General features: G+C 72.3%; 97 protein-coding genes and 4 pseudogenes (1 of these 101 running past the window's edge). 52 read left to right on the top strand and 49 right to left on the bottom strand.

Going from position 1 to position 114677, the window contains the following annotated elements:
* The 4 genes from ACWCYY_RS31550 to ACWCYY_RS31535 all read left to right on the top strand — a co-directional run.
* Positions 1-290, top strand: the 3' portion of a protein-coding gene (locus ACWCYY_RS31550) for a DUF2267 domain-containing protein (RefSeq protein WP_345289883.1). The gene continues 115 nt to the left of window position 1, outside the view; the window shows 290 of its 405 coding nt (coding positions 116-405); the start codon falls outside the window, past its left edge; it ends in the stop codon at positions 288-290.
* A 34-nt stretch (positions 291-324) separates the two neighbouring features.
* Positions 325-723 (top strand): DUF2267 domain-containing protein, encoded by a 399-nt coding sequence (locus tag ACWCYY_RS31545; protein WP_449797967.1) that lies wholly within the window; start codon positions 325-327, stop codon positions 721-723.
* A gap of 52 nt (positions 724-775) precedes the next feature.
* A complete protein-coding gene (locus tag ACWCYY_RS31540; RefSeq protein WP_449797966.1) occupies positions 776-913 on the top strand; it encodes a hypothetical protein in 138 nt (45 codons plus the stop codon).
* 1348 nt (positions 914-2261) lie between these two features.
* Entirely contained in the window at positions 2262-2543 is a 282-nt protein-coding gene (locus ACWCYY_RS31535) for a helix-turn-helix domain-containing protein (protein WP_345289901.1), read from the top strand.
* 180 nt (positions 2544-2723) lie between these two features.
* Here the strand turns inward: ACWCYY_RS31535 and ACWCYY_RS31530 are convergent, their stop codons facing one another.
* The 3 genes from ACWCYY_RS31530 to ACWCYY_RS31520 form a co-directional block, all read right to left on the bottom strand.
* Positions 2724-3101: a CBS domain-containing protein gene (locus ACWCYY_RS31530; RefSeq protein WP_345289880.1), complete on the bottom strand. Its 378-nt coding sequence runs from the start codon at positions 3099-3101 to the stop codon at positions 2724-2726.
* Between the two features lie 119 nt (positions 3102-3220).
* Positions 3221-4771 carry a DEAD/DEAH box helicase gene (locus ACWCYY_RS31525; RefSeq protein WP_449797965.1) on the bottom strand — a complete coding sequence of 517 codons (1551 nt, stop codon included), beginning with the start codon at positions 4769-4771 and terminating at the stop codon, positions 3221-3223.
* A 369-nt stretch (positions 4772-5140) separates the two neighbouring features.
* Entirely contained in the window at positions 5141-5344 is a 204-nt protein-coding gene (locus ACWCYY_RS31520) for a cold-shock protein (RefSeq protein ID WP_280697877.1), read from the bottom strand.
* A 1013-nt stretch (positions 5345-6357) separates the two neighbouring features.
* On the opposite strand from ACWCYY_RS31520, the gene ACWCYY_RS31515 reads away from it, so the two are divergent.
* Positions 6358-6723, top strand: coding sequence for a hypothetical protein (locus ACWCYY_RS31515; RefSeq protein WP_345289877.1), 366 nt, complete (start codon positions 6358-6360; stop codon positions 6721-6723).
* A gap of 181 nt (positions 6724-6904) precedes the next feature.
* Positions 6905-7570, top strand: coding sequence for a DUF5994 family protein (locus ACWCYY_RS31510; RefSeq protein WP_449797964.1), 666 nt, complete (start codon positions 6905-6907; stop codon positions 7568-7570).
* Positions 7571-7833: 263 nt separating this feature from the next.
* Here ACWCYY_RS31510 and ACWCYY_RS31505 read toward each other — a convergent pair whose 3' ends face one another.
* Positions 7834-9204, bottom strand: a complete 1371-nt coding sequence (locus tag ACWCYY_RS31505) for a glycosyltransferase (protein WP_449797963.1) — start codon at positions 9202-9204, stop codon at positions 7834-7836.
* Between the two features lie 348 nt (positions 9205-9552).
* Between ACWCYY_RS31505 and ACWCYY_RS31500 the strand changes: the two genes are divergently transcribed.
* A complete protein-coding gene (locus ACWCYY_RS31500; RefSeq protein ID WP_449797962.1) occupies positions 9553-11433 on the top strand; it encodes a glycosyltransferase in 1881 nt (626 codons plus the stop codon).
* A 128-nt stretch (positions 11434-11561) separates the two neighbouring features.
* Here the strand turns inward: ACWCYY_RS31500 and ACWCYY_RS31495 are convergent, their stop codons facing one another.
* Complete coding sequence (locus tag ACWCYY_RS31495; RefSeq protein WP_449797961.1) at positions 11562-11774, bottom strand: hypothetical protein; 213 nt, start codon at positions 11772-11774, stop codon at positions 11562-11564.
* Positions 11749-12432, bottom strand: coding sequence for a hypothetical protein (locus ACWCYY_RS31490; protein WP_345289872.1), 684 nt, complete (start codon positions 12430-12432; stop codon positions 11749-11751). Before ACWCYY_RS31490 ends, ACWCYY_RS31495 begins: the two co-directional genes overlap by 26 nt.
* A 114-nt stretch (positions 12433-12546) precedes the next feature.
* On the opposite strand from ACWCYY_RS31490, the gene ACWCYY_RS31485 reads away from it, so the two are divergent.
* The 3 genes from ACWCYY_RS31485 to ACWCYY_RS31475 all read left to right on the top strand — a co-directional run bounded on the left by ACWCYY_RS31485 (position 12547) and on the right by ACWCYY_RS31475 (position 14250).
* On the top strand, positions 12547-12981 hold the full coding sequence (locus tag ACWCYY_RS31485; protein ID WP_345289871.1) for an Hsp20/alpha crystallin family protein: 435 nt from the start codon (positions 12547-12549) through the stop codon (positions 12979-12981).
* 359 nt (positions 12982-13340) lie between these two features.
* Positions 13341-13736: a DUF2267 domain-containing protein gene (locus ACWCYY_RS31480; RefSeq protein WP_345289870.1), complete on the top strand. Its 396-nt coding sequence runs from the start codon at positions 13341-13343 to the stop codon at positions 13734-13736.
* Between the two features lie 52 nt (positions 13737-13788).
* On the top strand, positions 13789-14250 hold the full coding sequence (locus tag ACWCYY_RS31475; RefSeq protein ID WP_449797960.1) for a hypothetical protein: 462 nt from the start codon (positions 13789-13791) through the stop codon (positions 14248-14250).
* 89 nt (positions 14251-14339) lie between these two features.
* Here ACWCYY_RS31475 and ACWCYY_RS31470 read toward each other — a convergent pair whose 3' ends face one another.
* From ACWCYY_RS31470 to ACWCYY_RS31455, 4 genes are all read right to left on the bottom strand, one after another.
* Positions 14340-14498 (bottom strand): hypothetical protein, encoded by a 159-nt coding sequence (locus ACWCYY_RS31470; RefSeq protein WP_345289867.1) that lies wholly within the window; start codon positions 14496-14498, stop codon positions 14340-14342.
* Between the two features lie 34 nt (positions 14499-14532).
* Positions 14533-14742, bottom strand: coding sequence for a CsbD family protein (locus tag ACWCYY_RS31465; RefSeq protein ID WP_449797959.1), 210 nt, complete (start codon positions 14740-14742; stop codon positions 14533-14535).
* Between the two features lie 119 nt (positions 14743-14861).
* Entirely contained in the window at positions 14862-15113 is a 252-nt protein-coding gene (locus tag ACWCYY_RS31460) for a hypothetical protein (RefSeq protein WP_449797958.1), read from the bottom strand.
* Positions 15114-15284: 171 nt separating this feature from the next.
* On the bottom strand, positions 15285-15827 hold the full coding sequence (locus tag ACWCYY_RS31455) for a MarR family winged helix-turn-helix transcriptional regulator (protein WP_449797957.1): 543 nt from the start codon (positions 15825-15827) through the stop codon (positions 15285-15287).
* 63 nt (positions 15828-15890) lie between these two features.
* Between ACWCYY_RS31455 and ACWCYY_RS31450 the strand changes: the two genes are divergently transcribed.
* The 3 genes from ACWCYY_RS31450 (at position 15891) to ACWCYY_RS31440 (ending at position 21720) form a co-directional block, all read left to right on the top strand.
* Positions 15891-18002: an MMPL family transporter gene (locus ACWCYY_RS31450; RefSeq protein ID WP_449797956.1), complete on the top strand. Its 2112-nt coding sequence runs from the start codon at positions 15891-15893 to the stop codon at positions 18000-18002.
* A 145-nt stretch (positions 18003-18147) separates the two neighbouring features.
* Positions 18148-20340, top strand: a complete 2193-nt coding sequence (locus tag ACWCYY_RS31445) for a vWA domain-containing protein (protein WP_449797955.1) — start codon at positions 18148-18150, stop codon at positions 20338-20340.
* A 120-nt stretch (positions 20341-20460) separates the two neighbouring features.
* Positions 20461-21720, top strand: coding sequence for an amidohydrolase (locus tag ACWCYY_RS31440; protein WP_449797954.1), 1260 nt, complete (start codon positions 20461-20463; stop codon positions 21718-21720).
* Positions 21721-21748: 28 nt separating this feature from the next.
* Here ACWCYY_RS31440 and ACWCYY_RS31435 read toward each other — a convergent pair whose 3' ends face one another.
* The 3 genes from ACWCYY_RS31435 to ACWCYY_RS31425 all read right to left on the bottom strand — a co-directional run bounded on the left by ACWCYY_RS31435 (position 21749) and on the right by ACWCYY_RS31425 (position 23632).
* Positions 21749-21958 (bottom strand): hypothetical protein, encoded by a 210-nt coding sequence (locus ACWCYY_RS31435; protein ID WP_345289859.1) that lies wholly within the window; start codon positions 21956-21958, stop codon positions 21749-21751.
* Positions 21955-22683 carry an SDR family NAD(P)-dependent oxidoreductase gene (locus ACWCYY_RS31430; RefSeq protein WP_345289858.1) on the bottom strand — a complete coding sequence of 243 codons (729 nt, stop codon included), beginning with the start codon at positions 22681-22683 and terminating at the stop codon, positions 21955-21957. The genes ACWCYY_RS31435 and ACWCYY_RS31430 overlap by 4 nt, the downstream gene beginning before the upstream one ends.
* A gap of 217 nt (positions 22684-22900) precedes the next feature.
* Complete coding sequence (locus ACWCYY_RS31425; RefSeq protein ID WP_449797953.1) at positions 22901-23632, bottom strand: YqjF family protein; 732 nt, start codon at positions 23630-23632, stop codon at positions 22901-22903.
* A gap of 199 nt (positions 23633-23831) precedes the next feature.
* On the opposite strand from ACWCYY_RS31425, the gene sigK reads away from it, so the two are divergent.
* From sigK to ACWCYY_RS31395, 6 genes are all read left to right on the top strand, one after another.
* A complete protein-coding gene (gene sigK, locus ACWCYY_RS31420; RefSeq protein ID WP_380150442.1) occupies positions 23832-24515 on the top strand; it encodes an ECF RNA polymerase sigma factor SigK in 684 nt (227 codons plus the stop codon).
* The gene (locus ACWCYY_RS31415; protein ID WP_345289855.1) at positions 24512-24997 is read left to right on the top strand and encodes a DUF427 domain-containing protein; all 486 of its coding nucleotides are present in this window, start codon (positions 24512-24514) and stop codon (positions 24995-24997) included. Before sigK ends, ACWCYY_RS31415 begins: the two co-directional genes overlap by 4 nt.
* 87 nt (positions 24998-25084) lie before the next feature.
* Positions 25085-26131 carry a MerR family transcriptional regulator gene (locus tag ACWCYY_RS31410; protein ID WP_449797952.1) on the top strand — a complete coding sequence of 349 codons (1047 nt, stop codon included), beginning with the start codon at positions 25085-25087 and terminating at the stop codon, positions 26129-26131.
* 366 nt (positions 26132-26497) lie between these two features.
* Complete coding sequence (locus ACWCYY_RS31405) at positions 26498-26791, top strand: DUF3040 domain-containing protein (protein WP_345289853.1); 294 nt, start codon at positions 26498-26500, stop codon at positions 26789-26791.
* A gap of 21 nt (positions 26792-26812) precedes the next feature.
* The gene (locus tag ACWCYY_RS31400; protein WP_345289852.1) at positions 26813-27022 is read left to right on the top strand and encodes a hypothetical protein; all 210 of its coding nucleotides are present in this window, start codon (positions 26813-26815) and stop codon (positions 27020-27022) included.
* A gap of 95 nt (positions 27023-27117) precedes the next feature.
* Positions 27118-27933 (top strand): oxygenase MpaB family protein, encoded by an 816-nt coding sequence (locus ACWCYY_RS31395; RefSeq protein ID WP_449797951.1) that lies wholly within the window; start codon positions 27118-27120, stop codon positions 27931-27933.
* A gap of 85 nt (positions 27934-28018) precedes the next feature.
* On the opposite strand, the gene ACWCYY_RS31390 is transcribed toward ACWCYY_RS31395, so the two are convergent.
* Positions 28019-28831, bottom strand: coding sequence for an ABC transporter substrate-binding protein (locus tag ACWCYY_RS31390; RefSeq protein ID WP_449797950.1), 813 nt, complete (start codon positions 28829-28831; stop codon positions 28019-28021).
* A 395-nt stretch (positions 28832-29226) separates the two neighbouring features.
* Between ACWCYY_RS31390 and ACWCYY_RS31385 the strand changes: the two genes are divergently transcribed.
* Positions 29227-30681: an aspartate ammonia-lyase gene (locus tag ACWCYY_RS31385; protein WP_449797949.1), complete on the top strand. Its 1455-nt coding sequence runs from the start codon at positions 29227-29229 to the stop codon at positions 30679-30681.
* A gap of 108 nt (positions 30682-30789) precedes the next feature.
* Positions 30790-31335, top strand: coding sequence for a DUF4383 domain-containing protein (locus ACWCYY_RS31380; protein ID WP_345289898.1), 546 nt, complete (start codon positions 30790-30792; stop codon positions 31333-31335).
* Between the two features lie 235 nt (positions 31336-31570).
* Here the strand turns inward: ACWCYY_RS31380 and ACWCYY_RS31375 are convergent, their stop codons facing one another.
* The gene (locus ACWCYY_RS31375) at positions 31571-32848 is read right to left on the bottom strand and encodes a cyanophycinase (RefSeq protein WP_449797948.1); all 1278 of its coding nucleotides are present in this window, start codon (positions 32846-32848) and stop codon (positions 31571-31573) included.
* Between the two features lie 344 nt (positions 32849-33192).
* Between ACWCYY_RS31375 and ACWCYY_RS31370 the strand changes: the two genes are divergently transcribed.
* The 6 genes from ACWCYY_RS31370 (at position 33193) to ACWCYY_RS31345 (ending at position 39424) form a co-directional block, all read left to right on the top strand.
* Positions 33193-34152 (top strand): ABC transporter substrate-binding protein, encoded by a 960-nt coding sequence (locus ACWCYY_RS31370; protein ID WP_345289846.1) that lies wholly within the window; start codon positions 33193-33195, stop codon positions 34150-34152.
* Positions 34153-34155: 3 nt separating this feature from the next.
* Complete coding sequence (locus ACWCYY_RS31365) at positions 34156-35124, top strand: amino acid ABC transporter permease (protein WP_345289845.1); 969 nt, start codon at positions 34156-34158, stop codon at positions 35122-35124.
* Positions 35125-35130: 6 nt separating this feature from the next.
* Positions 35131-35895, top strand: coding sequence for an amino acid ABC transporter ATP-binding protein (locus ACWCYY_RS31360; RefSeq protein WP_345289843.1), 765 nt, complete (start codon positions 35131-35133; stop codon positions 35893-35895).
* Positions 35892-37091 (top strand): M20 family metallopeptidase, encoded by a 1200-nt coding sequence (locus ACWCYY_RS31355; RefSeq protein ID WP_449797947.1) that lies wholly within the window; start codon positions 35892-35894, stop codon positions 37089-37091. The genes ACWCYY_RS31360 and ACWCYY_RS31355 overlap by 4 nt, the downstream gene beginning before the upstream one ends.
* Positions 37092-37192: 101 nt before the next feature.
* Complete coding sequence (locus ACWCYY_RS31350) at positions 37193-38464, top strand: cyanophycinase (protein WP_449797946.1); 1272 nt, start codon at positions 37193-37195, stop codon at positions 38462-38464.
* Between the two features lie 96 nt (positions 38465-38560).
* Positions 38561-39424 (top strand): MurR/RpiR family transcriptional regulator, encoded by an 864-nt coding sequence (locus ACWCYY_RS31345; RefSeq protein WP_345289840.1) that lies wholly within the window; start codon positions 38561-38563, stop codon positions 39422-39424.
* A 344-nt stretch (positions 39425-39768) separates the two neighbouring features.
* Here the strand turns inward: ACWCYY_RS31345 and ACWCYY_RS31340 are convergent.
* Positions 39769-40353, bottom strand: a pseudogene (locus ACWCYY_RS31340) (catalase); the annotation flags it as partial.
* Positions 40354-41044: 691 nt separating this feature from the next.
* Here ACWCYY_RS31340 and ACWCYY_RS31335 point away from each other — a divergent pair.
* The 12 genes from ACWCYY_RS31335 to ACWCYY_RS31280 all read left to right on the top strand — a co-directional run bounded on the left by ACWCYY_RS31335 (position 41045) and on the right by ACWCYY_RS31280 (position 58231).
* Positions 41045-43951 carry a glycoside hydrolase family 48 protein gene (locus tag ACWCYY_RS31335; RefSeq protein ID WP_345289838.1) on the top strand — a complete coding sequence of 969 codons (2907 nt, stop codon included), beginning with the start codon at positions 41045-41047 and terminating at the stop codon, positions 43949-43951.
* Between the two features lie 224 nt (positions 43952-44175).
* A complete protein-coding gene (locus ACWCYY_RS31330) occupies positions 44176-45198 on the top strand; it encodes a LacI family DNA-binding transcriptional regulator (protein WP_425558788.1) in 1023 nt (340 codons plus the stop codon).
* Positions 45199-45383: 185 nt separating this feature from the next.
* Positions 45384-46376 carry an ABC transporter substrate-binding protein gene (locus ACWCYY_RS31325; RefSeq protein ID WP_449797945.1) on the top strand — a complete coding sequence of 331 codons (993 nt, stop codon included), beginning with the start codon at positions 45384-45386 and terminating at the stop codon, positions 46374-46376.
* Positions 46377-46473: 97 nt separating this feature from the next.
* Positions 46474-47985 (top strand): sugar ABC transporter ATP-binding protein, encoded by a 1512-nt coding sequence (locus tag ACWCYY_RS31320; RefSeq protein ID WP_449797944.1) that lies wholly within the window; start codon positions 46474-46476, stop codon positions 47983-47985.
* Positions 47986-47987: 2 nt separating this feature from the next.
* Positions 47988-49037 (top strand): ABC transporter permease, encoded by a 1050-nt coding sequence (locus ACWCYY_RS31315; RefSeq protein ID WP_380150444.1) that lies wholly within the window; start codon positions 47988-47990, stop codon positions 49035-49037.
* Positions 49034-50014, top strand: a complete 981-nt coding sequence (gene yjfF / locus ACWCYY_RS31310) for a galactofuranose ABC transporter, permease protein YjfF (protein ID WP_449797943.1) — start codon at positions 49034-49036, stop codon at positions 50012-50014. Before ACWCYY_RS31315 ends, yjfF begins: the two co-directional genes overlap by 4 nt.
* A gap of 171 nt (positions 50015-50185) precedes the next feature.
* Positions 50186-51874, top strand: coding sequence for a ribulokinase (locus ACWCYY_RS31305; protein ID WP_449797942.1), 1689 nt, complete (start codon positions 50186-50188; stop codon positions 51872-51874).
* On the top strand, positions 51871-52560 hold the full coding sequence (locus ACWCYY_RS31300) for an L-ribulose-5-phosphate 4-epimerase (protein ID WP_449797941.1): 690 nt from the start codon (positions 51871-51873) through the stop codon (positions 52558-52560). Before ACWCYY_RS31305 ends, ACWCYY_RS31300 begins: the two co-directional genes overlap by 4 nt.
* Positions 52557-54062 carry an L-arabinose isomerase gene (gene araA / locus ACWCYY_RS31295; RefSeq protein ID WP_449797940.1) on the top strand — a complete coding sequence of 502 codons (1506 nt, stop codon included), beginning with the start codon at positions 52557-52559 and terminating at the stop codon, positions 54060-54062. The genes ACWCYY_RS31300 and araA overlap by 4 nt, the downstream gene beginning before the upstream one ends.
* Before the next feature lie 241 nt (positions 54063-54303).
* The gene (locus ACWCYY_RS31290) at positions 54304-55374 is read left to right on the top strand and encodes an aldose epimerase family protein (protein WP_449797939.1); all 1071 of its coding nucleotides are present in this window, start codon (positions 54304-54306) and stop codon (positions 55372-55374) included.
* A 3-nt stretch (positions 55375-55377) separates the two neighbouring features.
* The gene (locus tag ACWCYY_RS31285; protein ID WP_449797938.1) at positions 55378-56820 is read left to right on the top strand and encodes a family 43 glycosylhydrolase; all 1443 of its coding nucleotides are present in this window, start codon (positions 55378-55380) and stop codon (positions 56818-56820) included.
* 76 nt (positions 56821-56896) lie between these two features.
* Entirely contained in the window at positions 56897-58231 is a 1335-nt protein-coding gene (locus tag ACWCYY_RS31280) for a glycoside hydrolase family 43 protein (RefSeq protein ID WP_449797937.1), read from the top strand.
* A 60-nt stretch (positions 58232-58291) separates the two neighbouring features.
* Here ACWCYY_RS31280 and mmsB read toward each other — a convergent pair whose 3' ends face one another.
* The 7 genes from mmsB to ACWCYY_RS31245 all read right to left on the bottom strand — a co-directional run bounded on the left by mmsB (position 58292) and on the right by ACWCYY_RS31245 (position 67796).
* Positions 58292-59509, bottom strand: a complete 1218-nt coding sequence (gene mmsB / locus ACWCYY_RS31275; protein WP_345287970.1) for a multiple monosaccharide ABC transporter permease — start codon at positions 59507-59509, stop codon at positions 58292-58294.
* Between the two features lie 12 nt (positions 59510-59521).
* Positions 59522-61063 (bottom strand): multiple monosaccharide ABC transporter ATP-binding protein, encoded by a 1542-nt coding sequence (gene mmsA / locus ACWCYY_RS31270; RefSeq protein ID WP_449797936.1) that lies wholly within the window; start codon positions 61061-61063, stop codon positions 59522-59524.
* A gap of 75 nt (positions 61064-61138) precedes the next feature.
* Entirely contained in the window at positions 61139-62239 is a 1101-nt protein-coding gene (chvE, locus tag ACWCYY_RS31265) for a multiple monosaccharide ABC transporter substrate-binding protein (RefSeq protein ID WP_345287912.1), read from the bottom strand.
* A gap of 199 nt (positions 62240-62438) precedes the next feature.
* Positions 62439-64796: a beta-xylosidase/alpha-l-arabinosidase gene (locus ACWCYY_RS31260; RefSeq protein WP_449797935.1), complete on the bottom strand. Its 2358-nt coding sequence runs from the start codon at positions 64794-64796 to the stop codon at positions 62439-62441.
* Complete coding sequence (locus ACWCYY_RS31255; RefSeq protein WP_380150438.1) at positions 64793-65614, bottom strand: carbohydrate ABC transporter permease; 822 nt, start codon at positions 65612-65614, stop codon at positions 64793-64795. Before ACWCYY_RS31255 ends, ACWCYY_RS31260 begins: the two co-directional genes overlap by 4 nt.
* The gene (locus ACWCYY_RS31250) at positions 65614-66507 is read right to left on the bottom strand and encodes a carbohydrate ABC transporter permease (protein WP_449797934.1); all 894 of its coding nucleotides are present in this window, start codon (positions 66505-66507) and stop codon (positions 65614-65616) included. The genes ACWCYY_RS31255 and ACWCYY_RS31250 overlap by 1 nt, the downstream gene beginning before the upstream one ends.
* Positions 66504-67796 (bottom strand): ABC transporter substrate-binding protein, encoded by a 1293-nt coding sequence (locus tag ACWCYY_RS31245; protein WP_449797933.1) that lies wholly within the window; start codon positions 67794-67796, stop codon positions 66504-66506. The genes ACWCYY_RS31250 and ACWCYY_RS31245 overlap by 4 nt, the downstream gene beginning before the upstream one ends.
* A gap of 183 nt (positions 67797-67979) precedes the next feature.
* Here ACWCYY_RS31245 and ACWCYY_RS31240 point away from each other — a divergent pair, with 183 nt between their 5' ends.
* Together ACWCYY_RS31240 and ACWCYY_RS31235 are read left to right on the top strand one after the other, a co-directional pair.
* Positions 67980-69017 carry a LacI family DNA-binding transcriptional regulator gene (locus ACWCYY_RS31240; RefSeq protein WP_345289832.1) on the top strand — a complete coding sequence of 346 codons (1038 nt, stop codon included), beginning with the start codon at positions 67980-67982 and terminating at the stop codon, positions 69015-69017.
* Positions 69018-69172: 155 nt separating this feature from the next.
* Positions 69173-70687 carry an endo-1,4-beta-xylanase gene (locus ACWCYY_RS31235; protein WP_449797932.1) on the top strand — a complete coding sequence of 505 codons (1515 nt, stop codon included), beginning with the start codon at positions 69173-69175 and terminating at the stop codon, positions 70685-70687.
* Between the two features lie 67 nt (positions 70688-70754).
* Here ACWCYY_RS31235 and ACWCYY_RS31230 read toward each other — a convergent pair.
* Positions 70755-71572 (bottom strand): annotated as a pseudogene (locus ACWCYY_RS31230) (helix-turn-helix transcriptional regulator).
* Positions 71573-71747: 175 nt separating this feature from the next.
* Between ACWCYY_RS31230 and ACWCYY_RS31225 the strand changes: the two are divergent.
* Positions 71748-72481 (top strand): annotated as a pseudogene (locus ACWCYY_RS31225) (SDR family oxidoreductase).
* Between the two features lie 190 nt (positions 72482-72671).
* Positions 72672-74018, top strand: coding sequence for an extracellular catalytic domain type 1 short-chain-length polyhydroxyalkanoate depolymerase (locus ACWCYY_RS31220; protein WP_449797931.1), 1347 nt, complete (start codon positions 72672-72674; stop codon positions 74016-74018).
* Positions 74019-74108: 90 nt separating this feature from the next.
* On the opposite strand, the gene ACWCYY_RS31215 is transcribed toward ACWCYY_RS31220, so the two are convergent.
* From ACWCYY_RS31215 to xylA, 5 genes are all read right to left on the bottom strand, one after another.
* Positions 74109-75659 carry a prealbumin-like fold domain-containing protein gene (locus ACWCYY_RS31215; RefSeq protein ID WP_449797930.1) on the bottom strand — a complete coding sequence of 517 codons (1551 nt, stop codon included), beginning with the start codon at positions 75657-75659 and terminating at the stop codon, positions 74109-74111.
* A gap of 104 nt (positions 75660-75763) precedes the next feature.
* Positions 75764-76126 (bottom strand): DUF1304 domain-containing protein, encoded by a 363-nt coding sequence (locus ACWCYY_RS31210; RefSeq protein WP_345287903.1) that lies wholly within the window; start codon positions 76124-76126, stop codon positions 75764-75766.
* A gap of 117 nt (positions 76127-76243) precedes the next feature.
* Complete coding sequence (locus tag ACWCYY_RS31205; protein ID WP_449797929.1) at positions 76244-77689, bottom strand: non-reducing end alpha-L-arabinofuranosidase family hydrolase; 1446 nt, start codon at positions 77687-77689, stop codon at positions 76244-76246.
* A 107-nt stretch (positions 77690-77796) separates the two neighbouring features.
* A complete protein-coding gene (locus ACWCYY_RS31200; protein ID WP_380150144.1) occupies positions 77797-78771 on the bottom strand; it encodes a glycoside hydrolase family 11 protein in 975 nt (324 codons plus the stop codon).
* A gap of 514 nt (positions 78772-79285) precedes the next feature.
* Positions 79286-80458 (bottom strand): xylose isomerase, encoded by a 1173-nt coding sequence (gene xylA, locus ACWCYY_RS31195; protein WP_345289829.1) that lies wholly within the window; start codon positions 80456-80458, stop codon positions 79286-79288.
* Between the two features lie 92 nt (positions 80459-80550).
* Here xylA and xylB point away from each other — a divergent pair, with 92 nt between their 5' ends.
* The 3 genes from xylB (at position 80551) to ACWCYY_RS31180 (ending at position 83450) form a co-directional block, all read left to right on the top strand.
* Complete coding sequence (gene xylB, locus ACWCYY_RS31190) at positions 80551-81981, top strand: xylulokinase (RefSeq protein WP_449797928.1); 1431 nt, start codon at positions 80551-80553, stop codon at positions 81979-81981.
* A 36-nt stretch (positions 81982-82017) separates the two neighbouring features.
* The gene (locus ACWCYY_RS31185) at positions 82018-83226 is read left to right on the top strand and encodes an ROK family transcriptional regulator (RefSeq protein WP_345287962.1); all 1209 of its coding nucleotides are present in this window, start codon (positions 82018-82020) and stop codon (positions 83224-83226) included.
* Positions 83227-83306: 80 nt separating this feature from the next.
* A complete protein-coding gene (locus ACWCYY_RS31180) occupies positions 83307-83450 on the top strand; it encodes a hypothetical protein (RefSeq protein ID WP_380150145.1) in 144 nt (47 codons plus the stop codon).
* Positions 83451-83507: 57 nt separating this feature from the next.
* Here the strand turns inward: ACWCYY_RS31180 and ACWCYY_RS31175 are convergent, their stop codons facing one another.
* Both ACWCYY_RS31175 and ACWCYY_RS31170 read right to left on the bottom strand, forming a co-directional pair.
* Entirely contained in the window at positions 83508-83996 is a 489-nt protein-coding gene (locus ACWCYY_RS31175; RefSeq protein WP_449797976.1) for a non-reducing end alpha-L-arabinofuranosidase family hydrolase, read from the bottom strand.
* Between the two features lie 939 nt (positions 83997-84935).
* Complete coding sequence (locus ACWCYY_RS31170) at positions 84936-85694, bottom strand: SDR family oxidoreductase (RefSeq protein WP_345287886.1); 759 nt, start codon at positions 85692-85694, stop codon at positions 84936-84938.
* 321 nt (positions 85695-86015) lie between these two features.
* Here ACWCYY_RS31170 and glsA point away from each other — a divergent pair, with 321 nt between their 5' ends.
* The gene (gene glsA, locus ACWCYY_RS31165; protein WP_449797927.1) at positions 86016-87338 is read left to right on the top strand and encodes a glutaminase A; all 1323 of its coding nucleotides are present in this window, start codon (positions 86016-86018) and stop codon (positions 87336-87338) included.
* 54 nt (positions 87339-87392) lie between these two features.
* Here glsA and ACWCYY_RS31160 read toward each other — a convergent pair whose 3' ends face one another.
* Positions 87393-88373 carry a 4-(cytidine 5'-diphospho)-2-C-methyl-D-erythritol kinase gene (locus tag ACWCYY_RS31160; RefSeq protein ID WP_449797926.1) on the bottom strand — a complete coding sequence of 327 codons (981 nt, stop codon included), beginning with the start codon at positions 88371-88373 and terminating at the stop codon, positions 87393-87395.
* A 390-nt stretch (positions 88374-88763) separates the two neighbouring features.
* Between ACWCYY_RS31160 and ACWCYY_RS31155 the strand changes: the two genes are divergently transcribed.
* The 3 genes from ACWCYY_RS31155 (at position 88764) to ACWCYY_RS31145 (ending at position 92778) form a co-directional block, all read left to right on the top strand.
* Positions 88764-90173 (top strand): family 2B encapsulin nanocompartment shell protein, encoded by a 1410-nt coding sequence (locus tag ACWCYY_RS31155; protein WP_449797925.1) that lies wholly within the window; start codon positions 88764-88766, stop codon positions 90171-90173.
* 4 nt (positions 90174-90177) lie between these two features.
* Positions 90178-91248, top strand: a complete 1071-nt coding sequence (locus ACWCYY_RS31150; RefSeq protein ID WP_380149551.1) for a terpene synthase family protein — start codon at positions 90178-90180, stop codon at positions 91246-91248.
* 261 nt (positions 91249-91509) lie between these two features.
* Positions 91510-92778, top strand: coding sequence for a hypothetical protein (locus ACWCYY_RS31145; protein ID WP_449797924.1), 1269 nt, complete (start codon positions 91510-91512; stop codon positions 92776-92778).
* A gap of 7 nt (positions 92779-92785) precedes the next feature.
* Here the strand turns inward: ACWCYY_RS31145 and ACWCYY_RS31140 are convergent, their stop codons facing one another.
* The 13 genes from ACWCYY_RS31140 to ACWCYY_RS31080 form a co-directional block, all read right to left on the bottom strand.
* Positions 92786-93967, bottom strand: a complete 1182-nt coding sequence (locus ACWCYY_RS31140; RefSeq protein WP_449797923.1) for a hydroxymethylglutaryl-CoA synthase — start codon at positions 93965-93967, stop codon at positions 92786-92788.
* On the bottom strand, positions 93957-95048 hold the full coding sequence (locus ACWCYY_RS31135; RefSeq protein WP_380149548.1) for a hydroxymethylglutaryl-CoA reductase: 1092 nt from the start codon (positions 95046-95048) through the stop codon (positions 93957-93959). The genes ACWCYY_RS31140 and ACWCYY_RS31135 overlap by 11 nt, the downstream gene beginning before the upstream one ends.
* A gap of 31 nt (positions 95049-95079) precedes the next feature.
* Positions 95080-96138: a type 2 isopentenyl-diphosphate Delta-isomerase gene (fni, locus tag ACWCYY_RS31130; RefSeq protein WP_449797922.1), complete on the bottom strand. Its 1059-nt coding sequence runs from the start codon at positions 96136-96138 to the stop codon at positions 95080-95082.
* Positions 96135-97307, bottom strand: a complete 1173-nt coding sequence (locus tag ACWCYY_RS31125; RefSeq protein ID WP_449797921.1) for a phosphomevalonate kinase — start codon at positions 97305-97307, stop codon at positions 96135-96137. Before ACWCYY_RS31125 ends, fni begins: the two co-directional genes overlap by 4 nt.
* Complete coding sequence (mvaD, locus tag ACWCYY_RS31120) at positions 97304-98308, bottom strand: diphosphomevalonate decarboxylase (RefSeq protein WP_380149545.1); 1005 nt, start codon at positions 98306-98308, stop codon at positions 97304-97306. Before mvaD ends, ACWCYY_RS31125 begins: the two co-directional genes overlap by 4 nt.
* Positions 98305-99318, bottom strand: coding sequence for a mevalonate kinase (gene mvk, locus ACWCYY_RS31115; protein ID WP_449797920.1), 1014 nt, complete (start codon positions 99316-99318; stop codon positions 98305-98307). The genes mvaD and mvk overlap by 4 nt, the downstream gene beginning before the upstream one ends.
* 79 nt (positions 99319-99397) lie before the next feature.
* Positions 99398-99640, bottom strand: coding sequence for an acyl carrier protein (locus ACWCYY_RS31110; RefSeq protein WP_380149543.1), 243 nt, complete (start codon positions 99638-99640; stop codon positions 99398-99400).
* 37 nt (positions 99641-99677) lie between these two features.
* Positions 99678-100673 carry a beta-ketoacyl-ACP synthase 3 gene (locus ACWCYY_RS31105; RefSeq protein ID WP_449797919.1) on the bottom strand — a complete coding sequence of 332 codons (996 nt, stop codon included), beginning with the start codon at positions 100671-100673 and terminating at the stop codon, positions 99678-99680.
* Positions 100674-100993: 320 nt separating this feature from the next.
* Positions 100994-101968 carry a hypothetical protein gene (locus ACWCYY_RS31100; RefSeq protein ID WP_449797918.1) on the bottom strand — a complete coding sequence of 325 codons (975 nt, stop codon included), beginning with the start codon at positions 101966-101968 and terminating at the stop codon, positions 100994-100996.
* Positions 101969-102143: 175 nt separating this feature from the next.
* Positions 102144-103253: a 4-(cytidine 5'-diphospho)-2-C-methyl-D-erythritol kinase gene (locus ACWCYY_RS31095; protein WP_380149540.1), complete on the bottom strand. Its 1110-nt coding sequence runs from the start codon at positions 103251-103253 to the stop codon at positions 102144-102146.
* Between the two features lie 28 nt (positions 103254-103281).
* Positions 103282-105108, bottom strand: a complete 1827-nt coding sequence (locus ACWCYY_RS31090; RefSeq protein ID WP_449797917.1) for a 1-deoxy-D-xylulose-5-phosphate synthase — start codon at positions 105106-105108, stop codon at positions 103282-103284.
* A 57-nt stretch (positions 105109-105165) separates the two neighbouring features.
* Positions 105166-106206, bottom strand: coding sequence for a polyprenyl synthetase family protein (locus ACWCYY_RS31085; RefSeq protein ID WP_345290677.1), 1041 nt, complete (start codon positions 106204-106206; stop codon positions 105166-105168).
* A gap of 173 nt (positions 106207-106379) precedes the next feature.
* The gene (locus ACWCYY_RS31080) at positions 106380-107222 is read right to left on the bottom strand and encodes a geranyl diphosphate 2-C-methyltransferase (protein ID WP_449797916.1); all 843 of its coding nucleotides are present in this window, start codon (positions 107220-107222) and stop codon (positions 106380-106382) included.
* A gap of 733 nt (positions 107223-107955) precedes the next feature.
* Between ACWCYY_RS31080 and ACWCYY_RS31075 the strand changes: the two genes are divergently transcribed.
* Positions 107956-108405 carry a hypothetical protein gene (locus ACWCYY_RS31075; protein ID WP_449797915.1) on the top strand — a complete coding sequence of 150 codons (450 nt, stop codon included), beginning with the start codon at positions 107956-107958 and terminating at the stop codon, positions 108403-108405.
* A gap of 115 nt (positions 108406-108520) precedes the next feature.
* Here the strand turns inward: ACWCYY_RS31075 and ACWCYY_RS31070 are convergent, their stop codons facing one another.
* Positions 108521-109477 carry an AraC family transcriptional regulator gene (locus ACWCYY_RS31070; protein WP_345290680.1) on the bottom strand — a complete coding sequence of 319 codons (957 nt, stop codon included), beginning with the start codon at positions 109475-109477 and terminating at the stop codon, positions 108521-108523.
* 431 nt (positions 109478-109908) lie between these two features.
* On the opposite strand from ACWCYY_RS31070, the gene ACWCYY_RS31065 reads away from it, so the two are divergent.
* Positions 109909-111504: an SGNH/GDSL hydrolase family protein gene (locus ACWCYY_RS31065; RefSeq protein WP_449797914.1), complete on the top strand. Its 1596-nt coding sequence runs from the start codon at positions 109909-109911 to the stop codon at positions 111502-111504.
* A 408-nt stretch (positions 111505-111912) separates the two neighbouring features.
* On the opposite strand, the gene ACWCYY_RS31060 is transcribed toward ACWCYY_RS31065, so the two are convergent.
* The 3 genes and pseudogenes from ACWCYY_RS31060 to ACWCYY_RS31050 all read right to left on the bottom strand — a co-directional run.
* Positions 111913-113310 carry a serine/threonine-protein kinase gene (locus tag ACWCYY_RS31060; protein WP_449797913.1) on the bottom strand — a complete coding sequence of 466 codons (1398 nt, stop codon included), beginning with the start codon at positions 113308-113310 and terminating at the stop codon, positions 111913-111915.
* Positions 113307-114107 carry a serine/threonine protein kinase gene (locus ACWCYY_RS31055; RefSeq protein WP_380149538.1) on the bottom strand — a complete coding sequence of 267 codons (801 nt, stop codon included), beginning with the start codon at positions 114105-114107 and terminating at the stop codon, positions 113307-113309. The genes ACWCYY_RS31060 and ACWCYY_RS31055 overlap by 4 nt, the downstream gene beginning before the upstream one ends.
* A 312-nt stretch (positions 114108-114419) precedes the next feature.
* Positions 114420-114677, bottom strand: a pseudogene (locus ACWCYY_RS31050) (M23 family peptidase); the annotation flags it as partial.

Below are 114677 nucleotides of genomic sequence, written 5' to 3'. Positions count from 1 at the left end.
TGGCGGGCGAGGTCCGCGCCCACCTGGCCGCCCGGCTGCCGGTCACCCTGACCCTGGTGCTGCTGAATCCGCTGCAGGCGGTCGAGCCGCTCACCCCCGAGCGGTTCGTGCGCGCCACCGCCGCCTGGATCGAGGGCGCCACCGAAGCCACCGCCCTGTGGGACGTCGGCGCGGTGCTCAGCACCGTCGCCGACGCCGCCGGCGACCAGCTCACCGAACGCGTCCTGCTCCAACTCCCGCCCGGCTACGACCTGCTCTTTGGCCGGCCCCAGCCCGGTCACCGCCCCTGACCGCTCCGTCCGCCGTTCCAGGAGGGCCACCGCCATGAACCGGCACCGCCACCTCATCGAGCAGATCCGCGCCAACGGCCGCTATCCCACCAGCCAGGAAGCCGAGAGCGTCCTCGCGGCCGTCCTGAGTGTTCTCGGCGGCCAGCTCACAGGCGACGAACGCAGCGCGCTGGCAGCGGTCCTGCCCGAGTGCGACCGCGCTCTGTTCGTTTCCCAGATCCCCATTCCCGAGGCGGTCACCGGGGCCGGCTTCGTCGAAGTCGTCGCCCGCACCCTGGGCACCACCCACGCCACCGCCCGCTGGGACACCTCCTCGGTCCTGGCCGCCCTCGCCGACCTCGCCGGTGACCGGCTCACTGACCGCGTCCTCGCCCACCTGCCGAGCGGCTACGCGCTGCTGTTCGGCAGGGCCGACCTCGCGGCCGCGGCCTGAGCCCCTGCCTCTGCCGCCGCCCGGCGGGCGCCGGGCGGCGGCAGAGGACGTCGTGGAGCACGCGGTGCCCGCGCTGATGGAGAACCCGGAGTGCATCGCTGTCCTGGACGCGCTGGATGCCGACGGCGACGGCAAGTGCACGGTCGGAGACCTGCAGCGGGGCCCTGGACTGACGCTCCCCGAGTGCTGAGCCCCGGCCGTCTACCGGGAGCGCCGCGGCCTGCCGCGCCCACGCCCGCGCTGGCCCGCGCCGAGGGCGGAGCTGAGTGCGGGCAGGTCGGCGAGGGTGGCCTGTTCTGCGAAGCGTGCCAGGAGCCGGCGCAGCGTCCGTTCGTCGTGGTCGTGGACGGCCTCAGCGAGGGCGGCCAGCAGGGACTCACCCGTATGGGGGCGGGCATGCGTCCTGCCGGCCTGCCCCTGGCCTCCTCCACCGTTCACCCTCCCGCGCATTGTCCCAGCTCACGTGAGGCGCCTTCCGCCCCGCACGCGGGCCGAAGACTATCTCCCACCCGAACACCGAAAAATCTATGCTGGCCGGAGTAGACATTGGCACGGGGCGTGGTTAGTGTTTCTCTCGTAGCCAGAAGTCAGAAAGGCCCGCCAGGCACGAACTGGCGGGAGCAGTAAGGAAGTTCGCAAGTCTCGGCACGGTTGTGGGGTTCTGGAGCCAGGGTTGGTGCAGTACGGCGACAGGACCGGCGGCCGGGCCGGGCAGCCCGCAGTGATCAGGGGCTGCCACCAGCGGTACCGCAGTTGGTGGAGAAGCAGTACGGGCAGTACTGAGCTGCACGCCGGGCAGGTGGGTGTGCTGCAGGAGATGCGGTACGGCAGCGGAGTTCCGGAGCCACGGCAGGTGCAGGACGGTGACGGGACTGGCAGCCGTACCAGGTGGCCCGCAGTGATCAGGGGCCACCGGAAGGCGGTACCGCGGCAAGCGCAGGTGCAGTCGATTCGCAGTCACCAGTGGTTGCAGGAGGCAGGATCTCAGCAAAGGCGCCGGACTGCGGGCGCGCGTGCTGGGAAGTCCGTGCAGTGGGGTTCCAAGCCGAGCAGGACATGTAGGACGGGCGACGGGGCTGGCTGCCGGACGAGGTGGTGGGCCGGGATGGCCACCACAGCAGTACAGGCAGGTACGCAGTATCAGCAGGTGGCAGTACAGCAGTTCGCAGGATGTCAGTTGACGCACAGGAAGAACGGAGGGCGCTAGCACCATCAGGATCGCCCGGCCCGTGAGATGAGCAGTCCTCGTCCGGGCGGACACCGCAGACCCCTCAGCTACGAAGGACGGTGGTTTCCGGTCACGCATACGCGATCCCCGCAGTCATCCTCTTCGGAGGAGCCGCGGACACAAGGACCGGCCCAGGGCCGGTAGATGGTGAAGTTCCCCTTCGGGGCCCCGGAGCCGCAATGGCGCCGGGGCCCCTCCACGCGTTCCCGAACAGGTAACAGAGAGAGGTGCAGTGACCACGACCACCAACCGGCCGGACACCCCCGACAGCGTCAGTTCCTTCGACGACGACGACTACCCCGCCTACACCATGGGCCGCGCCGCCGCGATGACCGGCACCACCGCCGGCTTCCTACGCTCCCTCGGCGAACAGGGCCTCATCACCCCACTGCGCTCCGACGGCGGACACCGCCGCTTCTCCCGCTACCAACTGCGGCTCGCGATGCGCGCCCGCGACCTCGTCGACCAAGGCACCGCCATCGACGCCGCCTGCCGCATCATCATCCTCGAGGACCAGCTCGAAGAAGCCCTGCGCATCAACGAACAACTCCGCCGAGCCCAGCACGGCCAGGAACCCGACGCCGACACCTGACCCACCTGACGATCCAGCGAGACCGGCCCGCGGTGAGCGACACGTGCCCACCGCCGGCCGCGCAGAACTCCATCTGCCGCACCGCCCCGGGTGACGCCGCTGCCCGCAGGAAGCTGCTGGAGCGGGCGTAGCGCCCGGGGGCAAGGCGGAGGCTGTCGGCGGGTGGTGGCGGGGGTGGGTTCAGAGGCTGAGGAGGCCGATGGCGTGGCCGTCGTGGTCGACGACCGGCCACACGGTCAGGCCCCGGGCGCGCATGGCGGCGGCTGCGGTGGTGGCGGGCATGTCGGCGGCGGCGAAAGGGCCTTGGCCGAGGACGAGGTCGCGTACCGGGGTCCGTGCGGCGGACCTGGAGCCGGCCCGGAAGGGGGCGAGGTGGGCGCGGGTCAGCAGGCCCGCGCAGCGGCCCTCGTCGTCGCGGACCAGCAGGTGGTCGGCGCCGGAGCCGTGCAGGATGTGGATCGCGACGTCGATCATGACGTCGTCGCTGATCTGAAGCTCGGGGCCGGTCATCAGGTCGCGGACCGTGGTGGTGGCGGGACGTTCGAGGGCGACGGTCATGGGCGGACTCCTTGGTGGTCGCTTCCGCCGGGGGCCGGCGGCGTGGGGGTGCTGACGGCGGCGTGTTCCGCCGGGGCGGGCCCGCACCGCTGGGTGGCGGTCGGGCCCGTCACCGGGACCTAGGCGGCGAGGGTGACGCGTCGGGGCGCCCGGCGGCGGCCGGAGGAGCCCTGGCCGACGCGTCCCGCGGTGGTCGCGCCGGCGGCGCCGACGGCTTGGGTGGGGCGCCTGCGCCGGTTGCGGCTCTTGGCCGCGCTGCGGCTCGGACGCTCGACGGCGGGGACGGCGATCACGGTGGGGATGCCGGTGGGCACCCGGGCGCCGGTGATGCGGGCCAGGTCCTCGTCGCCTGCGCTGACCCGGGTGGTGACGGGGGTGATGGCGGCGGTGGTCATCATCCGGTCCATCGCGCGGCGCTGGTTGGGCAGCACCAGGGTGACGACGGTGCCGGACTCGCCGGCCCGGGCGGTGCGCCCGCCGCGGTGGAGGTAGTCCTTGTGGTCGGTGGGCGGGTCGAGGTTGACGACCAGGTCGAGGCCGTCGATGTGGATGCCGCGGGCGGCGACGTTGGTGGCGATCAGCGCGGTCACCGCTCCGGTGCGGAACTGCTCCAGGGTGCGGGTGCGCTGCGGTTGGGACTTGCCGCCGTGCAGGGCTGCGGCCTTGACGCCGTTGGCGAGGAGGTCCCGGACCAGGCGGTCCGCGCCGTGCTTGGTGTCGGCGAACATGATCACCCCGCCGTCGCGCGAGGCGATGTGGGCGATGGTGGCGTCCTTGTCGTGGCGCTGGACGTGCAGCACGTGGTGCTCCATGGTGCTGACCGCCCCGGCCGAGGGGTCCACCGAGTGGGTGACCGGGTCCTTGAGGAAGCGCCGCACCAGGCGGTCGACGTTGCGGTCCAGCGTGGCGGAGAACAGCATGGTCTGGCCGCCCTCGGCGACCTGGTCGAGGAGCTCGGTGACCTGCGGTAGGAAGCCCATGTCGGCCATCTGGTCCGCCTCGTCCAGCACCGTGACCGCGACCCGGTCCAGCCGGCAGTCGCCTCGCTGGATCAGGTCCTTGAGCCGGCCCGGGGTGGCCACCACCACCTCCGCGCCGTGCCTCAGGGCGTGGGCCTGGCGGCCGATCGACATCCCGCCCACCACGGCCGCCATCCGCAGCCGCACCGCGTGGGCGAACGGGGTCAGCGCCTCGGTCACCTGCTGCGCCAGTTCACGGGTGGGCACCAGGACCAGCGCGAGCGGACGGCGCGGCTCGGCCCGCGCCCCGGCGGTGCGGGCCAGCACGGCGAGACCGAACGCGATGGTCTTGCCGGACCCGGTGCGGCCCCGGCCGAGCACGTCACGTCCTGCCAGTGAGTTCGGGAGGGTGGCGGCCTGGATCGGGAACGGGGCCGTGACGCCCTGGGCGGTCAGCACCGACAGCAGGGCCTTCGGCAGCGCCAGGTCCTCGAAGGCCTCCACCGGCGGCAGCGGCGGAGTGGTGCTCACCGGCATCGCGAACTCCCCGTGCACGAGGACACCCTGACGGCCCGTCGGGCCGGATGGACGCCGGCCCGCGCCGGAGGGCCGGTCGCCGTAGAAGGAGCTGCCGCCGGAGCGGGAGGAGGCCGAGGTCCGGGAGTCGGCGTTCTGGTACGGGGAGCGGCTGGAGCGGCTGGAGTGGCTCATGCGGGAGACCTTCCTGGGGCGGCACGTCGCGCGGCGGCTCCGCAGCGCGAGGCGCCGGCTGGAGACCGTGGGGAACGGACCGAACGTGTGGGGCGGGGCGTGGACGGTGAGACCGTGCGGCACGTCACCTCAGGCCGGCGCTCACCGCGCAGGGCGGGAGCAGCGATCCTCGAGCCGTGAGATGTCACGGCATGGCGGCGATCCGGACGCGGCGCTGTTCGTCTCGCGTGGGGAGGCCGCCGGTGGCGGAGCCAGGAGGCCGAAGCGGCCGGGGGCTGTACGTGGTGGAGCAATGCCGAAGGGCCCGCACCGGGCAACGTGTACGCGGTGCGGGCCCCTCGCTGCTGGGCGGGTGCCGTGGCAGATGTACTACAGCGGGCGAATGTTCTCGGCCTGCGGGCCCTTCTGGCCCTGCGTGACGTCGAACTCGACCTTCTGGCCCTCGAGCAGCTCACGGAAGCCGTTGGCGTTGATGTTCGAGTAGTGGGCGAAGACGTCAGCGCCGCCACCGTCCTGCTCGATGAAGCCGAAGCCCTTTTCCGAGTTGAACCACTTCACAGTGCCATTAGCCATAAAGAAATCTCCTTCAAGGGGCTGTCCGGAGCGTGCACCGTGCTCGCTCCGAGTCGCCGCGATGAGCACCCACCCGGGGAAGAGCCGGGAAACAGAAAATGCGCCTGCGATACATCAGCAGGCGCACACAAAGTTCATGGGAACCACTACTGCAACTAAGGCGACTGTAGCAGGGTCAGACCCCCAGCGGGCGGAATTTCCACCCCTGGTTTCGCGCCTGCCCTTCACGCGCCCTGTCGACCGCAAGGTCACAGGGCCTTCAACATGCCACGCCAGAAGGATGGTTGGGCGTGCATCGCACCTCATGCGCGTGCCGGCTACCTGTCCGCCCTGCAGGGCGAATCACCCGACCGCCGGACACCGCCGCATCCAGAGGGGCGACGCGAAGTCCACCGGAACCGCCGCCGATCATGGCGGGGCGGTGCGCACGAAATTTCCGCCGCAGTCCGCAGGGAGATTTCACGAAGAGGGCACGTGCCCACGATCTTCGGCGCGTGCTGCAAGAAACGCCGAACTATGCAGCAGTGCGCTGCGTCCTGCCCGCCAGCCCCTCGAAGGCCCGGATAGAAGCGCCACCACGACCAGTACGGCCTCGGCCGTGCCATCGGGGTCGCAGGCGGTGGCGACATCGCGGTGCTCGTCGACTTCGGATCGCGCCGCGAACGCATCACTCCACCCTCTGTCGAGATGTCCGAACTCCGAGGCAGGAGGCGTCAGGTCGTCCGCTGTGAACACCGCAGCCCGTACCGTGCATCGAGTGGACGGTGCGGGCCGACGCGCTCTCCGGGGCATGCGGCATGCCGCCATCGAGTCCATCTGCGCGGTGCTCTCCCGCCAGGGGTCGGCCCCACCCTCCAGGCCCGCCGTCCCGCCGACGCCGCCGGGCGGACCGAGTCCAGTGGCATCTGCGGACCGCCACCGCGTAGGGCCGGACGCGTGTCCGGCGAAGGCACCCGTCGGGTTCGCCGCCCAGAGCTGTGGGGACACGGACGCGATGTTCTATCCTGTCCGCCATGTCGAACCCAGACAGGCTGCTCGTCGACATCGCCGCGATGGTGGAGTCCGAGCACAGCAACCAGATGTCCCTGACCGTGGTGGTTCCCGGAGCTGTGATCACCGGCAGGCTCGCACCGGTGACCCTGTGGTGGGAACGTGTGGCGGAGGTCCTCCAGGCGTCGGAGCACCTGAAGCCGTTCGCCGCCCTCTTCGCACCGTCCGCCGACGGCCCGCCCGTACAGCCCACCCACCTCCACCTCCACCGGGCGAAGATCCTTCAGGGTGACTTCGCGCTGCCTCACACCGGCGGCATGTACCGCATCGCCATCGAGGACATCAGCAGCTGGACCATCGGCGACCTCGGCTACTCCGACGCCCCGTAGCCGCAGCAGGCCGGCCGAGAGGCCCCGATCCGCGGACCCGCCGCGGTGCGAGTGGCCGGCCCGCGCCGACGGGCGCGACGCTCGCACCGCGGTCTCCGCTGGGCCCTCGGCCTCGTCCTTCACCGTGGCAGCGGCCGAGGCCCGGCAGAGAGTAGCCTGGGCATCACCGAAGGCACTTCGCATGCCGGCACCGGACACTGGCGTCGTCTCCGGCGAACGGCTATCCCGGAGTCGGCCTCGAGCCGGGTTCGGAGACAGGTCTTCGGTCATGACTGCTCTACCCGATCGTGCGACGACGTCTGCCATTCCAGAGTCCCGTCTGCGGCTGTCCATGGCGCCGATCGGCGTGAGGGCCGGACGGCTGGACGGGGCCTGGTGGCCCCGGTCTCGTGACCTTCTTCTCGAGCTCCCTTCCCTGGCAGCCGAGATCGACAAGCGGTGGGGCCGGATCACCCGGATCACCGTGAACCCCGCACAGTGGCCCCTCGTCCCGCGGCGGATCCCGGTCGCGGGCCACACCGTCCACGCGGGCTGGTTCACCGCCGAGCAGGACGAGCACACGATCATGGTCTGCTCGTACGCACCCCGCCGGCTGAACCTCCTCGTCGTCCCGCCGCAGACGGATGCCGCCGTCGCCACCCGGCTGATGGCCGAGGCCGCCGACCCTGCGAGCACCAGGACCGCGAGCGAGCTGCTCGCGGCGGCGCGGGCCGCGGACGGGGCGGGGGCGGACGCCCGTGCCGACTTCCTGCCGTCGGCGGACGCGCCCCCCGACGGCATTGGCGAGGACGACCGGCGAGCCGCTCCCGTCCGGGGCCGGGCCACCTCCTGGCCGGCACCCGCGTAGGTCGACCCCGCCACCCCGCGAGAGCAGCTCGCAGACCTCAGCGAGGACGAGGACGAAGGCCTCGGCGACTCGGAGGAGCGGGATGACGATCACACCGATGAGCACAGCGGGCGCTACCGTCAACGCTTCACCCAGCTGGTGCTCGACGCCGCAACCGCCTCGAACACCTCAGGCTCGGCCGGTGCCACCGCAGTTGCGCAGGACCACCTAGGGCCTACCGTGCACGCGATCGGCGCCGGCGCGCAGTACCCGCTTCCCCTCGCTCAACTGACCGACCGTGGGCGCCTCGGCCGGTCGTCCATCACGCCGAGCAGTCGCCGCGCGGAGTTCCGAGGACCTGCCGCGAGGACGTCCTCGGCTACGGTCCGGTTCGACTCCAAGCCACCGGTCAGCAGGTGCGCCAGGGCCGTGCCGATCGTGACCACGCTTGCGCCGTTGGGGTCGAGTACGAGCCCGAGGCCGGAGCGTTCGACGTCGTGGGCGATCGCGAACTGGTCGCTGGAGAACGGGAGGACGAGCGCGGGCACACCCGCTGCGAGGCACTCGGTGAAGGAGTTGTTGCCGCCGTGGTGGACCATGGCGGCGCAGTGGCCGAGGAGGGCCTGCTGCGGGACGGTGTCGGCGAGGTGGAGCCGTGCCGTGGAGGCCGCGGCGAGGACCGGGCTCCGGGAGAGTTCGGGCACCCGGTCGCCGGCCGCGACGATCACGGACGCGTCGGTGTGGGTCAGCACCGCTTCGGCGACGGCGGTGAGGACGTCGTGGCGGGCGGACAGGAACGTACCGAAGGCGACCAGCACCACGGGCCGACCGCCCGAGGCCAGCCTGGCGACGACGGCCTGCCAGGTCTCGTCCAGTCCCGGTCGGGGGAGCGTCTCGGTGCAGTGGCCCGCGTAGATCGCGGCGGGCCCGGCGGGAGCGGCCGGCAGGTCCGGCAGGCGCGGGTAGTTGAAGACGACGGCCCGTGAGGAGCAGAGCGCGAAAGCTCGCTCCACCTCGGGCAGGTGGGGTGCGTGCCTGTCGGCGACCTCACGGAACGCGGCGGTGAAGGCCCGGTCGTTGTCCTCCGCTGCTGTTCGCAGCACCTCGATGTCCTCGAGAGGCGGGCGCAGAGCCGCGGGCCAGGCCCAGGGGAGCCCGAAGTAGGCGTTTGGCCGGGTCGGGAGGTAGCTGGGGTGGCCGGGGCAGAACGTCGCGTAGGGCAGTTCGAGGCAGTGCATGGCCAGGGTCACGGGGTAGCTGAGCTGGTCGACCAGGTACCAGTCCGGTGCGAGCCGTCGGTCCGTCGCGCGTACGGCCTCCAGGACGAGGTCGGGGTCGGGGAGCATGTCCGCCGCCCGGTGACGCGCCTGGGTGAGCAGCGTGGGGATCGCCCCGTCGCGGGTCGCGTCGAGGAACTCCCGCAGCCGGGCGCTCTCCGACCCTGCCTGCACGGTCCGCTCGGCGACACCGGTGTTGGCATTGCGGGTGACGGTGAGCTCGGCGAAGCCCAGGCCGTGCCGGTCGGCCAGGTCGGCGAAGGCCGGTGCGCACGCCAGGGTCACCTCGGCGCCCTCCTCGCGCAGGGCCGCGCCGAGGACGCTCAGGGGCGCGGCGTGCGAGCGGAACGGGGGGCTGACCACGACGACTCGGGGCACGTCATCCTCCAGGCTCGGCGGCATCGGCGACGCCCGGTGGATCGACCGGGCGTGCCGCTCCCGATCGTGGCACGTGGAGACGGGCGTGCACACACCGCCGGACCCGGTCCCATCCTTTCGGCCCGGCGGCGTCGAAGGGGAGGTGATGGCCGACGACGGAAGGACGTCCCCATGGCGCACCACCCGTTCGCCCCTGTGCGAGGGAACAGGCCGGCCGAACCCGATGCGCTCGCCGCATGGCGCCTCCACCACGCGGATCCGGCAGCGGAGGAACCGCCCGGAGACGACCTCCTGGCGCTTCTCGCACGGGCCGAGTACGGCCACCGCCCCAGTCCGGAGGGCGAGGGGGTGCTGCCACCGGAGGACCTCCTGACGGCGCAGTTGCGGCGCGTCGCCCGGGCCGGGGTTCCGGCCGATCCGTGGTGGCTGGTGCAGGTGTCGCGCGGGGGAGCGCTGCAGCGCAGCGCGCTGGCGCAGGCCTGGGACGTGACGGTGCGGTCGGGGCTCGGCGGTGAGGCCGCGGCCGCACTGCGCAGCCGCCTCCTGTCCGGCCCGCCCGCGCCGGAGTGGGCTCACCTGCTCGATCTGGCCGAGTCGCACGGCCTGTCGCCCCTGACCGCGGCGGAGTGCGCGGCGGCGGCCCACAGCCGTGACCGGCCGGTCCGGCAGGCCGCTTGGCGGTACCTGTCGGGCCTGCGGGACGGCGCGGCCGTGCTGCCCGAACGGAGCCGTACCCCGGCCGACCGCCACGAGGCGCTGCTGCTCTCCGCGGCCTGGCACCGGTCCGCGCCCGGTCACCCCGCCGGGGAGGAGTTCCGCCGCGCCGTCGAGGGGCTGCCCGCCGTGCGACCGGCGGGGACGGTGGTGGCCCAGAGCATGATGCTCGGCCGCCTGGAGGAGCCGGGTGCGGGCCCGAGCGGCGGGATGAGCGTCCTGGTGCGTGCGCTCGGCGACGCACTGACCGCCACGGGCCGGATCGCGCGGGTCCTGACCCTGGCCACCGCGGGCGGCGGCGACCTGTCCCAGGGGCTGGTGAGCCGCCTGGGCCCGGAGCACTGGCTCCTGCGGATCCCGGTGCCCGGGGCCGCGGCCGATCCGGGCAGCGGGCCCGAGGCGCGGGCCGCCCTGGCCTGGTGGACCACTCGCCTGCTGGCACTTGAGGGCGCGCGCCCCGGGGTCGTGCACGCCCGCTTCGCCGACGACGCCTCGCTGGCCGTCGCGGACGCGGCCCGGCGCAGCGGGGCGCGCTTCGCGTTCACCGTCACCCCCGATCCGCACCGGACGATGGGGGAGCGGCACCGGGGCGTCGGGAAGGCGCCGTGCACGGAGCCCGCGGCGGCCCTGCGCGCCGACCTGCACCGGGTCTTCGCCGCCGACCTGCTCGCCGAGCGCTGCGATCTGCTGGTCACCATTCCCGGGCCCGAAGGGGGCCGGGAGTTGATGACCCACTACCCGCACCTCGTGCGTGCCCGCGGCGCCCGGCCGGTGGTCTCACCGCCGGAGGGCATTCCCCCGTTCGTCCCGGCCGACGGGGACGGGGACCTCGGCGAGCAATTTCTGCGCAGGCTCTTCGGCGGGGCCGGGGGCGAGGGTGGGCTCGGCCCGGAGGCCCGCGGCAGGCGGCTGTTCCTGACGGTGGGGCGGCTGCACCCGGTCAAGCAGCAGGACCGGTTGGTCGAGGCGTGGATCGAGGCCGGCCTGCACCACCGGACCGCCCTGCTGCTGGTGGGCGGATCGGCCCGTTCGGGCACCGCGGTGGAACGGGAGATGCGCGAACGCATCGCCAAGCTGCTCTCGGCGCACCCTGCCGCCCGGCGCACCCTGGCGTGCTGGCCGGCGCTGCCCAACCGTCAGGTGCGGGTGCTGGAGCGGACGTTGGCCGGAGCGCGGGGCGAGGGGACGTGCGTCTACGTGTGCCCGAGCGCCAAGGAGGAGTTCGGCCTGGCCGTCCTGGAGGCGATGGACGCGGGGCTGCCCGTGGCGGGGCCGCAGCGCGGCGGCGTCCCGCACTACGTCGAGGACGGGGTCAACGGCTTCCTGCTGCCCACGCACTCGACCTCCGCCCTCGCCGGACGACTGGCCGAGCTCGCCGTGACGCCGCCCCAGGCGTTGGCCCGCGTCGCCGCAGCCGGAGCGGCGACGGTGCGCGAGCGGTACTCGGTCGCGGGAATGGCGAGCGAGCTCGCGCACGCGTACGAGCGCCTGGATGTGGAGTCGCCGCGCCGGTGACGGTGTCGTCGGCGCGGCTGCAGCGGTGAGGTGCGTCGATCGCCGGCCTCGTCGCTTGCGCGCTGCGCGCTGACCGTCCGTCAGCCGGCCGGTCGGGCTGGGCAGTGCGCGCCCGGTGTGGTGGGTGGTCACGGGCCCGGGAGACGCGGACCGGACGGGGGCCACTGGCCGGCGATCTGTCGCCGCAGGGCTGCGAGGCGTGCGGCGTGGGCGTCGAGAGAGGCGAGGGCGTGGTCGGTCTCGGCCTGGACGTGAGCTCGCAGGTCGTCGAGCCGTCGTGCGAGCTGGTTCCAGCGGTCGCGCTGGTCGCGCGTGTCAGGAGCGTCGTCGGTTGCTGTCATGGCGCAGTCGGTCGGTGTGGTGGGCGAGGTCGGCGAGGCGGGTGGCGAGGTCGGGGTGGGCCGTGCCCAGGTGAGGTTCCAGATCGGCCAGGGGAGCGAGGAGGTCGGCCGAGTCGGCGGCCGCCAGCGCGGTGCGTAGGTCGCTCTGGGCTCGGTGTGCCTCGCGGGGCAGATCGGTGAGGGCGGTGAGGTGGGCGGCGAGGACGCGCAGGTCGGCTGCGTTGGTGCGGGCCCAGTCGCTGACGGTGCGGTCGGCGGCGCGGCGGTCGCGCGTGGCCTTGACGCGTTCGGCGCCGGTGGAGTGATCGCTGCGCGTTCCGGGTCGTAGGCGCAGGTAACGGTTCTCTGCCGCCTGGCGACTGGCGACGCCCATCGGCGGGGCCAGGTCGGCCCAGGTCGCGCCGGCGGTCCGGGCGGTCTCCACGAGGCCGGCTTCCCAGCCCGCGAGTTCGGTGCGCAGTTCACGCAGCAGGAGGAGGGCGGCCAGGGCGGGTTCGGGCCCGGTCTCCGGTGCGGGGTGCGGGGCGGGGGGAGCCGGTGCGTGGGCGGTGCGGACGGCGTCGTCTATGGCGGCCAGAGCCGCCGCGGCGGCGATGAAGGAGGCCGGTCCGCCGGGGGACCTCGCGCCCTTCGGGCTGGGGGCCGGTGTCTCGTGCATGGATGTCACTTTCTTGGCGACGGTGCTTTTTGTCATCGGACGGATGACATGTTAGAACAGTTCCAGGTGAAGCGCACTGGCTGCCCAAGCCCGACCACCTGGAGGTGTTTTCCGATGCTGATGCGCACCGACCCCTTCCGCGAGCTGGACCGGCTCACCCAGCAGTTCATCAACTCGACCGGCACCTGGTCGCGTCCGACCCCGATGCCGCTGGACGCCTACCGTGCCGGTGACGAGTACGTGATCTGCTTCGACCTGCCCGGGGTGGACCCGGGAGCGATCGACATCGACGTCGAGCGCAACATGCTGACCGTCAAGGCCGAGCGCCGTCCCCGCCGTGAGGGCGAGGGCGTGAAGTGGGAGCTCGCCGAGCGCCCGCTCGGCGTCTTCTCGCGGCAGATCATGCTCTCCGACACCCTCGACCCCGAGGGGATCAGCGCCGACTACGACGCCGGCGTGCTCACCCTGAAGATCCCGGTCGCGGAGAAGGCCAAGCCCCGCAAGATCGCCATCAACAGCAGCGCGAGCCCCAAGCAGATCCGGGCCTAGCCTCCGAAGCTGTTCCGCGCCGCCTCGATTCCCCCCCCCCGGGGGCGGTGCGGAACACCCCTCGGCCGGGTCGTCACGCTCGACCTCGCACGCGCATGGCCGGCGCCGTGCACCAGCGCGGCGAGTTGACCCGAGCGCGCCCGTACGTCGGCCCCGGCGCTGGGCGGCAGGATCGGCGGCCGCCCCGACGGGCAACGGATTCCGAGGAACAGCGGGAGGGACCATGCCCCTGCGGTGGAGCGCGTTCCTGGACGAGGTCCGAGTGCGTGGCGCATCGGCCGTCCCGGACCGTCCCACCGGCCCTGACCCCATCCACCAACGAGCCGCCCCGTCACGGCCACTACCGGAGAGAGCTCGCCATGACCAGGCACCGCCGCCTCATCCAGCGGATTCGCGTCACCGGCCGGTACCCCAGCGACCAGGAAGCCGAGAGCGCCCTCGCGGCCGTCCTGAGTGTTCTCGGCGGCCAGCTCACCGGTGACGAACGCTGCGCGCTCGCCGCCGCCCTGCCCGAAAGCGACCGCGCGCAGTTCGCGGCCCGGATTCCGCTGCCCGAACCCGTCGCCGGCCCCGCGTTCGTCGAATCCGTCGCCCGCATCCTCAACACCACCGTCGCCAGCGCCCGTTGGGACGCCTCCGCCGTCCTCTCGGCTCTGACCGACCTCGCCGGGGACCAGCTCACCGACCGCCTCCTGGCCCAGCTGCCCGGCGGCTACGCGCTGCTCTTCGGCCGCGCCGACCTGGCCGCCGCCTGAGCGAACCCGCTCGTGCAAGACGCCCCCGAGACCCGAAACCGGAGCCGCGATCGTGACTCCCGCCGAACTCCAGCGCCTCCTGCTCACCCACCTGCCGGCGATCGAGGGGGTGGAGTCGGCCAGGGCCTGGCCGGGGCGGACCTTCGGGTTGGTGGTCAGGCTCGGCGGGGCGGGGGCGGTGTTCTGGATGATCACCGGCGCATCCGGCACCGCCCCGCCCCGCAAGGACGCCGAGCGGCTGCCCCCGCAGCCGACGCCCGCGCTCGCGGGACCAAGGGTGGCGACCGCCCAGGTGGAACAGGCGCTGCTGACGGCCCTGGCCGCCGGGGACACCGACGACCAGGTCATCCGCGCCGACCGCTACAGCACCCGCCCCGCTCCGCCCGCCGTCCGCTACGGCTTCACCGCCGACTGCGCGGACGGCTGGCGCCTGTTCGTCGCCTGCGTCGGCACCGCCGGGCGGGGCGAGGACCTCACCGCCGAGCGCCACTTCCACCCCGCCCAGGAGGTCTAGCGGACGAAGGGTGACGACGGCGGCCGTGGGGTCCGGAACCACACTGTGGTTCCGGACCCCACGGCCGGGAGGAGCCAGTGGACGCCGAGTCAGCGTCGCGAGCGGCGGCCGAGTTCGGCGCCGCCGAGTACCAGTGCCAGTACGAAGATCACCGCGCCGATCACCAGGAGCCAGAGCATCCCCTTGATCAGCGCACCCGCGAAGCCCAGGACCACGGCCACCAGGATGAGGAACAGGATCAGCGCCATGTGCCCACCTCCCTCGGCGACGTGACCGCCCGGGTCACCGGTCGAACACGCCCTTGATCTTGTCGATGCCTTCCTGCACCTTGTCCTTCGCCTCGTCGACGGCCTGTTTCACCTTCGACTCGGCCTGATCGGCCTGGCCCTCGGCCTTGAGCCGGTCGTCCCCGCTCACCTCGCCCGCCTTCTCCTTGGCCGTACCAAGGACCTCCTGGGCCTTGTGCTGCACCTTGTCGGACATCTCGCTCATGGCCGTACCTTTCCTTGGGAATCGGTGACGCCTCGCCGTGAAGGCGTGAACACCGAGCGTCACACACTGGCTGTTCGTCCGCGACCCGGCATCCGTGCCGTGCCGGTGCGGACGGTGGGCTAGCTGCCGAGAGGGGTCTTCGCGGCGGCATGCGGCTCCTCGTAGGTGGCCAGGGCCAGGCCGAGGCCGAAGAAGGTGGGCGCCCACTCGCCGACGAAGATGCCCCAACGGTCGGCCCTCTCCACGCCCGCGTTCTCCGCCTTCATCGACACGACCCAGCTCAGGAGGGACAGGCCGACTGAGCCGAGCGCCGCGGTGTAGGCGTGTTCGCTGGTGAGGCCGATCTCGTGGAGCTTGCGGACGACAGACATGGCGATCACTCCGTTCTTCGAGGGAATCTCCCGAGTTCAGGGTGTGCGCTGCGCCGGAGACGGGTCAGTTGCATCGCTTCCGCACTGCATCGGGTGCGCGAGCCGGACGGTGCGGAGCATCCGGTCCGGGGGTGCGGCGCCGGCCGCGTCCCCATGCACGTCGCGGACCGATCAGCTCGTCGCGTCGTCCTGATCCGCGTCGAGGTAGGCGCGGTAGGCGGCGGCGACGTTGGCGAGGTAGTGGAGGGCGCCTGCTCGTTCGCGCTCGCCGAGGCCGTCGGCCGCCCGGTGCAGGAGTGCCAGGAGCGGCGCCAGTTCGCCCATCACGTGGCCGAGGCCGCTGGGTGTCGCGTCCAGGACCTGGCGTCTGCCATCGCTGGGGTGGGAGGTGCGGCTGAGGTGGCCCTCGGCGACGAGGCGGTTGACCGACTGGGTACCCGCGGCGCTGGTGACGCCCAGGCGCCGGGCCAGCTCGGCCGGCCCGATCGGAGCTCCGGCCGAGGACGCCATCACCACGTGTTCGACGGCTTCGACGTTGGTCAGCGGCATTCCCAGGCGCTCGGCCAGGGTGGTCCGGGCCAGTTGCGTGAGGGTGAGCACCTCGCGCAACGCGCCGGACAGGTCGTCCGCCCCTTCGCCGCCTGGCGGGCTTGGCGGGGTAGCGCTGGTGCGATCCGGATCGCCGTCGGCTCCGAAGACGGGGTGTTGCGCCATGGTCGCCATTCTGACACGGTGAAAGTAGCTAAGTAACTTAACTATCCTGTGAGGGTCCATCCCGTGTTCCCGCGTCCATCCGGCTCACTCCAGCGGCCAGCCCCTCCCCGATTCCCGGCCCGGCCGCGCACCAGCGCCTGGCTCGTACTCCTGCTCACCCTGCTCGGACTCGCCGCCGCCTTCGCACTCGGCCCCGCCGACGCCACCACCACCGAGGCCACCGGCACCGGCCTTCCCGCCGAGTCCCAGTCCGCCCGGGCCGCGGCCATCGTCAAGACCCTCCCCTCCGGCGCTGCGGCACCCGCCATCGTCGTCTACAGCAACACCGACTCCGGCCCCCTGACGGACACTCAGCAGGCCTGGATCGGCGCACGCGCCGAGGCGCTCGGCAAGCTCGGCCTGGCCCCCGACGCAGCCCGACCGGAAACCGTCCAGGGCAAGGTCGCCACCGTCGCCGTCCTGCTGCGCACCGACGCGGGCGACGAGCAGAACACCCAGGCCGTCGACCGGATCCGCGAGCTCGCCTCCGCCGACCTCCCCGCTCCCCTGAAAGCCGAGGTGACCGGGGCGCCGGCCTTCAGGGCCGACGTCGCGCAGATCTTCGCCGGAGCCGACACCAACCTCCTGCTCGCCACGGCCGCGGTCGTCGCCGTGCTCCTGCTGGTCACCTACCGCAGCCCGATCCTCTGGCTGGTCCCCCTGCTGGTGGTGGGAGCCGGAGACCGCGTGGCGGGAATCCTGGTCGGCGCCCTCGCACCGCACGCGGGCGTGGACGTCGACGCCTCGGCCGCCGGGATCCTGTCCGTCCTGGTCTTCGGCGCGGGCACCGACTACGCACTCCTGCTGGTCTCCCGCTACCGGGACGAACTCCACCTCACCGAGGACCGGTTCACCGCGATGGCCCGGGCGTGGCGCGGCACCGCGCCAGCCGTGCTCGCCAGCGGCACCACCGTCGTGCTCAGCCTGCTGACCCTCCTCGCGGCCGAGCTCACCGGCAACCGCGGCCTGGGCTTCGCCGGGGCCGTCGGCATCGTCACGGCCGTCTTCTTCGGCCTCGTCGTCCTGCCCGCCGCCCTCGTCCTGCCGGGACGCTGGCTGTTCTGGCCGCTCGTCCCCAAGGTCGGAGAACCGCTCACCGCCGACCGCAACGGCCTGTGGTCACGCATCGGGGCCGCCGTCGCCGAGCGCCCCGCCCGGACAGCCGTCGCCGGCACCGCGGTGCTGCTCGCCCTCGCCGCCGGAGCACTCGGAGTGCAGACCGGCCTCTCCCAGGCCGACGCCTTCCGCAAGACCCCCGACGCCGTCCTCGGCCAGCGCACCCTCGCCGCCGTCCAGCCCGCCGGCACCGCAGCACCCCTGACCGTCATCGCCGACCCGGCCGCCGCGGACCAGGTCATCACAGCGGCGCGCTCCGTACCCGGCGTCGCCTCCGTCACCCCCGCCGCCACCACCGACCGCTACGCCACCGCCCAAGCGGTCCTCACCGCCGAACCCGGCACCGGCGAGTCCGACCGCACCATCGAGCGCCTGCGCTCAGCCCTCGCCCAACTGCCCGCCGCCAACGCCCTCGTCGGCGGAGAGACCGCCGAAGCCTTCGACACCGCACGCGCCAACGAGCACGACACCCGCACCGTCGTCCCCCTGGTCCTCGGCATCGTCCTTCTCGTCCTCGCGGTACTGCTCCGCGCGATCGTGGCGCCCCTGCTGCTCATCGCCACCGTCATCGCCTCCTACTTCGCCGCACTCGGCGCCAGCTGGATCCTCTTCCGCACCGTCTACGACTTCCCCGCCCTGGACACCAACGTCCCGCTGCTCTCCTTCCTCTTCCTCGTCGCGCTCGGCGTCGACTACAACATCTTCCTCATCGCCCGCACCCGCGAGGACACCCTCGGCGGCCACGACACCCGAAGCGCCGTCCTGCGGGCCCTGGCATCCACCGGCGGGGTCATCACCAGCGCCGGCATCCTGCTGGCCGCGGTCTTCGCCGTCCTCGGAGTCCTTCCCCTGATCACGCTCACCCAGATCGGCGTCATCGTCGGCGTCGGCGTACTCCTCGACACCCTCCTGGTCCGCACCGTCCTGGTGCCCGCCCTCGTCCTGCTGACCGGGCGTCACTTCTGGTGGCCGAGCCGCCCCGAAACCCCGGCCCCCAGCATCCCGCAACCACCACACTGACCGACCACTGCGCCCCGTGCCCGGGTCCGCCCCCGGCCGGACGGACCCGGGCCGCGCCGGCTGACCCGCACTCAGATCGCCCCGGTTGACGCGCCTATGACCTGATATCACCTGATTCATCGGGCTTCCGGGTGAGAATCGCCTGGTGCCTCTCGACTCCCCGCTCGGCTTCCCCCGTGCCCTGCCCGCGTTGCTGATCGCCGCCTCCGCCCTGGCCGCCGCGGCCGCGCCCGCCGTGCCCCCGGCGGGCCGTGCGGTGCCGACGGCCGGGCCGGGCGGTTCGGTGGTGACGGTGCGCACCGGCGGGGACCGCATCCGCGACCTGGTGGAGACCCCGCTGGCGGGGGTGCGGCTGGGCCTGTACGCGGCCGTGGACTCGGCCGCTCCGGTGGACCCGGCCTGGGGCGTGTGCACGGCCGACGCCGACGGGGACTGTTCCTTCAGCGTGCCGGACACCGGCGCCGGCGGAGCGAACGCCGGGGCGCGGTACTGGGTGCGGCAGCTCCCGGACGGGGTCCCGGCGGGCTGGTTCACCAACCCCGCGCTGCGGACCGGGCCGGGCAGCGGCAGTGACTCGACCGCCTCGCCGTACGCCTTCCGAACGCCCGCGCTTGCCGCCGGGCGGACCTACTCCTCGCTGGACACCGGCCCGGACGGCTTCATGGCCAGCGACACCTTCGGCACCAACTACACCGCCTCCGGAGGGGTCTGGCAGTCCTCCCGGACCAACCCGTTGCCGGCGGTGGGCTGCGGACTGGACGTCGCGGTGGTGCTCGACCTGTCCGCCTCGGTGGGCAGCGCGCTGCCCCAGCTGAAGGCCGCCACCGACACCTTCACCGACGCGCTCACCGGGACGCCGTCCCGCATGGCGCTGTTCTCCTTCGACCAGGCGTCCCCCGCCTCCAGCGTGGCCGACAACCACCCCGAGCTGCGGCCGGTCTCCACCAAGGCCGGGGCGGACGCCTTCAAGGCGCTCTACGCGCCCTGGGCGCTCGGCAAGGGCACCAACTGGGACCAAGGCCTGGGCGCGGTGGCCGCCGCCGCGCAGCGGTACGAGTTGGTGGTGGTGATCACCGACGGGAACCCGACCCGGTTCGGGGAAGGGGCCGAGGGCGACGGGTCCAGGACCCACTTCCGGGACGTGGAGAACGGCGTCTTCGCGGCCAACGCCGTCAAGGCGACCGGCGCCCGGGTGATCGCGCTCGGCGTCGGCAAGGGCGTCGAGGGCGTCTCCGGCCTCAACCTGCGCGCCCTGTCCGGCCCGACGCTCTACGACGGCACCAACCTGACGCGCGCCGACCACTTCCAGACCGCCGACTTCGAGGCGGCCGGACGGGACCTGCACGACCTGGCGCTGACCCGCTGCCAGGGGAGCCTCTCGGTGGTCAAGCAGATCGTCCCGGCCGGCAACCAGGGCGAGGACGTCACGGGATCCGTCAACGCCGGTGCGGGCTGGACCTTCACCGCCACCACCGACGACCCTGGCATCGGCGGCCTGCCCGACACCAAGGCCACCTCCGACGACGGCACCGGCTCGGTCGCCTTCCAGCCGGTCTTCACCACGACCACCAGCGGCGCGGTGAGCATCGCCGAAGTCCAGCAGCCGGGGCACGAACTGGTGACCCGGGGCGGCCACAACGCGGTGTGCACCAACCTCAACACCGGGCAGGCCGTGCCGGTCGCCGACCGCGGCACCGCGTTCACCGTCACGGTGCCCAGCACCCAGGCCGTCAGCTGCCTGGTGCACAACAGGCCCGTCCTCCCCGCCGACGTCACGGTGACCAAGCAGTGGCTGGTGGACGGCGTGCGCTTCCCCGACGGGCGCCAGCCCGAGGGCCTCGCCGCCATCCTCACCCTCACCGGACCCGACGGGGCCGGCGCCACCCCACAGCCCTGGGGCCGTCCCCGGCCGGGCTACCGGGTCGGCGACCGGGCCACCGTCTCCGAGAGCACCACGGTGACCCGCCCCGGCTGCGCCCTGGTCTCCTCCCGCCTCAGCGGACTCGACGGCGCGACGGTGGACCGAGCCCTGCCGTACACCACCGAACTGACGGATGATCACCTCACGGCGGAGGTCACCAACGAGGTCGAGTGCGCGGAGGCCCCCGCGCCCCCGCCCGGCCCCGGAGAGCCCGCACCGGATCCGTCTCCCTCGCTGCCGGGGCCCGGGCCGTCGGACGGCCCCGTACCCCCGCCCGGCACCACCGGCCCCGTGACCACCCTCCCCGCGACCGGGGCGCAGGGTCTCACGGGCCTGCTCGGCTGGGCTGCGGGAGCGAGCGCTCTGGGCACGACCGTCCTCGCCGTGGCCGCCGCCCGCCGTCGCCGGAGCCGGTGACCGCCGCCGGCGCCGGCGCTTCGCAGAGCACCTCGAGTGACGACCCGGCCGCCGCACCGGCCGACTGGTCCGCGCCCGCGCCCCTAGCGGTGACGGGCCCCCGACGGAGGAGGCACGACCATGTTCCCCACCCATCTGCAGGCCGGGCTGGACCGGATCCGCTCCGGCCTCGAGGACCTCTACCGTGAGCTCCACACCCATCCGGAGCTCTCCTTCGCGGAGCACCGCACGGCCGCCCTGGTCGCCGGCCGGCTGCGGGGACTGCGCGGTTGGGAGGTGGTCGAGGGCGTCGGAGGCACCGGCGTCGTCGCCCGCCTCGACAACGGACCGGGCCCCGTGGTGATGCTCCGCGCCGACATGGACGCGCTGCCGGTGGAGGAGCGCACCGGACTGCCGTACGCCTCCACCGTCCGTGCGACCGGCCCCGACGGCCGCACCACTCCCGTCGCGCACGCCTGCGGCCACGACATGCACGTCACCTGCCTGCTGGGCGCCCTCGACCTGCTCGACTCCGACCGCGCCGCCTGGCGGGGCACCGTGCTCGCCGTCTTCCAGCCCGCCGAGGAGCTCGGCAAGGGCGCCCGGGCCATGGTCGAGGACGGGCTGTTCCGACGCTTCCCGAAGCCGGACGTCCTGCTGGCCCAGCACCTCGCCCCCGCGCCCGCCGGCTGGATCGGGCTCTCCGAAGGAGCCGCCCTGGCCGCCAGCGACGGTCTGAGGATCACCCTGCACGGCCGGGGCGGCCACGGCTCCCGGCCCGAGACGACTGTCGACCCGGTGGTGATGGCGGCCGCCACCGTCCTGCGCCTGCAGACCATCGTCTCCCGGACCGTCGCCGCCACCGAGGCCGCCGTGGTCACCGTCGGTGCGGTCCACGCCGGGACGGCGGGCAACGTCATCGCGGACCGTGCCGAGCTGCTGCTGTCGGTGCGCAGCTTCACCGAGCCCGTGCGCCGCCGGGCCCTGGACGGCATCGCCCGGATCGCCGAGGCGGAGGCCGCCGCCTCGGCGGCACCCCGTCCACCCGAGGTGGAGGTGCAGCACTCGTTCCCCGCCGTGGTGAACTCTCCGGCGGCCGTGGCACGGCTGCGCGAGGCCTTCGCCGCGGTGTTCGGGGCCGAGCGTCTGCTGGACCCTGGGCCGCAGCCCGGCAGTGAGGACGCCTCCGAACTCGTCAAGGCCGCCGGTGCCGCCTGCGGCTACTGGTTCTTCGGGGGGAGCGACCCCGCCGCGTTCGTGGGCCGGTCGCTGGAGGAGGCCCTGGCCGGGTTGCCGTCCAACCACTCGCCCGCGTTCGCTCCCGTCATCCAGCCGACGCTGGACACCGGTGTGGCGGCCATGGTGCTCGGAGCGCTGGCCTTCCTCGGGGCGCCGGACTGAGGAGCCCCGGCCCCGTCGCGCGGGTCGGTCAACGGCTGCGTCGTCCGGTGGCGGAGCCGTGGCCCGGCGTCTGCTCGCGCATCGCCGCTTCGAGGCGTCGCAGCATCGTCTCGTCGGCGGTGAGTTCGAGGACCGTCAGCAGGGTTTCGACGAGCTCCGCGTCCGCGGCGGCGACGGCGAGGCGCAAGCGCTCGACCAGGTCGTCGGCGGGTGGCTGCGGCGCGCGGTGGGGGCTCACCGGACACCCCGGGGAGCCGCGGAGGCGCGGGCCGAGGGTTCGCCGTGCGGGCCGTGCGGGGTCAGCACGGCCGTCCCGTCGACGAGTGCGTCCAGAACGGCTCCGACCCAGCGGTGCAGGTCGGCTCCGGGCGGGAGCGTGGGAGCGGTGCCGGCCACGGCCCGGCCGGCGAAGCCGGTGTCGAGGTGGGGCAGGCGTGCGTCCAGGACCGCGACGCCCCGCCCCGCGTGTTCGGCGCGTGCCGTGTCCAGCCAGGCCGACAGCGCGGCCTTCGATGCCCGGTAGGCGGCGGTGCCCACGAGCGGGTGGTCGACGATCACGCCGGTGATCGCCCCGGCGGAGCGGCCAGGGCCGAGCAGGGGGAGCGCGCCTGCGAGTACCGCCATGGGGGCGAGGGCGTTGACGGTCATCAGGTGCTCCTCCACCTCCGGACCCAGCTGGGCACAGGCGCCGAACGCCACCGCGCCGATGGCCACCAGGACGGAGTCCAGGCCGCCCAGCCGCTCGGACGCGTTCGCCGCCAAAGCACGGCAGGCCTCCAGGTCGTAGGCGTCGAAGACGTCACCGGTGCCGGCACGGGCTCGTCCGGCTGCCTGTGCGAGACGCTGGGGGTCACGCCCGGCGACCGCCACGTGCGCGCCCCGTGCGGCGGCTGCCGCTGCCAGTTCGCCGCCGATGACGCCGGACGCTCCGACCACCAGGAGCTTCAGGTTCTTGATCTCCACGAGAACGACCTCCGGTGTTCCGTGCGAGGAGCGGGGCCGACCGGCCCGGCTCCTCAAAGTCACGTCGCGGCGCGCACGGGGCCGGCGTGCGCTGCACGCTGATCATGGATTCCTCCCACCCGTGCCGGACGGCCGGCTGCCGGTCCGTTGTGGTTCGAACCGGAAGGCACTGGCGGATTGCCTCGCCCGGGACCGTCGCGTACCGCGCTGCGGCGGATCAGTCGACGGTCTGCCACCTGCCGAAGCGCACGGGTACGCCGGGTGAGTAGAGGACACTGGTGGGTGCTCCTCGTACCGTGATGCCCGCAGCGCGGACCAGGCCGTCGGAGAGGCCACCGAGGCGTGCCTCGTACAGCGGCCAGGCCGGATGGTCGGTGGGCAGGTAGACGGTGCGGCCGCCGACCCGGGTGTGCAGGCCCCAGCGCGCGGTCAGGAAGTCGGCCAGCGGGCCGGGGGCCAGGAGCTGCTTCCCGGTGCGCGCGGTCAGCACACAACCGGTCCCGGCGGGCGACGGAGGGTGGGCCCGGGTGGCCATGAAGTAGGAGTCGCCGTCGACGCTCAGGTGGGTGGAGGACCAGCGGTAGGGCAGGGACAGCGTCGCGCGGGCTGCCAGGACGGCTGCCAGCCGAGGACACTCCAGGGACCGGAAGACGACGCCGCGCCGTCCCTGCCGGTCGACGGAGTAGAGCCTGACGTTCACCTCCGGGAACGTCCCCAGGTAGGGCAAGCCCGGGCCCCGGCCGATGCCGAGGCGCTCCATCCGGAACGGCACGAGACCGACCCAGCTGGTTCCGTTCCACACGTCGGGCCGCACGTGCGGTGGCAGCAGCGGTGCGACGGCCGCCGGGTTCACGGGCCAGTGGACGAAGAGCAGGTGGCGCCAGAACTGTGACAGCACGGGGCGGTGCACGGGCCTCGTCGTCCGTGGTGTGACCGGCTCGATGATCATCGTTCCTCCTGCTCGCCGTCGGGCTGCCAGGTTGCCTCCGCTGTCGTGGTGAGCGGGATGTGCATCGGTGATGCATCACCAGGTCGGCGGTCGGCGCTGCACGCCCGACGTGCCGCACGGGCAGCGGTGGCGGGGACCTCGCGCCCCTGGCCACCAGGCGTTGCACAAACGCTGCAAGTGCGCCCGGGGAGCGGAAACGATGCACGGTGACGGTGTGAATCTTCGAACCCGTGCCCTCCGCGCCAGCCACTCGGGCACCGAGTGGGCGTCCGAGCCATTGCCGGTGCTGCTGCAGCGCGTGGCCGAGGGAGATCGGGGTGCGTTCGAGGGTGTTTACGAAGCGATCTCCGGGGCGGTGTACGGCGTCGCGCTGCGCACCCTGCGCGACAGGGCGCAGGCCGAGGAGGTGGCACAGGAGGTGCTGCTCGAGATCTGGCGGACGGCGTCCGCGTACCGCCCCGAACGCGGCTCCGTCACCACCTGGGCGCTGACCATCGCGCACCGCCGGGCGGTGGACCGGGTGCGTTCGGTCAGGGCCGCGGGCGAGCGGGACGACCGGGCCGCCCGACAGGACCCCGCGGACAGCGAGCCCCTGGAAGACCGCGTGCTGGGCTCCCTCGAGCAGGCCCGGGTGCGCACCGCACTGCGCGGCCTCAGCGAGGTCCAGCGCGAGGCCGTGGTCCTGGCCTACTACGGCGGCTACACCCAGCGGGAGATCGCCGATCTGACCCACGTCCCGCTCGGCACCGTGAAGACCCGCATCCGCGACGGGCTGATACGGCTGCGCAACGCGATGGGACTGGCCACCGTCCAGCCCGACGACGCATCCCGGCGGGCCGAGGTGGACGCGAGCCGTCTGCGACGGGCAGGAGGAGAGCGATGACCGATCAGCGCGCCGTACGCGAGTCGGTGTGGGACTACCCGAGGCCACCGGCCGTCGAGACCGCTTCCGGCCGGGTGGTCGAGGTCTGGTTCGCCGACCGGCTGATCGCCTCGACCAGGTCCGCGATGAGAGTGCTGGAGACGAGCCACCCACCGGTCTTCTACATCCCCGCCGCCGATGTCGCCGTCGACCTCCTCACCCCCTCCGGCGGGGCGAGCGTGTGTGAGTGGAAAGGTCTGGCCTGCTACTGGGACCTGTCGGTGGGGGAGCGCCGTGCGGCCCGTGCGGCCTGGAGCTACCCGCAACCGCTGCCGGGCTACCGGGAGCTGCGCGGCGCCTTCGCCTTCTACCCCGGCCAGGTGGACCGCTGCACCGTGGACGGCGAGACGGTCCGGCCGCAGGACGGCGCCTTCTACGGAGGCTGGATCACCAGCGAGATCTCCGGCCCCTTCAAAGGAGCCCCCGGGACATCGCACTGGTGATCCCTGACCGGAGCGGGAGCACCCGGCCCGCGCCTGCCGCACGTCACACGGTCACGCATCCAGCTCCGCGTCGAGGAGGTACCCGCGATGACGCCCTCATCGCCCGTCCGTGAAACCCCCGTCCTCTCGCCCGGGCCCGACTCGGTCGAGGAGGCGGGCTTGCCGACCGGTGCGGTCGCGCAGACCCTCGGCGTGTCACCGACCACCGTCCGTTCCTGGGAGCGCCGTTACGGCATCGGTCCGGCCCACCGCGAAGCGGGCCACCACCGCCGGTGGAGCCCTCGTGACATCGCGGTGCTGGAGACGATGTGTCACCTCACCGCCCGTGGCGTCCCGCCCGCCGAGGCCGCCAGGGCCGCGCTGGCCAACCGTGACGCGGAGGACCGTGACGCCCCCGCGTCAGGGAGGGAGCCCGCCCCCGCAGCGGAGCACCCCGGCGCCGGCGCCAGCGGCGGCCGGGCCCTGCGGGTGGGGACGGTACGCCCCGAATGCCGAGGGCTGGCCCGGGCGGCGGTGCGCCTCGACGCGGCGGAGACCGTCAGGATCCTGCGCGAGTCCATCGCGGCGCTCGGCGTCATCGAGGCCTGGACCGAGGTGATGATGCCGGCCCTGCGCGCTGCCGGCCGCAAGTGGGCCGTGGACGGCGAGCAGTACGTCGAGGTCGAGCACCTGCTGTCCTGGCACGTCTCCAGCGTCCTGCGCGAGGCGGCGATCGCCGCACTCCCGGCCACCTCTACTCGTCCGGTGCTGCTGGCCGCGGGGCCCGGTGAGCAGCACACCCTTCCGCTGGAGGCCACCGCGGCGGCGCTGACCGAACGGGCCATCCCCTTCCGCATGCTGGGTGGTGCCGTTCCGCCCCGCGCCCTGCTCGACGCCGTCCACCGGATCGGCCCCGGCGTCGTGATGATCTGGTCCCAGGACCACCGCACCGCCGACCGGGAGCTCGCCCGTCAGGTCGCCGCCGCGACCTGGGGCCCGCGCGGCTCCCGCACCAGTTCCCTCGTGGTGACGGCCGGGCCCGGCTGGGTCCGCCAGGGACCACCCCCGGGCACCTTCTGCCCCCGTACCCTGCAGGCCGCTGTCGACCTGCTAGAGGGCGCGGCCAGGAAGCCGGGCCACCCCGTATCTCGCTGACGCAGGGGCGAGCGGTCGGAACCCTCTCCTGAAGTAGGAACCCAGATGGGCCTCACCGCACCCGAGCCGCTGCGCTGTCCGCGACGTCCTGCACCACCTGGTCGGTGCCGCCCACGTGCCAGCCGAACTGAACCGCAGCTTCGACATCGGCGGCCCCGACGTCCTCATCTACGAGAGATGATGCGGCGTCACGCCCGCGCCTCGTCGTCCCGATCCCCGTCCTGACGCTCCGTCTGTCCTCTGCTAGAGCGCGCTTCGGATCGGCCGCTCCTGTCCCGCCATCACCCCCCCAAGACCGCTGCGCGAACGCTGCAACGAGCTTCGCGGTGCGTCGCACGTGACCGTAGGAGGCGGAGGTGGAAAGCCATGACGCATCCCCTGAACGACTGGGAGGCGACGCTCGCGGACGAGATCGAGCGTGTCCTGGCCGCCAGTGACCCCGGGCTGAACCGGATGCTGCGGCGACGCACCACCCGGGCGAGATTGTGGCTGTGGCGGCCGCGCGCCCTCGCCCTGCTGGTGACGCTGGCGGCCGTCCTGACCTTCGCCTCGGTGGTGACCGCCTGCACGGTCAGCCCCTGGGCCGCCGTCGCAGCCGCACCCGCAACCCTGGCCCTCGGCGCCGCCTGGCGGCGGCTCGGCGGCCTCTGCCTCTTCTGACACGTTCCCCGAGGAGCGACCATGTCCGCTGACCAGCCCGTGACCCCGAAGCCCGCCCTCGGCCCGGTCCCCACCGAGACGCCCGAATGCGAGGCATCGACCACCCACGCGATCTCGGTGCCCGAGCGCGTGGAGCTCCACGACGCCTGGCCGGGGTGGATCCCGGTGGCCGTGATCCTCTTGATGGCGCTCACGCTCGCCGCCTTCGCGATCGGACGCGTCGCGGGATGACGCCGCCCTACCCTTCGGCCCCCTCCGCCGGAGGCACTGCGCACCTCACCGCCGTCCCGCGTCTCACCGGTTGTCACAGACGGCTCGGCGAGGCCTTGTTCGCCCGGATCGCCGGGCCCGACGGCCCCGCGGTACGGGAGCGGATCCACCACGCCCCTGGACCGCGTCGGTTCGGCCCGGGCCGGGCGATCCGGGTGGTGCACGGCGACGCGGCGATGTTCGCGGGGGGACTCGCGGCCCTGCTGCTCCAGTCCCTGCACCCGGCGGCCATGGCCGCGGTGGCCGGCCACTCCGGCTACCTCGGCGACCCCTGGGGCAGGCTCCAACGGACCAGCACCTTCCTGGCCGTCACCACCTTCGGCACCGACGACGACGCCCGGGCCGCGATCGCCCGGGTCCGCGCCGTCCACTCCCGCATCCGCGGGACGACGCCCGCGGGCCTCGCCTACCGGGCCGACGACCCCCACCTGCTCGCCTGGGTGCACGCCGCCGAGACCGACTGCTTCCTGCGCGCCCACCAGCGCTACGGCGCAGCCCCGCTGGACGCGGCCGGATGCGAGGCGTACGTGGCCGACATGGCCGAGATCGCCGCCGACCTCGGCGTCACCGACCCGCCCCGCACCCGCACCACCCTGGCGGAGCTGCTCCGGAGCTACGACCCCGAACTCGCCGCCACCGCCGACGCCGAACGGGCAGCCCGGTTCCTGCTGCTCCGCCCGCCGATCCCGCTCCTGGCCCGTCCCGCCCATGGCGCGCTCGCCGTGGCGGCCCTCGCGCTGCTCGAACCCCGCCACCGGCGCCTGCTGGGCCTGCCGACCGCCGCGGCCTTCGACGCGGCGGCCGGCCCGCTGGGCACGGCGGTGGTGCGGACGGTCCGCTGGCTCCTGCCACCGCCCGGCGGCACTCGCTGAGCAGCCCGGCCCTCGACCCGTGACGGGCTTGCACAGCGCCTGCGTGCCGGTGCACGCCCAAGGAGCACGAGGCCCTGAGGGGGTGTCAGTCCAAGGCGCCGTTGATGGTGGCCTTGGGGATCGCGATGCCCGGGACGTGGTAGGCCTCGAGGATCTTGCGGTAGGAACCGTCGTCCATCAGCGACTGCAGTGCCGCCTGGATCGACTCCTTCAGGCCCGGCACGTCCTTGGAGACGCCGATGCCGATCGGGGATGCGCTCGTGGGGCCGACCGCCTCCTTTCCTCGCACGGTGTCGAAGGCCGCGCCGCCCTCGGCGGTGTCCGCCACGTAGGCAGCGGTCACCTCGTCGAGGAAATCAGCGGAGACCTTCCCCGCCCGCAGCGCGAGCTGGGCCTCGGAGTCCTTGGAGAAGGCGAGGACCGTGATGGCGGGCTTGCCCTCCTGCTTGCAGAGCTCTTGGCGCTGCTCGAGGATCCGCTGGTGGTTGGTGCCGGTCTGCACCGAGACGCTCTTGCCGCACACGTCGGTGACGACCTTGATGTTCTCCGGGTTGCCCTTCTTCACGAGCCAGCCCGGGCCGGCGTTGATGTAGTCGACGAAGTCGACGGCCTGCTGCCGCTCCTTCTTGTCGGTCATCGCCGACATGACTGCGTCGAACTTGCCGGCTTGGACCGCGGGCAGGAGCCCGTCGAACTTCTGCCCGGTGAACTCGAACTTGACGCCGAGCCGGGCGCCGATGGCCCGTCCGAGGTCGTAGTCGATGCCGGTGATCTCCTTGCTGCCCTCGGACGCGTACATCTCGAACGGCGGGTAGGGCAGGTCGGTGGCGACGCGGACCTTGCCGGCCTGCTTGACGGACTGCGGCACTCTGGCCGCCAGGGCGGCATCCGCGCTCACGGGGACTCCCTTGACCGTGGTGAAGGGAGGCATGGAGGGGTTTGCCGGGCTCTGCGAGGGCGTCGAGCCGCATCCGGTCAGTACGAGCAGGCAGGCGGCGGAGGCGGTTGCGGCGACGGGGTTGAGCCACCGGGCGGGGCGCAGGCGAGTCATCGTGGGGGAGCCCTTCGTCAGTCACTGGATCGGCCGAAACAGAAATTACACACTTGCCTGTATCTGCCGATCTGTATGAACGGTTACGTTTTGACAACGTGCATGATTGGCGGCTCAGGCTCGACGAAATGCGCAAAAGCGGACTTAGCATCCTCCTTTGGCGTTACATATAGCGCTAGCAATGACTCGACTGTAACGTTCAGTACTGCCTCTGGTTCACGCCCTCCGACCTTGGGATCCCCATGCCTTCACGACCCTCCGGCGCGGTACGCACCCCTGGCGGCACTCCGGTCCGTACCGAAGCCGACCTGCTCGGCACCCGCGAACTTGCGGCGCGCAGCTACAGCGGCATCCACACCCTGCGCGCCGTCGAGAACTTCCCGCTCACCGGCATGCCGGTCGCCGCCCACCCCGAACTCGTGAGCGCGATCGCCATGGTCAAGCAGGCGGCCGCGCTCGCCAACCAGAACCTCGGTGAGCTCGACCTCGAGCGATGCGCCGCGATCGTGCGCGCCTGCGAGGAGATCCGCGCCGGAGCGCTCCATGACCACTTCCAGGTGGACGTCCTCCAGGGCGGGGCCGGTACCTCCACCAACATGAACGCCAACGAGGTCATCGCCAACCGGGCCCTCGAGCACCTCGGCGAGCCACTTGGCACCTACGCGCGCCTGAGCCCGACCGACCACGTCAACCTCGGCCAGAGCACCAACGACGCCTACCCCACCGCGGTGAAGCTCGCCCTCCACACCGGCGTCGAGAACCTCGCCGGTGCCATGTACGTGCTCGCCGACGCCTTCAACGAGCGGGCCCAAGCCTTCCACGACGTCGTCAAACTCGGCCGCACCCAGCTGCAGGACGCGGTGCCCATGACCCTCGGCCAGGAGTTCGGGGCCTTCGACACCGGCATCCGCGACGACATCGCGACCCTCGAGCGCGCCGCGCAGGGGTTGTGTGAGGTCAACATGGGCGGCACCGCGATCGGCACCGGCCTCAACGCCCACCCTGGCTTCGCGCACGCATGCGCCCAGCATCTCGCCCGCCTGAGCGGACTACCCATACGGCCCGCACGCGACCTCATCGAAGCCACCCAGGGAGTCGGCGCCTTCCTCGACGTCTCCAGCGCCCAGCGCCGATTCGCCCTGCGCCTGGTCAAGATCTGCAACGACCTGCGCCTGCTCGCCTCCGGCCCCCACGCGGGACTGGCTGAGATCGCACTGCCCGAGATGCAGGCCGGCTCCAGCATCATGCCCGGCAAGGTGAACCCCGTGATCCCGGAAGCCGTCACCCAGGTGTGCTTCGAAGCCATCGGGGCCGACACCACCGTCGCCCTCGCCGCTCAAGCCGGCCAGCTCCAGCTCAACGCCTTCGAGCCGCTCATCGCCCACAGCCTGCTCACCGCGCTGCGCTACCTGAGGGCTGCCTGCCTGCTGCTGGCGGACCGCTGTGTCAGCGGCATCCACGCCGCCGAGGAGCGCGCCCTCGCCTATGCCAGCGGATCCGCAGTCCTGGCAACCGCGCTCAACCCGGCCGTGGGCTACCGCCAGGCCACCTCCATCGCCCGCCAGGCGGCCCTGGAGCGCCGTCCGGTCCGCGAGGTGGCCGGCGAGGCCCAAGTACTGCCCCCCGATGTCCTTGACGACCTCCTCAACCCCCGCAACCTCGTCGGCGGCCGACCGGCTGCATCAGGACCCCAGTGATCGACCAGCCCATTTGGTGCAGAAGCGATGCAACTGGGTCACGCCACCTCGGCGGCAGAGGATCGAATCACGAACCGATCCCTGCACCGACCCGAACGGAGCGAGGCCATGAAACTTCGCGACGAACTCCCCGTCGACCACCGGCTCGCCCAGGTCTACCGCTGGAGTGCAAGCTTGTGCGGCGTCGCGCTCCTGGTCTTCGGCTGTCTCGGCCTGGCGGACGGACTGGCCTTCTTCAGCACCAACGGTGAGCGCATCGCCGGGCTGTCCAGCAACGGACTGCTGAGCTGGATCTCGATCGCCACCGCCGTGGTCCTGATCGCCGGCGCCGTCAAGGGCGGAAACACGGCCTCGACGGTCAACATCACGGTGGGCACGCTCTTCGTCTTGAGCGGCTTCGTGAACCTCGCACTGCTCGACTCCGGAGCCAACATCCTCGACTTCCGGATCCCCAACGTCATCTTCAGCTTCGTGATGGGCCTCGCGATCGCCACCTTCGGTATGTACGGGCGCGTCAGCGGCAAGCTGCCGCTCGACAACCCCTACTGGCGCCAGCGTCACCCCAACGCCACTGCCAGCCGACAGGTGGCGGCGGGGATGCTCGCTGCCGTGCAGGACGTCACCCCTACGGGACTTTCGAGCCGGCCCGGCTGACACAGCAGGGCACGCAGAAGGCCGGAGCCCTTCGGGTGGGCGCTGTGAAGCACCCACCCGAAGGCCTCCGGCCGGACTCGTCACGGGAGCCGACTGCAGCCGCCGCAGACTCGGACCTCGCCATCCGCCCGGCAGGCCGGCCGCCTTCGCCGCTCCGCGGACTCCGGCTCCCTGGCGTGGCCGCCGCGGCACGGCGGCTTCGTTCCCCGTTGTGCCGTGAGCCGATGAAGCGCCGTCAGTAGACGTACAGGTGGGTGGTGAGGTTGGCGAACGTCACGGTGGTGCCGCTCTTCCAGGCCTTGAAGTCGGTGCCCTTGGTGAGGTCGGCCTCGAAGCGGGGGCCGCTCTCGTAGCTGATGCCGTACTGGGTGGTGCTGCGGCCGGCGTTGACCAGCTCGGTGGCCATCTTGACCATCTGGTACGGGTGGGCGGTGGCGGGCTTGGGGGAGGAGAAGACGTCGGTCCAGCGGGTGCCGACGGTGCCGGTGGTGGGCGCGTAGCCGGCCTTGGTGCTGGTGGTGGTCCAGGCGGCGGGGTTGTAGGTGTCGCCGCTGGTCAGGTAGGACCACTTGACGTTGTCGGCGGACCAGTAGCCGCTGTGGGTGGACACGGTCGCGGTGCGCAGGTCGAGGACGGAGACGCCGTTGGTGCCGACCACGGTCGCGTTCTCGGTGGCGGTGCCGGGGCTGTTGACGACGAGGGCGGTGTCCTCGTCGATGCCGAAGGCGCGGTTGTGGCCGGTGTCGGCGGCGAGGCGGACCATGCGGCCCTGGCGGCCGCGGGCGGCGAAGTGGGTGTCGATCAGGCCGGTGGTGAAGAAGTTGAAGCCGCCGGCGGGGCGGTAGGTGAGGTCGTCGGGGTAGCTGGTGTTGACGGTGGTGTAGGAGCCGTAGCGCAGGGCGTCCCAGCTCTCCCCGCCGGTGACCATGTCGCGCCCGTTGGTGATGGTGGTACCGGCACTGGTGCCCATGACGGCCGCGCCGGCCGTCCACTTGGCGCGGATCGCGGCCAGGGCAGGGGTGTCGGAGTTGTCGCTCTTCATGAGGGTGGTGACCAGGCGGCTCTGGTCGCCGCCACCGAAGAAGAAGCCGGTCATGGTGTTGATCTGGTCGACGACGGCCTGGCTGGAGCTGTTGGCGATGTGGTCGAGGTCGATGGGGATCCACTGGGCGTCGGCGGCGCCGTAGCTGTTCTTGAGCAGGTCGGCGTAGTAGGTGCCGTTGCAGACGGAGTTGGAGCAGGTCGCGGGGTCGTTCGCGTTGGGGTCGTTGGCGGGGACGTCGGAGGCGGCGGTGACGATGCCGATCCGGGCCGAGGCGCCGCCGGCCTTGGTGACGAAGGTGCCGTAGACGGCCGAGTTGGTGGCGGCCACCGCGCCGCCGGCCAGGACGAGGGTGCCCGGGGTGGCGCCGGCCGCGTGCGCGATGCCGGCGGGCGCCGTGAGGGCGGCTGCGAGCAGAGCGGTGCCGAGCAGGGCGGCGGGCCGTCGGATGGTGCGGATGGCGATGCTCAAGGGGGCTCCTGTGGGGGAGGCCGCGCCCGCTGGGGGCGGGCGGCGGCAGAGGAGGACGACCGGGCGTGGGGGCCGGGCCGGATAAGAGCGCCCAGACGAGAGGGAAGCTTGCAAGGCGCAGGAACGGAACATACATACACAGTTGAACTTTCGAAAGATGTAACGCGAGATCCGAGGGAAAGCTTGGCCATCTGATGGCTCATCAGCGAACCTGTCACCAGAGGGCCGTTGTTACCGATTCGTATCCCTCGTTACATCTATCTTTCATGACGTCACACCTGTAACGTCCTGGCGAGCGGCGCAGCCCCCACTGGCGCCGTCCCAGGTTCCCGAAAGGTTGCGCCGTGAACTCCTCTCTCTCCCGTAGACCGGTCCAGCTGGCCGTCGCCACCGTGTGCGCCGCGCTCCTGCTCACTGCCTGCGGATCGGCCGGTGACGCCGCCGGATCCGCTGCGGTGTCCATCGCCCCGGTCACCGTCGCCGGTGTCACCATCGCCCGGGACGGCGCCCTGCACGACGCTCTCCCGGCATCGGTGAAGAAGGCAGGCAAGGTCCGGGTGGCCACCGACGTCCCCTACCCGCCGTTCGAGATGTACGTCGCCGAGGGCAAGAGCGAGATGACCGGCCTCGACCACGACCTCGGCCAGGCCCTCGGTGCCAAGCTCGGCGTGAGGTTCGAGTTCCAGGCGCAGAAGTTCGACGGCATCGTCCCCGCCATCCAGGCCGGCAAGTACGACGCCGCGATCAGCGCCATCACCGACAACAAGGAACGCGAGCAGGTCGTCGACTTCGTCACCTACTCCAACTCCGGCACCGGCATCATGGTGGCCAAGGGCAACCCGGAGAAGATCGTCACCCTCGACGACCTGTGCGGGAAGAAGGCCGCCGTCCAGACCGGCACCAACCAGCAGAAGCTGCTGACCAAGCACCAGGACGCCTGCAAGGCCGCCGGCAAGCCCGCCATCGACATCCAGGCCTTCCCGAAGGACTCCGACGCCCAACTCGCCCTGCGCTCCGGCAAGGTCGTCGCCGACGTCCTGACCAAGCCCGCGGCCGGCTGGACCGCCAAGACCGCTGACAACGGCACCGCCTTCCAGCTCGTCGACGACCCGGCCGCCACCGGCGGCTACAACGCCTCCCCCAACGGGATCGCGATCTCCAAGAGCCTGCCCGAGCTCACCGACGCCGTGCAGAAGGCCCTGCAGCAGCTGATCGACGACGGCTCCCTCGCCAAGATCTACGACACCTACGGCGTCGCGTCCATCGCCGTCCCCAAGGCCGTCAAGAACGGCGCGGTGGACTGACCCATGAGTGCCACCCCGAAGCTCGCGGCGGGCGCCGACCGCAGCACCGTATCCGACGCCTCAGCCGATGAGCTGATCGCCGTTCCCGTGCGGCACTGGGGCCGCTGGGCCACCGCCGCCCTCGCCCTGGTCTCGCTGGCCGGCCTGCTCGGCTCCCTCGCCAAGAACCCCAACCTCCACTGGGACGTCGTCGGCCACTACCTGTTCGCCGACCTCATCTTCGACGGCCTGGTCACCACCCTGTGGCTCACCGCCGCCGCCATGGCGATGGGGCTCGCCCTCGGCACGCTCGTCGCCGTCATGCGGCTGTCCACCAACCCCGTGCTGTACGGCCTGTCCACCCTGTTCGTCTGGCTCTTCCGCGGCACCCCGCTGCTGGTGCAGATCATCTTCTGGGCCTACGCCGCCGCCCTCTACAAGCACGTGATGATCGGCATCCCGTTCACCAGCGTCACCTTCGTCGAGTTCGACACCAACAGCCTGCTCACGCCCTCCATCGCCGCCCTGCTGGCGCTGGGCCTCAACGAGGCGGCCTACGCGTCCGAGATCGTCCGGGCCGGCATCCAGTCGGTCGACCCCGGCCAGGCCGAAGCGGCCCACTCCCTCGGAATGAAGCCCGCTCTGACGATGCGTCGGATCGTCCTGCCCCAGGCGATGAAGGTCATCATCCCGCCGATGGGCAACGAGACCATCAACATGCTCAAGACCACCGCGTACGTCTCCGTCATCGCCGCGCACGACCTGATGTCGAACATCCAGGACGTCTACGCCCAGAACTACCAGGTCATCCCGATGCTGGTGGTCGCCGCCCTGTGGTACCTGGCCCTGACCACCGTGCTGTCCGTCCCCCAGGCCTGGCTGGAGCGCCGCTACGGCCGCGGCACCACCCGCTCCGCGCACGTCTCCCCGCTGCGCCGCATGTTCACCGGCATCACCACCGTGCTGCCCGCCACCCGCAACCGGAAGGGCTGACCGCGCATGTCCCGGCCCATGGTGCACGCCCAGGGCGTGCGCAAGCACTTCGGCCGCCTCGAGGTCCTCAAGGGCATCGACCTGACCGTCGAACAAGGCCAGGTGTGCTGCCTGCTCGGCCCCTCCGGCTCCGGCAAGTCCACCTTCCTGCGCTGCATCAACCACCTCGAGAAGGTCGACGCCGGCCGCCTCACCGTCGACGGCGACCTCGTCGGGTACCGGCAGTCCGGCAACCGCCTGCACGAGCTGCGCGAGAGCGAGGTCGCCGAACGCCGCCGCGACATCGGCATGGTCTTCCAGCGCTTCAACCTCTTCCCGCACCTCACCGCCCTCGAGAACGTCATCGAAGCACCGGTACGCGTAGCACGGGTCCCGGCCGCGACGGCGCGGGCCGAGGCGCAGCTGCTCCTGGAGCGCGTCGGCCTCGCCGACCGCGCCGGCCACTACCCGGCCCAGCTCTCCGGCGGCCAGCAGCAGCGCGTCGCGATCGCCCGCGCGCTGGCCATGAAGCCCAAGCTCATGCTCTTCGACGAGCCCACCTCGGCCCTCGACCCCGAACTCGTCGGCGACGTCCTGGACGTGATGCGCGACCTCGCCGCCGACGGCATGACCATGGTCGTGGTCACCCACGAGATCGGCTTCGCCCGCGAGGTCGCCGACACCGCCGTGTTCATGGACGAAGGCGTCGTCGTCGAGGCGGGCGACCCCCGCAAGGTCCTCACCGACCCCGACCAGGAGCGCACCAAGGCGTTCCTCTCCAAGGTCCTGTGAGCGCCCCCGCCCAGGCGGGCCCGTTCACCGCCACCCGGCTGCTGCCGCTCGCACAGGACCTGACGGACCAGTACCTGATGGACCTCGCCGATCTCGTCTCGATCGACTCCGGCTCCTACAGCGCCCACGGCGTCAACCGCGTCGCCGACTGGGTCGAGGGACGTCTCGACGGCCTCGGCTTCGAGGTCCAGCGGGTGAGCGCCGGGCCCCCGCACCCGGAGATCGGCGACGTGGTGGTCGCCCGGCGCACCGGGAGCGTTCCCGGCGGCCGCCGGATCCTGCTCGCCGGGCACATGGACACCGTCTTCGAGGACGGCACCGCCGCCGCCCGGCCCTTCCGCATCGACGGCACCCTCGCCCACGGGCCCGGCGTCAGCGACGACAAGGGCGGCCTGCTGGCGGGCATCACCGCACTCGAGGTGCTGCTGCGCGCGGGGTGGGAGGAGTTCGGCGAGGTCGTCCTGCTGGCCACCCCGGACGAGGAGATCGGATCTCCGGCCAGCCGCCCGGTCACCGAGGCGGTCGCCGCCGGCACGGACCACGCCCTCGCGCTGGAGTGCGCCCGCGAGAACGGTGACCTCGTCGTCGAACGCAAGGGCGTCGCGGACTTCGAGCTCACCGTCACCGGCCGCGCCGCCCACGCCGGCATCGAACCCGAACGCGGCGCCAACGCCGCCCTCGCCGCCGCTCACCTGGTCGTGGGCATCCAGGCCCTCAACGACCGCTGGGAGGGCGTGACCGTCAACGTAGGCGTCGTCCGCGCCGGAACCCGCGCCAACATCATCTGCCCCGAGGCAGAGCTGCGGGTCGAGGTACGGGCCACCACCGCCGACGGACTCCACCGCGCGGCCGAAGCCATCCGGAGCCTGGCCCGGCAGCCGGCCGTCCCCGGCACCACCACCTCCGTCCAGCAGCTCGACCTCTGCCTCCCGATGGAGTACACCCCCGCGGCCAGGTCGATGTACGCCGTCGCCCGGACCGCCGCCGCCGAACTCGGCCTGGACCTGGGTGGGGCCTCCACCGGCGGGGTGGGCGACGCCAACCTGATCGCCGGCGTCGGCGTCCCCACCCTCGACGGCCTCGGGCCCGTCGGCGGAGCCGACCACTCGCCGGAGGAGTGGCTGGACGTCTCCACCGTCCCCACCCGGATCGCCGTCCTCGCCGCCACCATCGCCGCCCTCGCCCACGCCGCCTGACCCACCGTCAGACCGGCCCGCGAGCCTGCCCCGAACGGGGGCCGGGTGAGCCCTGACAGCCGCACCCGGCCCCTTCTCCCACGTCTCGTCAGGAGTCCAGCTTGTCCAGCAACAGAGCCCTGAGAGCCACCACCGTCCTGGCCGCGGCCTGCCTGCTCGCCGCCGCCGCGCCGACCGCCTCCGCAACCCCCCACCGGCAGACCGGAACGCTCATCCTCGTCGGCGGCGGCCTCAAGGACGCCCGGATCTACCGGGAGATCATCGCCAAGGCCGGCGGCACCACCCGCGCCCGCATCGGCGTCCTGACCGCGGCCTCCGTCCCCGAGAGCCAGGACCCGCACGCCAGCGACCCCGATACCTGCTCCAACTCCCGCTGCAACGGCCTCTACTACGCCGACCTCTTCAAGTCCTACGGCGCGGCCGACGCCCAGTGGATCCCCGTCGACATCGAACACACCGGTGCGGCCGACGATGACGCCGTGGTCGCCCAGGTCAACGGCATGACCGGATTCTTCTTCGGCGGCGGCGACCAGTACCGTTACGTCACCAGCCTCCTGCACGGCCACGCCCACACCGACTCCAAGGTGCTGGCCGCCATCCGCGCCAAGCTCGCGGCCGGGGCGGTCGTCGCGGGCACCAGCGCCGGCGCCCAGATCGCCTCCGGACCGGACATGGTCACCGGCGGCGACAGCCATCCCGCCCTGCGCGACGGCAGCGCACCCGGCTACTTCGAGGACCCCACCCGCCTCGGCTACCTGCCCGCCGGCGGCTTCGGCCTGCTGGCCTCCGGCCTCCTCGACACCCACACCGGCACCTACGGACGCGAAGGCCGGGCCATCCGCCTCGCTGCGGACACCCACCACGACCGGGTGTTCGCCCTCGACGAGGACACCGCCATCGAGGTCGAGAACCCCGGCACGCACGCGGAGGCGATCCGCGTCCTCGGCACCCACGGCGTCTCGGTGCTGGACCTGCGCCACGCCCGCGCCGCCACCGGGCCCGGCGGATGGCGGATCAGCGGCGTCGCCTACGGCTACCTCACCGACGGGGACGCGTACGACCCCCGCACCCGGCGCACCACCCCCGCCCCGGGCAAGCGGCCGCTCGCCCCCACCGTCAGCGCGCCGGTCCCGGCCAACGGCGACGTCTTCTCCTCCGAGGCCAACTCGGCGGGCACCCCGTACTCCTTCTCCCGCACCGCGCGCGCCCTCACCGCCACCACGGCCCAGCGCACCGCGACGGCCACCACCTGGGAGGGCGACCCGCAGTTCCGGGTCACCTTCACCAGGACCGGCGCCACCCGCGCCCACACCACCGACGGCACCACCACCGCCACCCTCACCGACCTGCGGGTGGACATCACCCCCGCCTGACCCCGCGGCGCCGGGCCCCGGTCACCCCGAGGGCCCGGCAGCGCGGGCCCGAACCGATATCGTTTCCGCAGGACCCACCCGAAAGGACCAGCCACCATGCCGGCCGCCGCCCCGATCGCCGAGCAGATCCGTACCCGGCTCGGCGAGTGCAGCCCCGCCGAACGCAAGGTCGCCCGCGTCCTGCTCGCCAACTGGCCCGCCGCCGGCTTCGAGACCGTCGCCACCCTCGCGGAGCGCGCCACGGTCAGCGCCCCCACCGTCCTGCGCCTGGTCACCCGCCTCGGCTACCGCGGCTTCCCCGACTTCCAAGCCGCGCTGCGCACCGAACTCGACGACCGCAACGCCTCCCCCCTCACCCTCTACAACGCCGCAGGGGAGCAGGCCACCGGCGCCGAAGGCGGCCTGCTGCAACGCGCCTCGACCGCCTTCACCGCCGCCGTCGGCCGCACCCTCAGCGAACTGCCCCAGCACGACCTCGACCGGGCCGTCGAACTGCTGGCCGACCCCAAGCGGCGCATCACCCTCGCCGGCGGACGCTTCACCCACCTCCTCGCCCAGTACCTGGGCCTGCACCTGATGCAGCTGCGCGACGAGGTCCGCTTCCTGCCCGACCGCGACGTCGAGCGCACCGCCGTCCTGGCCGCCCTCGGCCGCCGCGACGTCCTGGTCGTCTTCGACCACCGCCGCTACGAACCCGACAAGGTCGCCATCGCCCAGCTCACCCAGGAACACGGTGGCCGCGTCATCCTCTTCACCGACACCTGGCTCTCACCCGTCGCCGCCCACGCCGAGGTCGTCCTCCCCGCCCAGGTCACCTCCCCCTCGCCGTACGACAGCCTCGCCCCCACCCTCGCCGTCACCGAAACCGTCATCGCCGGCCTCCTGACCGCCCTGGGCGAGCAAGGACACCAGCACATGCAGCACCGCGAGGACATCGCCAAGACCCTCGGCCTCTACTGACAGGCACTGCGCTCCCTGAGCCCCGGCACTCTGCCGCGCCGAGCACCGCCGGAGGGTGTCCGTCACGCTCATCTCGATCACCGCCTGGAGGGGGCCGGAGCCGAGCGGAGGGGCGGCCACGGGCGGAGTCGTCGAACAGCTCCAGCAGTCCGGCGACCTCGTGGGGTCCTCGGAGAGGTGACGGAAGGTCATGTGCCGGACGACGGCGCCCTCGCCCGAGGGCGGGAACGTCGTTGGGGGAGGCGCGGGCCCACGCCGTGCGTACGGGAGGCGATCCGGGGCACCTGCGCCCCGGCGCCGTCCCCACGGCACTGCACACCGTCGAGGTCCCCACCACCGGGCCGAGCACCCGGTAGGACGCTGCCGCCTCCTTCGTCTCCGGCCGGGCGCGCGGCGGGCCTGCCCCGACCGCGGGCTGCCCGGCCGGTGTGGACGGCGTCCTGGTGGAAGCCGTCGCGGAGCATGTCGTTGACGGGGGCGTGGGTGCGGTTGACCGGGATCTGGGCGAAGTTGGGGCCGCCGAGGCGGGTGATCTGGGTGTCGAGGTAGGAGAACAGCCGGCCCGCCAGCAACGGGTCGTCGGTGAGGTCGATGCCAGCGACCAGGTGGCCGGGGTGGAAGGCGACCTGCAGGGTCTCGGCGAAGTTGTTCGCCGGGTTGGCCGTCAGCGTCATCAGGCCGAGTGCCTGGACCGGGGCGAGCTCCTCGGGGACGAGTTTGGTGGGGTCCAGCAGGTCGATCCCCGCGAAGGTCTGCTCGGCGGTGTCGGGGAAGACCTGCACGCCGAGCTCCCACTGCGGGAACGCGCCGGCCTCGATCGCGTCGGCTAGGTCGCGTCGGTGGAAGTCCGGGTCCATGCCGCTGATCAGCTGGGCCTCCTCCCACACCAGTGAGTGCACGCCCGCCTTGGGCTTCCAGTGGAACTTCATCGCGATCGCTTCGGCGAGGTGAAGGGGTACCCGGGCAAGCGGCTCCCGGCACCGGAGCTGCCGAACGTGGCGCTGAAGCCGCGTGGCAACCGCAGCTGACCCGCGGACTTCTGTGTCGGCGGCCGACTTGATTCCGGTCGCATCGCAGGTTCCTGGCAAGTGCGGCGACTGGGTCACCGGTGTGCTCGGGGGCTCCCCGCCTGCGGACAAGGCACTGCGTGCGCAGCTCACCCGTATCGCACGTGTGGCAGTCTGCGGCACGGTCTAGTCGGATCGATGCTGACCTTTTGCTGACTTTCCTGACGACCCGTCAGTCTCGCCTCGATGGCTGTGGGAGCTCTGTTCCTCCCGGTGATCGGCCGGACCACGGCGGCCCGACCTCGCCCTGCGCCTGCCCCGCTCCGGCGCCGTCATACCTGTCGGCGCGTCCGGGGCCGGGCCGGGGAGCCGGCTGTGGGTTCCGGCCAACCCGGCGAGGCGGTTTCGGTACTCGTGGAAGCGGGGCAGGCCAGCCGAGCTGAGGGAACAGATGGATGCGCTCCCACGGGCCACTTCGAAAGATGGTCCGATTATCCAGGGGCCCCAATGCCCCCTACTGCGCAGTCTCTTGACACCTCGCCCGGTCCTCCCGATTGTTGGGAGCGCTCCCACAGTTCTGCCCTCCTCATCCCCCACCCGCAGGAGTCGACAGATGTCACCCCCGACCACCCGCCTGCCCGCGTTCGGCGCGGCCCTGGCGCTGCTCGCCGCCGGACTCTCCACCGCCGTCGCCGTCCCGGCCTCGGCCGCCACCGTCCAGTGCGGCGTGGACTACTCCGTCAACGACTGGGGCTCCGGCTTCACCGCCAACGTCAAGGTCAACAACCTCGGCACGGCCCCGGTCGACGGCTGGACGCTCAGCTACGCCTACACCGGCAACCAGACCCTCTCCGGCACCGGCTGGAACGGCACCTGGAGCCAGAGCGGCAAGAACGTCACCGTCACCGCGCCAGCCTGGGCCGCCAGTATCCCGGCCGGGGGCAACGCCACGGCGGGTGCCAACTTCGCCTACAGCGGCACCAATGCGGCGCCCACCGCCTTCAGCGTCAACGGCACCCCCTGCACCGGAGCCCATCAACCCCCAGTCACCACCCTCACCAGCCCGGCTCCCGGGGCGAGTTACGCGGCCGGGGCCGCCGTCCCGCTGGCGGCCACCGCGACCGCGAGCGACGGGGCGACGGTCAGCAAGGTGGAGTTCTACGACAACACCACCCTGCTCGCCACCGACACCACCGCCCCGTACTCGTACAGCTGGACCGGTGCCGCCTCCGGCAGCCACTCGGTCTACGCCAAGGCGTACGACTCCACCGGTGCGAGCAGCGAGTCCGCCCCGGCGGGCATCACCGTCGCCGCCGGACCGTCCGTCAGTGCCACCCCGGCGAGTCTCTCGGTGACCCAGGGCGGGACGGGCACCGTGGCGGTCAAGCTCTCCGCCCAGCCCGCCGCCAACGTCACCGTGACCACCGCGCGGACCTCGGGCAACTCCGGACTGTCCGTCAGCGGCGGCGCGAGCCTGACCTTCACGCCCGCCAACTGGGCCACCGCGCAGACCGTCACGGTCGCCGCCGACGCCTCCTCCACCGGTGCGGCGACCTTCACCGCGACGGCCGGCGGCCACACCGCCGCCACCGTCACGGTCACCGAGCTGGCCGCCGGGACGGGCGTCTACAACGACCGCTTCCTCCAGCTCCACGCCAAGCTCAAGGACCCGGCCAACGGGTACTTCTCGCCCGAGGGCATCCCCTACCACTCGGTGGAGACCCTGCTGGTCGAGGCTCCGGACCACGGCCACCAGACCACCTCGGAGGCGTACAGCTACCTGATCTGGCTGGAGGCCCAGTACGGCCGGATCACCAAGGACTGGTCGAAGTTCAACGCGGCGTGGGCGCTGATGGAGACGTACATGATCCCCACCCACGCGGACCAGCCGACCACCGGCTCCTACAACGCCGCCAAGCCGGCCACCTACGCCCCCGAGATGCCGCTGCCCTCCGACTACCCGGCGCCGCTGAACACCTCGGTGACGGCGGGTCAGGACCCGATCGCCGCCGAGCTCTCCGCCGCCTACGGCACCAGTGACATCTACGGCATGCACTGGCTCCAGGACGTCGACAACGTCTACGGCTACGGCAACGCGCCCGGCACGTGCGAGGCCGGTCCGAGCGACACCGGCCCGTCCTACATCAACACCTACCAGCGCGGCGCCCAGGAGTCGGTCTGGGAGACCATCCCGCAGCCGACCTGCGACAAGTTCGCCTACGGCGGCAAGAACGGCTACCTGGACCTGTTCGTCAAGGACAACTCCTACGCCAAGCAGTGGAAGTTCACCGACGCCCCCGACGCCGACGCGCGCGCCGTCCAGGCCGCCTACTGGGCCGACACCTGGGCCAAGGCCCAGGGCAACGGCGGCCAGGTCTCGGCCACCGTCGCCAAGGCCGGGAAGATGGGGGACTACCTGCGCTACTCCTTCTTCGACAAGTACTTCAAGAAGATCGGGAACTGCGTCGGCCCCTCCACCTGCCCGGCCGGCACCGGCAAGGACTCCTCGCACTACCTGCTCTCCTGGTACTACGCCTGGGGCGGTGCCTACGACACCTCGGCCGGCTGGTCCTGGCGGATCGGCGACGGTGCCGCACACGGTGGCTACCAGAACCCGATGGCGGCCTACGCGCTGACCACCGACCCCGCACTGGCCCCCAAGTCGGCCACCGGCAAGGCGGACTGGGCCACCAGCCTGACCCGGCAGGTGGAGTTCGTGCAGTGGCTGCAGTCCGCCGAGGGCGCCATCGCCGGCGGTGCGACCAACAGCTGGGAGGGCAGCTACGCCAGCCCGCCCGCGGGGACGCCGACCTTCTACGGGATGTTCTACGACGAGGCGCCGGTCTACCACGACCCGCCGAGCAACCAGTGGTTCGGCTTCCAGACCTGGGGCCTGGAGCGGGTCGCCGAGTACTACTACGCCAGCGGTGACGCCAAGGCCAAGGCCGTCCTGGACAAGTGGGTGACCTGGGCGCTCGGCAAGACCACCTTCAACGCCGACGGCACCTACAAGATCCCGTCCACCCTGTCCTGGAGCGGCAAGCCGGACACCTGGAACGCCGCCGCACCCGGTGCCAACACCGGCCTGCACGTGAGCGTCGTCGACTACACCAACGACGTCGGCGTTGCCGGCTCCTACGCCAAGCTGCTCTCCTACTACGCGGCCAAGTCCGGCAACGCGGCGGCCAAGTCGGCGGCGCAGAAGCTGCTGGACGGGATGTGGGCCAACCACCGGGACGCCAAGGGCGTCTCGGTGGCGGAGACCAGGACGGACTACAGCCGCTTCAAGGACGCCGTCTCGGTGCCCTCCGGCTGGACCGGCACCATGCCCAACGGTGACCCGGTGAACGGCTCCTCCACCTTCCTGTCGATCCGTTCCTTCTACAAGAACGACCCCGACTTCGCCAAGGTCCAGGCCTACCTGGACGGCGGCCCGGCCCCGGTCTTCAGCTACCACCGGTTCTGGGCCCAGGCGGACGTCGCCACCGCGATGGCCACCTACGGCGAACTCTTCGGCTGACCGCCGCCGGCCCGGCCCCGCCCCTCCGGAAGGAGGGGCGGGGCCGGGCCTTTTCGCCGGACCGGTGGCCCGCCCGGAGGGCGTCCGGGCTCCCGCCGGCCGGTGCCGGAGCACGGAGCGGCTGCCCCGCCGGTCTGTGAGCGTGAACAACAACTAGACTCGTGCGAACGCCATCAGGACCGCCAACCAGGCCGCCGGCACCGCCGAGGGGGACGTACGTGGGAATCGACAGCGCCGAGGCACGGCAGCCCGTGATGGCCGACGTGGCGAAGTTGGCGGGCGTCTCGCACCAGACCGTGTCGCGGGTGCTCAACGACGCCCCGCACGTACGGCCCGATACCCGGGAGAAGGTGCTGGCGGCCATCCGCGAGTTGGACTACCGGCCGAACTCGGCGGCCCGGGCGCTGGTCACCAAGCGGTCCCAGACCCTGGGCGTGGTGAGCTTCGACTCCACCCTCTACGGCCCGGCCTCGATGCTGGACGGGATCGAGCGGGCCGCCCGCAACGCCGGGTACTTCGTGAGCGTAGCGAGCCTGCGCTCGCTGGACAGCCGCTCCGTGCAGGAGGCGGTGGACCGGCTGCGGGACCAGGGAGTGGAGGGCGTGGTGGTGATCGCCCCGCAGATCTCCGCGGTGAGCTCGGTGTCCCGGCTCTCCACCTCGGTGCCGGTGGTGGCGGTCGGGTCCGGCCGGCAGAGCCGGGTGCCGATGGTCTCGGTGGACAACCGGCGCGGCGCCGCGGAGGCCACCCGCCACCTGCTGGACCTGGGCCATCCGACGGTGCACCACGTGGCGGGGCCGGGTGGGTGGCTGGAGAGCCAGGACCGGGAGGGGGGGTGGCGCGAGGTGCTGGAGGCGGCCGGCGCCCGGGTGCCGGAGGTGCGCAGCGGCGACTGGAGCGCCCGGTCCGGGTACCAGGCCGGGCTGAGACTGGCCGAGGAGCCCGGGGTGACCGCGGTGTTCTGCGGGAACGACCACATGGCGCTGGGGCTGCTGCGGGCGATGCACGAGGCCGGCCGGGCGGTGCCGGGTGACGTCTCGGTGGTCGGGTTCGACGACGTGCACGAGGCGGCGTACTTCACCCCGCCGCTCACCACCGTCCGGCAGGACTTCGCCGAACTCGGCCGCCGGGCACTGGAGTTGCTGGTCGAGCAGGTGTCCGGAGTGGAGATCAGCGCCCGTGACCACGTGCTGATCTCGCCGGAGCTGGTGCTCCGACGGAGCAGCGGGCCGGCCCCGCGCCACTGATCCCGGACTGATCCGGGGCTGAGCCCTGCCGGGCCGCCGGCCCGGCGCCCGCGGGGCCCGGTCAAGATTGGGTAACGCCGTACGGGCCTCTTGTGGCAGTGAATTGTTAGCGTTAACAATTCACCTCAGCGAAACACGGCGCGTGGGCGCGCCGCCCGCTTCCCCCACCCGAGAGGAACCCGAACATGTCCAAGAGAGCTGCGGTGGCCCTGGTCGCCACCGCGATGGCCGTCGCCCTCACCGCCTGCGGCTCCGGCGGGTCCGGCGGCGGGTCGAAGGACGCGGCGGGCGGCGGTTCCGGAACGCTCACCGTCGGCTTCTCCCAGGTCGGCGCCGAGAGCGGCTGGCGCACCGCCAACACCAAGTCGGTGCAGGACGCCGCGAAGAAGGCCGGCGTGACGCTCAAGTTCTCCGACGCGCAGCAGAAGCAGGAGAACCAGATCAAGGCGATCCGCTCCTTCATCCAGCAGAAGGTGGACGTCATCGCCTTCTCGCCGGTGGTCGAGTCCGGTTGGGACACCGTGCTCAAGGAGGCCAAGGACGCCAAGATCCCGGTGGTGCTCACCGACCGCGCGGTGGACTCCAAGGACGAGTCGCTCTACGCCACCTTCCTCGGCTCGGACTTCGTCGAGGAGGGCAAGAAGGCCGGCGACTGGCTGGTGAAGGAGTACCAGGGCAAGGCCGAGCCGGTGAACATCGTCGAGCTCCAGGGCACCACCGGCTCCGCCCCGGCCAACGACCGCAAGGCCGGCTTCGGCGACGTCATCAAGGGCGACGCCAAGTTCAAGGTGGTCGCCTCGCAGACCGGTGACTTCACTCGGGCCAAGGGCAAGGAGGTCATGCAGGCCTTCCTGAAGTCCCAGCCGAAGATCGACGTGCTCTACGCGCACAACGACGACATGGCCCTCGGCGCGATCCAGGCGATCGAGGAGGCCGGCAAGAAGCCGGGCAAGGACATCAAGATCATCTCGGTCGACGGCGTCAAGGACGCGTTCACCGCGATGGCCGACGGCAAGATCAACGTCGTGGTCGAGTGCAACCCGCTGCTCGGCGACCAGCTGATGGAGCTGGTGAAGAAGGTCAAGGCGGGCCAGCCGGTCGAGCGCCGGATCAAGACGGTCGAGGGCGTCTTCACTCAGGACCAGGCCGCCGCCGCGCTGCCGTCCCGTCAGTACTGACGCACCGCCAGTACCGACACGACGACGGAGCCCGGTGTGCGGGCGGCCCTCGGCGGAGGGCCGCCCGCACACCGACCACGAGAGAGGGAGGGACGGGATGCACGCGCAACCGGTCCTTGAAGTACGGGGAATCCGCAAGGAGTTCCCGGGCGTGGTGGCACTGGACGGGGTCGACCTGCGGCTCTTCCCCGGCGAGGTGCACGCGCTGATGGGTGAGAACGGCGCGGGCAAGTCCACTCTGATCAAGGTGCTCACCGGTGTCTACGAGAGCGACGGCGGCGAGGTCCGCCTGGCCGGGCGGGCGGTCCGGATCGGCGGGCCGCTCCAGGCCCAGCAGGCCGGGATCTCCACCGTCTACCAGGAGGTCAACCTCTGCCCGAACCTCTCGGTCGCGGAGAACATCTTCATCGGCCGCGAGCCGCGCCGCTTCGGGCTGATCCAGTGGGCCGAACTCCGGCGCCGGGCCGCCGAGTCGGTGGCCGCGCTGGACCTGGACATCGACGTCACCGCCCCGCTGAGCAGCTACTCGATCGCCGTCCAGCAGCTGGTCGCCATCGTCCGCGCGGTGGACGTCTCCGCCAAGGTGCTGATCCTGGACGAGCCGACCTCCAGCCTGGACCGCGACGAGGTGCGTCAACTCTTCGCGGTGATGCGGCGGTTGCGCGACCAGGGGGTGGCGATCCTGTTCGTCTCGCACTTCCTGGACCAGATCTACGAGATCTCTGACCGGATGACCATCCTGCGCGGCGGCCGGCACGAGGGCGAGTACCTCACCAGCGAGTTGAGCCAGGTGGCGCTGGTCTCCCGGATGATCGGCGGCGAGCTCACCGGCCTGGCCGAACTGGCCGGGGCCACCCGGACCGAGCCCACCGGGACCTCCTTCCTGCGCGCCCAGGGCCTGGCCCGCCGCGGCGCGGTGGAGCCGTACGACCTGTCCATCCGGCCCGGTGAAGTGGTCGGCCTGGCAGGCCTGTTGGGCTCCGGACGGACCGAGGCGGCCCGGCTGCTGTTCGGCGCCGACCAGAGTGACCAGGGCAGCGTGAAGATCAACGGCGAGCCCGCCGCGCTGCGCAGCCCACGGGCCGCGATCGGCCACGGCATCGCCTTCTGCTCGGAGAACCGCAAGACCGAGGGCCTGGTCGGCGACCTGACGGTGCGGGAGAACATCGTGCTGGCCCTCCAGGCCGCCCGCGGCTGGACCCGCCCGCTCTCTCGCTCCGCCCAGGACGAGCTGGCGATCCGCTGGATCCGCGCCCTGGACATCCGCCCGAACAACCCCGAGGCGCTGATCCGCAACCTCAGCGGGGGCAACCAGCAGAAGGTGCTGCTGGCCCGGTGGCTGATCACCGACCCCAAGCTGCTGATCCTCGACGAGCCCACCCGTGGCATCGACATCGGCGCCAAGACCGAGATCCAGAAGCTGGTGGCCAAGCTGGCCGGTGACGGCATGTCGGTCCTGTTCATCTCCGCCGAGCTGGAGGAGGTGCTGCGCCTCAGCCACCGGGTCGGGGTGCTGCGTGACCACCGGCTGGTGGCCGAGCTGCGCAACGACGGCACGCTCACCCCGGAGCGGATCATGGAGACCATCGCGAGCGGAGCCACGTCGTGAGCCTGAACCGCATCACCCGACACCGTCTCTTCTGGCCGGCCGCCGTGCTGCTCGCGCTGCTGCTCGCCAACCTGGCGTTCACCCCGGACTTCTTCGCGATCCGGATCAAGGACGGCCACCTCTACGGCAGCCTGATCGACATCCTGCACTTCGGCTCGCCGCTGATCCTGGTGGCGCTCGGCATGACCCTGGTTATCGCCACCGGCGGCATCGACCTCTCGGTCGGCTCCACCGTCGCGATCGCCGGCGCGCTGGCCTGTCTGCACATCAGCCAGGCAGCCGACCCGGGCAGTCCGGGCACGGTGCTCACGGCCGTGGGCATCGCCCTCGGCGTGGCGGTGCTGCTCGGTGGGGTCAACGGCCTGCTGGTGGCCAGGATCGGGGTCCAGCCGATCATCGCCACCCTGATCCTGATGGTGGCCGGGCGCGGCGTCGCCCAGCTCATCACGGACGGTCAGATCATCACCATCACCAGCGAGCCGTACAAGCTGATCGGCGGCGGCTACTGGCTCACCGTGCCGTTCTCGATCCTGCTGGCCGGTGCCGTGGTCCTGCTGGCCTCGGCGCTCACCCGGCGCACCGCGCTCGGACTGCTGCTGGAGTCGGTCGGAGGCAACCCGGTGGCCAGCCGCCTGGTCGGCATCCGGGCGGCCCGGCTGGTCGGGCTGGTCTACGTGGTCAGCGCGCTCTGCGCGGCCCTGGCCGGACTGATGATCAGCTCCAATGTCTCCAGCGCCGACGGCAACAACGCCGGGCTCTGGATCGAACTGGACGCGATCCTGGCCGTGGTGGTCGGCGGCACCTCGCTGAACGGCGGCCGCTTCTCGCTCGGCGGTACGGTGCTCGGCGCCCTCGTCATCCAGACCCTGTCCACCACCGTCTACACCATCGGCATCCCGCCGGAGACCACCCTGGTCTTCAAGGCCGTCGTGGTGATCACCGTCTGCCTGGTCCAGTCGCCCGCCTTCCGGGCCAAGGCCGCCCGACGGCGCTCCCGCGCCAAGCACGGCGCCCGCCCGGTGGCGTCCGAGAAGTTGGAGGTCGGAGCATGAGCACCGTCCTGAACACCATTTCCCGGCGCGGCCGGGGTCAACTCCCGGTCCTGGTCACCTCGGTGCTGCTGGTGGTGATGTTCGCCGTCGGCTCGGTGAACTACCAGGGCTTCTTCTCCGGGCAGGTGCTGCTCAACCTGCTGATCGACAACGGCTTCCTGCTGGTGGTCGCGGTCGGCATGACCTTCGTGATCCTGACCGGCGGCATCGACCTCTCGGTCGGTGCGATGGTCGCCCTCTCCACCATGGTCTCCGCCTGGCTGGTCCAGACGCACGGCTGGCCGCCGCTGGTGGTGATCCCGCTGGTGCTGGCGATCGGCACCGGAGCCGGCCTGGCGATGGGCTGGGTGATCCAGAACTTCGAGATCCAGCCGTTCATCGTGACGCTGGCGGGCATGTTCCTGGCCCGGGGCCTGTGCTACACGATCAGCATCGACTCCATCTCGATCACCGACCCGACGTACACCGCGATGGCCCAGACCAAGATCCCGCTGGGCGAGCTGTTCGTCTCGCCGAGCGTGCTGATCGCCGTGCTGGTGGTCGCGGCGGCGTTCACCGTGCTGCGGTACACCAAGTTCGGCCGCAACGTGTACGCGCTCGGCGGCAGCGAGCAGTCCTCGCTGCTGATGGGCCTCCCGGTGGCCCGCACCAAGATCGCGGTCTACGGGGTGAGCGGCTTCTGCTCGGCGCTCGGCGGCGTGCTGATGACCTTCTACATGCTGTCGGGCTACGGACTGCACGCGGTGGGGCTGGAGTTGGACGCGATCGCCGCGGTGGTGATCGGCGGCACCCTGCTCACCGGCGGCTCCGGCTACCTGCTGGGCACCGTGCTCGGCGTGCTGGTGCTCGGCCTGATCCAGACCGTGATCACCTTCCAGGGCACGCTCAGCTCCTGGTGGACCAAGATCGTGATCGGCGCGCTGCTGTTCGTCTTCATCCTGCTCCAGCGCCTGATGACGGCCCGCCGCCGGGTGTAGCCGACGCGGCGTCAGACTCCGCACGCTGGGCCGGCCCCCCGCTTCGGCCCGCCCAGGACGAGCGGCCCCGTCCCCCCACGGGACGGGCAGACCGGCCGCCGGGCCCGCAACGCCGCGGACCCCTCCCGGCGGCCGGTACCAGAAACCTCGCAACGAACGAAGGACGTGAACGTGCCACCAACCACCGACTCCCCGGAGCGCTACGTCGTCGGCGTCGACTTCGGCACCCTCTCCGGCCGCGCCGTGGTGGTGCGGGTCAGTGACGGCGAGGAGCTCGGCACCGGCGTCCACGAGTACCCGCACGGCGTGATCGAGCACCGACTCCCCGGCACCGGCGAGCAGTTGCCGCCCGACTGGGCGCTCCAGCACCCCGAGGACTGGCGCCAGGTGCTGCGCACCGCGGTCCCCGCCGCGCTCGCCGCCAGCGGCGTCGACCCGGCCGCCGTGATCGGCATCGCCACCGACTTCACCGCCTGCACCGTGCTGCCGGTCACCGCCGACGGCACCCCGCTGGCGCAGACCGCGCTCGCCGACCGCCCGCACGCCTGGCCCAAGCTGTGGAAGCACCACGCCGCGCAGAGCCACGCCGACCGGATCAACGAACTCGCCCACCAGCGCGGCGAGCAGTGGATCGGCCGCTACGGCGGCAAGATCTCCGCCGAGTGGCAGTACGCCAAGGCCCTCCAGCTGCTGGAGGAGGACCCGGGCGTCTACGCGGCCACCGAGCGGTGGATCGAGGCCGCCGACTGGATCGTCTGGCAGCTCACCGGCACCGAGAGCCGCAATACCTGCACCGCCGGCTACAAGGGCGTGTACCAGGACGGCAGTTACCCCTCCGAGGAGTACCTCGCCGCCCTCAACCCCGAGTTCGCCGACTTCGCCCGCACCCGCCTGGAGCACCCGCTCGCCCAGCTCGGCTCCCGGGTGGGCAACCTGACCGCCGAGGCCGCCGCCTGGACCGGCCTGCCGGAGGGCATCGCGGTCGCCGCCGGGAACGTCGACGCCCACGTCGCCGCCCCCGCCGCGCAGGCCGTGGAGAACGGCCAGCTGCTGGCCATCATGGGCACCTCCACCTGCCACGTCGTCAACGGCGCCACCCTGGCCGACGTCCCCGGCATCTGCGGCGTGGTCGAGGGCGGCATCGTCGAGGGCGCCTACGGCTACGAGGCCGGGCAGAGCGCCGTCGGCGACATCTTCGCCTGGTGGCTGCGCCAGGGCCTGCCCGCCGACTATCTCGCCGAGGCCGAGGCCACCGGCGAGGACGCCCACCAGCTGCTCACCCGAAAGGCGGCCGGCCAGCCCGTCGGCGGACACGGCCTGGTCGCCCTCGACTGGCTCAACGGCAACCGCTCCACCCTGGTGGACCACCACCTCTCCGGCGTGATCGTCGGCCTCACCCTGGCCACCCGCCCCGAGGACGTCTACCGGGCCCTGCTGGAGGCCACCGCCTTCGGCACCCGCACCATCGTCGAGGCGCTGGAGCGGGGCGGCGTCCCCGTCACCGAGTTCATCGTCACCGGCGGGCTCAAGAAGAACGCCCTGCTGATGCAGATCTACGCCGACGTGCTGCGCCGCCCGGTCTCGCTCGCGGTCTCCACCCAGGGCCCCGCCGTCGGCTCCGCCATCCACGCCGCCGTCGCGGCCGGCGCCCACCCGGACGTGCGCAGCGCCGCCGCCGCGATGGGCCGGGTGGAGCGCGCCGCGTACCGGCCCGACCCGGCCCGGGCCGACGCCTACGACGAGCTGTTCGCCGAGTACCGCGAACTGCACGAGCACTTCGGCACGGCGGCGGACAAGCAGCTGCACCGCCTGCGCCGCATCCGGAACACCGCCCTGACCCAGAACTGTGAGGCATCGTGAGCGACCTGATCGACCTGATCCGCCGTCAGGTCAGTGACCTGCACCAGGAGTTGGTGCGGTACGACCTGGTGGTCTGGACGGCCGGCAACGTGTCCGCCCGGGTGCCCGGCGAGGACCTGATGGTGATCAAGCCCAGCGGCGTCTCCTACGACGAGCTGTCGCCGGAGAACATGATCCTCTGTGACCTGGACGGCGTCGTTGTCGAGGGCGCCCACTCGCCCTCCTCCGACACCGCCGCCCACGCCTACGTCTACCGCCACCTGCCCGAGGTCGGGGGAGTGGTGCACACCCACTCCACCTACGCCTGCGCCTGGGCCGCCCGCGGCGAGGCCGTCCCCTGCGTGCTGACCGCGATGGCCGACGAGTTCGGCGCCGAGATCCCGATCGGCCCGTTCGCCCTGATCGGCGACGACTCGATCGGCCGCGGCATCGTCGACACCCTGCGCGGCCACCGCTCGCCCGCCGTCCTGATGAAGAGCCACGGCGTCTTCACCATCGGCAAGGACGCCAAGGCCGCCGTCAAGGCCGCCGTGATGTGCGAGGACGTCGCCCGCACCGTGCACATCTCCCGCCAGCTCGGCGAACCGCTGCCGATCGCCCAGGCGGACATCGACAGCCTCAACTTCCGCTACCAGAACGTGTACGGCCAGCAGCCGGCCACCGCCGCCAAGGAGACCCACGCATGAAGTCGATCGAAGGCCGCGAGGTCTGGTTCCTGACCGGCAGTCAGGGCCTGTACGGCGAGGAGACCCTGCGCCAGGTCGCCGAGCAGTCCCGGCGGATCGCCGAGCAGCTCGACGGCAACCCCGAGGTGCCCGTCACGGTGGTCTGGAAGCCCGTGCTCACCGACGCCTCGGCGATCCGCCGGATCTGCCTGGAGGCCAACGCGGCCGACGAGTGCATCGGCCTGATCGCCTGGATGCACACCTTCTCCCCGGCCAAGATGTGGATCGCCGGCCTGGACGCGCTGCGCAAGCCGCTGCTCCACCTGCACACCCAGGCCAACGTCCGACTGCCCTGGTCCACCATCGACATGGACTTCATGAACCTGAACCAGGCCGCCCACGGCGACCGCGAGTTCGGCTACATCCAGTCCCGCCTCGGCGTCGCCCGCAAGACCGTGGCCGGCCACGTCGGCGACCCCACCGTGGCCACCCGGATCGCCTCCTGGGCCCGTGCCGCCACCGGCCGCGCCGAGATGGCGACCCTCAAGCTGGCCCGCTTCGGCGACAACATGCGCGACGTGGCCGTGACCGAGGGCGACAAGGTCGAGGCCCAGCTCCGCTTCGGCGTCTCGGTCAACACCTACGGCGTCAACGACCTGGTCGAGGTGGTCGACGCCGCCGACGAGGCCACCGTCACCGAGCTCGTCAAGGAGTACGAGGACGGCTACCGCCTCGCCCCCGCCCTGCGTCCGGGTGGCGAGCGGCACGAGTCCCTGCGCTACGCCGCCCGGATCGAGGCCGGTCTGCGCACCTTCCTCACCGAGGGCGGGTTCCGCGCCTTCACCACCAACTTCGAGGACCTCGGCGGCCTGCGCCAGCTCCCCGGCCTGGCGGTCCAGCGCCTGATGGCCGACGGCTACGGCTTCGGCGGCGAGGGCGACTGGAAGACCTCGGTCCTGCTGCGCACCCTCAAGGCGATGGCCACCGGCCTGCCCGGCGGCACCTCCTTCATGGAGGACTACACCTACCACCTGGAGCCCGGGCGGGAGTTGATCCTCGGCGCGCACATGCTGGAGGTCTGCCCCTCCATCGCCTCCGCCACCCCGTCCTGCGAGGTCCATCCGCTCGGCATCGGCGGCCGCGAGGACCCGGTCCGCCTGGTCTTCGACGCGGCCCCCGGCCCGGCCGTGGTGGTCGGCCTGGCCGACCTGGGCGACCGCTTCCGCCTGGTAGCCAACCAGATCGACGTGGTCGACCCGGCCGAGCCGCTGCCCGCACTCCCGGTCGCCCGCGCGGTCTGGCAGCCCCGGCCCAACTTCCGCACCTCCGCCGAGGCCTGGCTGGCCGCCGGGGCCCCGCACCACACGGTGCTCTCCTCCGCGCTCGGCGCCGAGCAGCTCGACGACCTGGCGGAGATGCTCAGCACCGAGCTGGTCCTGATCGACTCCGACACCACGATCCGCCAGTTCACCCGCGAGCTCCGCTGGAACCAGGCCTACCACCGCCTGGCCCAGGGCTTCTGACCCGGCAATCGGGGCGGGGCGGAAGGGCAGCGCCTCAGGGGCGCGGGGAACTGCGCGCGGGGGAACGGCACGTGCTGCAACTGGCTCGCGTGCCCCGATTTAGCGCTGGTCCGCCTTCCGTACTCGCGCAGTTCCTCGCGCCCCTGAAGGCCCCTTCGGGGCCCAGCCTCCGTCGACCACCCGGGGCGGCACCGCGCTCGGTGCCGCCCCACCGTCGTTCCACGAAAGGGAGCACCCAGTCATGACCGGCGACCTGACCATCCACCGGTACCCCGCGGGCGAGCTGCCGGACGGCCGCGGCATCGACCGCTGGGTGTTCGGCACCCCGGGCGGCGTCACCGCCGAGGTGCTCAGCCTGGGCGCCCGGCTGCAGTCGCTGCACGCGCCGGACCGGGCCGGACAGCGCGCCAACGTGGTGCTCGGCGGCAGCTCGGTCGCCGAACTCCTGTGCGAGGCCGCCTACTTCGGCGCCACCGTGGGCCGCTACGGCAACCGGATCGCGGGCGGCGAACTGCCGCTGGACGGCGTCGTGCACAGGCTGGCCACCCAGTCCACCGGCCACACCCTGCACGGCGGCCCGGACGGCTTCGCCACCCGGCTCTGGCACGGCGAGGAGCTGCGCGTGGGCCAGCGGACCGGCGTCCGGCTGAGCCTGCACAGTCCCGCCGGCGACCAGGGCTTCCCCGGCGCGCTCGACGTGACGGTGACCTACCTGCTCGACCGGGACGGCGAGTTGACCATCACCTATCGGGCCGAGACCGACGCCCCGACGGTGGTCAACCTCACCAACCACGCCTACTTCAACCTCGGCGGAGAGGGCAGCGGGCCGGTCCTGGACCACCTGCTGCGGGTCGAGGCGGACGCCTACCTCCCGGTCGACAAGACCCTGATCCCGCTCGGGGCGCCGGAGCCGGTCGAGGGCCTGCCCTTCGACCTCACCACCGCGGCCGGCCTCGGCGGCCGGATCTCCGCACCCCACCCCCAGCTCTGGCTGGCCGGGGACGGCTTCGACCACACCTGGGTGCTCCGCCCCGGCCCCGGACTGCGGCTGGCCGCCACCCTCCACCACCCCGCCAGCGGACGCCGCCTGGACTGCCTCACCACCGAGCCCGGCATCCAGGTCTACACCGGCAACCACTTCGACGGCTCGCTCACCGGCCCCGGCGGCACCCGCTACCGGGCCTACGCCGGCATCGCCCTGGAGACCCAGCACTTCCCCGACTCCCCGCACGTCCCGGACTACCCCTCGACCGTCCTGCGTCCGGGCGAGGTCTACGAGTCGACCACGGCCTACCGCTTCTCAGTGGAGTGACACATGATCAGGAACCGCCTGCTCGCGGCGGCCGCCACCACCCTGGCCGCCGCCCTGCTGCCGGTCGCGCCCGCCCGGGCCGCCGAGCCCGGCTCGCCGGCCGTCTCGTACGGCAACACGCTTATCGAGAAGCGCGCCGACGCGCAGATCTACAAGCACAGCGACGGCTTCTACTACTTCACCGCGACCGCCCCCGAGTACGACCGGATCGTGCTGCGCCGCGCGACCACCATCCAGGGTCTGGCCACCGCGCCCGAGACGGTGATCTGGACCAAGCACGCCACCGGTGAGATGGGGGCGCACATCTGGGCGCCGGAGATCCACTTCATCGACGGCAAGTGGTACGTCTACTTCGCCGCCGGCAGCACCACCGACATCTGGAAGATCCGGATGTACGTGCTGGAGACCTCGGCCGCCAACCCCCTCACCGGGAGCTGGACCGAGAAGGGCCGGATCGCCACCCCGGTGGACAGCTTCGCGCTGGACGCCACCACCTTCACGGTGAACGGCACCCGGTACCTGAGCTGGGCCCAGCAGGACCCGGCGATCAACACCAACTCCAACGTCTACATCGCCAAGTTGAGCAACCCGTGGACCCTGGCGGGCGCCCCGGTGCGGCTCACCGTGCCGACGCTGGCCTGGGAGACCGTCGGCTACAAGGTCAACGAGGGCCCGGCGGTGATCCAGCACGGCGGCAAGGTCTTCCTGAGCTACTCGGCCTCCGCCACCGACAGCAACTACTGCCTGGGCCTGCTCAGCGCCCCGGCCTCCGCCGACCTGCTGGACCCGACCTCCTGGACCAAGAGCGCCACCCCCGTCTTCAAGAGCAACGCGGGCACCGGCCAGTACGGCCCCGGGCACAACCAGTTCACCGTGTCCGAGGACGGCAAGAGCGACATCCTGGTCTACCACGACCGCGGCTACAAGGACATCAGCGGCGACCCGCTGAACGACCCCAACCGCCGTACCCGGGTGCAGAAGCTCTACTGGAACGCCGACGGCACCCCCAACTTCGGCATCCCGGTGGCCGACGGCGCCACTCCCGTCCGGTTCTCCTCCTACAACTACCCGGACCGCTACATCCGGCACTGGGAGTACCGGGCCCGGATCGACCCGGACGTGACCAACCTGGCCGACTCCCAGTTCCGCACCGTCCCCGGCCTCTCCGGCTCCGGCACCGTCTCGCTGGAGTCCGCCAACTTCCCCGGCTACTACCTGCGTTCGCGCCCCAACGGCGAGGTCTGGGTGGAGAAGAGCGACGGCTCCACGGCGTTCAAGGACAGCGCCAGCTTCCGCCAGCGGGCCGGCCTGGCCGACTCCGCCGCCGTCAGCTACGAGTCCTACGCCCTGCCCGGCCGGTACGTGCGGCACCACGACTACCTGTTGCGGGTCCAAGCCGTGGCCACGACGGTCGACAAGGCCGACGCGACCTTCCGCCAGCAGTAGACCCACCCCACCCCCGGTCCGGCCGTGATCTGACACCAGGTCACGGCCGGACCCGTACCACGAGGAGCACCCCCACATGTCCGAGTTCCGCCACCTCGCCGTAGCCGCGGCCCTCGCCCTGGCCGGCGCCGCCCTGCCGGCCGGCACCGCCGAGGCCGCCGCACCCCCGGCCGGCAGCGCCACCCGCTACACCATGACGGCGTTCACCAACAGCAGCGAATCCAACATGAACGTCTACGAGTCCCCGGACGCCACCGGCTACCGGACCGTCAAGTCCTCGGCGTACGTGCCGCCGTCCGGCCTGATCCGGGACCCGAGCGTCATCAAGCACACCGACGGCACGTACTACCTCACCTACACCACCGGCTGGTCCGGCAACACCATCGGCTTCGCCACCAGCACCGACCGGGTGAACTGGACCTTCCTCGGCAACCACACCATCGCGCTGGCGGGCCTCCAGCGCACCTGGGCGCCGGAGTGGCACGTCGACTCCGACGGCAGCGTCAACGTGGTCGTCTCGCTCTCCACCTCCGCCTCGGGCGCCGACTTCCTGCCCTACCGGCTGACCGCCACCAACGCGGCGCTCACCGGCTGGAGTTCGCCCACCCCGCTGGCCGGGATCACCGGAAACCACATCGACACCTTCGTGGTGAAGATCGGCTCGACCTACCACGCCATCACCAAGAACGAGACCACCAAGTACCTGGAGCACGCCACCGCCAGCAGCCTCGGCGGCCCCTACACCTTCACCGGCACCGGGAACTGGGCCGGCTGGGGCAACTGGGTCGAGGGCCCGGCGCTGGTCAAGCTCGACAACGGCGGCTGGCGGATCTACTACGACGCCTACAGCGCCCACAAGTACTACTACAGCGACAGCTACGACGGCCTCGCCACCTGGACCGCCCCCACCGAGCTGCCCGGCCTCAGCGGCGTCGCCCGCCACTTCACCGTGCTCCGGGAGACCGTCTCCGGCGGCGCCACCCTCCCGGTCAACACCGCCCGTTCCCTGCGGTCCGTCAACTACCCCGGCCGCTACGTGAGCTCCGACGGCACGCTGCCCACCGTCGACGCCTCCAGCAGCGCCGCAGCCAAGCAGGCCGCCACCTTCACCGTGGTCCCGGGCCTCGCCGACCCCAACTGCTACTCGCTGCGCGCCGCCGACGGCCGCTACCTGCGCCACTGGGACTTCGTCCCGCGCCTGGACGCCGACGACTCCAGCGCCGTCTTCAAGGGCGATGCCACCTACTGCGCCCGCCCCGGCTCCGCGGCCGGCTCGGTCTCCCTGGAGTCCTACAACTACCCGGGCCGTTACCTCCGCCACTACGACTACAAGCTCCGCCTGGACGTCTACCAGGACAACGACACCTTCCGCGCCGACAGCTCCTTCCAGGACGTCAACCCCTGGGGCTGAGAACGCCGAACGGCCCGGCTCCCCTCCAGGGGGAGCCGGGCCGTTCTGTCTGTCGGAGCGTCAGGAACCGACCTTGCGCTTGTTGTAGACGTCGAAGCCCACCGCCGCCAGCAGCACCAGGCCCTTGATCACCTGCTGGTAGTCGGTGCCGACGCCCACCAGGGACATGCCGTTGTTCAGCACGCCGAGCACCAGACCGCCGATGATCGCGCCGAGCACCGTGCCGACGCCGCCGCTGGCCGAGGCGCCGCCGATGAAGGCGGCCGCGATGGCCTCCAGCTCGAAGTTGATGCCGGCCTGCGGGGTGCCCGCGTTGAGCCGGGCGGCGAAGACCAGGCCGGCCAGTGCGGCCAGCACGCCCATGTTGACGAAGGCGAGGAAGACCACCCGCTTGCTCTTCACACCGGAGAGCTTGGCCGCCGCCTCGTTGCCGCCGATCGCGTAGGTGTGGCGGCCGAGGATCGAGTTGCGCATCAGGTAGCCGAAGCCGACCAGCAGCGCGCCGAGGATCAGCAGCACGATCGGCACGCCGTGGTAGCTGGCCAGCAGCATGGTGAAGGCCAGGACCGCCACCGCGATCGCCGCGAGCTTGACCGCGAACAGCCCGAACGGCAGCAGCTCCAGCCCGTACGAGGCGGCCTGACGACGGCCCCGGATCTCCTGGAGGACCGCGACGGCCAGCACGGCCGCGCCGATCAGCAGGGTCAGGTTGTGGTAGTTGGTGTGCGGGCCGACCTCCGGCAGGAAGCCGCTGCTGATCTTCTGGAACCCGGACGGGAACGGGGCCACCGACTGGCCCTGGAGCAGGATCTGGGTGCCGCCGCGGAAGAGCAGCATGCCGGCCAGCGTCACGATGAACGAGGGGATGCCGATGTAGGCGATCCAGAAGCCCTGCCAGGCACCGGCCAGCGCGCCGATCAGCAGCGCGGCCACCAGGGCGACCGGCCAGGACACCTGGTGCTTGACCATCATCACGGCCGAGGCCGCGCCGACGAAGGCAGCCAGCGAGCCGACCGAGAGGTCGATGTGTCCGGCGATGATGACGATCATCATCCCGATCGCGAGGATCAGGATGTAGCCGTTCTGCTGGATCAGGTTGGTGATGTTCAGCGGCTGGAGCAGGATGCCGTCGGTCCAGATCTGGAACAGCAGGACGATCAGCACCAGGGCGCCCAGCATCCCGTACTGGCGGACGTTGCCCCGCAGGGCCCGGGTCAACAGCCCTACCGTGTCCGGCCGTTCGGCCTTCCCCGGGGTTCGGGGCGTCTCGGTGGTCATCTGGGCCATGCCTTACACCTGCTCGTCTCGTCGGTCCGCGGTCTGGGTCATCAGCCGCATCAGGGATTCCTGGGTCGCCTCGGCCCGGTCCACCTCACCGGTGATCCGGCCCTCGGCCATGGTGTAGATCCGGTCGCAGAGGCCGAGGAGCTCGGGCAGCTCCGAGGAGATCACCAGCACCGCCCGGCCCTGCTCGGCGAGTTCGGCGATCACGGTGTAGATCTCCGCCTTGGCGCCGATGTCGATGCCGCGGGTGGGCTCGTCCAGGATCAGCACCTCGGGCTCGGTGAAGATCCACTTGCTCAGCACCACCTTCTGCTGGTTGCCGCCGCTGAGCTTGCCGGTCTCCGCGAAGACCGAGGGGGCCTTGATGTTCATCGACGCGCGGTACCGCTCGGCGACCCGGGTCTCCTCGTGCCGGTTCACCCAGCCGCGCTTGGCGACCTTGCCGAGGGCGCTCAGCGAGATGTTCCGGCTGATGTCCTCCGCCAGGTTCAGGCCGAGGTGCTTGCGGTCCTCGGTGACGTAGGCGAGGCCGTGGCCGATCGCCTCGGGCACCGTCCGGGTGCGGATCTCCTGACCGTCCAGCAGCACCCGGCCGCCGTCGTAGCGGCCGTAGGAGCGGCCGAAGACGCTCATCGCCAGCTCGGTGCGGCCGGCTCCCATCAGCCCGGCGATGCCGACGATCTCGCCGCGGCGCACGTTGACCGAGACGTCGTCGACCACCTTGCGCTGGTGGTCGATGGGGTGACGGACCGTCCACTCCTCGATCGCGAGCGCGACCTCGCCGATCGACGGGGTGCGGTCGGGGTAACGGTGCTCCAGGTCGCGGCCGACCATGCTGCGGATGATCCTGTCCTCGGTGATGCCCTCGACCGGGATGGTCTCGATGGTCTGCCCGTCCCGCAGGATCGTCACCGAGTCCGCGACCCGGGCGATCTCGTTGAGCTTGTGCGAGATGACGATGCAGGCGATGCCCCGGGCCTTGAGCTCGAGGATCAGGTCGAGCAGCTTGCGGCTGTCCTCGTCGTTGAGCGCGGCGGTCGGCTCGTCCAGGATCAGCAGCCTGACGTCCTTGGCCAGCGCCTTGGCGATCTCGACCAGCTGCTGCTTGCCCACGCCGATGTCGGCCACCCGGGTGTTCGGGTTCTCCGGCAGGCCCACCTGCCGCAGCAGCTCGGTGGCGTGGGTCAGGGTCCGGTGCCAGTCGATCCGGCCGAAGCGCGAGTGCTCGTTGCCGAGGAAGACGTTCTCGGCGATCGACAGGTAGGGCACCAGGGCGAGCTCCTGATGGATGATCACGATGCCGCGCCGCTCGCTGGCCCGGATGTCGCGGAACTCGCAGGTCTCGGCCTCGAACAGGATCTCGCCCTGGTAGGAGCCGTGCGGGTAGACGCCGCTGAGCACCTTCATCAGGGTCGACTTGCCGGCGCCGTTCTCCCCGCAGATCGCGTGCACCTCGCCGGGGGCCACGGTGAGGTTGACGTCGGACAGTGCCCGGACGCCGGGGAAGGTCTTGGTGATCGAACGCATCTCGAGGATGGGTCCGGCCATGGTGGTGGTTCCGTTCGCCGGGGCGGCCCCGGGCCCGTTGGGGCGGGCCCGGGGCCACCGGTTCGGGTGGGTCGGCTACTTGACCTGGTCGGCGGTGTACTGGCCGCCGTCGATCAGCACCTTCCGGTAGTTCTCCTTGTCCACGCTCACCGGCTGGAGCAGGTACGCGGGCACGGTCTTGGCCCCGTTGTCGTACTGGCTGGTGTCGTTGACCTCCGGCTTGCCGCCGGTCAGCACCGCGTCGCCCATCTGCACGGCCACCTTGGCGAGCTCGCGGGTGTCCTTGTAGACGGTCTGGGTCTGCTCGCCCGCGATGATCGACTTCACCGAGGCCAGCTCGCCGTCCTGGCCGGTGACCACGGGCAGCGCCTTGCCGCCGGTGCCGTAGCCGACGCCCTTGAGCGAGGAGATGATGCCGATCGAGATGCCGTCGTAGGGCGAGAGCACCGCGTCCACCCGGGCGGTGGTGTAGGCCTTGCTGAGCAGGTTGTCCATCCGGGACTGGGCGACGCCGCCGTCCCAACGCAGGGTGGCGACCTGGTTGAAGGCGGTCTGGCCGCTCTGCACCACGAGCTTCTTGTCGTCCAGGTACGGCTTGAGCACGCTCATGGCGCCGTTGAAGAAGAAGGTGGCGTTGTTGTCGTCGGGGGAGCCGGCGAACAGCTCGAGGTTGAACGGGCCCGCGCCGTTCTTCAGGCCGAGCTTGTCGACGATGTAACTGCCCTGCAGGACACCGACCTTGAAGTTGTCGAAGGTGGCGTAGTAGTCGACGTTCTTGGTGCCGCGGATCAGCCGGTCGTAGGAGATCACCGGAATCTTGGCGTCGGCGGCCTTCTGCAGCACGTTGGAGAGCGAGGAGCCGTCGATGGCGGCGACCACCAGGAGCTTGGCCCCCTTGGTGATCATGTTCTCCAGCTGGGAGACCTGGTTCTCCACCACGTTGTCGCCGTACTGGAGGTCGGTCTTGTAGCCCTTGGCCTGGAACTCCTTGGCGATGTTGTTGCCGTCGTTGATCCAGCGCTCGGAGGACTTGGTGGGCATCGCGATGCCGACCAGGCCGCCCTTGGCCCCGTCGCCCTTGGCCGGGGCGTCGCCGACGCCGTTGGCACTCTGACCGCAGGCGGCCAGGGTCAGGGAGAGGCCCGCAGCCGCGAGACCGATCGAGAGCTTTCGCACAGTTCCTCCAGGAGTGGTCCGCGCCGTTGGGGTGGCGGAGCGGTACCTGAGTGTTAACGCTCACAGGAGGGTCGTCAAGAGTTCAACAGGTCACCGTTGCGTCTCGTGGGGGCGGCTTGACGCGATGATTGTTAGCGTTAACAATTCCTTCTCGTGGACTGTCCGGCCGCCGGAGGTGCCCCCGGCGGCCGGGCGGGTCTTACAACTCCCGGACGGTGAAAGCCGGGTGGAGCCGCCGGGTGTGGTCGACCGGCCGGACCGGACCGGTCAGGCGCAGCGGTACGGCGAACCGGACGTCGGTGCTGGAGGCCGAGATCCGCAGCTCCAGCGCGCCCGGCTCGACGATCCGGCGGCCGTCCCGGCCGGTGAAGGAGGCCAGGTCGGCGGGGAGCCGGACCTCCACCCGGTGGCGGGCCCCCGGCTCGGCGGTGATCCGCCGGTAGCCGACCAGCCGCTGCACCGGCTGGACCACCGAGGCCACCGGGTCGTGCAGGTAGAGCTGGACGGTCTCGCCGCCGGACCGCCCACCGGTGTTGCGCAGCTCGAAGGCGAACGCGAACTCGCCGTCCGTCCCCGCATCCGCCGTCTCCATGGTCAGCCCCGACCAGGCGAACTCGGTGTAGCCGAGCCCGTGCCCGAAGCCGTAGGCCGGGGTCGGGTCGGTGCTGGAGACCTCGCCCGCCTGGGCCAGCCGGGCGGCCAGGTAGGTCGAGGGCTGGACACCCGGGTGGGCGGGGACGGAGACGGGGAGCCGCCCGGAGGGGTTGACCCGCCCGCTCAGCACCCCGGCCAGCGCCTGGGTGCCGGCCTCGCCGGGGAAGAAGCACTGCACGATCGCGGCCGCCTCGGTGACGGCCCGTCCGAGTGCGTACGGCCGCCCGGCCAGCAGGGTGAGCACCACCGGCGTGCCGGAGTCCAGCAGCTCGTCGAGCAGCCGCTGCTGCAGTCCGGGGAGTTCGAGGGTCGGCGCGTCGCAGCCCTCGCCGCTGGTGCCCCGGCCGAACAGACCGGCCCGGTCGCCGAGGGCGAGCACCACGACCTCGGCCTCCCGGGCGGCCAGCACCGCCTCGGCGATACCGCCCGGGTCCGTGCCGTCGACCGTCACCCCGCGCACCACCCGCAGCTCGCTGTCGGGGAACTCCTTCTCCAAGGCCTCGCGCAGGGTGGGCAGTTCGATGCCGAGCGGGACCTGCGGATGCTGGCCGCCGACGTGCACCGGGAAGGCGTAGCAGCCGAGCACGGCGGTCGGCTCGTCCGCGTTCGGCCCGATCAGGGCGATCCGCCGGGGCCGGGCGAGCGGCAGTGAGCCGTCGTTGCGCAGCAGCACCACGGCCCGTTCGGCGAGCTCGGCGGCCAGCGCCCGGTTGGCGGGCGGGTCGAGGTCGACCGATCCGCGCAGCTTCTGAGGGGTGCTCAGGTCGGCGCCGGCCAGGATCTCCGGCACCGGGTTCCAGTCGGCGTCCAGCAGGCCGAGCCGGACCTTCTGGACCAGTACCCGGCGCAGCGCCCGGTCGATCAGCTGCTCCGGGACGGCGCCGCTGCCGACGGCGTCCAGCAGCGGCTGCCCGAAGGTCTTCACGGTGGGCAGCTCGACGTCGACCCCGCTGGCCAGGGCCAGCCCGGCGGCGTCGGACCAGTCCTCGGCCACGCCGTGCAGCACCTTGAGGAAGGCGATGCCGAAGTAGTCGGCCACCAGGGTGCCGGTGAAGCCCCAGGTGTCCCGGAGCAGTCCGGTGAGCAGGGCCTCGTCGGCGGCGGACGGCAGCCCGTCGGTGTCGGTGTAGGCGTGCATCACCGAGCGCGGGCGGCCCTCGCGGACGGCCATCTCGAAGGGGGGCAGGATGACGTCGGCCCGTTCGCGCGGCCCCATGCTCACCGGCGCGAGGTTGCGCCCGGCGCGGGAGGCCGAGTAGCCGGCGAAGTGCTTGAGGGTGGCGACGATCCCGGCGGACTCCAGGCCCTGGACGTAGGCGGTGGCGACGGTGCCGACCAGGTAGGGGTCCTCGCCGATGGTCTCCTCGACCCGGCCCCAGCGGGCGTCGCGGACCACGTCGAGCACCGGGGCCAGGCCCTGGTGCACGCCGACGGCCCGCAGGTCGCGGCCGATCGCGGCGGCCATCTCCCGGACCAGGTCCGGGTCGAAGGCGGCGCCCCAGGAGAGCGGCACGGGGTAGGCGGTGGCGCCCCAGGCGGCGAAGCCGGCCAGGCACTCCTCGTGGGCGAGGGCCGGGATGCCGAAGCGGTTGGCGGCCGTGATCAGCTGCTGGCTGCGCAGCAGCGAGAGCGCGCCGAGCGCCGGGTCGACCGGGGCGGTGCCGAACGGGCGGGTCAGCTGGCCGAGCCCGTGCGGGAGCAGCTCGTCCAGGTCGGGCGGCGCCTCCATCTCGTGCTGGTGCGGGGCGACTTCGCCACCCTCGTCGCTGGCGCCGACCCAGACACCGACCAGCTGGGCGGTCTTCTCGCGCAGGGTCATCGCCGCGATCAGGGCGTCGGCCCGGTCCTCCGCGGAGCGTGAGGTGTCGTGCCAGGCGGGCGCGGGATTCTGACGGTGGTTCACTTTCCTCCGATGCCCATCAGCCCCTGGACCAGGGCGCGACGGGCGAACAGGTAGACGACGAAGATGGGGAGCACGGACAGCACCACGGCGCTGAGCAGGCCGGGGACGTCCACGCCGTGCTCGGTCTGGAACTCGTACAGACCGAGCGTGATGACCTTGGTGGAGTCGGACTGGGTGAGGATCAGCGGGAACAAGAAGCCGTTCCACGCCTGGAGGGCGGCGAAGACCACGATGGAGGAGAGACCACCCTTGGACAGCGGCAGCACCAGCTGGCGGAACACCCGGGCCGGGGTGGCTCCGTCGAGGGCCATCGCCTCGTACAGCTCGGGGCTGATGTCGCGCATCGCGCCGGTCAGCACCAGGGTGCACACCGGGAGGCAGAACGCGGCGGTCGGCAGGATGACGCCGATCAGGTGGTCGTACAGGCCGGTCTTGCTGATCAGGTAGAACATCGGCACGATCACCGCCTGGGCGGGGATGGCCAGGCCGAGCAGGAAGAGCCGGAACACCCAGCCGGTGGCCCGGCCGCGGGCGCGGACGACGGCGTAGGAGAGTGGCGGGACGAGCAGCAGGACGAGGGCGACCACGCTCGCGGTGACCACCAGGGTGTTGAGGAAGTCCTGGCCGAAGCCGTTGGACAGGTCGGTCAGGTAGTTCTGGAAGGTCCACTGGCGGGGCAGGCTGAGCGGCCCCTCGGTGGAGTAGTCGGAGCGGGTCCGGACGGTGGCGATCAGCAGTACGTAGAGCGGCAGGCCGACCAGCGCAAGCCAGACCAGGGAGCCGAGGCCGGCCAGGTGGTTGGGGCGTCGACGGGGCATCAGATCCCCTCCGCGGTGGAGCGCATCTCGTCGTAGCCGGTGAACCGGACCACCGCGAGTGAGATCAGGGTGGCGACCACCACCAGGACCAGGGCGATGGCCGAGCCGGCGCCGAAGTCGAAGCCCTTGAAGGCCTTCTGGTACATGTAGTAGGCGCTGACCGTGGTGTCGGTGCCGGGGCCGCCCTGGGTGAGGATCAGCACGGTGTCGAAGGTGGTCAGGCCGCCGACCACCATCAGGACCGTCGAGGTGATGACGGTGTTGCGCAGCTGAGGCAGCGTCACGTGGAGGAACTGCCGCACCCGGCCCGCCCCGTCGATGGCCGCGGCCTGGTAGAGCACCTGCGGGATGGCGCGGGCGCCGCCCTGGTAGATCAGGGAGTGCAGCGGGGTGAACTGCCAGACGCCGACGAAGGTCAGCACGCCGATCGCCCCGCTGCGGGTGCCGAGCAGGTTGCCGTCCCCGAACAGCCAGGTGAGCTGGGAGGGCACGCCGAAGTTGGGGTCGAGCACGGCCCGCCAGACCACCGAGACGGCGGTCGCGGAGAGCAGCAGCGGGACGAAGTAGATCGCCGAGAGCACGGCCCGGTTGCGCTGGTGGCCGGCGGCCCAGACCCCGAGCAGGATGCTGACCGGGGTCTGGGCCGCCACGCCGAGCGCGGTGAGCAGCAGGGTGGTCCAGATCGACTGGATCATCACCGGGTCGTGAACCAGCGCGGTCCAGTTGTCCAGGCCGTTGAAGGTCGGTTCGTTGATGCCGTTCCAGCTGGTGAAGGAGAGCACGGCGACCAGCAGCAGCGGCACCAGTGCGAACAGGGTGAAGAACAGGGCGGCGGGCGCCGCCCAGGCGAAGCCGGGGCGGGTCACCCCCACGCCCTTCCGCTGGGCCGTCATGAGGTCGGCAGGGCCTGCATGGCCTTGACGAAGCCGTCCGCGTCGAGCGTGCCGTTGAAGAACTGCTGGATGGCGGTCTGCAGCGGGGTCATGGCGCTAGGCGGGTAGGCCTGGTCCCAGGAGAGCTGGAACGAGGGGGCGGCCTTGACCAGCTCGAACTGGTACTTGGAGTACTCCGGGCTGGCGGCGGTGTCGAGGAAGTTGACGGTGTTGGTGGTGGTCGGCAGGTTGCCGACGGCGAGCTGCGCCTTCACGAACTCGTCCGAGTACATCAGCTTGAGGAAGGCCGCGGCGGCCTCGGGGTGCTTGGTCTTCTTCAGCACCGAGTAGAAGTTGTTGGTGTTGCCGACCACGGCGGTCGCCTCGCCCTTGCCGCCGGTGACGGAGGGGAAGCCGGTGTAGCCGAGGCCGTTCTTCACGAAGTCGGGGTTGGCGTCCTGCTGGGTCGAGTAGTACCAGGAGCCCATCAGCTCGAAGGCCGCCTTGCCCTTGGCGACCAGCGCGGGGGAGCCGCCGTCGGTGAACTTGACCGAGTCGAAGTTGGTGCCGAAGGCGCCCGTGTCGGTCAGCTCCCGCAGGGCGGCCAGCGCCTTGCGGCTGTCCTCGCCCGCCCAGGCCGCCTTGTCGCCCTCGACGGCCTTCTGGAACAGGCCGGGCCCGGCGACCCGGTCGTAGAGGTACTCGAACCACATCAGGGTGGGCCACTTGTCGGCGCCGCCGAGCGCGATCGGGGTGATGCCCTTGGCCTTCAAGGCCTTGGTGGTGGTGAGCAGTTCGTCCCAGGTCTTCGGCGGGGTGAGGCCGGCGTCGGCGAGCACCTTCTTGTTGTGGAACAGCAGCACCGGCTGGGTACCGCGCATCGGGACGCCGTACGGCTTGCCGTCCACCACCGCCGAGTTGAACACCGACGGCAGGAAGTTGGCCTTCAGCCCGGGGTCCTTGGCGATGAACTCGTCCAGCGGGAGCAGCAGGTCCGCCTTGACGAACGGCTGGATGGAGCCGCCGCCCCAGTTGAAGAAGACGTCGGGGGCCTGCGGGGTGTTGATGACGGTCTGCAGCTTCTGCTGGTAGTCCGCGCCGGGGACGGTGTCCAGGACGACCTTGACCGGGGAGGTCTTGTTGAAGGTGTCGACGAGCTGCTTCTCGACCTTGTTGGTGGCGTCGCCGTAGACCATCACGTGGATCGTCCCGGAGTCCCCGCCGGAGGCGCCGCCGCCGGATCCGCAGGCGGCCGTCATGGCCAGAAGAAGCACGGTGGCCGCGGTGGTCGCGACGAATCTGGAGCCCATACCTTGCCCTCGGTTTCGAATGTTTCGAGTGGATTACCGAATGTTGTGGGAAACCTAGGCCCGTGCTGACCACCCGTCAAGGGGTCCGGCGGGATCCGATCGGAGCCAGCCGAGGGCTAGTATTCGGGCCGTACACAGGCTGACAACGGCGTTCGCCCAGCAGGGGCGGTACAGGAGGAAGTCGTGACCAGAGCAGCCACGCTCGCCGAGATCGCGCAAGAAGCGGGGGTGTCCGCCCCGACTGTTTCGAAAGTCCTGAACGGCCGGGCCGACGTCGCCCCGGCCACCCGGGAGCGGGTGGAGGACCTGCTCCGGCGGCACGGCTACCGGCGGCGGCGCGGCACCGCCCAGGCCGCCCCGCTGCTGGAGCTGGTCTTCCACGAACTGGAGAGCGTCTGGGCGATGGAGGTGATCCGCGGGGTGGAGAACGTGGCCCGGGAGGAGGGCCTGGGCATAGTGCTCTCCGAGTCCTCCGGCCGGCTCAGCCCCGGCCAGTCCTGGGTGGACGGCGTGCTCGCCCGGCGTCCCACCGGTGTCCTGCTGGTGCTCTCCGGCCTGGACCGCGCCCAGCAGCAGCAACTGGCGGGCCGGGACATCCCGTTCGTGGTGCTGGACCCGGCGGGCGACCCCGGCCAGGGGGTGCCGGCGGTCGGCACCACCAACTGGGACGGCGGCCTGGAGGCCACCCGCCACCTGGCCGACCTCGGCCACCGCCGGATCGCCCTGATCGGCGGACCGCGCCGGATGATGTGCAGCCGGGCCCGCGCCGACGGGTACCGGGCGGCGCTCGACATGGCGGGCCTCGCGTACGACCCGGAGCTGGTCCGCGAGGGCGACTTCCACCACGAGTCCGGGCGTCGGCTCGGCCTCGAACTGCTCGGCCTGCCGGATCGGCCGACCGCCGTCTTCGCCGGCAACGACCTGCAGGCGCTCGGTCTGTACGAGGCCGCCCGGGAGCTGGGCCTGCGCATCCCGGAGGACCTCAGCGTGGTCGGTTTCGACGACCTTTCGCTGGCCCGCTGGGTCGGCCCGCCGCTGACCACGGTGCGCCAGCCGCTGACCGAGATGGCCGAGGTGGCGACCCGGATGGTGATCGACCTGGCCCGGGGTGGGCAGCCCGGCACGCTCCGGGTGGACCTGGCCACCAGCCTGGTCGAGCGCAGCAGCACCGCCCCGCCCCGGTCGGCCGGACAGCCTGACGAGGTGCGCGCGAACGGTTGACGGGGGGACGGACCGGCCCTAGGGTCACCGATCGGAATCGGGCCGAGCAGCGAAACTTTCGAAGCCTCCGCCTTCGCCGCTCCGTCCGAGGACGTTCCATGCCCCACCGCACGTCCAGCTCTTTCCCCCACCCGAGAAGAGAAGGGACCACGCTGGTGCCCGTCCGTACGCTCCGCGACCCCCGCCCCGAGCACTCCCGCCCCAGGCACGCCCGACGCCGCGCCCTGGGCGCCGCGGCCGCCGCCGTCACCGCCGCCGCCCTGGCGGCGGCCGCCCTGCTGCCGGCCGGCCAGGCCGGCGCGGCGGGGCCGAGCCTGCGCGGCCTCGCCGAGTCGAAGGGGATCTACTTCGGAACCGCGATCTCCCAGTTCGACCTGGGCAACGCCACCATCACCGGCCTGGCGAGCAGCCAGTTCGGTGTGCTGACCCCCACCAACGAGATGAAGTGGGACACCGTCGAGTCCTCGCCGGGCAGCTTCAACTTCGGCCCCGGCGACCGGCTGCTCTCCTTCGCCCAGGCCAACTCCATGAAGACGCGCGGCCACACGCTGGTCTGGCACAGCCAACTCCCTTCCTGGGTGAGCAACCTGCCGAACAGCCAGGTGCAGGGCGCGATGCGCAACCACATCACCACCACGGCGACCCACTACAAGGGCAAGCTCTACGCCTGGGACGTGGTGAACGAGATGTTCAACGAGGACGGCAGCTACCGGAACTCCGCCTTCTACCGCGCGATGGGCACCGGCTTCGTGGCCGACGCGCTGCGCACCGCCAGGGCTGCCGACCCCGGGGTGAAGCTCTACCTGAACGACTACAACACCGAGGGCCTGAACGCGAAGAGCGACGCCATGTACAACCTGGCGAAGTCGCTCAAGGCCCAGGGGGTCCCGCTGGACGGCATCGGGTTCCAGGGGCACTTCATCCTGGGCCAGATCCCGTCGAGCCTGAAGGCCAACCTGGAGCGGTTCACCGCGCTCGGCCTCGAGGTCGCCATCACCGAGCTGGACGTCCGTATGCAACTGCCGGCGGACAGTGCGAAGTTGGCCCAGCAGGGACGTGACTTCGCGAGTGTGACCAATACCTGCCTGGCCGTCAAGGGCTGCGCCGGCATCAGCCAGTGGGCCGTCGGCGATCCGGACTCCTGGGTCCCCGGCACCTTCCCCGGCGAGGGCGCCGCCACCCTGTACGACAACAACTACCAGCCGAAGCCCGCCTACACCGCCACGGTGAACGCCCTCGGCGCCGCCACCTCCAGCCCCTCGCCGTCCAACTCGCCGAGCCCGAGCCCGAGCTCCAGCCCGAGCCCGAGTTCGAGCCCCAGCCCCACCCCGACCCCCACCCCGACCGGGGGAGCGGGCTGCAAGGTGACCAGTGAGATCAACGCCTGGAACACCGGTCTGACCGAGAACCTCACCGTCACGAACACCGGGGCCACCACCGTCAACGGCTGGGCGCTGTCCTTCGCCCTGCCCGGCGGCCAGACCGTCACCAACAGCTGGAACGCGACGGTCAGCCCCGCCGTCGGTCAGGTGACCGCCAAGAACCTCGGCTACAACGCCACCATCGCCCCCGGCGGCTCGGTCTCCTTCGGCTTCCAGGCCACCCACTCCGGGAACGCCGCCCCGGCCGGCCAGTTCAGCCTCAACGGCACGGCCTGCACCACCGCCTGACGGCTCCGCAGCGCCACCGTCCTACCCTCCGCCCCGTCGCCCCTGCGGTGGGGCGGAGTCATTGCAGTCATCGGATCGGCTGCCGCGCCTGATCCTCGCGGCTGGCGTGGAGGCTGCCGAGCAGGGAGAATGCCTCGGCGCTGGGACTTTCCGGCTGGTTCCGGTACACGACTAGCTGCTGGCCGGGCGCGCCGCACGCCTCGAAGGTCTGGTAGGTCAGGGCCGGGCGTCCCGCCTCGGGGTGGATCAGGTTGTTGGCGGCGGAGCTCTTCCCGTGGACGGTGTGCGAGGACCACAGGCGGGCGAACTCCTCGCTCGTGGCCGAGAGTTCACGCACCAGAGACCGGAGGCGGCGGTATTCCGGGTAGAGGTCACTCGCCCGGCGCAGTCCCGCGACGACGCTCCCGGTGGTCTCGGTCCGGTCCGTGAAGAGGTCGCGGGCGGCGGGATCGAGGAAGGTCATCCGGGCGAGGTTGTCGGCCGGCCGGAACGGTGAGAACAGGGCGTGGGCCAGGGTGTTGGAGGCGAGCAGGTCCATCGCGGGGTTGAGGACGAACGCCGGGGTGCCCGTCCAGGCGTCCAGCAGCTGGCGCAGCGCTGCGCCGACGTGCTCCTGCGGCTGCGCCGGCCGGCCGCCGGGCGGGGCATCCGCGAGCCGGAAGAGGTGTGCGCGCTCCTCTCCCTCCAGGCGCAGGGCCGCACTGATCGCGTCCAGGACCTGGGGGAGGGGCCGCGCTCGCGGCCCTGTTCGAGGCGGCCGTAGTAGTCGCTGTTCATGCCGGCCAGGACGGCGACCTCCTCGCGCCGAAGACCCGTTACCCGCCGGGCGCCGCAGGAGGTCAGACCCACGTCGGCCGGCCGCAGGCGGCCGTGGTGGGCGCGCAGGAAGTCCCCGAGATCGTTGTCGTCACCCTCTCACCCCAGGGTCCGTCGCCAGGCCGTGCCTGGGTGCGGCGCACCCAGGCACGGACCGTCCTGGCTGCCTCCCTCGGACTCCCACAGGCTGGCCGAGGCCCGGGACAGGGCCGCACCGGAGCAAAGCCGACCCAGGGAGACGACGATGACGAAGATCACCAAGACCGTGGCGATCACGGGGGCGAGCAGTGGGATCGGCGCGGCGGCCGCGCGCAGGCTCGCCGCGGACGGACACCACGTGATGCTCGGCGCACGCCGCACCGACCGGCTCGGGCAGCTGGCGCAGAGATCAGCGCCCGGGGCGGCGCCGCGGCTCACCGGGTGCTGGACGTCACCGACGCGGCGGACGTACGGGCGTTCGTCGAGGCCACCCGGTCCGAGTTCGGCGGGATCGACGCCCTGGTGAACAACGCGGGGGTGATGCCCCTCTCGCCGCTGGACGCGCTGAGGACCGAGGGGTGGGACCACACGATCGACGTGAACGTACGCGGCGTCCTGCACGGCATCGCCGCCGCCCTCCCGGCGATGCGCGCCCGGGGCCACGGACACATCGTCAACATCTCGTCGGTCGGCGCGTACGAGGTGTCCCCGACCGCCGCCGTGTACTGTGCCACGAAGTTCGCCGTCCGCGCCATCACCGAGGGACTGCGCCAGGAAGCGGCCGCCACGCTCCAGGTCACGCTCGTCTCCCCGGGCGTGACGGAGTCCGAGCTCGCCGACGGCATCACCGACCCCACGGCGCGGCAGGCCATGGCGACGTACCGCTCGGTCACGCTCCCCGCCGAGGCCGTCGCCGACGCCATCGCCTACGCGATCTCCCAGCCGCCCACGGTCGACCTGAACGAGGCGATCGTCCGTCCCGCCGCCCGCGCCCGGTAGGGCGGCCACAACAGGGAAATCCTCACTTCGCCTGCCAGGGTGCGAAGTTGACGCTCTGCCTGGTTGGGAAACTCATTGCGGCGAGAGCGTTGACGGCGCTGCGCTCTCCCGCCACGATGGTGGCTGCGCTGGGGCGCCCAGTGGATTGTTAACGCTCACAGTACCTCACAGCCACCCCTCTGGAGACCCTGTGTTCCGATTCCGCACGCCCCTGTCACGCCTCTGGGGTGTGGTCGCCGCGGTCGGCCTCGCCGTGGGCCTGAGCCTTCAGGCCGCCCCCCAGGCCAGTGCCGCCTCGCTGACGCAGATCACCGACTTCGGGACCAACCCGACCGGTCTGCAGATGCACCTCTACGTGCCGGCCACCGCCAAGGCCAACCCCCCGATCCTGCTGGCCCTGCACGGCTGTCAGGGCTCGGGGCCCTACCTGCACTCCAGCCAGGACTTCTCCTCGCTGGCCGACCGGTACGGCTTCCTCGTCATCTACCCCTCGACCAACCCCGGCGGGAGCTGCTGGGACGTCTCCTCCGACCAAGCGCTGACCCGCAACGGCGGCAGCGATCCGGTCGGGCTGATGTCGATGATCACCTACGCCCAGCAGCGCCACGGCGGCAACCCCAACGCCGTCTACGTCACCGGCCAGTCCTCCGGCGCGATGATGACCAACGTGATGCTCGCCGACTACCCCGACGTCTTCAAGGCGGGCGCGTCGTTCATGGGGGTGCCCTACCGCTGCTTCTACACCGGCACCGTCCGCGGCTGGAACTCGGCCTGCGCCCAGGGCCAGGTCAACCGGACCGCGCAGCAGTGGGGCGGTTCGGTCCGTACCTCGGGCTACCCCGGGTACACCGGCCCGCGCCCGCGCGTGCAGCTGTGGCACGGGACCAACGACACCATCCTGAGCCACAACAACCTCGGCGAAGCGGTCGAGCAGTGGACCGACGTCCTCGGCGTGAGCCAGACGCCCTCCACGACGGACAGCCCCGTGACCAACTGGACCCGCACCCGGTACAGGAACAGCGCCGGCACCACCCAGGTCGAGGCCTACAGCCTGGCCGCTTCGGGGCACGAACTGCCGGTCAAGGGCTCCACGATGGCCGCCGAGGCGATCCGCTTCATGGGCCTGGACGCGACCGCCCCCGGCGGCACCACCGGCGCGTTGCGCGCGGTGGGCGCGGGCAAGTGCCTGACCGACGCCAGCACGGCGTTGGGCACGCAGCAGCAGATCAACACCTGCAACGGCGGTGCCAACCAGACCTGGACGCGCACCGCGTCCAACCAGCTGACCGTCACCGTCGGCGGCAGCACGCTCTGCCTGGACGCCAACGCTCACGGCACCACCAACGGCACCAAGGCGGTCGCCTGGACCTGCAACGGCCAGGCCAACCAGCAGTGGCTGCTGAACGCGAACGGCACCGTCACCGGGGTGCAGTCGGGTCTCTGCCTGGACGTGGCCGGCCTGGCCACCACCGAGGGCACGCAGGTCCAGCTGTGGGCCTGCAGCGGCGGCGGCAACCAGCAGTGGACCCTGGCGTGACGCCGCGAGCGCACCGGTCCTGAGGACGGCCGAATCCCCGGAGCGGGCGTGCTCCGGGGATTCGGCACGTCATGTCACGTGCGCAGCGGGTCAGTTGCGGCGACGGGCGGCGAGGAAGACCAGGACCGCACCGGAGAGCACGAGACCGGCCGCTGCGCCCGCGGGCCCCGCGAGGCCGGTGGCACCGGTCTCGGGGAGTGCCGGTCCCTGTTCGGTCGGCCGCGGCGAAGCCGTCGGAACGGCGGTCGGCGTCGGCGTCGGTGTCGGGAGGGGCGTAGGCGTGGGGCTCGGTGACGGTGTCGGTGACGGCGGCGGGGGGTTCTGTCGGGTGTTGGTGACGGTGCAGGTGGCGCCACCCGCCGGGAGGTCGAGGGCGAAGCCGTCGGTGGAGTTGGTGGCGGTCGCGCCCTGGCAGGAGACCGTGCTGAGCGACCAGCCCTCCGGGAGCGCCTCGGTGACGGTGTGTCGGCCGGGCGCGAGGTACGTCGTCCCGACGTTGACCGGAGTGTCCGGCCGGGTGGTGCTGGCCGTGCCGAGGGTGGTGCCGTCCTCGGCGGTGAAGCCGAACGGTCCGCCCGCGCCGCCGGTGGTCTGCTTGAGCAGGGTGAGCGGGGCGACGGTGTCGCTCGGCGCGTCGGTGTAGACGCAGGTGACGGTGTCGGCGGCGGCCAGGGTGACGGAGGCCCGGGGGCCCGAAGTCGTAGTCGTGCTGGTGCCGTTGGCGGAGGTGCAGGCGAGGTCGGTCATGGTCCAGCCGGCGGGCACCTGCTCCTGCACCGTCCACGGTTGCCCGGTCTCGGCGCTCGGTGCCCGACGGAAGGACTGCTCGCCGTCGGCACCGGGGCCGGCGGTCAACTGGAAGAGGCCGCCGGGGTTGTAGGAGAGGTCGCCGTCGAAGGCGAACGGCCGTGCCGCGGCGGTGCCCAGCACGTGCTTGCGCACCACGACGGTCCCCGGCTCGGCGGGTTGGCGGACGGCGTAGTAGTAGCAGAAGACGTGGCTGGAGCCGGTCGGGTAGGCGGCCCGGTCCACGTTGTCGGCGCGCTGGTTGTCCACGGCGCAGCGCAGCGTCGCGAACGAGTAGGTGTTGCCGAGCAGTTGCTGGTTGAGCGGGTCGGTGGGAGCGCCGCCCTGGATCTGCAGGCGGCGGTTCCGGGCGACCGCGATCAGGCTGTCGTCCAGGTCCACGGTGACCGCTCCCGCCAGGATGCGGCCGGTGTCGTTGCGGTTGGCGTCCAACTCGGGCACGGAGGCGAGGGTGGTGGCCCGGGTGAGCCCGTCCGGTGCGGGGGTGACGGTGGACAGGCCCTGCACCTCGCCGCCGATGCCGCTGCCCAGGCTGAACCGCCAGCCGGTCAGCGGCGTGCAGTTCGGGTCGTTGGCGGCCTCGACGTCCGGGGCCACGGGCTGGCCCTCGGAGTAGACCGAGTCCTTGCCGAGGTTCTGCAGGGACTGCATGTTGTCGTCCCGCTGCCGGTTGGCCATCACGTCGGAGTAGCTCGCGCAGACCCGGGCCACCAGGGTCAGCTTGAGGTCGCCGGTGGCTCTCGGCGCGGCGGCGGCCGGGTCCGCGCCCAGCGAGGCCACGGCCGCGAGGGCCGCCGCCGCACACCTCAGGGCGGCGCCGTGCAGGGGTGTCATGCGCATCAGCCTGGCCGCTCGGCGGCTGACGCATGATCAGACCGGGCTGCGCCGTGGCGCGTTCCACTCGATCGGCCCCGCGGCTTCGGCCCCGCCAGGCCGGCTCAGCGGGCCGCCAGGACCAGCGCCAGGGCGATCAGGGCGGGAACGGTCTGCACGAAGACGATCTTCCGGCTGGACGTGACGGCACCGTAGGCGCCGACCACGGCGACGGACACCAGGAAGAACACCTTCGCCTGGAACCCCACGGGGTCGGAGGCGACGGCACCCCACACCAGGCCTGCGGCGAGGACGCCGTTGTACAGGCCCTGGTTGCCCGCGAGCGTCTTGGTCGCGGCGGCGAACTCGGCGGTGGTGCCGAAGGAGGACCTGGCCTTCGGGCCGGTCCACAGGAACATCTCCAGGACCAGGATGTAGGCGTGCACGGCCGCGATGAGCAGGACCGCGACGGTGGCGGTGATCGACATGGGGCCAGGCTCGCACAGGAGGGCCGCCGTCGCCCTGAGGCGGCCGACGGCCCGTCACCGGCGTGGCGGGACCCCGGCCGAGGTGTGGCCGGGGTCCCTCGGAGTGGCGCGCGCCGGTCAGCGCTGGAGGGTCAGGACCCCCGGACGCCACGGCAGTTGGTCGTAGGGGCCGCTCGCGTTCGGGGCCTTGCCCTGGTACAGGAGCTGCAGGTTGCAGGGGTCGATGGTCATGGTCTGGTCGGGGTTGCTGCGGACCAGGTCACCGTGGCTGATGTCGTTGGTCCAGCCGGCGCCGCTGTTGGCCTTGCCCGCGAAGGGGCTGCCCTCGGTGGCCGCCTGCGGGGTCCAGGAGCCGTTCAGGCTGGTGGCCGTGAAGGAGCGGAAGTAGCGGCCGCCCGATCCCTGGGCCTCGACGATCATGAGGTACTGGTTCTGGCCCTTGACCTTGTACACCTGCGGGGCCTCGAACAGGTTGGCCGCCGTGTCGCTCATGATCGTGGTGTACGAGGAGCCGAAGCTGCCCGGGAAGTTCCCGATCGGCATGCTCGCCCGGTAGATCTTGCCGTTGTCACCGGCGAAGAACAGGTACATGTTCTGGTCGTCGGCGATCAGCGTCTGGTCGATCGGGCCGGTCCCGGAGCCGGAGATGCTGCCGGTGAACAGCGGCTGCGGCGCGGACCAGCCATTGGGGTTGGTCGGGTCGCTGGAGGTGCGGTAGATGAACGGCCACTGGCCCCACTGGTAGGCCAGCACCCAGATGTTCTTCGGAGCGAAGTAGAACAGGGTGGGCGCCACCGCGGCCTGGCTCATCCCGGTCTGGCCTGCCGACGCCATGTCGGACCAGTTGGTGAAGGGACTGAAGGCCATCGAGCCGTACGTGGACCCGTTCACGTTCGAGGCGTAGACCAGGTGCTTGCCGTTCACCGTCACCGTGGTGAAGTCCTTCACCGCGGCCCAGCCGTTGGCCGGCTGCGCCAGCGCACCCGTCGAGGACCACCGGTACGAGGACGGGAGGGCGCAGGTGCCGCCGGTCGGCGTCGGGGTGGGCGTCGGGGTCGGCGTGCCGGTCAGGCCGGTCCACTTCTGGTTGCCGCCGCCGTTGCAGGTCCAGAGCTGCACCGCCGTGCCGTTGGCCGTGCCGCCGCCGGAGACGTCCAGACAGAGGCCGGACTCGACGCCGACCACGGTGCCGTCGGTGTTCACCCGCCACTGCTGGTTCGCTCCGCCGCTGCAGGCCCAGATCTGCACCCGGGTGCCGGCGGTGGTCGCGTGGTTGGGGACGTCCAGGCACTTGGTGCCGTACACGGTGAGCTGGTTGGTGGACGTCGCCGTCCACTGCTGGTTCGCCCCGCCCGAGCAGTCGTAGATCTGCAGGGCCGCGCCGTCGGCCTGACTGGCGCCCTGGACGTCCAGGCACCGGTTGGAGCCGGTGCCGCGCAGGGGGCCGCTGGTGGCGGCCTGGGCCGGGGCGGCGACGAGCATCGCCGCCAGGGTCGCCACGGCGACGACCGCGGCGGCGAACGCCGCGGACAGCTGTCGGCGGCTGGAACTCCGTGTGTGCATGGGACCTTCTCTGTGGGTGGGGGAGCTGCGATCCGAGTCTGTTAGCGCTAACATTTTCGAGCGCGCAGAGCCGCTGAGCTCGTGACGAGGGAGGGTCGGTGCGGGGGTCAGCTCGTGGTGCAGGAGACCGTCGGCCAGGCGGAGCTGCCGTTCTTCAGGATGGTCATGCCCCAGTTGTCGCCCGCGCCGTTGGGGGTGGCGACGAGGGTCTGGGCGTCGGGGTAGGTGGCGTTGACGTTCCAGGTCGAGCCGACCTTCTCCGGGGAGGGGACCTTCACGGTCACCTTCCAGGCGCTCGATCCGGTGACCGAGACGTTCAGGTTGTAGCGGTCGCCCCACGAATCGCCGGCGGAGAGCGCCGCGGTGCAGCCGCCGCCGGGCGGGTTGCCGCCGGTGGTGCCGAGGGTGATGTTCGAGCTGCCGCTGCTCTGGTAACCCTCGGTGGCCATGATCTCGTAGTTCATGGTGCCGAGTCTCATCCCGGCCCGGGCCCAGGCGTCGAAGTGGTTCCCGACGGTGATGGTCCCGCCGGTCCGCCGGGTCTGACGGACGCTCCAGTACTGGTTGAAGGTCTTGATGCCTTCGATGGAAGGCGCGTTGTAACGCGTCGTCTGGTAGATGTCGTACGTCCCGCCGTCGCTGGTGACGGTGCCCTTGTACGTCCCGGAGGGCCGGTACGAGCCGTAGTTCTCGACGATGTAGTACTCGACCAGCGGGTTGGTGCTCCAGCCGTACAGCGCCAGGTACGCGTTGCCGTTGGTGCTCCAAGTCCCGGAGTACGTCACGGGGTTGCGCGATCCGGTGCGCCAGCCCTTGCCGGCCACGAAGTTGCCGACCTTGCTCCAGGAGGTGCCGTAGTTGCCGCCGCCGTTCAGCGACATCGAGGACGCTCCGACGCCGTCGCTCCAGAACGAGTAGAAGTACCCGCCGTCGGTGCCGGTCCGGTTGGTGGTGACGGTCGCGGCCTCGGCGGTGCCGGGCAGGGCCAGGACGACCGCGAGGGCTGGGGCGAGGACGCGCACCGCGCTGACGGTCCGTCGGGCGCGGCAGGGGGTGCGGCTCTTGGGGTGGGGAGAGTTCACGAGGGTGTTCCGTCCTGCGGGTGGGGTGGGGGTGGGTGCGGCCCCGCGCCACCGACGACCGCATGGGGGTGGGTCGGACGGACGGTGTCGCGCAGCGCCGCACGGAGCCGACGGGTCGTCAACATCGTTGGGGGCGATGCCGATGGGTGGGTGCGACCTTGTCGACGGCGCCAGTGTTGGGCCACGCTCGACGGGCTGTCAACACTTTCGACTGGATCGGCGACAGATTCGCTCGCGCTCGGATCCGGCTTGTCCGGCAAAAACCCTGTTCCGTGGCACGGGTGACGCGGAAGACGGCGACTCGATCGTCAGATGACCTACTGCGCCCCGAACTTGAGCGAAATGATGGAGCTCATTGGGCGAAAGTTTCGGCGACTCGGCTCGGATGGAGCGGTGCTCGCTCCCCGGCCGGCACGGGTCAGGTGGACGTCCTGATCCGGGGCTGAAGTGGTCGGGTGAAGAGCCCGTCCGGAGAGCCGGGCCGCGCCGTCGCTGCGGCCCGGCTCCCCGGTGCTCAGCGGGCGCCGAGGAGGTGTTCGAGGGCGAGCTGGTCGAGCTGTTCGAAGGCCATGCCCCGGGAGGCCGCGGCGTCCATGTCGAAGTCCTCGAAGGCCGAGCGGTCCGCCAGCAGGCCGGCCAGGCCGTCTTCGGCGGTGGGGAGGGCGAGTTCGAGGAGGCGGGAAGCGGCGAGGGCGGCCTGCACCTCGGGGTCGGAGCGGAAGGCGCGGGAACGCTCGGCCAGCAGAAGGTAGTTGCGCATGCAGGCGGCCGCCGAGGCCCAGACGCCGTCGAAGTCCTCGGTGCGGGGCGGCTTGAAGTCGAAGTGCTTCGGGCCGTCGTAGCCGGCGTTCTCCAACAGGTCGACCAGCCAGAAGGCCTGCCGCAGGTCACCCGCGCCGAAGCGGAAGTCTTGGTCGTACTTGATGCCGGACTGGCCGTTCAGGTCGATGTGGAACAGCTTCCCGTGCCACAGCGCCTGGGCGATGCCGTGCGGGAAGTTCAGCCCGGCCATCTGCTCGTGGCCGACCTCCGGATTGAGGCCGACCCGGTCCGGGCGCTCCAACTCGTTGATGAAGGCCAGGGCGTGACCGACCGTCGGCAGCAGGATGTCGCCGCGCGGCTCGTTCGGCTTGGGCTCGATCGCGAAGCGCAGGTCGTAGCCCTGCACCTCAACGTACTCACCCAGCAGGTCGAAGGCCTCCTTCAGCCGGTCCAACGCCACCCGCACGTCCTTGGCCGCGCCCGACTCGGTGCCCTCCCGGCCGCCCCAGGCGACGTAGGTGGTGGCGCCGAGCTCGGCCGCGAGGTCGATGTTGCGGATCGTCTTGCGCAGCGCGTAGCGGCGCACGTCGCGGTCGTTGGCGGTGAACGCGCCGTCCTTGAAGACCGGGTGGGTGAAGAGGTTGGTGGTGGCCATCGGCACCTTCAGCCCGGTGGCATCCAGGGCAGCGCGGAAGCGCTTGACGGTCTGCTCGCGCTCGGCCTCGCCAGCGCCGAACGGGATCAGGTCGTCGTCGTGGAAGGTAACGCCGTGTGCGCCGAGGGCGGCCAGCCGCTGGACGGTCTCGACCGGGTCGAGCGCGGGCCGGGTGGCGTCGCCGAACGGGTCGCGCCCCTGCCAGCCGACGGTCCACAGACCGAAGGTGAAGCGGTGCGCGGGGGTGGGGACGAGCGGGTCGATGGACATCAAAGGGCTCCGGATCGGTGCGAGGGGTGTTTGTTATGGCTCTCAACAAATTAGTATGTCGCAACGCCAGAAGGAACCCCCCGGAGGAACGCATGGCTCAGCAGCGCGTCGTGATCGGCGTGGACAGCTCGACGCAGTCCACCAAGGCCCTCGCCGTCGACATCGACACGGGCACCGTGGTCGGAGAGGGCCGGGCCGGACACACCGTCAGCTCGGGAACCGGCCGCGAGAGCGACCCCGAGCAGTGGTGGCGGGCACTCGGCGAGGCCGCCGCCGCCACCGGCTGGGCCGACCGCGCGGCCGCCGTCTCGATCGCCGGCCAGCAGCACGGACTGGTCACCCTCGACGCGGCCGGGGCGCCGGTCCGTCCGGCGCTGCTCTGGAACGACGTCCGCTCCGCACCCCAGGCGGCCGAGCTGCGGGACGGGTTCGGCCCCGAGGAGCTCGCCCGCCGGACCGGCAGTGTCCCGACCGCCGCCTTCACCGCCGCCAAGTGGGCGTGGCTGCGCGCCAACGAGCCCGCCGCCGCCGACCGGGCCGCCGCCGTCCGCCTGCCGCACGACTACCTGACGGAGCGTCTGACCGGCGAGGCCGTCACCGACCGCGGCGACGCCTCCGGCACCGGCTGGTGGGGGCCGGACGACTACGACAAGGACCTGCTGGCCCGGATCGGCCTCGACCCGGGCCAGCTGCCGCAGGTCCTCCCGCCGGGCGCCCGGGTGGGCGTGGTCCGCCCCGGGACGCCGCTGCGCGAAGGCGCGTTGGTGGCCACCGGCACCGGCGACAACATGGCCGCGGCCCTCGGCCTGGGCCTGGAGCCGGGCCGCCCGGTGCTCAGTCTCGGCACCTCCGGCACCGTCTACGCCGTCGGCCGGAACAGGCCCGCCGACCCCACCGGTACCGTCGCGGGCTTCGCCGACGCCCTCGGCGCCTGGCTGCCGCTGGCCTGCACCCTCAACTGCACCCTGGCCGTCGACCGGATCGCGGCCCTGATGGGCCGCGGCCGGGAGGATGTCGAGGACGGGGGCACCGCCGTCGTCCTGCCCTACCTGGACGGTGAGCGCACCCCGGACCTCCCGGCCGCCTCCGGCCTGGTCCACGGCCTGCGCCACGACACCACGCCGGGGCAGCTGCTCCAGGCCGCCTACGACGGCGCGGCCCACGCCCTGCTGACCGCGCTCGACTCCGTGCTGCGCGCGGGCGGTAACGACCCGTCGGGCGAGGAGCCGCTGCTGCTGATCGGCGGCGGCGCCCGGGGCCGGGCCTGGCAGCGGACCGTGCTGCGGCTCTCCGGCCGGGCGGTCCTGGTCCCCGAGGCCCAGGAGCTGGTGGCCCTCGGCGCCGCCGCCCAGGCCGCCGCGCTGCTCACCGGCGAACCGGCCGACGCGGTCGCCCGCCGCTGGCGCACGGCGGAGGGACCGCTGATCGAACCGGTGGCGCAGGACCACGACGCCCTGGCTCGGATCGGGGATACCCTGCGTCGGGCCGGGGCCTTGCAGGGTGCCCCGGCCGGGGACCGGTAGGAAGGGCGGCACGTGGCAGCGGTCGGCAGGACGGGCATGGGCGCGGAGAACGGGCCGGCCTGGCAACAGGACATGCGGCGGCAGAACCTCGCGGTGGTCCTCGGCACGGTCGCCGCGCACACCCCGCTCTCCCGCGCCGACGTGGCCGGGCGGGTCGGGCTGACCAGGGCGGCCGTCTCCTCGCTGGTCGACGAGCTGATCGCCCGCGGCACGCTGACCGAGGGCGTGGCCACCGCCAGCGGACGGGTCGGGCGGCCCGGCCGGGCACTGGCGCTGAACGGCGAGGGCCCGGCCGGCCTCGGCCTGGAGATCGGGGTCGCCCACCTCGGCGCCTGCGTGGTGGACCTGCGCGGCGAGCCCCGGGTCTGGTGCCGGACCGAGCGGCCCAACGCGGGGCTGCCGGCCGGGGAGGTCCTGGCGCGGGCCGCCGCGTTGGCCGCCGAGGCGGAGGCCGAGGCGGCCGCCCTCGGACTGCGGGTCGAGGGCCGGGTGCTGGCCGTTCCCGGTGTGGTCCCGAACGAGCCCGACGGCCTGGTCGAGCGCGCGCCCAACCTCGGCTGGCACACCGTCAGGATCGCAGACCACTGGCCCGACCCGGACACCGTGCCCGAGCCGGAGAACGAGGCCAACCTCGGTGCGCTGGCCGAGTACTGGAGCGCGGAGGAGAGCGCCGAGACCTTCGTGCACGTCTCCGCCGAGGCCGGGATCGGCGCCGCCTTGGTCCTCGACGGCCGCCTGTTCCGCGGGGCCCGGGGCTTCGCCGGAGAGCTCGGCCACGTGCCGGTCCACCCGGACGGCCCCGGCTGCGTCTGCGGCTCCCGGGGCTGCCTGGAGCAGTACGCGGGCGAGGCGGCGGTCCTGCGGGAGGCGGGCCTCGCGCCCACCGACCTCGCGGGGGCCGACCGGGGCGACCCGGTGGTCCTGCTGGCCGAGCGGGCCAGGGCCGGCCATCCGCCGACCGTACGGGCGCTGGAGCGCGCGGGCCGGGCCCTCGGCCTGGCCCTGGCGTCCGCCGTCGAACTCATCGACCCGGACGGCCTGGTACTCGGCGGCACCTATGCGGAGCTCGCCGAGTGGCTGCTGCCGGCCGTCCGCGCCGAGCTGGCCGACCGGGTCACCGTGCGCCCGTGGGAGCCGGAGGCGCTGCGGCCCTCCGCCCTCGGGCGGCGCGGGCCGCTGCTGGGCGCGGCGCTGACCACGGTGCACCGGATCATGGCGGACCCCACCCTGCTGTCCGCCGACTGACCCCCCGGTGTGGCAGGGCTGCCACTCGCGCTGTTGCATCGGATGAATGTGCGGTGACGGCGGCGCGGGACGGTGCCGTCGTGCTCCACCTGCCGGAGGGCGCGGACCGTACGGTCCTGACCGACCCGGCCGGCGAGGTGATCGCCCGCGCCTGTGACGTCCGCCGGGAGTTCGCGTTCCCGCTCCGGGCCGGCGGCCGGTACCGGCTCTCGTTCGAGGGGTGACGCCGCGCGGGGCCGGCCGTCCTCGGACGACCGGCCCCGCGGGGTGCTGACGGGCGATCAGCAGGTGCTGTTGGTCTGGGTCAGCAGGCCCATCCGGTAGGGGAGCTTGATGTAGTCACCGGAGGCGCTCGGGTCGAGGCCCTGGTAGACGTACTGCAGCTTGCAGGGGTTGATCGGCAGGGTTTGGTCGTTGCCCGAGCGGACCAGCTCGCCGTGGCTGAAGTCCTGGGTCCAGGCGGTGCCGGAGAAGGTGACGTTGTTCCGGCCGGCGAACGGCTCGCCCTCGGTGGCGGCCAGCGGGGTCCAGGTGCCGGTGAGGCTCGGGGCTGTCCAGGAGCGGAAGTAGCGGCGGCCGGTGCTGCCGATCGCCTCGACCACCATCAGGTACTCGTCCTTGCCCTGGACCTTGTAGACGTTGGACGCCTCGAACAGGTTGTTGGGGGCGTCCGACATGATCATCTGGGTGTTGCCGAAGCCGTTCGGGAAGTTCGCCAGGGTGGTCTGGGCCCGGTACATGTGGCCGTTGTCGTCGCCGCTGTTGGCGATGCTCCTTCAGATCGCGCCCTTGCCCGAGGTCAACCCGATCGTCCGCACTGTCCGCCGGCGTGTCGAAGAGCTGGACTGACCGAATCCGCAAGTGACTGTCGTCGTCATGGCCTGGGGCCGAGGCCGTGGGCGTTCGGGCTCACCCGCCGGTCAACGTGCCTCTGCGCATTGCGGGTTCGTGCATCGTCCAGGGGTCCACGATTCCAACCGTCGGCCGTCCGCGTCGGTGACGGTGCCGGCGTGGTCGGGCTCGACGGCTGAGTTGCACCGGGGGCACGTCATGTCTTTCGGCTTCCTCGTGCCAGTGCGGCGCTCGGCCATGTCATGTCTCCTTGCTGGGCCCAGGGCATGCCTGAGTCGGTGGAACGGGTGCGAGCTCCCAAGGTGCACCTAGGAGTAGACGATGGCAGAGCTCGGGTGGCGCATCGGTGCGGCGCCAGGCTCCTTCCGTTGAATCCGGTGCGCTGTTGAATCGGATTTCGGGGTGGAGCAGGGGTGAGGTCTGCTCGGTGACGTAGCGGAGCTTGCCGAGGCCGCGGATGTCGGGCTCGCCTCGTCGGGAGATGGCGGGCAGAATCCGACGGCGGGTCAGCTCCAGGGGGACATGCTGATTGTCGCAGTCGGCGGGCCAGGCCGTAGGTGACCGCGCCGAGCATCGCTCCGCCCAGGGCGAAGGCGACCGCCGCACCGGCAATGGCCGACAGCTCCACCGAGAAGGTGGAGCCGAGGACGTCGTGCGCCGGAGTCGCTGTCTGAGGACCGGGGCCGGGGTCGCGGGGCAAGTCCGAGAACACCGGGGGTGGGGACCCCGGCCACGAGGAGACCTCCGGGCGGCGGGCGTCGGTTCCACCGTGGCGGGACGCCCACGGCCGTGTCGCCGGCAGTGCGGTGGCCGCTCCGGGACGGTCCGGAGCGGCCACCTGGCGAAGGCCGCCGCGGTCAGCGGGTGGTGTACCCACCGTTCGCGAACAGGGTCTGTCCGGTGATCCACCCGCCCTCGGTGGCGAGGAAGGTGACGATGGGGACGATGTCCTCGATCTTCGTGAGTTCGTTGCCGAGGGCCTGGGACTTGTGGAAGGCGACCCGCTCGGGAGTCTCCTGTCCGTAGAAGAACGGGGTGTCCATCGGCCCGGGCGCGATGTTGTTCACCGAGATCCCTCGTGCCGCGAACTCCTTCGCGGCCGCCCTGGTGAAGTGCTCCACCGGTGCCTTGAGCCCGGCGTAGGTGGAGTACCCGTCGGTGAAGGCGGCCAGTAGGGAGGTGACGATGGTGATCAGCCTGCCGCCGTCGTTGAGCTGTCGGCCGGCCTCGCGGATGAAGAAGTAGGCCGCCTTGGCGTTGACGTCCGACATCCGGTCGTACTCCGCCTCGGTGGTGTCCACAATCGGCTTGCGCAGGACCATGCCGGCGGTGTTCACCGCTACGTCGATCCCGCCGAACCTCTCCTTCACCACGGCGAACACCCGCTCCACCTCGGCCACGTCGGACAGGTCGGCCTGCACCGCGAGGGCTTCACCCCCGGCCCGCTCCACTGCCTCGACGGTGGCCTCCGCGTCGGCCTTGGCCGCGTCCGAGTGGAAGTGCACTCCCACCTTCGCCCCGTCGGCCCCCACCGTCCGGCTGATCAGTCCGCCGAGGTTCTTCGCGCCCGCGCCGACCAGGACGACCTTGCCGGCAAGGCTCTTGTTGTCGCTCATGATGCTCGTTCCTCCGCTGTCGGGTGTCGGGGAGTGCCCCCGGACGCCTGCGGTGTTGATCGTCACATATGGGCTGGATTGTCCGGAATGTCCATGCGCGGATCGGCTCCGGAAACAGGACCAAGGTCCCGCCGGACCCCCGCCGAACTGCGGGCCCGGCGGGCCCGTCCGGCCTCCGGCCCCCGCCGGTCGGCGGGGTGGTCACCCGTCCGCCCCGTTCCGGCGGTGACGGGTGGCCGGCGCTGCCTACGGTCGGAGGGCACGCCCGGCGCACCCGGGGAGTGGAGCGACGGCGAGAGGCAGGGCCCTGCGGTGGATCCGGTGACCGAGTCCCTCGGTGAACTCCTGGGGCGGTTGAGCGCCCTGAAGGGCGGCGAGGTCGCCTCCTACATCCCGCAGCTGGCCAAGGCGGACCCGGACGACTTCGGGATCGCGATCACCAGCATGGCCGGCCGTCGCTACAAGGTGGGGAAGGCCGACACGCCCTTCACCATCCAGTCGGTCTCCAAGCCCTTCGTCTACGCGCTGGCGCTCTCCGACCTGGGCCCGGAGGAGATGCTCCGGCGGGTCGGTGCCGAGCCCAGCGGCGAGGCGTTCAACGCGATCAGCCTGGAGCCGCACACCGGGCGGCCGGCCAACCCGATGGTCAACGCCGGCGCGATCGCCACCACCGCCCTGGTGCGGGCGGCCGACCCCGGAGCCCGGTCGGCCCGGATCCTGGACCGGCTGTCGGCGTTCGCGGGCCGCCGCCTGGACCACGACGAGGAGGTGTACGCCTCCGAGTCCGCCAGCGGTGACCGCAACCGCGCGCTCGCCTACCTGATGCGGGCGGCCGGATCACTGGTGGACGACCCGTACGCGGTGACCGACACCTACTTCCGCCAGTGCGCCGTCCGGGTCACCGCGGCCGACCTCGCGGTGATGGCCGCGACGCTGGCCACCGGGGGGCTCAACCCCGTCACCGGCGAACGGGTCGTCAGCCAGCTGGTGGCGACCCGGACGCTGGCCGTGATGGCCACCTGCGGAATGTACGACGGTGCCGGGGAGTGGCTGTTGAACGTCGGGCTGCCGGCCAAGAGCGGTGTGGCGGGCGGGCTGATCGCGTGCAGCCCGGGCCGCTTCGGCGTCGCCGTCTACAGTCCGCCGCTGGACGCGGAGGGCAACTCCGTCCGGGGCGTGGCGGCGCTGACCGAGATGTCCTCGCGGTACGCGCTGCACCTCATGCACGTCCCGGTGCACATGACCGCCACCGTGACCGACACGGTGCGCGCGGCGCGCTCCGGCCGTGAACACGATCCCGCGCGGACCGCCGTCCTGGACGCGCGGCCCATCGTGGTGATCGGCGCCCAGGGAGACCTGGAGTTCACCGAGACCGAGCAACTGCTGGCAGCGGTGGAGCGGGCCGCCGAGGCCGCTCCCGGCGCGATCGTGCTCGACCTCACGGCGGTCACCGCCGTCGGGGCGGGCCCCGCGACCATGGTCGAGGGGACCTTGAAGGACCTCGAACGACGCGGTCTGCGGGTCGCCGTCGCCGTCCAGCAACCGTTCCTGGACCAGGTCGACGGCCATCCCGGCCGATGGACGGCCACGCGCGACGAGGCGGTGGCCTGGTGCGAGGACCGGCTCCTGGAGGACGCGGGCTGACGGTGCGTCGGCAGTGCGGGTGCGGGACGCGGAGAGCGGGAGGCGGCCGGTGGTTCAGGACGGTGCACCACAACCGATGTGACGACCCGTCAACCGATCGGCCCTGCAGGCCGCCCCGCAGGAGGCCGGTTCCGTGGTGATTGCGTAGGCGGGCCCGCTGGCCACGGACGTGCGCAGGCCGGAGGCCCTCAGCCGGGCCGCGACGGCCAGTGCCTCCCCGGCCCCGGGTGCCAGGAAGACGCAGGTCGAACCGGCTCCGCACACCAGCGCCGCCAGTGCCCCGGCCTCCAGGCCGGTGTCCAGGGTCCGCCGTAGCAGGGGGAGGAGGGAGAGGGCGGCCGGCTGCAGGTCGTTGGTGAGGCGACGGGCCAGTGCCTTGACGTCGCCCCGCTGCAGGGCGGCGAGCAGCCTGTCGTCGGCACGGTCCGGACTCCCCTCGGAGCCGCGTGGTGGCCGGACCTTCCCGGCTGCCCGGAGCTCGTCCCAGCGGCGGAACACCTCGGGGGAGCGGAGCGGGCGGTCCGCCGGAGCCAGCACCCAGTGGGTGTCCGTGCCCACCGCGACCGGCACCAGCCGGTCTCCCCGGCCGGTGGCCAGCGCCGCGCCGCCGTGCAGTCCGAACGGCACCTCGGTGCCCAGGGTGCGGGCCAGCCGGGTCAGGACGGAGGGCAGGGTCGCGGTGCCCCACAGGAGGTCGCAGGCGAGCAGGGCGGCGGCGCCGACGGTGCCGGCACCGGGACCACCGCCGACGGGCGCGTCCCCGCTCAGGTGGAGGTGGACGTCCGGTCGGAGGTCGTGGTGGTGCGCCAGGGTGCGGGCGGCCCGGAGGGCGAGGGCGCCGCCCTCCGGGCGCAACCGGTGCGCGTACCGGTCCGAGGCGGTGACCCGGAGCCCGGAGTGGGCCGCCGCCGTGACGGTCTGGTGGACGCTGACGGCCAGCAGGACGGTCGTCAGCGGACGGGCGCCGTCCTCGCCGGGGAGCCCGACGGACAGCTGCAGGTTGATCTTCACTGGCACCCGGGCGGTGACGGCCATGGCATCGACTCTTCTCGGCAGGGGCACTGGGCAGGGTGGACCGGGGGCGGCGGCGCGCCGTTCGGGGCGCGCGCTGCCGCCGGCGCGCGCAGGTGCACCGGCTCGGCCACCGGACACCAACGATCCATCGACGCCCGAGCCGCGCCATCCGCCGGGAGGACGGGTGGTGTTTCATCAGCCGTCCACGTTGAACGCACCACTGGGACGCCTGTTCGATGCCGGGGGGCGCGGGACGCCGTTCAACGGCCGACGTCATTTCAACGTGCGTGCGCCCCGGCGCCGTACCGGTGTGCCTGCGCACGGTGCAGCGTTGTCCCTGCAGCTTTCCCCGGTCGGGAAGGCCCTGACACCCTCACCACCCCGACACTCCGCGCGAGGAGCAGAGGCACCATGACGGAAGAGGCCGTGCCCACCATCGACGAGACGCCGCTCTCCCTCAGCGCGGAGGCGGCGAAGCTGCTGGCGAGCACCAGTAAGACGCCGCCCCAGATGCAGTCCATCACCAGCAGGTGGCTGATGCGCACCCTGCCGTGGGTGGACATCCCCGGCGGGACCTACCGGGTGAACCGCCGTGCCACCGTGCTGCCCGGCCGTGGCCGGGTCGGCTTCGACCAGCGGGGCAACGACGTGCGGATCATCCCCTCCACCCTCGCCGAACTCCCCGCCCTCAAGGGCTACACGGACCTCGGCGTCCTCGGGAAGCTCGCCGCGCTGTTCACCCCCCTCCAGGTCACCCAGGGGCAGGTCCTCGTCGAGGAGGGCGACCCGGTCACCAAGGTGTTCATCGTCGCCCACGGCCGCATCGAACGCGTCGTGGCGAGCAAGTACGGCCCCCCGTCCTACCTGCCGGTGGTCACCGACGGGGACCAGATCGGCGACGAGGCCGTCGGAGTGGCGGACCCCAGGTGGTCGGCCACGCTGCGCTGCGCCACGTCCGGAACGGTGATGCAGCTGGACTGGGCCACCTTCACCGCGCTCCACGACACCGCCCCGAGCCTCCAGGAGCACCTCGCCGAGTTCGTCCGCAAGCGCGCCCAGAAGGCCAACCGCAAGGGCGAGGCCGCCATCGAGATGTCCGCGGGCCACTGGGGCGAGGCGAGGATCCCCGGCACCTACGTGCAGTACGACCTCTCGCCCCGTGAGTACGAACTCTCGGCCACCGAGACGGTCCTGCGCATCCACAAGCGCGTGCGCGACCTGTACTCCCACCCGATGAACCAGCTCGAACAGCAGTTGCGGCTGACCGTGGAGGAGATCCGCGAGACCCAGGAGTTCGAGCTGGTGAACAACCCGGACTTCGGCCTGCTCGCGCAGACCGCCTACGAGCAGCGGATCTCCACCCGCTCCGGGCCCCCGACCCCCAGCGACATGGACGAGCTGCTCACCCGTCAGCGCTCCACGGACGCCTTCTACGCCCACCCGCAGGCGATCGCCGCGTTCCTGCACGAGTGCAACAAACGCGGCGTGACCATCGGCGAGCACTACCCCGAGGGCCGCACGAAGCCGCTTCCGGCCTGGCGCGGGGTGCCGATCTACCCGTTGTCGAAGATCCCCGTCACCGACCGGTCCACCACCACCATCATCAGCATGCGCCACGGCGAGGAGACCCAGGGCACCGTCGGCCTGCACCACGTCGGACTGCCCGACGAGTACGACCCGGGCCTGAACGTCACCTTCATGGGCGTCAGCGAGAAGGCGATCCTGTCCTACCTGGTCTCGGCCTACCACTCGCTCGCGATCCTCACCCCCGACGGGGCGTCCCTGCTGGAGAACGTCCAGCTCGGCGCGCAGGGGGACTGACCCGATGACACCCCTGCCCAGCGGCCCGACCGGGGTCGGCACCGGTGTCCTGCGCATCACCGGCAACACCCGCCTGGACCGCCCGCGAGAGATCCCGGTGCGCCCGATCCCCGGCCTGCGGTACCGGCCTGCCCTCGAACCCGACGCCGAACTGGTCGCGGACATCGAGGCCCGCACCCGCGCGTGGGCCCGCGGCCTCGACCTGTACCCGCCGGAGTGGGAGGCCGACGCCGACGGCTTCGCCACCGCGTACGCGACCTGTCTCTACCACCCCGACCACGCGTCCCGCGACCACCTGCTGGCCGCGTCCCGGATGCTGTTCGCCGAGAACGTGGTCGACGACTGCTACTGCGAGGACCGCGGCGGATCACCGCGCGGGCTCGGTGCCCGCCTGTTGATCGCCCAGTCCGCGGTCGACCACCTGCACGCCACCCGGGAGTACGAGGAGCAGTGGAAGGCCGGCATGGCCGCCGACGCGCCGCTGCGCTCCTACCACTCCGCGATGGAGTACGTCGTCGCCCTGGGGACCGCCGCCCAGGCCGACCGCCTCCGCAACGACCTCGGCCGCCTGCACGCGGGCTACCTGTGCGAGGCGGCCTGGTGCATCGACGAGATCACCCCGCCGGTGTGGCAGTACCTGGCCATGCGGCAGTTCAACAACTTCCGCCCCTGCCTGACCCTCACCGACCTGGTCGCCGGGTACGAACTGCCGGCCGAGCTCCAGACCACCGCCGCCGTGCAGCGGGCGACGGCCCTGGCGTGCAACGTCGCCACGATCTGCAACGACCTCTACTCCTTCACCAAGGAGTTCCGCGGCTCCCACTGGCACATCAACCTGCCCGTGGTGATCGCCCGGTCCGAGCAACTCCCGGCCCGGGCCGCCTACATGAAGGCCATTCAGATCCACAACGAGATGATGGACGGCTTCGAGACCGAGGCCGCGACCCTCACCGCCACCTGGCCCGACCCCCGGCTAGCCCGGTACCTGACCGGGCTCTCCTCCTGGGTGGCCGGTAACCACCACTGGCACGCCACGAACAGGTACCGGTACACGCTGCCCGACTACTGGTCGTGAACAGGTGTTCCGGGCGAGTGCGTGCGTTCCCCGTTTTCGCCCTTCTTCCCGCCCGCTGCGGCGGTGTCCGCCGTCGGACGTTAGCGGAGCGCCGTCCTGCGGGTACCGGGAACGAGGGGCCCTCGAGAAACTCTCGCGACCGATGAAAGCGATCAGGGGATGACCGGTGCTCGTCGTGCCAATCAGCAGTTGAGGGCGCTCATGCTGGAAGCCCGCTGGAGCGGGCAGGATCTGGCGAGAGCGGTGAACCGGGCGGGGGCCGTGGAGCGCCTCGAGCTGCGCTACGACCGCACCACGGTGGCGCACTGGTTGAGCGGCTCCAGGCCGACCGAGCCGGTCCCGAGGCTGGTCGCCGAGGTGCTCTCCCGGAGCCTCGGCCGGGAGGTCAGCGTCGAGGACACCGGCCTCGGCCGTCCGGTGGTCCGTCCGGCCGCCCCGGACGGTGACCCGTACGAGCTCATGGTCGCGCTGGCGGCCCTCGGCGGTCGGCGCCGGCCGGACCGGCTCCCCGTCTACTCGCTCGCCCGCAAGCGGCTCCCGGCCTTCCCCCAGCAGGCACCGCACGGCCGGTCCGCCGTACCGCCGGCCCGCATCGGCACCCCGCACCTCCAGCTCGCGCAGAGCCTCCTGGAGGTGGTGGCCAGCCGCGACGAGGCGATGGGCCCGGAGCAGGGTCGCGGGATGCTGACGGACTTCCTCGGCACGGTGGCCGCGGACTGGCTCCGGGCGTCGGCCCCGCCCGCGCTGCGCTGGAGGCTGCTGAGTTGCACGTCCCGCCTCAGCTACCTCGCGGGATTCTCCTGCTTCGACGCGCAGCACCACGGTCTGGCGCAGTCCTACTACCGGACGGCGGCCCTCCTGGCGGCCGAGGCGGCCGACAACGACTCCTACGCGATAGCACTGCGCGGCATGAGCGTGCAGGCCCACTACCTGGGCCACCGCAGGTACGCGCGGGAGCTCGCCGAGCTGGCCGCGACCCACGGGCACGCCCTGCCGGCCGGACAGGCGGCCTTCGTCCGCGGCCAGCAGGCCGTGACGGCGGCCGCCTGCGGCGAGCGGAAGAAGGCCTTCGCGTACCTGACCGAGGCGCAACGCCTCCTGGATCGGGCGCTGACCCCGAGCAGCGGCGTGGGCGGCTACGACTGGGCCGGGTACGCCCACCAGGAGGCCGAGGTGCTGGCCGGTCTGGGCGATGTACAAGGAGCCATCCGTTCCCTGACCCGCTCGGGGCGGGAGCGCTCCGCCACGGAGCGGATGGCCCGGGCCGTGGTCAACGCCCGCCTCGCCGAGCTGCTGCTGTCACGCGGCAGCCTGGACCGGGCAACCGAGGTGTGGCACAGCGTGCTCGACGACTACCCCCTGGTGGGCTCGGGCAGGCTGACCGCGAGCGTCACCCGGATGCGCGGCCGGCTGGCGCTCCAGCACCGGGGCGCCGCCGTCCAAGCCCTGCTGAACCGGGCGGCCGCCCTCCAGGGCGCGGTTCCGGCCCGCCGCAAGCCGGTAGACGAGCCGGAACGTGCCGCGCCCTGACGGTCGGTCAGGTGCCCGTGTGCTCGTAAAGCCGCTGGTGGGAGTCGATGCCCGCCAGCCGGTGCCACCCCTGCGACTGGTGGGGAAGGCGGAGGGCCGCCCCGTCGGTGGGGAGTTCCCGGTTCCGCAGTTCGCGGTAGACCTCGTAGCTCACGGGTGTGCGGTGGGCGATCGCACCCAGGTGCGCCTCCGTGCGGAGGGCGCTGCGGTGGCCCGGCTGGAGGGTGGCGGCGAGGAACTCGGCGACGCACCCCGAACCGTAGCTGAACAGGCCGACGTGCTCGCCGTCCCCGACCGTGCCGCTGTCCAGGAGGGCGGTGAGCGCGAGGTAGAGGGAGGCGGTGTAGCTGTTGCCGAGGGTCTCGTTGTACGCCGTGGTGGAGCCGACGGCCCGCAGCACCGCCTCGGGCGAGTGCGGGACCCCGGCGGCGCTCATCAGCCGCCGGTGGGCCTTGTGGGCCATCCGGGTGAAAGGCTGGTGATAGCAGACGGCACGGAAGCCCTCGAACGGGATGCCGTTCCGCGCCCGGTAGTCCTGCCAGGTGCCGTCGACGGCCTCCAGGTAGGCCTCGACCGACTTCTTGCCGTCGACGAGCGCGGTGGTGCGGTAGTTGGGCCGCCAGAAGTCCATGACGTCGCGGGTGTACAGGCCGGAGGGCGGCGGGATGACGGCGATGGCGGGGTCCGCGGCGACCAGGACGGCCACTGCGGCTGCGCCCTGGGTCGCCTCGCCGGGGCTGTCCAGGTCGTAGCGGGCGATGTCGCTGGCGAGTACGAGGACCTCCTGGGCGGGGTCGGAGCGGACCAGCGTGCAGGCGAGCTGGAGGGCCGCCGTTCCGGCGTAGCACGCCTGCTTGAGCTCGATGACGCGGGTGTGGGGAGCCAGGCCGAGGAGCCGGTGGACGTAGACGCCGGCCGCCTTGGACTGGTCGATGCCGGTCTCGGTGGCGAACATCAGGGTGCGGATGCGGCCCGTCCCGTGGCGCTCCACCACCGGCTTCCCGGCGTCGGCCGCCAGTGTGACGACGTCCTCGTCGACGGCCGGGACGCTCATGGCCCGCTGGCCGATGCCGTGGTGGTACTTGGCCAGCGGAGCCCGGGTGTGCCGCGCCAGCTCCTCATGGGTGAGCACCAGGCTCGTGGTGGCGAAGGTGAGGTCGTGGATCCCGACGGGAGGGTCAGCCGGCATCGGGGGCCCCCTCGACGCGCTCCATCCGGGTGTGGGCCCGCATCAGTTCGCCCGGGTTGGTCTGCGCCGCCATCAGGGACAGCTCCCCGCACAGCACGGTCGCGGCGGCGAGGGCGGCCAGCCTGCGGGCGTTGTCGCCGTCCGGACGCGGTTCGCGACAGCCCAGCCGGGAGAGGGCCCGCCGGACGTTCTCGAGCGACTTGCCGTTGCCGACGGTGCCGACGATGAGGTTGGGCAGGGTGCAGGAGAAGTAGAGGTCCCCGTCGTGGTCGGCGGCGTAGGTGATGCCCTGGGAACCCTCGACGATGTTGGCCGCGTCCTGGCCGGTGGCAAGGTAGAAGGCCAGCAGCATGTTGGCGTAGTGGGCGTTGGCCGAGCGGATCCCGCCGGCCAGCAGGGTCCCCACCAGGTTCTTGTGGACGTTCAGCTCGACGACCTTCGCGGCCGTGGTGCGCAGCTGCTCGGCCACCACAGGGCGGGGGACGTGGATCTCGGCGACGGTGTTCTTGCCACGGCCGAGGATCCCGTTGACGGCCGTGGCCTTCTTGTCGGTGCAGTAGTTGCCGGAGATCGACCCGTACCGCATGCCGGGCAGCACGGCGAGCAGGTGGGCCAGCAGCCGGTCGGCCGCCAGGGTGGCCATGTTGTGCCCGGAGGCGTCGCCGGTGGAGAACTCGAAGCGGAGGAAGAGCAGCGGTCCGGTGATCTCGTGCCGGACGGCCAGCAGCTCCGCGTAGCGGCTGGTGTGACGGGTCAGCGCGCGGAGCTCGTCGAGCTGCGCGTGGACGGCGAGGGCCGCGCCGTAGGCCGTCGCGGCGTCCGGGGCCTTGAGCAGGACGGACCGGGTCATCCGGTCGTCCACGACGGTGACCCTGATCCCCTCCTCCACCAGACGGGAGACGCGCGCACCGCGGCCGACGGACGGCCACAGCGGGGATTCGTAGGTGGCCAGCGGGACGTGGGTCTCCGTGGTGGCGGCGTTGCCGCTGATCCTGACCGGGCCCACCCAGCGGGTGGGGACCGGGCAGAGCTCGTCGGTGACGGCGACGCTCGGGCGGGGGGTCGTGGGGGTGCTGGTCATGGACGTGGCTCCTTTGGGGCTCGGGGCAGGACTACCGGCTCCCGGCCGCGCGGCTCAGCGAATCGCCGAGCTGGATGTCGCAGGCCGTGAGGTCACCGGTGCGGCGGGCGCCGAGGATCGTCATCAGCGCGGTGAGCTGGTCGATCCAGGTCGTGATCCGTGCGACGAGGGCGTCGAGGCCGTCGGTCACCAGCGTGGTGAGGAACGGGCCGGAGGCCCCCACCGCCCGGGCACCCAGGGCGAGGGCGCGGGCGACGTCGAGGGGGTGGCGGACCCCGCCGGAGGCGAGCAGGGGGAGGCCCTGATCCCGCGCGTCCAGCAGGGCGGCGGGCGTGCTGAGCCCCCAGCCCTCGAGGTAGGCGTAGTCGCCGTGCTCGCGGCGCCCGTTCTCGATCCTGGCGAAGTCGGTCCCGCCGCTGCCCGCCACGTCGGCGGCGGCGACGCCCAGCTCGGCCAGGAGGGCCACCGTCCGCCCGCTGAGGCCGAACCCGACCTCCTTGACGATGACCGGGACGTCCAGCGCCTTCACGATCGCCTCGATCGAACCGGCCCAGTGCCCGAACGAGCGGTCGCCCTCGGGCATGACGATCTCCTGGACCGGGTTCAGGTGGATCTGCAGGGCGTCGGCCTCGATCAGGTCGACGGCCCGCCGGGCCTGCTCGGGGGTCGCGTTGGCGTTGAGGTTGGCCATCACGAAGCCGTCCGGGTACTCGTCGCGGACCGGGCTGAAGGTGCCCGCGGTCGACTCGTCCTTCAGGTACGGGCTCATGGAGCCCGTGGCGATCGCCAGCCCCGTCTCCCGGGCGGCGATCGCCAGACTGCGGTTGATCCGGCCGGTCTCGGCGGTGCCGCCGGTCATCGCGTTGATGTACAGCGGGGTGGTCCAGGCGCGGCCGAGGACCGTGGTGCGCAGGTCGACCTGCTCGCGGTCGATCCCGGCGAGTGCGTGGTGGACGAAGCGGACGTCGTCGAAGCCGCCGGGCCGGGCCGCGGGGGAGGCCCCGCCGCCCCGGCCGAGCCTCGGCGCCGGGACCTCGACGTGCTGGGCGACCGCGAGGCGGACGTGGGCGTCCTTGCGGTTCTCGGTCATCGGGGACTCCTCCTGTTCGGACCGGTCTCACCGGTGGGGGACGGCGGCGCCTCGGCGGGGGGCCGGCCCGGGGCTTCCCCGGGGAGTGCCGCTGCTTCGGCGGTCCCGAGGCGCAGCGGGACGATGCCGACCGCGCTCCACCGCTGCCGCAGGGCCGCTGCGGCCGAGGCGGACGGGAGCAGCGCGATGCCGCAGTCGCCGCCGCCCGCGCCGGAGGGCTTTCCGGCGCCCCCGACGGCCCGGGCCGTCTCGCACAGCCGGGTCAGGGCGGGGGTGAAGATTCCGCACTCCGTCCGTTGGTCCAGGTCGGACAGCAGGGCGGACGCGGTGCCGACGCCGTGTATGGCGGCCTCCTGGTCGCCTCGGGAGAGCGCGAGCGCGAGCCCGTGCACCAGCTCCGCGCTGCGCCGGAGGAAGCCGTGGTGCGCGGCGCTGTCCCACCAGGCGGTCCGGCGGAGGTGGCCCACTTTGGCCGGGGTGGAGGCGGGCCGGCCGGTCCAGCCCACCTGCAGCGGGGTGGCCGGAGGAGCGAGGGCCTCCAGGGTGAGGCCGGTGAAGCGGCCCGAGAGGGTGGCCGCCACGCCCTCCGTCCGGAGCGAGCGGAGCAGTTCGCCGCGGTCGGGCGGGGTGTACAGGACCCACCCGCCGAGGGTGCTCGCCGCCACGTCGGAACCGGAGGCCTGCGGGTCGACCGTCGCGGTGACCAGGAGCGCCAGGCGCAGGCGCAGCTCGGGCGTCAGCTCGATCCCGGTGAAGGCCGTGAGGGCCTGGACGGCCGCCACGGTGACGGCGCCGCTGGAACCCAGGCCGATCTTGACGCCCTTCTCGTGCAGCCGGGACCGGACGTCCAGGCGCACGGGCGCCTCGGGCAGGCCGGACTCGACGCGGAGTCGCTCGACGGTCCGGACGACCGCGAGCAGGTGGGTTAGGGCGTCGGGCCGGGCGCCGGCGCGGGCGGGCACCAGGGTGCCGTCGCGGCGGTGGAGGGCGTACGGGCGGGCGGTCAGGTCGGTGACGAGCTCCACGTCGGCGTGGCGCGTGGAGGAGGCGGTGACGGTGATGTGGCGGTCGACCGCGGCGACGATCGCGGGCTGGCCCGGGGTGAGCACCGCGTACTCGCCGGCCACCAGGAGCTTCCCGGGCGCGCGACAGACCACCGGGGTGTTCACCGCGCCCTCAGGGAGGTGAGGCGCGCGCCCGGTCCGGGCCGGGCGACCACGGTCGGGCAGTGCGCCAGGGCCGCCAGTTCCTCGGCGAGCCGCGCCGCCTCCTGGGGGGCGCAGAGCACCTTCACGTTGGGGCCGGCGTCCATGGTCGCCCAGACCTGTTCGCCACGGGCCCGCAGCGCCCGCACGTGCGCCAGCACCTGGTGGGAGGCGGACGTGCGGTAGACGACGGGCGGATCGGCGCTCTCCATCGTGGCGTGCATGCCGAGGGCGCTGCGCTCGGCGATGGCGCCGGCCCGGGCCAGGTCCGCGGTCCGCAGCGCCGCCCGCATCGCGTGCACGTCCGCGCGGGTGGCGGCGATCCAGCCGGGGAACAGCGGGGACGTCCTGGTGGTGCGGGCCATCGCCGTCCTGCTGGAGACGGTCTTCGGCCCGGTCTCCAGCAGGACGGCGACCATGGCGAGCTCCAACCGCGCGTCCTCGACGGGCCGTGCGTAGGAGCTCCGGTCGGGGTCGGGGTCGTCCGGCCGCCCCGCGTGCCACTGCACGAAGCCCCCGTGGACGGACCGGCAGGCCGAACCGGAGCCGCGGCGGGCGAGTCTGGACAGGTCCCTGGCGTCGAGGCCGGCTCCGAAGGCGGTGGAGGCAGCCAGGGCGAGTGCCGCGAACCCGGCGGCAGAGGACGCCAGTCCGGCGCCGACCGGCACGGTGTTGACGGTCTCGACCCGCGCCCGGCCGGTGCTTCCGGTCAGCCGGCGCACCAGGTCGAGGAAGTCCGTGACCCGGCTCAGGGTTCGGCCGGTCGCCGCGGCGCTGTCGATGACGACCTGGTCGCCGCCCTGCCCCGGGAGGAGGCTGACGGTGGTGGTGGTGGGAAAGACGTCGAGGGTCATGGAGATGCTGTCGGCCAACGGAAGGATCAGGTCCTCGTCACGCTTGCCCCAGTACTTGACCAGGGCGATGTTGGGGTGGGCGGTCGCCGTTGCCGAGCAGAGACGGTTCATGCCGGGCCCCCCGCCTCCACGCGCGCGGTCCAGGCACGGTGCGCTCCGCGCCGGGTGAGCAGCGCGGCCAGCCGGGCCGAGGCGGCGCGCGAGGCGCTCAACGCGATCATGCATCCGCCCAGGCCGCCGCCGGTCAGCTTGGCCCCGAGGGCGCTGTGTTCGAGCGCGGTGGTCACCAGGGAGTCGAGACCGGCGGTGCTCAGGCCCAGTGCGGACAGCAGGTGGTGGGCTTCGGTGAGGCAGTGTCCCAGCTCCTCCAGGTCCCCGTCGGCCAGCGCGGTCAGGCCGCGGTCGACCACGGTGGTGGAAGCGCTCAGGAACCGTTCACGCTCCAGTGGTCCGGTCTCGAAGCGGAGACGGAGGCCGGCCACGGCCTCGTGGGTGCTGCCGGGGGTTCCCGAGTCGGCCACCACGAGCCACGCCTCGGTTCCCACCCGAGGTGTGCTGGTGCGCCCCTCGCGGAGGAGGACGGGCGCGGCCGATCCGGTGGCCAGGGCGTCGATGCCGGAGGGCCGGCCGTGGGCCGCGCGTTCGGCGAGCTGCACGTGGGCGAAGACCTCGGTCTCGCTCATCCGGGCCCCCAGCAGCCGGTCGAGCGCACGGGTGAGCGCACGGGCGCTCGCGGCGCTCGCCCCGAGGCCGCGGGCCGGCGGGATCGTACTGCTGAGCTCGACGTCCACGCCGTGCAGCCAGGCGGCGCCCGGCCGCCGGAGCACGGCGGCGACGAGCGAGACGAGCCCTGGCGGCGGAGGCGACACGGGTGCGGTGACCCCCTGCGGGTCGGCGGTGCAGGAGAGGCCCACGAGTCCCCGGGCGCCACCGTGGCGGGCGGTCACCTCGGCGCGGCAGGTCAGGGCGGGGAGCGGGACGGCCAGGGCCGGGGCGCCGTAGACCGCGGCGTGCTCGCCGAGCAGGATCGCCTTCGCGTGGGCCGAGCCCTGGGCACGGGCGGGAGTCGTGGGCGGACGGGTGGGTCCGGTCGCGTCGTGCACCGGGGTAGGTCGGCTCATGGTGCGGGCACCTTCCTCGCGGAGAAGGGCGGGTTCGGGCCGTCCGGACGGCCCGGCCGGGAGTCGTGGTCGGCAGGGATCAGGGGCCCGAGGTGAGCGCGGCGCAGTTCGCCACGGTGGTTCCCGGGGCGATCAGCAGGTCCTCGTCCACCGGCCGGCCCAGCGCGTTCTGCAGCTTCTGCGCGAGCGCGGTGATCTGCAGGGAGTCCAGGTCGAGGTCCTCCACCAGCCGGTGGCCGGGCTCGACCTCGGCGGGCGGGAGCTGGGCGATCGCGGCGACCAGGTCCCGGACCGTCGAAAAGGTGTCGGCTTCGGTGTGCATCGGTGCTCCTGTCTGGGGGCGCCGGACCGGGGTCCGGTCAGGGGTTGAGGATGACCTGGGCGGCGTAGGTGAGCCCCGCGCCGAAACCGAACAGCAGGACCGGGTCGCCCGGATGGATCCGGCCGTCCCGGCGCAGTGCGTGCAGACCGAGCGGTACGGACGCCGCGCAGGTGTTGCCGGCCACCGTCAGGTCGGTCGCGGTGACCAGGTCGGGCGAGCCGATCGCGGCCGACAGGGCGTCGATGATCCGCAGATTGGCCTGGTGCGGGACGAAGGCCTTCACCTTGTCCACCGGGATCGCCGCTCGCTCGCAGGCGGCCTCGACGACGGGCATCAGCGCGGAGGTCGCCCACCGGAAGACCTTGCGCCCGGACATCGTCATCCGCCGGGTGTCGGGGCTGATGAGGATGAGGTCGGCGCGGCTGCCGTCGCTGCCCCAGGCGACGGGGAAGATCCCCGGCCGGTCGGAGGCGACGACGAGGGCGGCGGCCGCCCCGTCGGCGAAGATCGGCCCGGTGTCGCGGTCGTTCGGGGCGACCCAGTCGCTCATCCGCTCGGAGGCGACGACCAGGACGCGGCGGGCGGTGCCGACCCGGACCAGGGCGTCCGCGACGGCCAGTGCGTGGTTGAACCCGGAGCAGGCCGCGTTCAGGTCGAAGCCGGCCGCGGCGGTACAGCCGAGGCCCGAGGCCACCGAAGCGGCGCCGCTCGGCATCGGCGAGGGCATGGAACAGGTCGCCAGCACGACCACGTCGACCTCGTCGGCCGGTGTCCCCGACTCCTCGAGCGCCGCACGTCCGGCCGCCACCGCCATCGACACCACCGATTCGGTGGGCGAGGCGAAGCGCCGGGTGCGGATGCCGACGCGCTGCTCGATCCACTGGGCCTCGACCCCCGCGGCCTCGGCCGCCTGCTCGTTGCCGATCACGGTGTCGGGCCGGTGGGCACCCAGACCGGCCACCCGTGTTCCGGAGGACGGGGCCGGGGCCGAACGGGCGACCGCGACCCCCGCCGGATCCTGAAATGGCGTCAACTTCGGCTCCTCGCAACGAATCGGGACCGCATGCCAGGGAGGGCCGGGCGACGGCCCGGCAGTCGCGCCCGAGGCCCGGACGGACGCGGACCGCGGAACGGTGTCGTTCCCCGGTGGGCCCGGCCTCTCGCGGAGCGCCTCGGCGGGCCGTGCGACGACGGCGGTGACCGGGTCTGCTGAAAGTCTGGAATCACCGGTCGGCGGGGGGAAGTCGCGGGCCGGGACGCCTTGTTGAATCGCCCGTCCGGTTGAACGAGGTGCGCGGGTCGTCCGCGGGCACGGCACGGCACGGGCCGGCCGGCCCGTGCCGTGCCGTTGCGTCAGTTCAGCACGGGGAGATGTGCTTCGGTCGCGATCCGGGTCGAGACGTCGCGGGTGACCACGCCGATCGGTCCGGTGCCGGAGAGCAGGCGCAGCACCTCGCGCCGCCGCCCGTCCTCCGGATCGGAGAGACTGCTGGTGACCAGGGCGAGGCTCCTGAGGCGTGGGGTCAGCCAGTGCTCCTCGATGTCGGTCGGGTCCCCGAACTCCCGGCAGGTGACCGGACTGTGGCTCAGGGCCGCGTCGAGCAGCGGGTGGCGTGGGCCCGGGGAGGTCAGTACCCAGACCTCGTCCGCACCGTCGACGGCCAGGCGTAGCGCCTGGAACCGGTCGGAGCTCCGGTACGGCCAGTGGTCGGGGTGCTGTCCCCGCAGATGGGGGAATCGCCTCCGGGCCGCGTGCAGGAGTACGGAGGCGTCCTCCGCCACCACGTCGGGTGACATCACGAAGGACAGGCGGTCTCCGTTTACTTCGTGCAGGACCGATTCTGCGAAGGTGCATTGTCGCCCGGCGTACACGACGCGCTGGTGGGCCGCCGGGTGCAGTCCTCGGAGGGCTGCCGTCGGCTCGCCCAGGACCAGCACCGAGTCGCCCTCGTCCAGATATCGCTGGGCCGCCACGGCCGGGTCGGGAGCCGCGTCGGACGCACCGCGCTGACCGGGGACGTTGGCGCACGGAAGGTCGGGCAGTAGGACCCGGCGGGTGCCGAGCGTCCGCTGCCAGGCCACCAGTGCGGCGCGGGCCGCCCGTTGCCACTCCGGTGCCCCGGCGGAGGTGGTCACGGCCAGGCCGACCGGCCCGAGACGGGGGTCGATGTAGGCCACCCCCAGCCACCGTGACTGCTCGGTCTCCCCCAGCTGTCCGGGCTCCGACACGGCTGCGGCGAAGCCGGCCCGGAGGAGCCAGCCCACCACCAGTTCCGCGGCCGGCGAGACCGTCCTGCCGTAGAGGGGGTGGTCGAAGGTCCTCGCCACCAGCACTCCGCCCCCCGTCGTGGCCGGGCCCCACCACGAAGAAAACCGCTTCGTCCGCTTCAACGTTCCTCCACATGGAGCAGTACGGGAAAATGTCCGGACTGACAACGATCATGTGAAAGTGAAGCTTCGACCGGAAACGGCGTGCGGAGGGCCAATCACCCGGTCGGTGCATTCAGCGGCGCGACGGCCTGGGGGCGGCCGGCCCCGGAGCGGGCCCGGCCACGACGAGGGCGCGGTACCCCAGGGCACGCAGCCGCCGGGCGATGGTCACGGCGTGGCCGGTGTCGGAGGCCAGGAACGCGCAGGTCGGGCCCGCGCCGCAGACCGTGGCGCCGAGCCCGCCGGCCGCAGTGCCGGCCAGCAGGACCTCCTGGAGCTCGGGGCGGAGGCTGATCGCGGCGGCCTGGAGGTCGTTGGACAGGTGGTGGGCCAGGAGTTCCGCCGAGCCGCCGCCCAGCGCGTTCAGGACGCCCCGGCGCGGCGCGGCCGGCGAGACGGGCGGATGCGGGTGCAACTCGTCCCAGGCGCGGTACACGTCCGGTGCGCGCAGAGGGATCGCCGACGGGACCAGCACCCAGTGGAAGGCGTTCCCGACCGGTACCGGCTGGAGCCGGGGCCCGCTGCTGGCGCCCACCGCCGCGACGCCCCGGAGGCAGAACGCGGCGTCCCCGCCCAGCCGCGAGGCGAGTCGGAGCAGCACCGACGGCGGGAGGTGCACCCGCCAGAGCCTGGCGCAGGCCACCAGCGCCCCGGCCGCGTCGCTGCTGCCGCCGGCCAGTCCGGCGGCGGCCGGGATGTTCCTGACGATGGACAGTGACACCCGGGGCGGTCGCCCGAGGTGTTCGGCCAGGAGGGTCGCCGCCCGGTGGGCCAGGCTCTCGCGGCCGGTCGGCACCTCGGCGGCCCATTCGCCGCGGACGGTGACGTCGAGCGCGGCGGCGTGCTCGGCGGTGACCTGGTCGTACAGTCCGACCGCCAGGAGGACGCTGGTGACGGGGTGGTGGCCGTTCGGGCCGGGGGCCGCGACCGAGACCTGAAGGCTGATCCGCGCCGGGCAGTGCACCGTCACCGAGCGCCGCGGGCCCGGGTCCGCCGGGACGGCCGCACCGAACCTCCCGGCCCACAGGGCCTGTTGGTCGTCTGCGGTGGTCGGTCCGCAGGTGCCGCTGGCGGGAGGGTTGCGGTCCTCGCGCGGGCCGGGCGGGGCCGGGCGCGGGGCTCCGATTCGGGCGGGGACCTGTCGGGAGGCGTGGCGCCCCGGCGGGGCCTGGGGTCTGGGCATCGTCCCTCCGGGAGGGGGTGAAGGAGCGTCAGCTGGGGAACGGGTGGGCGAGGCCCGCCCGGGCGCGGAGCACCGCCCGGACGATCGGTCCAGCGCTCAGCCCGGCGGCGGCCAGCAGCTCCGGCCGGGCACCGTGCGGCAGGAAGCGTCCGGGCAGGCCGAGCGAGGTGACGGGTACCCGGGCGCCGCGGTCGGCGAGCGCGCGGGCCACCGCGTCGCCCACTCCGCCGCTGCGGACGTTCTCCTCGACGGTGACCACCAGTCGGTGCCCGTGGGCGAGTTCGAGCAGCTCGGACGCGACGGGCAGCACCCAGCGCGGGTCCGCCACGGTGACGCCGACACCGGTCCCGGCCAGCTGCCGAGCCGCTTCGAGGCACTCGGCGGTGAGCGGTCCGACCGCGACGACCAGGACCTCGCCGCCGGGGGCCGAGCGGAAGAGGACGTCCACGGGGCCGCGCTGTTCGAGGGCCGGAAGGTCCGGGCCGGCGGTGGACCCGGGGAAGCGCAGGGCGGTGGGGTGCTCCTGGTCGTCCACGGCCTCGGCGAGCAGCGTCCGCAGGCTGGAGGGGTCGCGCGGGACGGCGAGGCGGAGGCCGGGGACGGAGGCGAGCAGCGGGACGTCCCACATGCCGTGGTGGCCGGCTCCGTCGGGGCCGGTGACCCCGGCGTGGTCGAGGACCAGGGTGACCGGGAGGCGGTGCAGCGCGACGTCCGTCAGGACCTGGTCGTAGGCCCGGCCGAGGAAGGCGGCGCGGAGGGCGACCAGGGCGCGGGCACCGGCGGTGGCCAGGCCGGCCGCGCTGGCCACCGCGTGCTGCTCGGCGAGTCCTGCGTCGTGGAAGCGCTCCGGGAAGCGGGCGGCGAAGCGGGCGAGGCCCGCAGGGCCGGGCGCGGCCGCCGTCACCGCGACCAGGTCGGTGTACTGGGAGCCGAGCCGGACGAGGTGCTCGCCGAAGACGTCGGTCCAGGTCTCCGGGGCCGGGCCGGACTCTGGACGGCCGGTGAGGGAGTCCAGCACGCCGACGGCGTGCATCCGCCCGTCCCGGTCGGCCAGCGCCGGCGGGTAGCCCCGGCCCTTCTGGGTGACGACGTGGACGACGACGGGCCCGGTCCGCGCGCGGGCTCCGTGGAGCGCGGACTCCAGGGCTGGGAGGTCGTGGCCGTTCACGGGGCCCAGGTAGCCGAGGCCGAGCTGCTCGAAGAGGTTGCCGTCGGCCGTTCCCGCGCGCAGGGCCGCCAGGTGGGCGGCGAAGGCCCCGGCGGTCGTTGCGTGGGAGCGGGCGTTGTCGTTGAGCACGACGACGACCCGTCGCTGCGGGGCGGCACCGAGGTCGTCGAGCGCTTCCAGGGCCGGACCGCCGGTGAGGGCGCCGTCGCCGACGACGGCGACCACCGCCCGCCCCGGTTCGCCGCTCAGCGCGCGGGCCCCGGCGATGCCCACGGCGTACGAGAGGGCGGTCGAGGCGTGGCCGCCCTCGATCACGTCGTGTACCGACTCGGCACGGCTGGGGTAGCCGGAGAGCCCACCTGCCCGGCGCAGGGTGCCGAACTCGTGCTGACGGCCCGTCAGCATCTTGTGGACGTAGGCCTGATGGCCGGTGTCGAACAGCAGGGTGTCGTACGGGGAGCTGAAGACCCGGTGCAGGGCGATGGTCAGTTCCACCGCGCCGAGGTTGGAACCCAGGTGTCCTCCGACGGCGGTGACCCGGTCGATCAGCAGGGTGCGGATCTGCTCGGCCAGCAGCGGGAGGACACCGGGGGCGAGGTCCTTGAGGTCGTCGGGGCCGTTCAGCCCGGCGAGCGGGTCCGGCAACCGACGGTCCGGCAGCCTGGTGAGGGTGGTGGGCGCGGTCACGGCTGCGGGTCCCTTCCTGGTGCGGCGGCCGGAGGGCGAGGCCTTCCCCGGCGGTGCTCACAGCCTCCGTCGGGTGATCAGGGCGGACAGGGCGCGGAGCTCCGCCGAGTCCTCGTCCGAGGGCAGTACGGAGTCGAGCGTGTCGAGGGCGCTCAGCAGGTGCCGTCGGGCCCGGTCCTGGGCCCACATCCGGCCGCCGGCCTCCTCGAGTACCTGGGTCGCCCGCTCCACCTCGGCCGCGCTGAGCGGACGGTCGACCGAGTAGAGCGCGCGCAGCCGGCGCGCGGGCTCGGTCGTCATCGCCAGCGTGGCGACCACCGGCAGGGACTTCTTGCGCACCCGCAGGTCGGCACCGACGGGCTTTCCGGTGACCGCCGGGTCGCCCCAGATGCCCAGCAGGTCGTCCACCAGCTGGAAGGCCAGGCCGAGTTGACGGCCGAACGAGTCGAAGGCCGCGACGACTCCGGGAGGCGCGCCGCCACTGAGGGCACCCAGCGCGCAGGACGCCCCGAGCAACGCGCCGGTCTTGGCCTCGGCCATCGTCAGGCAGTCGTCCACGGAGACCGTCGCGCGCCGTTCGAAGGAGCAGTCCAGATGCTGCCCCTCGCAGAGCTGGGCCACCGCGACGCCCAGTCGGCGCAACGACTCGGCCAGTTGCGGATGCTCGTGCCGGGCGAGCACCCGGGGCGTCATCGCCAGCATGGCGTCACCGGCCATGATGGCGTCGGCCGTCCCGAACGCCTTCCAGGCGGTGGGCCGGTGACGCCTCGTCTCGTCCCGGTCCACCACGTCGTCGTGGACCAGGGAGAAGTTGTGCGCCAGTTCCACGGCCGCGGCTGCGGGGACCGCGTCCTCCAGCCTTCCCCCCACGGCCTTCGCGGCCGCCAGGGCCAGGGCGGGACGGAGGGCCTTTCCGGAACCGGTCGCCCGTTCCACGCCCTCCGCGTCCCACCACCCCAACTGGTATCCGGAGACCAGGAGCATCCTCGGGGGCAGCTCGCCGAGCGAGGAGCGCAGGAGGTTGTCGGCGAGATCACGGGCCCGGTCCAGGAGGAAGCCGGTCCGATTCTCGTGCTGGTCGGTCCAAGTCGTGGCCATCACAGTTCCCTTCCCGTCGTTGTCGGTGCCCTGGTGGCAGGTGTGCTCCCACCGGTGCGAGCCCGTCGCCCGCCGCGCCGCCGGTCGGCGACGGCAGGGAGGCGAGGGGCCGACGGCGGACCCGAGGGTGCCGTCGGCCCCTGCCGTGCTCGCCGGTCGACGCCGGCGGCCGGTCAGATCCGGTCGGCGGCGATCAGCAGGTACTGGAAGCTGCCGTCCTTGTAGGAGCTGAGGAAGGCGTCCTCGATGCCGGTGGTGACCGAGGAGTGGGTGCGCAGCTCCCAGTAGGGGATGGTGGCGGGGGTGAGGTTCTCCACGTGCACCGGGACGAGACGGTTGGCGGCCATCGCGGCGAAGTACTCGGAGCGGGCGTGGATGTTGCACTCGTAGTGCGCGTTGATGGTGGAGACCGCCTTGGAGGGCTGTCCGTAGACGTCGTTGTAGCAGCCGGTGATGGTCACGTAGCGGCCGCCGCGGGCGAGCAGCGCCGAGTGTGCGGCGAACAGGTCCTTGAGGTCCACGTACATGGTGGACTCGTTGTTCCAGATGGCCTGGTAGGCCCCGGGGGTGAAGCCGGTGTCGAGCATGTTGCCGACGTGGTAGCGGACCTTGTCGTCGATGCCGAGCTCGCGGGCGCGGCGGTTGGCGAAGTCGACCTGCTTGGAGGAGAGGGAGATGCCGTCGGCGTGGCAGCCGAAGGCCTGGTGGGCGAGGACGGAGGTGCCGCCGCGCCCGCAGCCGGCGTCCAGGATCCGCTGTTCCGGCTTGACCTCGCCGAGGTGCCGGATCAGCAGGTGGGCCTGGGCGGTCTCCAGGCGGTGCATCTCGTTGATGATCGCCTGGTCCCGGTCGGTCTCCGGGGTCTCCAGGACCGACCAGTCGACGTCCCCGACGCCGTAGTGGTGGTGGTAGAGGCCGTCGACGTCGCCCAGGCGCAGGTTGACGGGGCGCTCCTCGGCGTTCCAGTAGGCGGCGATGTCCTGCTGGTAGCGGCTGTGCGGGGTGACGGTGGTCATGAGGTGGTGTTCCCTTCGGTGCCGTGGGTGGGACGAGGGGGGCTGCGGTCGGTCCGGGGAGGTGGCAGAGGTGGTGGCCGAGCCGGCGACGGCGTCGGTGATCGTCGGACGTTTGGCAGGAGTCGGCCGACGCGCGGTCAGGTACTCCCAGGGGGACGGGACCCGCCCGTCGGTCTTCCGACCGAACCCCGCCGGGGCGGCATCCCCGCGGCGGTGGTTCCACCTCGGCTCATCGGGCCGGTTCCACGTGCGCCCCACCCGGGTCGAGCGCAGGAGTTCCGTGCTGCTCGCCCGGGGACTGCGGGCCGCAGTGGATCCAGTAACCCACCGCCTCCGCCCGCCGGGTACGGACGGACGGGGCCGCGCTTGTTGAACCCGTTCCGGTGTTGAACGCGGTCCGCGAGGCCTCCGCCCGCCGGAGGAAATGCCGCCGGTATTCCCGGGTGGTGTGGCGTGCGCGAATCCGGCTCGGTGTGATGATCATTCGGATTTCGTTTTCGCGCTCCGCCGGATTCGCCTGGGCGACTGCCGATGCCGACTCGGCTGTCCCATGATTTCGGCGGTGCCATATGCGCCAATGATCACCAAATCTGGCATATGCAGAACGAATGGGACAAGAATGCTGAACCGGAACACCCGCTCCGGAGTTGCCGGGTTTCCTCCCTCGAGGCCACGCAGTCGCGGCACCGGTACGACGGCCCCATCGCCGTACGACGGCCTCGCTCCCGGCTCCGTGAGCGGTCCTGCCGCCGCCTTCGACCTCGCCATCGCCGTCCACGACCAGGACGCCGAGAACGTCGCGGACGTCATTCGGCGGCTCCGGGCCTCGGCCCATGCCGGCCATGCGGCCGGCTGCTGCGAACAGCAACTGAACATCCTGCTCACCGACGCGCTCACCCAGGCCGGTGTCCAGGCGAAGGACATGGCCGGCACGATGCCGGCGGCCCTCCTGACCGAGCGCATCGAGCAGTACCTCACCGTCCTGGCCTACCCTCCGGAGACCGACCGGGCCGTGACGGGCCTGGTCTCCGGTGACCTCGATCCGCTGCGGCAGCTGCGGGGTACCTGCGGGCTGCTCGCGAGGGCGGTGTCCGCCGTGGGGCTCGGTCTGGTGGTGTGGTCACCGTCGCGCCACCGGGGGCTGCTGGAGGCCGAACGGGCCCGCTTCATCCGCCAGTTGTGAGGGGAGGTCGGACCTGATCGGTCCGCGGCGGCGGGCCGGTGCCCCGCCCGGCCGAGGTCGGCGTTGTGGGCCGGGGACCACCTCTACACTCCTCGCCCCTGCCGGCCCGCGGTGGTCAGTGGGCCAAGCGCAGAGTGGCGCCCGGGGTGGTGCGGTAGGCGGCACGGTAGGCGCTCGCGAAGTGACTGGAGTGGGCGAAGCCCCAGCGCATGGCGATCTCGGTGACGGTGGTGCGGCGGGGGTCGGCCGCGAGCAGTTGGCGATGGGCGGCGGCCAACCTGATGCGGCGCAGGTGCGCCAGTGGCGTGGTGTCCAGGTGTCTGCGGAAGGCGTACTGCAGTGCCCTGGGGGTGACGTGGGCCGCGGCAGCGAGCTGGGCGAGTGACAGGTCCTGGTCCGCGTGGGACTCCATGAACGCGATGGCCCGGCGGACGGTGGCCGGAGTGGCGTCGATGCTGTCGGCCGGGCGGCGGGCGTCGCGGGCCGCGTGCGGCAGGGCGGACAGGGCGACCGCGGCCAGATGGCGGGCGGCCGTGCCCACCAGGAGCTCGTGCGCGTCGGCGCCAGGTGCGTCGAGCACGTGGTCGCGCACGTACGCGATGGCACCGGCCAGCCGCCGCCCGGCGGCCGCGTCGACCGGCCGGTCGCCGGTCAGCCGGACCGGGCCGTCGCCCGGGGCGGTCGGTGCGACGTCGTCCAGCAGCGTGGTGTCGAAGAGCACGAGCGTGTACTGGGCGGCCCTGACCTCGCCGCGGTACGGCTGGTCGGGTGGGGCGACCAGGAAGGCGTCCCCGGGGCCGTACACCTCCTGGCGCCCGCCGGACCGGACCTCCAGCGTCCCGCTGTCCATGCCGGCGAGGCAGATCCGGCCCAACTCCCGTGCGTCGTAAGCCATCGGGTACCCGATGGCGAGCCGGTCCACCGTCATCGGGCCGACCGCTCGCCGGTCGATCCGCACCCTGCCGTTCTCGACCGGCCCACCGATCCGCATCGGGGTGTAGGCCAGCGACAGGAACGCCTCGGTCTCCTCCGGATCCACGCTGTCGAAGCGCAGGGACTGACCCACCATCATCAACCGCCAACGAGCTCGTGCTTCCTCGGGTCGCTCCTTCGTTGCGCCTGGCCACGTCGAGCAAGCGGAATGTAACAGAAGGTGCCGGTCCGGGGCGGCGGCCGGCGGGGCAGGGGCACCGTCGACAGGAGCGCCGTGTTGACGGGGGTCGGGTTCGCCCCTGCCCGGAACGGCCCTTCGCGTGCCTTGTCCTCCGGGCTGATAGGGATATATGCGTGCTGGTCCGTGCGAGGGGAAGATTTCGTGCCTGCGTACTGGGTGCCAGGGTCGGATGGCGATTCCTGGTGTCATTTTCCGTGGACGCCCATGGGTGGAGAAAGTCGGATTCTGACACGGCTCTGTGCCGCGCGGCTGGTGGCTCGACGCCTCTTTGTGCCCGAGAAAGGGCGGCCGAGGTTCCGTTTCCGTCCAATTCCTGGAGAAGGAAAAGAATGACGAAATCGCGTACGTCCGTCGCCCGCGCGTCCCGGAGCCGACGGGCCGCGCTCGTCTGCGCCGTCGCGTCGCTCACCCTCGCGGGCACCGGCGGGACCGCCTACGGCTTCTGGTGGTCCGGGCCCCCGGCCGGCGTTCCGGGGCAGGGTGGTCACCGGGCGGCCGTGCCGCCGCCGATCAAGATCATGCCGATGGGGGACTCCATCACGGAGGGCTGGGGCACCACGGACTGGGGCGGCTACCGCAAGCCCCTGCTGCCGTTGCTGCACCGCGCGGGGTACGACGTCGACTTCGTGGGATCGCGGCGCAGGGCCGAGAACACCGACAGCGGAGACCCCGACCACGAGGGGACTTCCAGCATTCGGATCGAGGCCCTGGACGCCAATGTGAACAGGGACAATCTGGTCGGCAGAGCCGCACCCGACTACGTGCTCCTGCACATCGGCACCAACAACATGACGACGGGGTCCGACGGAGTCGCGGGGCTGCTGAAGACCCTGATCGGGGACGTTCGGAAGCAGGCGCCGAATGCCAAGATCCTGGTGGCGTCCATCATTCCGTACACGCACCTCGGCTGGCGGCCGACGGAGAGACCGAAGTACAACGCCGAGCTGAAGACGACCGTCGAGGCACTGGCGCAGACCGACAAATCCATCATCTACGTCGACATGTCCAATGCCGTCGACCCCGCCACGGACCTTCCCGACGCGCTGCACCCGAACGCGAACGGCTACGCGAAGATGGCGAAGGTCTGGGCCGACGCACTCGCACCGGTGCTGCCCGCACCCTCCGGCGGCCCCATCCTCCAGGACAATCCGCACTTCCAGACCGTCCGCGCGGTCCCCGCCGCGCCGAGCGCGCTCGGCGTCAACCTCTGGTCCAACCAGGGCTCGGCCATCACCCGGGCCGAGCCCGGTTCCGACCTCAACGCGGTGGCGCCGACGGTCGGCAAGGGCATCAGCACGACCTTCACCACCAAGCCCGACGCCCCGGTGACCGTGACCTACCGGGTCAAGATGAGCGCCGGCCAGGCACCGGGCTGCACCAGCTCGGTCGACCAGCTCCGCCTCCAGCCTTCCGCCGGCCCCGCGCAGGACGTCACGGCGACCAGCGACTGGACCGACCACTCGTTCACCTTCACCCCGACCTCCACCCAGGGAAGTCTGAACATCACCGCCCTGGGCGGCGCGAGCGGAGCCTGCGGTCCCCTCGTCACCAGCGTGATCGTCCGTCAGGACACCACGCCGTCGCCCACTCCTACGCCGTCGCCTACGCCGACTCCCACGCCGTCGCCTACGCCGACTCCCACGCCGTCCCCAACTCCGAAGCCGACCCCTTCGCCCACGTCGCCCCAGCCCGTGAAGCCTGTCGTCGCCCCCACCGCAGCCCCGGACGGCGGCTCCCGGCACACTGACGCGCACACCCCGGCGGCCAGGGACAAGTACAAGGCGCAGTCCGCCGGTGGTGCACTGGCGGTCACCGGCACGTCCGCCGGGCTCGCGGCCGGAGTCAGCGGTTCCCTGATCGCTCTGGGTGCTGTTCTGGTCCGGCGTTCCCGGCGGAGGAACGAGACGAACGACCACGGCGCGTAGCCCTCGGCAGAGGGGCGCGGCGCCGTCTGCGCGCCGTCCGGGCTGGTGCCAGCGCATGGCAACCGGCCCGGACGGCGCGGGTGGTCGACCTGGCTACGCCGGCTCGGGTTCGAGGCGGGCGCGGGAGCGCAGGAGGGTGCCGTAGCGGGGGGCGTGGAGGTACCAGTCGGCGATTCCGGTGACGAGGTGCTGGTGGGTCCCGTTGCCGGGTGTGTGGGGTGCGGGGTCAGCTGGTGCCGGTGGCGGGTTGTGTGCTGGTGCGCCGAGCGGGTGGCCCGGCCGGGCCGCGAGGACGGAAGCGGCCCCGCAGGCCCGTGGCGCCGGCGACCACCGTCACGCTCCTTCCGCCGTACGGTGGCTCGCGGCGGCGACCACCCCGCTGTGGACCGTCACCGTCCTGACCCGTCGTCAGGGCAGCAGGTGGGACGCGCATTCGGCGAGGGCGGGGTCGTCGTGGGTCCGGACGGCGGGCAGCCAGCCGTGGCCGCTGGGGATCTCCGGGAGGAGGACCCGGAACCAGCGGTCGTTCCCGACGCCGGTCTCGTCCGCGACGCGGTCGCCGTGGTAGACGACGCAGTCGGCGGTCAGGACGTCCCGGTGCCAGACCCGGTGCTCCGTCACCACGTTGGAGGCGTCGTACTTCCGGAGCGGGTCGCGCGCCAGACCCAGACTGCAGGACCGGAGCCGCTCGCTCTGCTCCTGGCAGGCCGTCTCGATGTTGAAGACGGTCACGGGAGCACTGGCGACGGTGGTGGGCCCGTCCGCCCGCTCCCACGGTGCCAGCAGAGCCACTGCCAGACCGGCTGCCACCGCGGCGGCGAGGCCGATCAGCGGCAGCCGCCGACGCCACCGGCGGGCACCGCCACGGCCGGTCCGGGCGGCGGCCCGGACCCGGGGGAGCAGTGCTTCGGCACTGTGCCAGCTGCGTTGGGCCGGATCCGCGACCAGACAGTCCGCGAGCACTCCGAGCCACCGCTCCGGGACCTGTCGGTCGAGCCTGAGCGGAGCCTGCCCGGCCGCGTACTCGTGCAGAGCGGTCTGCCGGGCGGCCGGGGTCGCGCCCGGGAAGGGCAGCGAGCCGCCGGTGAGCAGCTGATGGGCCGTCACCCCGAACGCCCAGACGTCCAGACCTGTCCGGACGGTGACCCCGCGCTCGCCGAGCGGTTCCGTCCACCGCTCCGGCGGCAGGTAGTCCGGCGAGCCGACCGGCGGGGCGTAGCCGTGGGTGCCCTCGATCCGGGCGGCCAGGCCGAAGTCCGCGAGGCGGACCGAACCGTCCCGCGCGAGCAGGATGTTGGCGGGTTTGAGGTCGCCGTGCACCCAGCCCGACCGGTGCAGGTGCGCCAGTGCCTCGCAGACCTCCACGAGGATCCGTCCGGCCTCGGGCAGCCCCGGGTCCCCGCCCTCCTCGGTCCGCGCGGTACGAGCGGCCAGCGCCTCCGACAGGCTGGTCGCGGCACGCTCCATCACCAGCACCACGGCGCCGTCCAGCACCGGGTGGTCGGGATCGGAGACGACGACGGTGTCGAGCAGCCGGATCAGCCCCGGGTGGGCCGCCTCCCGGCCGAACTCCACCTCGCGGGCCGCGGTCTCCGACAGCTGTCGGGCCTGCCGGGGAGCCATGCCCTGCGTCGAGAAGACCTTCAGAGCGGCCTCGGCCGGCATGCCGGTCCCCTCCGCGCCGCGCCAGCGCGCGGCGTGCACGGTGGCCCAACTCCCGGCCCCGATCCGCTCGGTGACCTCCCAGTCCCCGATCCGGTAGCTGGCCGGCACGGCCTCCTCGGTGCACTTCCTCTCCGTGATCATGCCGCTCTCCCCTGCGGGGCGATCGACTCCGGTCCACCGGCGAAGTCCGCCGGAACGGTCGGGCACGGGCCGGCCAGCAGCCCGAGGTGCGCCTCGTGGACCAGGCCGAACCGCAGTGCCGCGTTCACCAGGCCCTCCCTGCGCCAGTCCAGCCGTTGTCCGGCGTCGCCCGGCCGCTTGATCCGCAGTTTGTGACGTGCGAGGTAGTCCAGGTGGAAGCTGACGGCCTGCTCGGTGAGCCGGCCCGCGGCCGGGTGGCGCTGCAGCCGCTCCGCGACCTGCCGCGCGGTCGGGATCGCGGCCGTGGACTCGTCCCGCAACCGGGCCTCGCAGAGAGCGGTCAGCACCAGGAAGTACACCGCCGACTCGTCCAGCGAGAACGGTGTCAGTGTCGCGGCCCCGTCGAGCCCCGCGTCGGCACCGCCTTCGAGGTAGGCGTGGGCGGGCGCGAACACCTGGAACGCCACTGGCTCGGTCCGGGTGGGCAGCACGACCCGGGCGAACTCGAACGGCACCGGGGCCCGCAACCGTCGGGGCGCCACCCGGAAGTACTCGCCGGCTCCCTCGGGGTTCTCCACCAGGTAGCTCTGACCGCTCGTCAGATTGCTCAACTGCCAGTAGTCCTCGGTGGCGCGGAGTTCTCCGGCGAGCCGGGGCACGGCCGGGTCGGCCAGCTCGATGTCGACCGGACAGCCCGGGGCGCCCCGGCCGAACCGGACCGTCCGTCCCGGAGCCACCTCCACCGTCACGGGCGTGCGCCCGTACTGCCCTGGCACGTGTACGAGCACGCTGGCCACAGCCCCTCCAAATTTCCGCCGGATGAACCCGAAATGCCAGGTCAGGGCATAGGTGCCGGCTGATCCCTGCTCGGGAGGCGCGACGGTACCACCGGTGGTCCGCGGTCAGGAAGGTCAATCCGGTGCGGCGAATGGTTCGGGCTCGGCCGATTGGTGCGGCTCTTGGCGTGTCCCCCGCCACACCCGTGAGGTGCCGTCGATCGGCGGGGTGGGAACCCCGTAGTCCGGCGGGGGTCGGGCGGGGCGCGAAAGGCCCGTTCCCGGAGAGCGGGTGCTCTCCGGGAACGGGCGGGCAACGACGGGATCCGGGGTTCAGCAGTTGGGGATGTCGGTGCCGTTGTTGTCCTTGGCGACGTCGTTGCCCCAGCGGCTCAGGTAGAGGGCCGAGACGTACTGGTTCTGCCACGGGCTGCCGGTGTCCAGGTCGGTGCGCAGCCACCAGTGGTTGTAGTCCGAGCCGTTGCGCGCCTCCGGACCCCACACCCGGCAGTACACGTAGTTCGTCCCCGCGTTCAACGTCCCCGACTGCCCACCACCACCCGGCTGCTGGAACCCCGGAGCAGCCGCGAA

The sequence above is a fragment of the Kitasatospora sp. NPDC001664 genome (genome assembly GCF_053596675.1).
This window is presented reverse-complemented; position numbering and strand designations above follow the sequence as displayed.

Bases quoted from the DNA above. Each gene is read 5' to 3' on its own strand.
- ACWCYY_RS31205 (WP_449797929.1), bottom strand. From the start codon at position 77,689: ATGCACACACGGAGTTCCAGCCGCCGACAGCTGTCCGCGGCGTTCGCC.
- ACWCYY_RS31510 (WP_449797964.1), top strand. From the start codon at position 6,905: ATGCCGGCACCGGACACTGGCGTCGTCTCCGGCGAACGGCTATCCCGG.
- mmsA (WP_449797936.1), bottom strand. From the start codon at position 61,063: ATGGCCGGACCCATCCTCGAGATGCGTTCGATCACCAAGACCTTCCCC.
- ACWCYY_RS31280 (WP_449797937.1), top strand. From the start codon at position 56,897: ATGTCCGAGTTCCGCCACCTCGCCGTAGCCGCGGCCCTCGCCCTGGCC.
- ACWCYY_RS31110 (WP_380149543.1), bottom strand. From the start codon at position 99,640: ATGCACACCGAAGCCGACACCTTTTCGACGGTCCGGGACCTGGTCGCC.
- yjfF (WP_449797943.1), top strand. From the start codon at position 49,034: ATGAGCACCGTCCTGAACACCATTTCCCGGCGCGGCCGGGGTCAACTC.
- ACWCYY_RS31345 (WP_345289840.1), top strand. From the start codon at position 38,561: ATGCCGGCCGCCGCCCCGATCGCCGAGCAGATCCGTACCCGGCTCGGC.
- fni (WP_449797922.1), bottom strand. From the start codon at position 96,138: ATGACCGAGAACCGCAAGGACGCCCACGTCCGCCTCGCGGTCGCCCAG.
- sigK (WP_380150442.1), top strand. From the start codon at position 23,832: ATGCACGGTGACGGTGTGAATCTTCGAACCCGTGCCCTCCGCGCCAGC.
- ACWCYY_RS31365 (WP_345289845.1), top strand. From the start codon at position 34,156: ATGAGTGCCACCCCGAAGCTCGCGGCGGGCGCCGACCGCAGCACCGTA.
- ACWCYY_RS31070 (WP_345290680.1), bottom strand. From the start codon at position 109,477: ATGATGGTGGGTCAGTCCCTGCGCTTCGACAGCGTGGATCCGGAGGAG.
- ACWCYY_RS31245 (WP_449797933.1), bottom strand. From the start codon at position 67,796: ATGGGCTCCAGATTCGTCGCGACCACCGCGGCCACCGTGCTTCTTCTG.
- ACWCYY_RS31545 (WP_449797967.1), top strand. From the start codon at position 325: ATGAACCGGCACCGCCACCTCATCGAGCAGATCCGCGCCAACGGCCGC.
- ACWCYY_RS31520 (WP_280697877.1), bottom strand. From the start codon at position 5,344: ATGGCTAATGGCACTGTGAAGTGGTTCAACTCGGAAAAGGGCTTCGGC.
- ACWCYY_RS31170 (WP_345287886.1), bottom strand. From the start codon at position 85,694: ATGAGCGACAACAAGAGCCTTGCCGGCAAGGTCGTCCTGGTCGGCGCG.
- ACWCYY_RS31080 (WP_449797916.1), bottom strand. From the start codon at position 107,222: ATGACCACCGTCACCCCGCACAGCCGCTACCAGCAGGACATCGCCGCC.
- ACWCYY_RS31440 (WP_449797954.1), top strand. From the start codon at position 20,461: ATGTTCCCCACCCATCTGCAGGCCGGGCTGGACCGGATCCGCTCCGGC.
- xylA (WP_345289829.1), bottom strand. From the start codon at position 80,458: ATGTCCATCGACCCGCTCGTCCCCACCCCCGCGCACCGCTTCACCTTC.
- ACWCYY_RS31380 (WP_345289898.1), top strand. From the start codon at position 30,790: ATGAAACTTCGCGACGAACTCCCCGTCGACCACCGGCTCGCCCAGGTC.
- ACWCYY_RS31530 (WP_345289880.1), bottom strand. From the start codon at position 3,101: ATGACCGTCGCCCTCGAACGTCCCGCCACCACCACGGTCCGCGACCTG.
- mvk (WP_449797920.1), bottom strand. From the start codon at position 99,318: ATGAGCCGACCTACCCCGGTGCACGACGCGACCGGACCCACCCGTCCG.
- ACWCYY_RS31250 (WP_449797934.1), bottom strand. From the start codon at position 66,507: ATGACGGCCCAGCGGAAGGGCGTGGGGGTGACCCGCCCCGGCTTCGCC.
- ACWCYY_RS31470 (WP_345289867.1), bottom strand. From the start codon at position 14,498: ATGGCGCTGATCCTGTTCCTCATCCTGGTGGCCGTGGTCCTGGGCTTC.
- ACWCYY_RS31255 (WP_380150438.1), bottom strand. From the start codon at position 65,614: ATGCCCCGTCGACGCCCCAACCACCTGGCCGGCCTCGGCTCCCTGGTC.
- ACWCYY_RS31335 (WP_345289838.1), top strand. From the start codon at position 41,045: ATGTCACCCCCGACCACCCGCCTGCCCGCGTTCGGCGCGGCCCTGGCG.
- ACWCYY_RS31425 (WP_449797953.1), bottom strand. From the start codon at position 23,632: ATGATCATCGAGCCGGTCACACCACGGACGACGAGGCCCGTGCACCGC.
- ACWCYY_RS31360 (WP_345289843.1), top strand. From the start codon at position 35,131: ATGTCCCGGCCCATGGTGCACGCCCAGGGCGTGCGCAAGCACTTCGGC.
- mvaD (WP_380149545.1), bottom strand. From the start codon at position 98,308: ATGAACCGTCTCTGCTCGGCAACGGCGACCGCCCACCCCAACATCGCC.
- ACWCYY_RS31385 (WP_449797949.1), top strand. From the start codon at position 29,227: ATGCCTTCACGACCCTCCGGCGCGGTACGCACCCCTGGCGGCACTCCG.
- ACWCYY_RS31160 (WP_449797926.1), bottom strand. From the start codon at position 88,373: ATGGCCGTCACCGCCCGGGTGCCAGTGAAGATCAACCTGCAGCTGTCC.
- ACWCYY_RS31140 (WP_449797923.1), bottom strand. From the start codon at position 93,967: ATGCCGGCTGACCCTCCCGTCGGGATCCACGACCTCACCTTCGCCACC.
- ACWCYY_RS31495 (WP_449797961.1), bottom strand. From the start codon at position 11,774: ATGACAGCAACCGACGACGCTCCTGACACGCGCGACCAGCGCGACCGC.
- ACWCYY_RS31060 (WP_449797913.1), bottom strand. From the start codon at position 113,310: ATGATCACGGAGAGGAAGTGCACCGAGGAGGCCGTGCCGGCCAGCTAC.
- ACWCYY_RS31215 (WP_449797930.1), bottom strand. From the start codon at position 75,659: ATGACACCCCTGCACGGCGCCGCCCTGAGGTGTGCGGCGGCGGCCCTC.
- ACWCYY_RS31535 (WP_345289901.1), top strand. From the start codon at position 2,262: ATGGGCCGCGCCGCCGCGATGACCGGCACCACCGCCGGCTTCCTACGC.
- ACWCYY_RS31150 (WP_380149551.1), top strand. From the start codon at position 90,178: ATGACACCCCTGCCCAGCGGCCCGACCGGGGTCGGCACCGGTGTCCTG.
- ACWCYY_RS31410 (WP_449797952.1), top strand. From the start codon at position 25,085: ATGACGCCCTCATCGCCCGTCCGTGAAACCCCCGTCCTCTCGCCCGGG.
- ACWCYY_RS31210 (WP_345287903.1), bottom strand. From the start codon at position 76,126: ATGTCGATCACCGCCACCGTCGCGGTCCTGCTCATCGCGGCCGTGCAC.
- ACWCYY_RS31455 (WP_449797957.1), bottom strand. From the start codon at position 15,827: ATGGCGCAACACCCCGTCTTCGGAGCCGACGGCGATCCGGATCGCACC.
- ACWCYY_RS31525 (WP_449797965.1), bottom strand. From the start codon at position 4,771: ATGAGCCACTCCAGCCGCTCCAGCCGCTCCCCGTACCAGAACGCCGAC.
- ACWCYY_RS31490 (WP_345289872.1), bottom strand. From the start codon at position 12,432: ATGCACGAGACACCGGCCCCCAGCCCGAAGGGCGCGAGGTCCCCCGGC.
- araA (WP_449797940.1), top strand. From the start codon at position 52,557: ATGAAGTCGATCGAAGGCCGCGAGGTCTGGTTCCTGACCGGCAGTCAG.
- ACWCYY_RS31285 (WP_449797938.1), top strand. From the start codon at position 55,378: ATGATCAGGAACCGCCTGCTCGCGGCGGCCGCCACCACCCTGGCCGCC.
- ACWCYY_RS31325 (WP_449797945.1), top strand. From the start codon at position 45,384: ATGTCCAAGAGAGCTGCGGTGGCCCTGGTCGCCACCGCGATGGCCGTC.
- ACWCYY_RS31485 (WP_345289871.1), top strand. From the start codon at position 12,547: ATGCTGATGCGCACCGACCCCTTCCGCGAGCTGGACCGGCTCACCCAG.
- ACWCYY_RS31135 (WP_380149548.1), bottom strand. From the start codon at position 95,048: ATGACCAGCACCCCCACGACCCCCCGCCCGAGCGTCGCCGTCACCGAC.
- mmsB (WP_345287970.1), bottom strand. From the start codon at position 59,509: ATGACCACCGAGACGCCCCGAACCCCGGGGAAGGCCGAACGGCCGGAC.
- ACWCYY_RS31320 (WP_449797944.1), top strand. From the start codon at position 46,474: ATGCACGCGCAACCGGTCCTTGAAGTACGGGGAATCCGCAAGGAGTTC.
- ACWCYY_RS31480 (WP_345289870.1), top strand. From the start codon at position 13,341: ATGACCAGGCACCGCCGCCTCATCCAGCGGATTCGCGTCACCGGCCGG.
- ACWCYY_RS31405 (WP_345289853.1), top strand. From the start codon at position 26,498: ATGACGCATCCCCTGAACGACTGGGAGGCGACGCTCGCGGACGAGATC.
- ACWCYY_RS31400 (WP_345289852.1), top strand. From the start codon at position 26,813: ATGTCCGCTGACCAGCCCGTGACCCCGAAGCCCGCCCTCGGCCCGGTC.
- ACWCYY_RS31155 (WP_449797925.1), top strand. From the start codon at position 88,764: ATGACGGAAGAGGCCGTGCCCACCATCGACGAGACGCCGCTCTCCCTC.
- ACWCYY_RS31085 (WP_345290677.1), bottom strand. From the start codon at position 106,206: ATGGCCACGACTTGGACCGACCAGCACGAGAATCGGACCGGCTTCCTC.
- ACWCYY_RS31095 (WP_380149540.1), bottom strand. From the start codon at position 103,253: ATGCCCAGACCCCAGGCCCCGCCGGGGCGCCACGCCTCCCGACAGGTC.
- ACWCYY_RS31415 (WP_345289855.1), top strand. From the start codon at position 24,512: ATGACCGATCAGCGCGCCGTACGCGAGTCGGTGTGGGACTACCCGAGG.
- ACWCYY_RS31290 (WP_449797939.1), top strand. From the start codon at position 54,304: ATGACCGGCGACCTGACCATCCACCGGTACCCCGCGGGCGAGCTGCCG.
- xylB (WP_449797928.1), top strand. From the start codon at position 80,551: ATGGCTCAGCAGCGCGTCGTGATCGGCGTGGACAGCTCGACGCAGTCC.
- ACWCYY_RS31460 (WP_449797958.1), bottom strand. From the start codon at position 15,113: ATGTCTGTCGTCCGCAAGCTCCACGAGATCGGCCTCACCAGCGAACAC.
- ACWCYY_RS31515 (WP_345289877.1), top strand. From the start codon at position 6,358: ATGTCGAACCCAGACAGGCTGCTCGTCGACATCGCCGCGATGGTGGAG.
- ACWCYY_RS31185 (WP_345287962.1), top strand. From the start codon at position 82,018: ATGGGCGCGGAGAACGGGCCGGCCTGGCAACAGGACATGCGGCGGCAG.
- ACWCYY_RS31065 (WP_449797914.1), top strand. From the start codon at position 109,909: ATGACGAAATCGCGTACGTCCGTCGCCCGCGCGTCCCGGAGCCGACGG.
- ACWCYY_RS31465 (WP_449797959.1), bottom strand. From the start codon at position 14,742: ATGAGCGAGATGTCCGACAAGGTGCAGCACAAGGCCCAGGAGGTCCTT.